The 114613-nt window shown below is 74.0% G+C and carries 100 protein-coding genes and 2 tRNA genes (1 of these 102 cut by a window edge); 46 read left to right on the forward strand and 56 right to left on the reverse strand.

Annotated elements, in window-relative coordinates; all coding sequences use genetic code 11:
• The 3 genes from BUE45_RS06685 to mtrA all read right to left on the reverse strand — a co-directional run.
• Window positions 1-1555, reverse strand: a 1555-nt coding sequence (locus BUE45_RS06685) for an LpqB family beta-propeller domain-containing protein (RefSeq protein ID WP_245832865.1), incomplete at its 3' end; no start/stop codon positions are given.
• Complete coding sequence (gene mtrB, locus BUE45_RS06690) at window positions 1552-3288, reverse strand: MtrAB system histidine kinase MtrB (protein WP_073376515.1); 1737 nt, start codon at window positions 3286-3288, stop codon at window positions 1552-1554. The genes BUE45_RS06685 and mtrB, both read right to left, overlap by 4 nt.
• A gap of 16 nt (window positions 3289-3304) precedes the next feature.
• On the reverse strand, window positions 3305-3982 hold the full coding sequence (gene mtrA / locus BUE45_RS06695; protein WP_073376517.1) for an MtrAB system response regulator MtrA: 678 nt from the start codon (window positions 3980-3982) through the stop codon (window positions 3305-3307).
• 444 nt (window positions 3983-4426) lie between these two features.
• Between mtrA and BUE45_RS06700 the strand changes: the two genes are divergently transcribed.
• From BUE45_RS06700 to BUE45_RS33760, 6 genes are all read left to right on the forward strand, one after another.
• Window positions 4427-5923 (forward strand): glycerophosphoryl diester phosphodiesterase membrane domain-containing protein, encoded by a 1497-nt coding sequence (locus tag BUE45_RS06700; RefSeq protein ID WP_073376519.1) that lies wholly within the window; start codon window positions 4427-4429, stop codon window positions 5921-5923.
• Window positions 5920-6543 carry a DUF4129 domain-containing protein gene (locus tag BUE45_RS06705; RefSeq protein ID WP_073376521.1) on the forward strand — a complete coding sequence of 208 codons (624 nt, stop codon included), beginning with the start codon at window positions 5920-5922 and terminating at the stop codon, window positions 6541-6543. The genes BUE45_RS06700 and BUE45_RS06705 overlap by 4 nt, the downstream gene beginning before the upstream one ends.
• Window positions 6540-7736 (forward strand): DUF4350 domain-containing protein, encoded by a 1197-nt coding sequence (locus tag BUE45_RS06710; protein ID WP_073376523.1) that lies wholly within the window; start codon window positions 6540-6542, stop codon window positions 7734-7736. Before BUE45_RS06705 ends, BUE45_RS06710 begins: the two co-directional genes overlap by 4 nt.
• A 62-nt stretch (window positions 7737-7798) precedes the next feature.
• Window positions 7799-8782 (forward strand): AAA family ATPase, encoded by a 984-nt coding sequence (locus BUE45_RS06715; protein ID WP_073376524.1) that lies wholly within the window; start codon window positions 7799-7801, stop codon window positions 8780-8782.
• A complete protein-coding gene (locus BUE45_RS06720) occupies window positions 8782-10083 on the forward strand; it encodes a DUF58 domain-containing protein (RefSeq protein ID WP_073376526.1) in 1302 nt (433 codons plus the stop codon). The genes BUE45_RS06715 and BUE45_RS06720 overlap by 1 nt, the downstream gene beginning before the upstream one ends.
• Window positions 10084-10204: 121 nt before the next feature.
• Window positions 10205-12199, forward strand: coding sequence for a tetratricopeptide repeat protein (locus BUE45_RS33760; RefSeq protein WP_281256325.1), 1995 nt, complete (start codon window positions 10205-10207; stop codon window positions 12197-12199).
• Between the two features lie 3 nt (window positions 12200-12202).
• Here BUE45_RS33760 and BUE45_RS06730 read toward each other — a convergent pair whose 3' ends face one another.
• Both BUE45_RS06730 and BUE45_RS06735 read right to left on the reverse strand, forming a co-directional pair.
• The gene (locus BUE45_RS06730; RefSeq protein ID WP_073376530.1) at window positions 12203-12454 is read right to left on the reverse strand and encodes a DUF397 domain-containing protein; all 252 of its coding nucleotides are present in this window, start codon (window positions 12452-12454) and stop codon (window positions 12203-12205) included.
• A gap of 42 nt (window positions 12455-12496) precedes the next feature.
• Window positions 12497-13501 carry a stage II sporulation protein M gene (locus tag BUE45_RS06735; RefSeq protein ID WP_073376532.1) on the reverse strand — a complete coding sequence of 335 codons (1005 nt, stop codon included), beginning with the start codon at window positions 13499-13501 and terminating at the stop codon, window positions 12497-12499.
• A gap of 114 nt (window positions 13502-13615) precedes the next feature.
• On the opposite strand from BUE45_RS06735, the gene BUE45_RS06740 reads away from it, so the two are divergent.
• Entirely contained in the window at window positions 13616-14425 is an 810-nt protein-coding gene (locus BUE45_RS06740; protein ID WP_073376534.1) for an RDD family protein, read from the forward strand.
• A gap of 45 nt (window positions 14426-14470) precedes the next feature.
• On the opposite strand, the gene BUE45_RS06745 is transcribed toward BUE45_RS06740, so the two are convergent.
• Both BUE45_RS06745 and ahcY read right to left on the reverse strand, forming a co-directional pair.
• The gene (locus BUE45_RS06745; RefSeq protein ID WP_073376536.1) at window positions 14471-15733 is read right to left on the reverse strand and encodes an adenosylhomocysteinase; all 1263 of its coding nucleotides are present in this window, start codon (window positions 15731-15733) and stop codon (window positions 14471-14473) included.
• Between the two features lie 245 nt (window positions 15734-15978).
• Entirely contained in the window at window positions 15979-17415 is a 1437-nt protein-coding gene (gene ahcY, locus BUE45_RS06750; protein ID WP_073376538.1) for an adenosylhomocysteinase, read from the reverse strand.
• Window positions 17416-17543: 128 nt separating this feature from the next.
• On the opposite strand from ahcY, the gene BUE45_RS06755 reads away from it, so the two are divergent.
• On the forward strand, window positions 17544-17936 hold the full coding sequence (locus tag BUE45_RS06755; RefSeq protein WP_073376540.1) for a MerR family transcriptional regulator: 393 nt from the start codon (window positions 17544-17546) through the stop codon (window positions 17934-17936).
• A gap of 105 nt (window positions 17937-18041) precedes the next feature.
• Entirely contained in the window at window positions 18042-19172 is a 1131-nt protein-coding gene (locus tag BUE45_RS06760; protein ID WP_073376543.1) for a serine/threonine-protein kinase, read from the forward strand.
• A gap of 49 nt (window positions 19173-19221) precedes the next feature.
• Here the strand turns inward: BUE45_RS06760 and BUE45_RS06765 are convergent, their stop codons facing one another.
• The 4 genes from BUE45_RS06765 to BUE45_RS06780 all read right to left on the reverse strand — a co-directional run bounded on the left by BUE45_RS06765 (window position 19222) and on the right by BUE45_RS06780 (window position 22993).
• On the reverse strand, window positions 19222-20571 hold the full coding sequence (locus BUE45_RS06765; RefSeq protein WP_073376545.1) for a serine/threonine-protein kinase: 1350 nt from the start codon (window positions 20569-20571) through the stop codon (window positions 19222-19224).
• 193 nt (window positions 20572-20764) lie between these two features.
• Complete coding sequence (locus BUE45_RS06770; protein WP_013154764.1) at window positions 20765-20941, reverse strand: Trm112 family protein; 177 nt, start codon at window positions 20939-20941, stop codon at window positions 20765-20767.
• A gap of 65 nt (window positions 20942-21006) precedes the next feature.
• Window positions 21007-22359 carry a phosphomannomutase/phosphoglucomutase gene (locus BUE45_RS06775; RefSeq protein WP_073376547.1) on the reverse strand — a complete coding sequence of 451 codons (1353 nt, stop codon included), beginning with the start codon at window positions 22357-22359 and terminating at the stop codon, window positions 21007-21009.
• 259 nt (window positions 22360-22618) lie between these two features.
• Window positions 22619-22993 carry a DUF3499 domain-containing protein gene (locus BUE45_RS06780; RefSeq protein WP_073376549.1) on the reverse strand — a complete coding sequence of 125 codons (375 nt, stop codon included), beginning with the start codon at window positions 22991-22993 and terminating at the stop codon, window positions 22619-22621.
• 272 nt (window positions 22994-23265) lie between these two features.
• On the opposite strand from BUE45_RS06780, the gene BUE45_RS06785 reads away from it, so the two are divergent.
• Window positions 23266-23616 carry a metallopeptidase family protein gene (locus BUE45_RS06785; RefSeq protein WP_245832867.1) on the forward strand — a complete coding sequence of 117 codons (351 nt, stop codon included), beginning with the start codon at window positions 23266-23268 and terminating at the stop codon, window positions 23614-23616.
• Between the two features lie 111 nt (window positions 23617-23727).
• Here the strand turns inward: BUE45_RS06785 and BUE45_RS06790 are convergent, their stop codons facing one another.
• The 4 genes from BUE45_RS06790 to BUE45_RS06805 all read right to left on the reverse strand — a co-directional run bounded on the left by BUE45_RS06790 (window position 23728) and on the right by BUE45_RS06805 (window position 30851).
• A complete protein-coding gene (locus BUE45_RS06790; RefSeq protein WP_073376553.1) occupies window positions 23728-25380 on the reverse strand; it encodes a DUF5719 family protein in 1653 nt (550 codons plus the stop codon).
• A gap of 3 nt (window positions 25381-25383) precedes the next feature.
• Window positions 25384-28770, reverse strand: coding sequence for a glycosyltransferase (locus tag BUE45_RS06795; protein ID WP_073376555.1), 3387 nt, complete (start codon window positions 28768-28770; stop codon window positions 25384-25386).
• 319 nt (window positions 28771-29089) lie between these two features.
• On the reverse strand, window positions 29090-29377 hold the full coding sequence (locus tag BUE45_RS06800) for a WhiB family transcriptional regulator (RefSeq protein WP_073376557.1): 288 nt from the start codon (window positions 29375-29377) through the stop codon (window positions 29090-29092).
• Between the two features lie 238 nt (window positions 29378-29615).
• Window positions 29616-30851, reverse strand: coding sequence for an ABC transporter permease family protein (locus BUE45_RS06805; RefSeq protein ID WP_073376559.1), 1236 nt, complete (start codon window positions 30849-30851; stop codon window positions 29616-29618).
• A gap of 263 nt (window positions 30852-31114) precedes the next feature.
• On the opposite strand from BUE45_RS06805, the gene cofD reads away from it, so the two are divergent.
• From cofD to BUE45_RS06830, 5 genes are all read left to right on the forward strand, one after another.
• On the forward strand, window positions 31115-32101 hold the full coding sequence (gene cofD / locus BUE45_RS06810) for a 2-phospho-L-lactate transferase (protein ID WP_073376561.1): 987 nt from the start codon (window positions 31115-31117) through the stop codon (window positions 32099-32101).
• Window positions 32098-33402 (forward strand): coenzyme F420-0:L-glutamate ligase, encoded by a 1305-nt coding sequence (locus BUE45_RS06815; protein ID WP_084737001.1) that lies wholly within the window; start codon window positions 32098-32100, stop codon window positions 33400-33402. Before cofD ends, BUE45_RS06815 begins: the two co-directional genes overlap by 4 nt.
• Window positions 33403-33501: 99 nt before the next feature.
• Window positions 33502-35085 (forward strand): Na+/H+ antiporter, encoded by a 1584-nt coding sequence (locus BUE45_RS06820; protein WP_073376563.1) that lies wholly within the window; start codon window positions 33502-33504, stop codon window positions 35083-35085.
• 164 nt (window positions 35086-35249) lie between these two features.
• Window positions 35250-36512 (forward strand): glycosyl hydrolase family 18 protein, encoded by a 1263-nt coding sequence (locus tag BUE45_RS06825; RefSeq protein ID WP_073376565.1) that lies wholly within the window; start codon window positions 35250-35252, stop codon window positions 36510-36512.
• Window positions 36513-36667: 155 nt separating this feature from the next.
• The gene (locus tag BUE45_RS06830) at window positions 36668-39031 is read left to right on the forward strand and encodes a chitinase C-terminal domain-containing protein (RefSeq protein ID WP_073376567.1); all 2364 of its coding nucleotides are present in this window, start codon (window positions 36668-36670) and stop codon (window positions 39029-39031) included.
• 112 nt (window positions 39032-39143) lie between these two features.
• Here the strand turns inward: BUE45_RS06830 and BUE45_RS06835 are convergent, their stop codons facing one another.
• On the reverse strand, window positions 39144-41759 hold the full coding sequence (locus tag BUE45_RS06835; protein ID WP_073376569.1) for a bifunctional FO biosynthesis protein CofGH: 2616 nt from the start codon (window positions 41757-41759) through the stop codon (window positions 39144-39146).
• A 236-nt stretch (window positions 41760-41995) separates the two neighbouring features.
• Between BUE45_RS06835 and BUE45_RS06840 the strand changes: the two genes are divergently transcribed.
• The 4 genes from BUE45_RS06840 (at window position 41996) to BUE45_RS06855 (ending at window position 45864) form a co-directional block, all read left to right on the forward strand.
• A complete protein-coding gene (locus BUE45_RS06840) occupies window positions 41996-42955 on the forward strand; it encodes a lysylphosphatidylglycerol synthase domain-containing protein (protein WP_073376572.1) in 960 nt (319 codons plus the stop codon).
• A gap of 70 nt (window positions 42956-43025) precedes the next feature.
• On the forward strand, window positions 43026-43631 hold the full coding sequence (locus BUE45_RS06845) for an RNA polymerase sigma factor (RefSeq protein ID WP_073376575.1): 606 nt from the start codon (window positions 43026-43028) through the stop codon (window positions 43629-43631).
• Window positions 43628-44704, forward strand: coding sequence for a CU044_5270 family protein (locus BUE45_RS06850; protein WP_073376577.1), 1077 nt, complete (start codon window positions 43628-43630; stop codon window positions 44702-44704). The genes BUE45_RS06845 and BUE45_RS06850 overlap by 4 nt, the downstream gene beginning before the upstream one ends.
• Before the next feature lie 113 nt (window positions 44705-44817).
• Window positions 44818-45864, forward strand: a complete 1047-nt coding sequence (locus BUE45_RS06855) for a hypothetical protein (protein ID WP_084737005.1) — start codon at window positions 44818-44820, stop codon at window positions 45862-45864.
• Between the two features lie 280 nt (window positions 45865-46144).
• Here the strand turns inward: BUE45_RS06855 and BUE45_RS06860 are convergent, their stop codons facing one another.
• From BUE45_RS06860 to BUE45_RS06870, 3 genes are read right to left on the reverse strand one after another with little or no spacing between them, the layout of a single operon-like run.
• Complete coding sequence (locus tag BUE45_RS06860) at window positions 46145-47257, reverse strand: glycosyltransferase family 4 protein (RefSeq protein ID WP_073376582.1); 1113 nt, start codon at window positions 47255-47257, stop codon at window positions 46145-46147.
• The gene (locus BUE45_RS06865) at window positions 47254-48186 is read right to left on the reverse strand and encodes a glycosyltransferase family 2 protein (RefSeq protein ID WP_073376584.1); all 933 of its coding nucleotides are present in this window, start codon (window positions 48184-48186) and stop codon (window positions 47254-47256) included. The genes BUE45_RS06860 and BUE45_RS06865 overlap by 4 nt, the downstream gene beginning before the upstream one ends.
• Before the next feature lie 51 nt (window positions 48187-48237).
• Window positions 48238-50277, reverse strand: coding sequence for a hypothetical protein (locus BUE45_RS06870; RefSeq protein ID WP_073376586.1), 2040 nt, complete (start codon window positions 50275-50277; stop codon window positions 48238-48240).
• A gap of 131 nt (window positions 50278-50408) precedes the next feature.
• Here BUE45_RS06870 and BUE45_RS06875 point away from each other — a divergent pair, with 131 nt between their 5' ends.
• Entirely contained in the window at window positions 50409-51221 is an 813-nt protein-coding gene (locus BUE45_RS06875; protein WP_073376588.1) for a TIGR03089 family protein, read from the forward strand.
• A gap of 141 nt (window positions 51222-51362) precedes the next feature.
• A complete protein-coding gene (locus tag BUE45_RS06880; RefSeq protein ID WP_073376591.1) occupies window positions 51363-52304 on the forward strand; it encodes a DUF3592 domain-containing protein in 942 nt (313 codons plus the stop codon).
• 87 nt (window positions 52305-52391) lie between these two features.
• Here the strand turns inward: BUE45_RS06880 and BUE45_RS06885 are convergent, their stop codons facing one another.
• The 3 genes from BUE45_RS06885 to BUE45_RS06895 form a co-directional block, all read right to left on the reverse strand.
• Window positions 52392-52577 carry a hypothetical protein gene (locus BUE45_RS06885; RefSeq protein ID WP_073376593.1) on the reverse strand — a complete coding sequence of 62 codons (186 nt, stop codon included), beginning with the start codon at window positions 52575-52577 and terminating at the stop codon, window positions 52392-52394.
• 192 nt (window positions 52578-52769) lie between these two features.
• Window positions 52770-53984: an amidohydrolase gene (locus tag BUE45_RS06890; RefSeq protein WP_073376595.1), complete on the reverse strand. Its 1215-nt coding sequence runs from the start codon at window positions 53982-53984 to the stop codon at window positions 52770-52772.
• An 81-nt stretch (window positions 53985-54065) separates the two neighbouring features.
• Window positions 54066-54884, reverse strand: a complete 819-nt coding sequence (locus tag BUE45_RS06895; protein WP_073376598.1) for a helix-turn-helix domain-containing protein — start codon at window positions 54882-54884, stop codon at window positions 54066-54068.
• Window positions 54885-55072: 188 nt separating this feature from the next.
• Here BUE45_RS06895 and BUE45_RS06900 point away from each other — a divergent pair, with 188 nt between their 5' ends.
• Both BUE45_RS06900 and BUE45_RS06905 read left to right on the forward strand, forming a co-directional pair.
• Window positions 55073-55453: a PLDc N-terminal domain-containing protein gene (locus BUE45_RS06900; protein WP_073376600.1), complete on the forward strand. Its 381-nt coding sequence runs from the start codon at window positions 55073-55075 to the stop codon at window positions 55451-55453.
• Window positions 55454-55542: 89 nt separating this feature from the next.
• Complete coding sequence (locus BUE45_RS06905) at window positions 55543-56190, forward strand: peptidylprolyl isomerase (RefSeq protein WP_073376603.1); 648 nt, start codon at window positions 55543-55545, stop codon at window positions 56188-56190.
• A 105-nt stretch (window positions 56191-56295) separates the two neighbouring features.
• Here BUE45_RS06905 and BUE45_RS06910 read toward each other — a convergent pair whose 3' ends face one another.
• Window positions 56296-57474: a cysteine desulfurase family protein gene (locus tag BUE45_RS06910; RefSeq protein WP_073376605.1), complete on the reverse strand. Its 1179-nt coding sequence runs from the start codon at window positions 57472-57474 to the stop codon at window positions 56296-56298.
• A 50-nt stretch (window positions 57475-57524) separates the two neighbouring features.
• Between BUE45_RS06910 and aroA the strand changes: the two genes are divergently transcribed.
• Together aroA and rsgA are read left to right on the forward strand one after the other, a co-directional pair.
• On the forward strand, window positions 57525-58796 hold the full coding sequence (aroA, locus tag BUE45_RS06915; RefSeq protein WP_073376608.1) for a 3-phosphoshikimate 1-carboxyvinyltransferase: 1272 nt from the start codon (window positions 57525-57527) through the stop codon (window positions 58794-58796).
• Entirely contained in the window at window positions 58793-59803 is a 1011-nt protein-coding gene (rsgA, locus tag BUE45_RS06920) for a ribosome small subunit-dependent GTPase A (RefSeq protein WP_073376611.1), read from the forward strand. Before aroA ends, rsgA begins: the two co-directional genes overlap by 4 nt.
• Window positions 59804-59827: 24 nt before the next feature.
• Here the strand turns inward: rsgA and BUE45_RS06925 are convergent, their stop codons facing one another.
• A complete protein-coding gene (locus BUE45_RS06925; RefSeq protein ID WP_073376614.1) occupies window positions 59828-60232 on the reverse strand; it encodes a winged helix-turn-helix transcriptional regulator in 405 nt (134 codons plus the stop codon).
• A gap of 94 nt (window positions 60233-60326) precedes the next feature.
• On the opposite strand from BUE45_RS06925, the gene BUE45_RS06930 reads away from it, so the two are divergent.
• Window positions 60327-61217 carry an NAD(P)-dependent oxidoreductase gene (locus BUE45_RS06930; RefSeq protein WP_073376616.1) on the forward strand — a complete coding sequence of 297 codons (891 nt, stop codon included), beginning with the start codon at window positions 60327-60329 and terminating at the stop codon, window positions 61215-61217.
• A 35-nt stretch (window positions 61218-61252) separates the two neighbouring features.
• Here the strand turns inward: BUE45_RS06930 and BUE45_RS32420 are convergent, their stop codons facing one another.
• Together BUE45_RS32420 and BUE45_RS06940 are read right to left on the reverse strand one after the other, a co-directional pair.
• Window positions 61253-61501: a hypothetical protein gene (locus tag BUE45_RS32420; protein ID WP_394328509.1), complete on the reverse strand. Its 249-nt coding sequence runs from the start codon at window positions 61499-61501 to the stop codon at window positions 61253-61255.
• Window positions 61495-62073: a TetR/AcrR family transcriptional regulator gene (locus BUE45_RS06940; protein WP_073376621.1), complete on the reverse strand. Its 579-nt coding sequence runs from the start codon at window positions 62071-62073 to the stop codon at window positions 61495-61497. The genes BUE45_RS32420 and BUE45_RS06940 overlap by 7 nt, the downstream gene beginning before the upstream one ends.
• A 541-nt stretch (window positions 62074-62614) precedes the next feature.
• On the opposite strand from BUE45_RS06940, the gene hisN reads away from it, so the two are divergent.
• The 5 genes from hisN (at window position 62615) to BUE45_RS06965 (ending at window position 67222) form a co-directional block, all read left to right on the forward strand.
• The gene (hisN, locus tag BUE45_RS06945; protein WP_073376623.1) at window positions 62615-63421 is read left to right on the forward strand and encodes a histidinol-phosphatase; all 807 of its coding nucleotides are present in this window, start codon (window positions 62615-62617) and stop codon (window positions 63419-63421) included.
• 72 nt (window positions 63422-63493) lie between these two features.
• Window positions 63494-64021, forward strand: coding sequence for a hypothetical protein (locus BUE45_RS06950; protein WP_178378470.1), 528 nt, complete (start codon window positions 63494-63496; stop codon window positions 64019-64021).
• A 189-nt stretch (window positions 64022-64210) separates the two neighbouring features.
• On the forward strand, window positions 64211-65461 hold the full coding sequence (locus BUE45_RS06955; RefSeq protein WP_073376625.1) for an ABC transporter permease: 1251 nt from the start codon (window positions 64211-64213) through the stop codon (window positions 65459-65461).
• Window positions 65462-65470: 9 nt separating this feature from the next.
• Entirely contained in the window at window positions 65471-66505 is a 1035-nt protein-coding gene (locus BUE45_RS06960; RefSeq protein WP_073376627.1) for a permuted SH3 domain-containing protein, read from the forward strand.
• Window positions 66506-67222, forward strand: coding sequence for an ABC transporter ATP-binding protein (locus BUE45_RS06965; RefSeq protein WP_073376630.1), 717 nt, complete (start codon window positions 66506-66508; stop codon window positions 67220-67222).
• Between the two features lie 214 nt (window positions 67223-67436).
• On the opposite strand, the gene BUE45_RS06970 is transcribed toward BUE45_RS06965, so the two are convergent.
• The 3 genes from BUE45_RS06970 to BUE45_RS06980 form a co-directional block, all read right to left on the reverse strand.
• Window positions 67437-67510: transfer RNA gene (locus BUE45_RS06970), tRNA-Met, on the reverse strand.
• A 201-nt stretch (window positions 67511-67711) separates the two neighbouring features.
• Window positions 67712-67788, reverse strand: a tRNA-Met gene (locus BUE45_RS06975).
• Between the two features lie 764 nt (window positions 67789-68552).
• The gene (locus tag BUE45_RS06980) at window positions 68553-71483 is read right to left on the reverse strand and encodes a UPF0182 family membrane protein (protein WP_073376632.1); all 2931 of its coding nucleotides are present in this window, start codon (window positions 71481-71483) and stop codon (window positions 68553-68555) included.
• Window positions 71484-71816: 333 nt separating this feature from the next.
• On the opposite strand from BUE45_RS06980, the gene BUE45_RS06985 reads away from it, so the two are divergent.
• Window positions 71817-72299, forward strand: a complete 483-nt coding sequence (locus BUE45_RS06985) for a PPA1309 family protein (RefSeq protein ID WP_073376634.1) — start codon at window positions 71817-71819, stop codon at window positions 72297-72299.
• A gap of 119 nt (window positions 72300-72418) precedes the next feature.
• On the opposite strand, the gene BUE45_RS06990 is transcribed toward BUE45_RS06985, so the two are convergent.
• The 3 genes from BUE45_RS06990 to BUE45_RS07000 form a co-directional block, all read right to left on the reverse strand.
• A complete protein-coding gene (locus tag BUE45_RS06990) occupies window positions 72419-73480 on the reverse strand; it encodes a YlbL family protein (protein WP_073376636.1) in 1062 nt (353 codons plus the stop codon).
• Between the two features lie 51 nt (window positions 73481-73531).
• On the reverse strand, window positions 73532-73969 hold the full coding sequence (locus tag BUE45_RS06995; protein WP_073376638.1) for a molybdenum cofactor biosynthesis protein MoaE: 438 nt from the start codon (window positions 73967-73969) through the stop codon (window positions 73532-73534).
• 298 nt (window positions 73970-74267) lie between these two features.
• Window positions 74268-75392, reverse strand: coding sequence for an NAD-dependent epimerase/dehydratase family protein (locus BUE45_RS07000; protein WP_073376640.1), 1125 nt, complete (start codon window positions 75390-75392; stop codon window positions 74268-74270).
• Window positions 75393-75455: 63 nt separating this feature from the next.
• Here BUE45_RS07000 and BUE45_RS07005 point away from each other — a divergent pair, with 63 nt between their 5' ends.
• Complete coding sequence (locus BUE45_RS07005; protein ID WP_073376643.1) at window positions 75456-76895, forward strand: zinc-dependent metalloprotease; 1440 nt, start codon at window positions 75456-75458, stop codon at window positions 76893-76895.
• A complete protein-coding gene (locus BUE45_RS07010; protein WP_073376645.1) occupies window positions 76896-77456 on the forward strand; it encodes an NUDIX hydrolase in 561 nt (186 codons plus the stop codon).
• A gap of 123 nt (window positions 77457-77579) precedes the next feature.
• Here the strand turns inward: BUE45_RS07010 and BUE45_RS07015 are convergent, their stop codons facing one another.
• From BUE45_RS07015 to BUE45_RS07035, 6 genes are all read right to left on the reverse strand, one after another.
• A complete protein-coding gene (locus BUE45_RS07015; RefSeq protein ID WP_073376647.1) occupies window positions 77580-78155 on the reverse strand; it encodes a M48 metallopeptidase family protein in 576 nt (191 codons plus the stop codon).
• A gap of 339 nt (window positions 78156-78494) precedes the next feature.
• Window positions 78495-78656 carry a hypothetical protein gene (locus tag BUE45_RS32425; RefSeq protein WP_178378471.1) on the reverse strand — a complete coding sequence of 54 codons (162 nt, stop codon included), beginning with the start codon at window positions 78654-78656 and terminating at the stop codon, window positions 78495-78497.
• A gap of 61 nt (window positions 78657-78717) precedes the next feature.
• Window positions 78718-78996, reverse strand: coding sequence for a WhiB family transcriptional regulator (locus BUE45_RS07020; RefSeq protein ID WP_073376650.1), 279 nt, complete (start codon window positions 78994-78996; stop codon window positions 78718-78720).
• Between the two features lie 201 nt (window positions 78997-79197).
• Window positions 79198-79593: a hypothetical protein gene (locus BUE45_RS07025; RefSeq protein WP_073376652.1), complete on the reverse strand. Its 396-nt coding sequence runs from the start codon at window positions 79591-79593 to the stop codon at window positions 79198-79200.
• A 202-nt stretch (window positions 79594-79795) separates the two neighbouring features.
• Complete coding sequence (gene tesB / locus BUE45_RS07030) at window positions 79796-80710, reverse strand: acyl-CoA thioesterase II (protein ID WP_073376654.1); 915 nt, start codon at window positions 80708-80710, stop codon at window positions 79796-79798.
• A complete protein-coding gene (locus BUE45_RS07035) occupies window positions 80707-82836 on the reverse strand; it encodes an ATP-dependent DNA helicase UvrD2 (RefSeq protein ID WP_073376656.1) in 2130 nt (709 codons plus the stop codon). Before BUE45_RS07035 ends, tesB begins: the two co-directional genes overlap by 4 nt.
• A 284-nt stretch (window positions 82837-83120) precedes the next feature.
• Between BUE45_RS07035 and BUE45_RS07040 the strand changes: the two genes are divergently transcribed.
• Together BUE45_RS07040 and BUE45_RS07045 are read left to right on the forward strand one after the other, a co-directional pair.
• Window positions 83121-83381: a mycoredoxin gene (locus BUE45_RS07040; RefSeq protein WP_073377400.1), complete on the forward strand. Its 261-nt coding sequence runs from the start codon at window positions 83121-83123 to the stop codon at window positions 83379-83381.
• Between the two features lie 104 nt (window positions 83382-83485).
• The gene (locus BUE45_RS07045; protein WP_073376658.1) at window positions 83486-83974 is read left to right on the forward strand and encodes an ANTAR domain-containing protein; all 489 of its coding nucleotides are present in this window, start codon (window positions 83486-83488) and stop codon (window positions 83972-83974) included.
• Between the two features lie 191 nt (window positions 83975-84165).
• On the opposite strand, the gene nudC is transcribed toward BUE45_RS07045, so the two are convergent.
• Both nudC and BUE45_RS07055 read right to left on the reverse strand, forming a co-directional pair.
• On the reverse strand, window positions 84166-85116 hold the full coding sequence (gene nudC / locus BUE45_RS07050) for an NAD(+) diphosphatase (RefSeq protein ID WP_073376660.1): 951 nt from the start codon (window positions 85114-85116) through the stop codon (window positions 84166-84168).
• Between the two features lie 108 nt (window positions 85117-85224).
• Complete coding sequence (locus BUE45_RS07055; protein ID WP_073376663.1) at window positions 85225-86601, reverse strand: dipeptidase; 1377 nt, start codon at window positions 86599-86601, stop codon at window positions 85225-85227.
• A gap of 249 nt (window positions 86602-86850) precedes the next feature.
• Between BUE45_RS07055 and BUE45_RS07060 the strand changes: the two genes are divergently transcribed.
• The 3 genes from BUE45_RS07060 to BUE45_RS07070 all read left to right on the forward strand — a co-directional run bounded on the left by BUE45_RS07060 (window position 86851) and on the right by BUE45_RS07070 (window position 88390).
• Window positions 86851-87396, forward strand: coding sequence for an EF-hand domain-containing protein (locus BUE45_RS07060; RefSeq protein WP_073376666.1), 546 nt, complete (start codon window positions 86851-86853; stop codon window positions 87394-87396).
• A 140-nt stretch (window positions 87397-87536) separates the two neighbouring features.
• Window positions 87537-87908, forward strand: a complete 372-nt coding sequence (locus tag BUE45_RS07065; RefSeq protein ID WP_073376668.1) for an ArsR/SmtB family transcription factor — start codon at window positions 87537-87539, stop codon at window positions 87906-87908.
• Entirely contained in the window at window positions 87905-88390 is a 486-nt protein-coding gene (locus tag BUE45_RS07070) for an SRPBCC family protein (protein WP_073376670.1), read from the forward strand. The genes BUE45_RS07065 and BUE45_RS07070 overlap by 4 nt, the downstream gene beginning before the upstream one ends.
• A 179-nt stretch (window positions 88391-88569) precedes the next feature.
• Here the strand turns inward: BUE45_RS07070 and BUE45_RS07075 are convergent, their stop codons facing one another.
• The 6 genes from BUE45_RS07075 to moeZ form a co-directional block, all read right to left on the reverse strand.
• Window positions 88570-89442 carry a phosphotransferase family protein gene (locus BUE45_RS07075; RefSeq protein ID WP_245832873.1) on the reverse strand — a complete coding sequence of 291 codons (873 nt, stop codon included), beginning with the start codon at window positions 89440-89442 and terminating at the stop codon, window positions 88570-88572.
• A gap of 59 nt (window positions 89443-89501) precedes the next feature.
• Complete coding sequence (locus BUE45_RS07080; RefSeq protein WP_073376674.1) at window positions 89502-92885, reverse strand: ATP-dependent helicase; 3384 nt, start codon at window positions 92883-92885, stop codon at window positions 89502-89504.
• Window positions 92878-96018 (reverse strand): ATP-dependent helicase, encoded by a 3141-nt coding sequence (locus tag BUE45_RS07085; protein WP_178378487.1) that lies wholly within the window; start codon window positions 96016-96018, stop codon window positions 92878-92880. Before BUE45_RS07085 ends, BUE45_RS07080 begins: the two co-directional genes overlap by 8 nt.
• Window positions 96019-96104: 86 nt before the next feature.
• Window positions 96105-96431, reverse strand: a complete 327-nt coding sequence (locus BUE45_RS07090; protein ID WP_073377403.1) for an MGMT family protein — start codon at window positions 96429-96431, stop codon at window positions 96105-96107.
• Window positions 96432-96532: 101 nt separating this feature from the next.
• A complete protein-coding gene (locus tag BUE45_RS07095; protein ID WP_073376678.1) occupies window positions 96533-96919 on the reverse strand; it encodes an SPW repeat protein in 387 nt (128 codons plus the stop codon).
• Between the two features lie 135 nt (window positions 96920-97054).
• Window positions 97055-98218: an adenylyltransferase/sulfurtransferase MoeZ gene (moeZ, locus tag BUE45_RS07100; protein WP_073376680.1), complete on the reverse strand. Its 1164-nt coding sequence runs from the start codon at window positions 98216-98218 to the stop codon at window positions 97055-97057.
• A 297-nt stretch (window positions 98219-98515) separates the two neighbouring features.
• Between moeZ and BUE45_RS07105 the strand changes: the two genes are divergently transcribed.
• The 3 genes from BUE45_RS07105 (at window position 98516) to BUE45_RS07115 (ending at window position 100684) form a co-directional block, all read left to right on the forward strand.
• Window positions 98516-98740 (forward strand): hypothetical protein, encoded by a 225-nt coding sequence (locus BUE45_RS07105; protein WP_073376683.1) that lies wholly within the window; start codon window positions 98516-98518, stop codon window positions 98738-98740.
• Between the two features lie 187 nt (window positions 98741-98927).
• Window positions 98928-99581 (forward strand): TetR/AcrR family transcriptional regulator, encoded by a 654-nt coding sequence (locus tag BUE45_RS07110; RefSeq protein WP_073376686.1) that lies wholly within the window; start codon window positions 98928-98930, stop codon window positions 99579-99581.
• A 302-nt stretch (window positions 99582-99883) separates the two neighbouring features.
• Window positions 99884-100684: a mechanosensitive ion channel family protein gene (locus tag BUE45_RS07115; protein WP_073376688.1), complete on the forward strand. Its 801-nt coding sequence runs from the start codon at window positions 99884-99886 to the stop codon at window positions 100682-100684.
• Between the two features lie 130 nt (window positions 100685-100814).
• Here the strand turns inward: BUE45_RS07115 and BUE45_RS07120 are convergent, their stop codons facing one another.
• The 3 genes from BUE45_RS07120 to BUE45_RS07130 all read right to left on the reverse strand — a co-directional run bounded on the left by BUE45_RS07120 (window position 100815) and on the right by BUE45_RS07130 (window position 102552).
• Window positions 100815-101057, reverse strand: coding sequence for a hypothetical protein (locus tag BUE45_RS07120; protein ID WP_073376690.1), 243 nt, complete (start codon window positions 101055-101057; stop codon window positions 100815-100817).
• Between the two features lie 263 nt (window positions 101058-101320).
• Window positions 101321-101632 (reverse strand): DUF6401 family natural product biosynthesis protein, encoded by a 312-nt coding sequence (locus tag BUE45_RS07125; protein WP_073376693.1) that lies wholly within the window; start codon window positions 101630-101632, stop codon window positions 101321-101323.
• A gap of 224 nt (window positions 101633-101856) precedes the next feature.
• Entirely contained in the window at window positions 101857-102552 is a 696-nt protein-coding gene (locus BUE45_RS07130) for a ferritin-like fold-containing protein (RefSeq protein ID WP_073376695.1), read from the reverse strand.
• Window positions 102553-103133: 581 nt separating this feature from the next.
• On the opposite strand from BUE45_RS07130, the gene BUE45_RS07135 reads away from it, so the two are divergent.
• Window positions 103134-104720: a DEAD/DEAH box helicase gene (locus BUE45_RS07135; RefSeq protein ID WP_073376697.1), complete on the forward strand. Its 1587-nt coding sequence runs from the start codon at window positions 103134-103136 to the stop codon at window positions 104718-104720.
• A 188-nt stretch (window positions 104721-104908) separates the two neighbouring features.
• Window positions 104909-105817: an alpha/beta fold hydrolase gene (locus BUE45_RS07140; protein WP_178378472.1), complete on the forward strand. Its 909-nt coding sequence runs from the start codon at window positions 104909-104911 to the stop codon at window positions 105815-105817.
• Between the two features lie 57 nt (window positions 105818-105874).
• Here BUE45_RS07140 and BUE45_RS07145 read toward each other — a convergent pair whose 3' ends face one another.
• The 7 genes from BUE45_RS07145 to BUE45_RS07175 form a co-directional block, all read right to left on the reverse strand.
• Window positions 105875-106987, reverse strand: coding sequence for an MBL fold metallo-hydrolase (locus BUE45_RS07145; RefSeq protein ID WP_073376699.1), 1113 nt, complete (start codon window positions 106985-106987; stop codon window positions 105875-105877).
• Between the two features lie 109 nt (window positions 106988-107096).
• Complete coding sequence (locus tag BUE45_RS07150; protein WP_073376700.1) at window positions 107097-107972, reverse strand: PHP domain-containing protein; 876 nt, start codon at window positions 107970-107972, stop codon at window positions 107097-107099.
• A 37-nt stretch (window positions 107973-108009) separates the two neighbouring features.
• Window positions 108010-108669 carry a DUF6758 family protein gene (locus tag BUE45_RS07155; protein WP_073376701.1) on the reverse strand — a complete coding sequence of 220 codons (660 nt, stop codon included), beginning with the start codon at window positions 108667-108669 and terminating at the stop codon, window positions 108010-108012.
• Between the two features lie 94 nt (window positions 108670-108763).
• The gene (gene typA, locus BUE45_RS07160; protein ID WP_073376702.1) at window positions 108764-110653 is read right to left on the reverse strand and encodes a translational GTPase TypA; all 1890 of its coding nucleotides are present in this window, start codon (window positions 110651-110653) and stop codon (window positions 108764-108766) included.
• A gap of 169 nt (window positions 110654-110822) precedes the next feature.
• Window positions 110823-111275 carry a (deoxy)nucleoside triphosphate pyrophosphohydrolase gene (locus BUE45_RS07165; RefSeq protein ID WP_073376704.1) on the reverse strand — a complete coding sequence of 151 codons (453 nt, stop codon included), beginning with the start codon at window positions 111273-111275 and terminating at the stop codon, window positions 110823-110825.
• Window positions 111257-113497 (reverse strand): SF1B family DNA helicase RecD2, encoded by a 2241-nt coding sequence (recD2, locus tag BUE45_RS07170; RefSeq protein WP_073376706.1) that lies wholly within the window; start codon window positions 113495-113497, stop codon window positions 111257-111259. The genes BUE45_RS07165 and recD2 overlap by 19 nt, the downstream gene beginning before the upstream one ends.
• Before the next feature lie 15 nt (window positions 113498-113512).
• Complete coding sequence (locus tag BUE45_RS07175; protein ID WP_073376708.1) at window positions 113513-113893, reverse strand: MmcQ/YjbR family DNA-binding protein; 381 nt, start codon at window positions 113891-113893, stop codon at window positions 113513-113515.
• A 133-nt stretch (window positions 113894-114026) separates the two neighbouring features.
• On the opposite strand from BUE45_RS07175, the gene BUE45_RS07180 reads away from it, so the two are divergent.
• Both BUE45_RS07180 and BUE45_RS07185 read left to right on the forward strand, forming a co-directional pair.
• A complete protein-coding gene (locus BUE45_RS07180; RefSeq protein ID WP_073376710.1) occupies window positions 114027-114275 on the forward strand; it encodes a toxin HicA in 249 nt (82 codons plus the stop codon).
• Window positions 114272-114613: the 5' portion of a type II toxin-antitoxin system HicB family antitoxin gene (locus tag BUE45_RS07185; RefSeq protein WP_073376712.1), read on the forward strand. It continues 15 nt past the right edge of the window; 342 of the gene's 357 nt are visible here — the first part of the coding sequence; its start codon is at window positions 114272-114274; the stop codon falls past the right edge of the window. The genes BUE45_RS07180 and BUE45_RS07185 overlap by 4 nt, the downstream gene beginning before the upstream one ends.

The raw sequence follows: 114613 nt of genomic DNA on the forward strand, positions 1-114613 counted from the left end.
CCACCGAGACCCGGCCGTCCTCGTCCGTGACGACGCGGCCCACCTGGAGCGAGCGGCGCCCGTCCGTCTCGGTGACCGCCGCGGCGCGGGAGCCGTCGCGCGACACCCGGAAGTGCACCAGGGACTCGTCGCGCAGGTCCCCGACGTCCACCCGCACCACCTCCTCGGCGCCGCGCAGCACCCAGACGGCGGAGGACCCCGGCTCCGGCGGGGCCGGGTCGGGCAGGGCCTCGGGGTCGGCGGAGTCCTGTTCGGCCTCCTCCCGCGCCTCCTCGTCGGGCTCGCCGATCTCCTCCACGACCCACAGGTTCCCGTCGATGTCCCAGGACAGCTCGGTGAAGACCCCGTCGTCGAGGACCTCGGAGACCTCGGCCCCCGGCGAGGCGAAGGAGGTCACGACGGTCTCGCCGCCCAGGGTGATGCCCGCGACGGTGCTCTCGTCGATGGAGACGGCGAACCGCTCCAGGAGCACGTCGCCCGCGCCCAGCGGGCCCGGGACGCGCTCGGCGTCGCCGAAGGTGTCGGTGTCCCACTCCGAGGCCGACCAGAGCTGCCCCTCGTGGGCGTAGTAGGCGTGCACGCCCGCGCGCAGCGCACCCGGCCCGACCCCGTGCCAGAACGTGCTGGCGGGCCGGGGCCGGTCGGCGCTGTCGCCGTCGGCGGCGGCGAACGCCACCTCCTCGCCGTCCAGGACCAGGGTGAACTCCTGCACGTCCGGGATCTGGCGCAGTGTCCAGGCGATCTGGGCGCCGAGGCGGAACTCGTCGACGTCCCCGACACCGTCGATCTCGACGACGACGCTGTCGGCGTCCGCCGTCACCCGCGGCCGGGTGTCCTCGGGGAACTCCGAGCGCACGGCGGGGGCCAGCCAGGAGGTGGCGCCCGCCCCCAGGCGCGCGAGCAGCCGCTCGGCGAGCCGGTCGGTGCTCACCGGGAGGTAGATCGGGTCGGGCACCAGGGAGGTGCCCTCGGGGTTGAAGTAGTACAGGTTGAACGGCCGGTGGGTGCGCTCCACGTCCAGCTGGCTGAGGATCAGGTCGTCGGGCAGGCTCCGGATCCGCCACTCCCCCTCGGGGTCCCCCTCCTCGCGGGCGAGCGTGAACGTCTCGTCCATCAGCGTCCCCGGGGCGCCGGGGCGGTACTTGCCGTCCTCGTCGATGGTGGCGACCAGGGCGCTGCGCATCCGCACGCTGGCGGTGAGCCCGTCCTCGGACACCTCGGTCTCCAGGTCGACGGTGTCGAGGTCGGTGAAGACCTTGACGGAGCCGTCCGGGGACCAGTCCCGGCCGGTGTCGGGCAGCATGTAGATGCGCGCCGCCCCGTGGTCCTCCTCGAAGCTGCCCATGTCCTTGAGGAAGCTGCCGACCAGCCCGTCCGGGTTCATGCCCGGCTGCGGGCCGGCGGGCAGCAGGCGCACGTAGCCGCCGTAGGGGTCGGCGGAGCCGTCGCCGCCCTCGCCGGGCACCACCGGCCCGGTCATCGGCACGCCGGCGCACGAGGTCAGGAACAGGCAGGACAGCGCGGAGGCGCCGAACACCAGGAGTCGTCTGCTCACGGGTTGTCCTCTCCCCCCTCGCGGGGGTAGGCACGGCCCAGCGAGAACTCCGGGGGCACCAGGGGCAGCGGGGATCCCCGCAGCTCGGTGCCCGCGTGCCGGGGCAGGGACAGGCGGAACTGGGACCCCTGGCCGGGCATTCCCCACGCCTGGAGCCAGCCGCCGTGCAGGGCGGCGTCCTCCTTGGCGATGGACAGCCCCAGGCCGGTGCCCCCCGTGGTGCGCACCCGGGCCGGGTCGGCCCGCCAGAAGCGGTCGAAGCACAGGTGCTCCTCCCCCTCCTTGAGGCCGACCCCGTAGTCGCGCACGGCCACGGCGACGGCGTCGCGGTCGCCCGCGGCGGTGACCACCACGTCGCGGCCCTCGCTGTGCTCGATGGCGTTGACCACCAGGTTGCGCAGGATGCGGTTGATCCGCCGGGGGTCGTACTCGGCGACGCACGGGTCGGCGGGCAGCCGCATGACGACCTTGATGCCGCGCTTCTCGGCGATCTGCTCGGCGTCCCCGACCGCCTTCATGACGGCGTCTCGGACGTCGGAGGGCTCGGTGCCCAGGGTCGCGGCCCCCGCGTCGTGGCGGCTGATCTCCAGCAGGTCCGCGAGGAGTTCCTCGAACCTCTCCACCTGGCTCTGGAGCAGCTCGACGGAGCGGCGCATGGCGGGTTCCAGCTCGTCGCGGTCGTCGAAGAGCAGGTCGCCGGCCATCTTGATCGTCGTGAGCGGGGTGCGCAGCTCGTGGGACACGTCGGAGACGAACTGCCGCTGGAGCTTGGACAGCTCCTCCAGCTCCTGGATCTTCTCCTGGAGGGTCCCGGCCATGTCGTTGAAGGACACGGCGAGGCGCGCGAGGTCGTCCTCGCCCTGGACGGTCATCCGCTCGGAGAGGTCTCCCGCGGCCAGCCGCTCGGCGGACTGGGCGGCGGAGCGGACCGGCGAGACGACCTGGCGGGTGACGACGTAGGCGATGAGGCCCAGGAGGATGACCAGCAGCGCGGCGACCAGGACGACGGTGCGCTGGACCAGGTCGAGGATCTCCTGCTCGTGCTGGAGCGGGAAGACGTAGTACAGCTCGTAGGCGTGGGTCAGCTCGGACCCCACCACCAGGGCCGGCTCCTCGGTGCCCTCGGCCTCGTTCCGGATGCGCGTGTAGGTGTGGTACTGCTGGTCGCCCAACGAGTCGCGGACCTGGTCGATCAGCCGTTCCGGGACGCTGGTGTCGAGCTGCTTGTCCGGGGACTCCTCGCCCACCCAGCCGAGTTCGTCGTCGACGGACGGCAGGATGACGACCCCGTACAGGCCGGTGTCGCCGCTGCGTCCGGCGAGTTCGCTGGCGACGTTGTACATCAGCCGGTCGCGGTCGCCGGTCTCGTTCTCCTGGATCTCGGCGAGCGCGTAGTTGAGCCCGGCCCGGTGGTCGTTGACCGCGGTGGCGATCTTGGCGTCGAGCAGGCCGCTGCGCACCTGGGAGATGAGCACGTAGCCCAGGCCGATCATCACGACGAGGGACAGCACCAGGGTCGTGGAGATGACCCGCAGGTGCAGGGAGCGGCGCCAGTTGGTGTGGACGCCGCGGACCAGCGCGCGGGCGGAGCGCTGGGCGAACAGGTAGGCGCGGGTGAGGCCGGAGTCGGGGTCGCGTCGCCGCCCCCCGGACCCGGTGGGCCCGGGGGGCTGGGCGGGCCGCTCCTCCTCGGAGCCGGCCCCCCGCTGCTCCTCGGATGCGGCTGCGGTCATGTGCGCTTCGCGTGGATCAGGCGGTACCGGCCTTGTAGCCGACGCCGCGGACGGTCACGACGACCTCGGGGTGCTCCGGGTCCTTCTCGATCTTGGCGCGCAGGCGCTGCACGTGGACGTTGACCAGGCGGGTGTCGGCCGCGTGGCGGTAGCCCCAGACCTGCTCCAGCAGGACCTCCCGGGTGAAGACCTGGCGCGGCTTGCGGGCCAGGGCGACCAGGAGGTCGAACTCCAGCGGGGTGAGGCTGATCTGCTCGCCGTCGCGGCGCACGGCGTGCCCGGCGACGTCGATGGTGATGTCGCCGATCTGGAGCACTTCGGGCGCGGGCTCCTCGGTGCGCCGCAGGCGCACCCGGATGCGGGCGACCAGCTCCTTGGGCTTGAACGGCTTGACGATGTAGTCGTCCGCGCCCGACTCCAGGCCCAGGACGACGTCGATGGTGTCGCTCTTGGCGGTGAGCATGACGATCGGCACGCCGGACTCGGCGCGGATCTGGCGGCACACGTCGATGCCGTCGGCACCGGGGAGCATCAGGTCGAGGAGGACCAGGTCGGGCTTGGTCTCGCGGAAGGCCTCCAGCGCCTTGTCGCCGTCGTGGACGAACGAGGGCTCGAACCCCTCGCCGCGCAGCACGATGCCGAGCATCTCGGCGAGGGCGAGGTCATCGTCGACAACCAGTACACGTCCCTTCATCGGTGTGTCCGGCGCCGGGCGTCGGGCCCGCCCTGTGGGGCGGCTTCGCGGCGCCTACTCCTCTCTCCTCGGAAGAACTCGAACGTCGTCGGTGCGGTGCGGGTGCGCCGCCGCCGTTCCGACGCGGGAACCGACATTCTCCCCACAGCTTGCCATCTCATGGAGCGGAGGGAAGTGCGGTCGATGCCTTTGGGGCCTTCAGGGACCGTTTTCGGCCACTTCGAGCGTCCGCCCTGGCCGGGGAGGGTGATGGCGCCCTTGATAACGCCCGGCCGGTTGGTAACAGAAAGCATACAAAAAGAATGAAGTGCGTCGGTTGCGCGGGAAGGCGTCCGGACCGCGCCCGACTTCGGGGGAACCGGCCGGTAGGTTGTTCTCGGACGCGGGAATGTGAAACCCGGTCCGCTTGCGCAGCGTAACCGAACCTCACGGAGGGCGGGGCAGATGACCCAGGAGGACGACCACCGGAACCCGTCGGGGGGAGCCCCGGAGGAGCCCGCCGACGGTACGTCTCCCGCGGCGGGCGCCGGGGAGGGCGCCGGTTCCGCGGAGTCCTGGGCCGCTCCGGGCGGTGCCGGGCCGGGCGGTCCGGCACCGCAGGCGCCGCGGCCCCCCTCCTTGGCGCCGCACGAGGGCGCGCCCGCCGCCGGCGGTGCGCCCGCCGGCCACGCCGCCCCCGGCTCGGGGCAGGCGCCCGGGTACCCGCAGCAGCCCGGGTACGGGCCGACCGGCCCGCAGGCCCCCGGCCAGGGATTCGCCGCCCCCGGCTCGGGGCAGGCGCCCGGGTACGGGCCGCCGGGATACGGGCCCCGGCCCGACCAGGGGCAGTGGGCCGGGCCGCCCACGGGGCCGCAGGCCGGGCACTGGCGGTCCGCCCCCGGGCAGTACCCGCCCCCCGGCTACGGGCACGCCCCGCCGCAGGCGCCCAAGCCCGGCGTGGTGGCCCTGCGCCCGATGACGCTCGGGGACATCCTCAACGGCGCCTTCACGCTCATCCGCCGCAATCCCAAGACCATGGTCGGCCTGTCGCTGATCATCATGGCCGTCTCCAGCATCGTCTCGTCCATCGGCTTCAGCGGCTACATGGCCGACTACGGGACGTTCATGGACCAGGTCATGAACGACCCCATGTCGATCGACTCCGACGACCCGCTGCCCTTCAGCCTCTGGTCGATCCTCACGCTGTACGGCGGCGCGTTCGTCAACTACGCCGGGGTCGTCTTCCTGACCGGCCTGCTCACCACGACGGTCGGCATGGCCGTGCTGGGCCGCACCCTGGCCCCCGGCGAGGCCTGGGCCGCCTTCCGCGGGCGGATCGGCCCTGCCGTCGGCGTGGCCGTGCTCCAGCTGCTCATCGGGCTGGCGCTGTCCGCGGTCATCGTGCTCCTCCTCGTCGGCGGCGTGTTCGCCGGGGCGATGCTGGCGGTCGCCGGCAGCGAGGGGGCGGGCATCGCGGTCATGCTGCTCTCCGTGGTCGCGGGGCTGGTCGGCGGCGTCGCGCTGGGCGCCTGGATCCTCATCCGGCTCTACTTCGCCATGCCCGTCGTGGTCCTGGAGCGCGTCTCCGCCGGACAGGCCCTGGCCCGCTCCTGGCGCCTCACCCGGGGGAGCTGGTGGCGGGTCTTCGGCATCGTGCTGCTGTCGTCCCTCCTCATCGGCATCGTCACCAACCTGCTGAGCATGCCGTTCAGCATCGCGGGGATCGTGCCGATCTTCCTGGCCCCCGAGGCCCTGTGGTCCACCGTCGCCTCCGGCGCCATCATCTACCTCGGCAACGTCCTGATCTACTCGGTGTCCACCCCGTTCACCGTCGGCGTGACCACCCTCCTCTACGTCGACCTGCGGATGCGGCGCGAGGGCCTGGACCTGAGGCTGCACACCGCCGCCCTGTCCGGCCGGGACGTCGGCCCGGAGATCTACCTGCCGGAGAGGCAGGCGTGAGGGCGCCGTCGGCGGCCCTGCTGGAGGTGACCGGGGACGAGGGGCGGCGCCGCGCCGTCCAGGAGCTGAGCGACCCGGTGTACGGGGAGCAGGAGCCCTCCCTGCTCGAACGCATCCGGGAGTGGTTCCTGAACCTGGAGTTCTCCGTGCCGGGGGGCGGCGGCGGATGGGCCACGGTGCTCGTGCTCGTCGTGGTCGCGCTGCTGGTCCTGTGGCTGGTGCTGTGGCTGCGCCCCTCCCGGTCCCGCCGTGCCGAGGGAGCCGTGCACGGGTCCGCGCCGCGGTCGGCCGCCGACCACCGGGCGGCCTCCCGGGAGCGGGAGGAGGCCGGAGAGTACGCCGCCGCGGTCACCGAGCGCATGCGCGCGATCAGCGTCGACCTGGAGGACCGCACCATCATCTCCCCCCGTGCCGGGCGCACCGCCACCGAGCTCGCCGCCGAGGCCGGGAGGGCGCTGCCCGGCGAGGCCGCCGCGCTGGACGAGGGCGCCCGCCTGTTCAACGACGTCGTCTACGGCGACCGCGCCGCGACCGCCGGGACCGCCCGCTCCCTGCGCGAGCTGGACGACCGGCTGCGCGCCGCCCGCCCGGCCCTGGACCCCGAGGAGGCACGCGGATGACCGCCCCCTCCCCCGAGGCCCCCGCCGCCGGCTCCCCCGCGGCGCGGCCGGACTCGGCCGCCCGCCGCTTCTGGCGCGCCGCCCGCTTCCCCGCGGTCCTGGCCGCCGCGCTCGTCACGGTGTCGGTACTGATGTCCCTGGGCGGCGAGCAGTTCCCCACCGGCCACCTGGAGCCGCGCAGCGTCTCGCCGGACGGCACCCGCGCCCTGGTGAACGTGCTGCGCGAGGACCGGGACGTGGAGGTGGCCCGCTCCTCCGCCGACGCCGCCGCCGCGGTCGGGGCCGCCGACGACGCGGTCCTGGTCGTGTTCCTGGACCACCGGCTGCTGCCCGCGGAGCTGGACCGGCTGGCCGCCCTGGACGTGGACACGGTGCTGGTGCGCCCCTCCGTGCGGTCGCTGTCGGCGTTCGCGCCCGGTGTGGAGATGACCGGCCGCGAACTGCCCCGGGACTACCTGGAGCGGCCCCTGGACCCGAACTGCGACCTGCCCGCGGCCCGGACCGCGGGCCCGGCGTACGTACACGGCGAGCTGTACACCGCCGGGCCGGGGACCGGCGCCGTAGGGTGCTACCCGGCCGGTGCGGGCGACGCCCTGGTCCAGGTGTCCGGCGGGGACACGACCACCACCGTGCTCGGCAACGGGGACCCCTGGACCAACCGGCTGCTGGACCGCGGCGGCGACGCCGCCCTGGCGCTCAACCTCCTGGACGCCGAGACCGTGGTCTGGCTGCGCCCGGACCCGCCCCGGGAGGAGGGCACGGCCACCCTGGCCGAGCTGCTGCCCGCCGGGGTGCTCTGGTCCCTGCTGCCGCTGGCGGCGGGCCTGGCGCTCCTCGTGGTGTGGCAGGGCCGCCGCATGGGCGCCCTGGTGCACGAGTCGCTGCCGGTCGTGGTGCGGGCCTCCGAGACCACCGAGGGCCGGGCCGGCCTGTACCGTTCGCGCAAGGCGCGCGACCGGGTGGCCGACGCGCTGCGCTCGGGCTTCCTGGACCGGCACTCCGCCCGGCTGGGGATGGGCCCCGACGCCCCCCGCGAGGCCGTGGTGGCGGCGGTCGCCGAACGCACCGGGGGCGACCCCGGTGCCGTGGAGGCCCTGCTGTACCCGAAGGGCGCGGACCCCTACGCGGCCGACGACGACGGCCTGCTGCGGCTGGCCGCCGAGCTGGACGAGCGCTCCAGGAGGCTGCGGTGACCGGACCCGCCGGAGCATCCGGACCATCAGAGAACGCACGGAACGAGAGAGGTGGACGGCACGTGAGCGCCTTCACACACGAGGCACCGCCCTCGGCCGAAGAGGCGCGGGAGGCCCTGGTCGCCCTGCGCCGCGAGGTGGCCAAGGCGGTCGTGGGCCAGGACGAGACGGTGACCGCCCTGGTCGTGGCGCTGCTGTGCCGCGGCCACGTGCTGCTGGAGGGTGTGCCCGGTGTCGCCAAGACACTGCTGGTGCGCACCGTGTCGGCGGCCCTGTCCCTGGACCACAAGCGGGTGCAGTTCACCCCCGACCTGATGCCCGGTGACGTGACGGGGTCGCTGGTCTACGACCAGAACACCGCCAGGTTCGAGTTCCTCAGGGGCCCGGTCTTCACCAACCTGCTGCTGGCCGACGAGATCAACCGGACCCCGCCCAAGACCCAGGCGTCCCTGCTGGAGGCCATGGAGGAGCGGCAGGTGACGGTCGAGGGCAGTCCCGTGGCGCTGCCCGACCCGTTCCTGGTGGCCGCCACCCAGAACCCGGTGGAGTACGAGGGCACCTACCCGCTGCCGGAGGCACAGCTGGACCGGTTCCTGCTCAAGGTGACGGTCCCGCTGCCGCCGCGCGAGGCCGAGGTGGAGGTGCTGGGCCGGCACGCCGCCGGGTTCGACCCCGGGGACCTGGCGGCGGCCGGGGTGACCCCGGTGGCGGGCACCGCCGAGCTGCACGCGGCGCGCCGGGCCGTGGAGACCGTGCGGGTCGCCCCCGAGGTCCTGGGCTACATCGTGGACCTGTGCCGGGCCACCCGGCAGTCGCCGTCGCTCCAGCTGGGCGCCTCACCGCGCGGCGCGACCGCGCTGATGCGCACCGCCCGCGCGTGGGCGTGGCTGTCGGGCCGCGACTACGTGACCCCCGACGACGTGAAGGCGCTGGCCAAGGGGACGCTGCGGCACCGGATCTCGCTGCGCCCGGAGGCGGAGCTGGAGGGCGCCACCACCGACGGGATCCTGGACGGCGTGCTGGCCTCCGTCCCGGTGCCGCGCTGATGGTGGTCACCGGCCGGGCGGTCCTGCTCGCGGGGATCGCGGTGGTCGCCGTGGCGTTCTCGGGCTCCCTGGGCCCGTGGGCGGCCGCGGTCGCCGTCGCCGTCCTGGTGCTGCTCGTCGCCCTGGACGTGCTGCTGGCGGCGAGCCCCGGGGGAATGCGGCTGACCCGGGCGGGCGACACCTCGCTGCGGCTGGGCGACACGGCGACCGTGGAGGTCTCCGTCGCCAACCCGACGCGGCGCCGCCTGCGCGGGGCGGTACGCGACGCCTGGCCGCCGAGCGCGCACGCCGAGCCGCGGGTGCGGCCGCTGTCCGTCGACGCGGGCGAGCGGCGCCGGGTCGCGACGGAGCTCACCCCCACCCGGCGGGGCGACGCCCGCGCCGCCGGGGTGACCGTGCGCACCCTGGGCCCGCTGGGGCTGGCGGGACGCCAGCGCACCCTGACCGCGCCGTGGTCGGTGCGGGTCCTGCCGCCGTTCCACAGCCGCCGCCACCTGCCCGGCAAGCTGTCGCGGCTGCGGCAGCTGGACGGGCGGCACACGGCGATGGTGCGGGGCCAGGGCAGCGAGTTCGACTCGCTGCGCGACTACGTCCCCGGCGACGACGTGCGGTCCATCGACTGGCGGGCCAGCGCCCGCAACGACGGCGTGGTGGTGCGCACCTGGCGGCCCGAGCGCGACCGGCGCATCCTCATCGTGCTGGACACCGGCCGCACCTCCGCGGGCAGGGTGGGCGACACCCCCCGGCTGGACCACGCCATGGACGCGGCGCTGCTGCTGGCGGCCCTGGCCGGCAAGGCGGGCGACCGGGTGGACTTCCTCGCCTACGACCGCCGGGTGCGGGCGCAGGTCAAGGCCTCCGGGCGGGGCAGCCAGGTGCACCGGATCGTGGAGGCGATGGCGCCGCTGGAGGCGGAGCTGCTGGAGTCCGACCCGGCGGGGATGGCGAGCGCCGTCCTGACCGCGCAGGGGCGGACCCGCTCCCTGGTCGTACTGCTGACCGACCTGAACGCGGCGGCGCTGGAGGACGGCCTGCTGCCCCGGGTGCCGGCGCTCACCTCGCGGCACCTGCTGCTGGTGGCGGCGGTGCGGGACACGGCGGTGGCGGAGATGGCGGCCGGGCGCGGGGACGCGGGAGCGGTGTACCGGGCGGGCGCGGCCGAGCGCACCCTGGGCGAGCGCCGCCGGGTGACGGCGGAGCTGCGCCGGGCGGGGGTGGAGGTCGTGGACGCCGAGCCCGAGCACATCGCCCCGGCCCTGGCCGACGCCTACATCAACCTCAAGGCACAGGGCCGCCTGTAGCGGCGGACGCCGCGGGGGTGGGGTGACCGGTTCCGGTCACCCCACCCCTTTCCCGTGCTCACCGGGGCCGGGCGGGCACGGGCCCCGGCGGGCACCGGGGCGCTCGGGCAGTATGGGCGGCATGGACTCTCCCTCCGGCCCCCGCGCCAACACGGTGCACGGCGACGTGTACGGGCGGCTGCTCCAGGCCCGCGACATCCACAGCGTCACCATCGGCGCCGGGGAGCGGCCCGCGCCGCCGCCCGGGGCCGACGTGGTGCTGGACCCGCCGCGCCCGGCGGTCGCGGTGCGCGGCCGGGAGGGGCTGGTCGGGGATCTGCTGGCGGAGATGCGCGCCGGGACGGACGTGCCGCACGTGCTGACCGGGCCCGGCGGGTTCGGCAAGACGACGGTGGCGGCGGAGCTGGCGCAGCGGGCGCGGGCCGAGGGGCGCACGGTCTTCTGGGTGCGGCCGGGCGGCGTCGCGGCGAGCATGATCGAGGTCGCCGTGGAACTGGGCGGGTCGCGGCGGGAGGCGGAGGAGGTGCGGGCCACCCGGCACCTGGCGATGCGGTGGGTGTGGCGGCACCTGGACGGGGCCCCGCGGCCGTGGCTGCTGGTCATCGACAACGCCGACCGGCCCGAGGAGCTGGACCCCGAGCACCGGCCCGGCGACCAGCTGGGGTGGATGCGGGCCAGCCCCGGCGGGTTCGTGGTGGTCACGACCCGGGTGGACGACCCGGCGCAGTGGGCTCCCGCGCGCCTGCACCGGGTGGGGCCGCTGGAGGCGGGGGCCGCGGCGTCGGCGCTGGCCGACCACGCGGCACCGGAGGGAGCGGCCGGGGCAGGGGAGCTGGCGGAGCGGCTGGGACGGGTGCCGCTGGCGCTGGCGCTGGCCGGGCGCATCCTGGCGACGCACCGCGTGCTGTTCCCCGACGCCCGCGCGCTGCTGGCGCGGCTGGAGGAGGGTGTGGAGCGGCTGGACGAGCTGGCGGCGCCGTTCGTGACCGGTCCCGACGCGGACCGGCGGCTGCTGTCGGGGGTGTGGGACCTGTCGCTGCGGCTGGTCGCGGAGCGGGAGCCGTACGCGCGCCCCCTGCTCCAGGTCCTCTCGGTGCTGGGCCCGGACGCGGTACCGGTACCGCTGCGGCGCCTCCCCCCGGCGGAACTGGCGTCCGGCCCGCTGGAAGGCCTCGACGACGTGCGGCTGGCACGAACGATCAACACGCTGCTCGTGCACGGGCTGGTCACCCTGGGCGGGCACGGCGGGGAGACCTCGCTGCGATCGCACCCCCTCGTGTCGGAAACGATCCGGGCGGGTATCGGCGACAGCGCGGTGACGGACGTCGTCAGCCGCCTGCTCCGCCGGCGGCCCGACAACGACTTCACCCTGGAGGCCTCCGCCTACGCGGCACTGGCCGGGGTCCTGACGCGTCTGCACCACGCCCGGCATCCGGCGGTCGTCCAGGCCTCTGTCGGGCGTTTCAGGGTCGCGATGCTGCTCGGGGGACGGGAGGAGGCGGAGAGGTCCCTGGCCCTACTCGCCGAGACGGCCCGGGCCGCCCTGGGCGGCACCCATCCGGAGGCACTGCGCGCCCGGCACGCCTGGGCCGACGCCCTGCGCGCGCTGGACAGGTGGGAGGAGGCCGGGAGGGTGTACGACTCGGTTCACCGCGACCGCCGGGACCGGCTCGGGCCCGACCACCCGGACACGCTGAGCAGCCTGCACCAGGTGGCCCTCATCGCGGGGCTGCGCGGTGACCTGGAGGCCTCCGAGCAGGGGTTCCACGCCGTCCTGGCCGCCCACGGGGGCAGGGAGGAGGAGCCCACCGCGGTCAGCGCACTACAGAACCTCTCCTCCATCCGGATGCTCCGCGGCGACACCGGCGCGGCGTGGGAGGGCTTCCTGAGGGTCCGCGAGATCCGGGGCCGGCTGCTGGGGGAGGACCACCCGGACACGCTGGAGGCGGACTACTACCTGGCCGGGGCCGCCGCCGAGCGCGGTGAGCACGCGCTGGCCGCGGAGATGTTCGACCGGTTCGCACGGTCGCGGGCCGAGGCCGTGGGCGAGGACGGCCCGATGGTCGCCGAGGCCCGTGCGCGGGCGGAGCGGGCCAGGGAGGCCGCGGGGGCCTGACCTTCAGGACCGGGCGGTGGCGATGACCAGCGCCGACCATTCGCGCGGGCCGACCGCCAGGACGGCGGCGGAGCGGTGCCGCGTGTCGCGCAGCAGGATCGCCCGCGGGAGGCCGAGGGCGACCTCGACGCAGTTCTGCGCGAAGCCGCTGTGGGAGCTGGTGAACCAGGGCGCGGAGTCCACGACGGCCACCTCGACGCAGGCGCTCTCGAAACCGCTGTGGGAGCTCGTGAACCACCCGGGGGAATCGCTCATACCGCCGACCCTGCCACACCGAGGCCTTGCGCGGTGGGGTTTTCAGGCCACCGGGGCCGCCGCCGGGGCGTTCCGGATGTCGCCCGTCTCCCCCTCCAGGTAGGCCCGGCGGCCGACCACGAACACGTACAGGAAGAACAGCACCTCCGCCAGCACGCCGATCCCCAGCGCCACCGGTACGGGGATGTGGCCGGCGACCGTGTTGCCGGTGACCAGGCCCTCGATCAGGCCGGAGAGGAACAGCACCACCGCCAGGCCCAGCGCCGCCGCGACCGCCGCCCGGCCCTCCTCGCCGAAGGCGCGCAGCCGGGTGCGGTCGCCGGGTGCGATGAGCGACCAGCCCAGCCGCAGGCCGATGCCGCCCGCCACGAACACGGCGGTCAGCTCCAGCAGGCCGTGCGGCAGGATCAGGCCGAAGAACACGTCGGCCCGGCCCTGTCCGATCATCAGCCCGGCGGTGAGCCCCACGTTCAGGGCGTTCACCAGCATCACGTACAGGGTCGGCACCCCGAAGGCGACGCCGAACACGATCGCCTGCGCGGCCACCCAGGCGTTGTTGGTCCACACCTGGGCGGCGAAGGAACCGCGCGGATTCTCGACGTAGTAGTTCGCGAACTCGTACTCGACGGTCTGCGCGATGGACTCGGGCGTGCCGATCGCGTGCATCACCGCGGGGTCGGCGACGACCCACCACGCCACGGCGGCCGCGACGGCGACGGTGCCCGCGGTCATCCCCAGCCACCACCAGCGCAGCCGGTACAGGATCGCGGGGAAGACCCGGGTGAAGAACCCCACGACGTCGCGCCAGGCCGGGTCGTGGGCGCCGGTCACCGCGGAGCGGGCGCGCGCCACCAGCGCCGAGAGGCGGCCCACCAGCGCGGGGTCCTGGCCGGAGGAGCGCACCACCGAAAGGTGGGTGGAGACCCGCTGGTAGAGGTCGACGAGTTCGTCGACCTCGGCGCCGTCGAGGGAGCGGCGCCGGCGGACCAGGCGCTCCAGGCGCTCCCAGTCCTCGGTGTGCGCCGCGGCGAAAACGTCGATATCCACGCAAGGGACCCTACCGTCTCGCCGTCCCGGAGAGCGGCCGGTGGGAACGCGGTGTCCGGCCTGCGGGTAGTGTCGGAGGCGATCGTTACGTTCGGCCCCGAGGGAGCAGCACCGGTGTCCTATCCCGGCGGTGGAGAGGTACGCGGCGACGCGTACGGTACGACGCCCCTGGTCACGGGCGACGCGGTGGTCCTGGACCTGCGCGCCGCCGGGTTCGCGACGCGGGCCGTCGCCCTGATCCTCGACGTGATCGTGCAGGGCGCCCTGCTGGTCCTGCTGGTCCTGCTGACGGCCTGGATGGGCACCACCATGGACCCCGCGGCGACCGCGGCCGTGGTGCTGGGCGGCACGATCCTCGTCCTCGTGGGCTACCCGGCGGCGTTCGAGACCGTCTCGCGCGGCCGGACCCTGGGCAAGATGGCGCTGGGCCTGCGCGTGGTGGGCACCGACGGGTCGCCGGAGCGGTTCCGGCAGGCGCTGGCCCGCGCGCTGGTGGGTTTCGTCGAGATCTGGATGACGACGGGCGTGATCGCGCTCATCACCTCGATGCTGAGCAGGGACGGGCGCCGGGTGGGCGACTTCCTGGCGGGCACCATGGTCGTGGAGGAGCGCACGGGGCGCCCCCGCCAGGAGCACGTGCCCATGCCGCCGCACTTGGCGGGCTGGGTGTCGGGGGCCGACCTGTCCCGGCTCTCCCCGGAGACGGCCGCGGCCGCCCGCCAGTTCGTGCTGCGCTTCTACGAGCTGGCCGAGCACACGCGCCACGAGATGGGCGTCCGGTTGGCCGACGCCGTGATGGCGCAGATCAGCCCGCCCCCGCCCCCGGGGACCACCCCGCCCGACTTCCTCGCCGCGGTGCTCGCCGAGCGGCGCCGCCGCCAGGAGGCCGCGCTCCAGCACCGCCCCCACCGCCCCGGCGCCTGAGCGGGCGCCGCCCCGGGCCGGGCCGGCCCGGGTGCGCCGTGAGCGTCAGGGGTGCCAGGAGCGCAGGTAGGACTCCTGGTCGGGCGTGAGGGTGTCGATGTCCACGCCCAGGGCGGCGAGTTCGAGCCCGGCCACCTCCGTGTCGATCTCGCCGGGGACGTCCACGACGCCCGGCGCGAGGCCGCCGTGGGCGCGCGCCAGCCAGGCCGTCGTGAGGGCGTGGGCGGCGAACGACAGGTCCATGACGGCGGCCGGGTGCCCCTCGGCGGCGCCCAGGTTGACCAGTCGCCCCTCGGACAGCAGCAGGACGCGGCGGCCGTCGGCGAACACGTACTCGTCGGCGTGCTCGCGCACGCCGCGGTCGACGGCGACGGCGAGCCGGTCCAGGGCGGCCAGGTCGATCTCCAGGTCGAAGTGGCCGGAGTTGGCGAGGATCGCCCCGTCGCGCATCAGGGCGAGGTGCTCCCCGCGGATCACGTCGCGGTTGCCGGTGACGGTGATGAACACGTCCCCGACCGGGGCGGCCTGCGCCATGGAGGTGACCGTGTACCCCTGCATGACGGCGTCCAGGGCCTTGACCGGGTCGACCTCGGTGACGATGACCCGGGCGCCCATGCCGCGGGCCCGCTCGGCCAGGCCGCGGCCGCAGTAGCCGAACCCGGCGACGACGACGGTGCGGCCGGCGAGCATGGTGTTGGTGGCCCGCAGGATGCCGTCGATGGTGGACTGCCCGGTGCCGTACCGGTTGTCGAACATGCGCTTGGTGGCGGTGTCGTTGACCGCGACCATGGGCAGCCGCAGCCCGCCCTCGGCGCTCATGCGGCGCAGCCGGATGACGCCGGTGGTGGTCTGCTCGCAGCCGCCCAGGACACCGTCGAGCAGGTCGGGGCGGGCGGCGTGCAGGGTGTGGACGAGGTCGCAGCCGTCGTCGAGCAGTAGGTGGGGACGGGTCTCCAGCACCGTGACCAGGTTGCGGTCGTAGGCGGCCGGGTCCATTCCCGCCCAGGCGTGCACGGCCACCCCGTACTCGGCGGCCAGCGCGGCCGCCGTGTCGTCCTGGGTGGAGAGCGGGTTGGAGGCGGCCAGCGCCACCTCGGCGCCGCCCGCGCGCAGGGCGCGCAGCAGGTTGGCGGTCTCGGCGGTCACGTGCAGGCAGGCGGCGACGCGCATGCCCGCCAGGGGCCGCTCGGCGGCGAAGCGCGCGTGGATGCTGCGCAGCACCGGCATGGACCGCTCGGCCCAGGCGACCCGGCGGACCCCGGCCGGGGCCAGGCCCAGGTCGGCGACCTCGTGTGGAATCCCGGTCATGGGGACCTGTTCTGTGGATACGGCTCCGGGGCCGGCGAACGCGCCGGCCCCGGAGAACGGACGAGCGGCCTCACGGGCCGCGCTCCCCCGCCCCGGGTGCGGCGGGGGTCCGGCGCGGCGCCGGCGGAGCGCCGGTGCGGGCAGGCCCCGGACCGCGGCTTCTCCGCGCCGGCCCGCCCCGTGTCCGCGGGCCGTCCGTCGTGGACGCCGGGCGGGGGCGGGGCCGGGCGCGGGCCCGCGGCCGGTCAGTAGCGGTAGTGGTCCGCCTTGTAGGGGCCCTGGACGTCCACGCCGATGTAGGCGGCCTGCTCCTTGGTGAGCTCGGTCAGCCTGACGCCGAGCGCGGCCAGGTGGAGGCGGGCGACCTTCTCGTCGAGGATCTTGGGCAGCGTGTACACGCCGATCGGGTACTCGTCGGGCTTGGTGAACAGCTCGATCTGCGCGATGACCTGGTTGGTGAAGCTGTTGGACATCACGAAGCTGGGGTGGCCGGTGGCGTTGCCCAGGTTGAGCAGGCGGCCCTCGGACAGCACCAGGATGGTGTGGCCGTCGGGGAAGGTCCACTCGTGGACCTGCGGCTTGATCTCCTTCTTGACGATGCCGGGGACCCTGGCCAGTCCGGCCATGTCGATCTCGTTGTCGAAGTGGCCGACGTTGCCGACGATCGCCTGGTGCTTCATGGCCGTCATGTGCCCGGTCATGATGACGTTGAAGTTGCCGGTGGTGGTGATGAAGATGTCACCGGTCCCCACCACGTCCTCCAGGGTGGCGACCTGGTAGCCGTCCATGGCCGCCTGGAGGGCGTTGATCGGGTCGATCTCGGTGACGATCACCCGGGCGCCCTGGCCGCGCAGCGCCTCCGCGGCGCCCTTGCCCACGTCGCCGTAGCCGCACACCACGGCCACCTTGCCGCCGATGAGGACGTCGGTGGCGCGCATGATGCCGTCGGGCAGCGAGTGGCGGATGCCGTACTTGTTGTCGAACTTGCTCTTGGTGACCGAGTCGTTGACGTTGATCGCCGGGAAGGCGAGGCTGCCGTCGCGCTGCATCTCGTACAGGCGCAGGACACCGGTGGTGGTCTCCTCGGTGACGCCCTGGATGAGCCCGGCGATGGTCGTCCACTTGGACGGGTCCTGCTTCAGGCTCGCCTGGAGCAGCTTGAGAACGACCTCGAACTCCTCGCTGTCGGCGGTGGAGGGGTCGGGGACGGCGCCGGCCTTCTCGTACTGGGCGCCCTTGTGGACGAGCATGGTGGCGTCGCCGCCGTCGTCCAGGATCATGTTGGGGCCCTCACCGCCGGGCCAGGTGAGCGCCTGCTCGGTGCACCACCAGTACTCCTCCAGGGTCTCGCCCTTCCAGGCGAAGACCGGGACGCCCCTGGGGTCGTCCGCGGTACCGTCGGGCCCCACGACCACCGCGGCGGCGGCGTGGTCCTGGGTCGAGAAGATGTTGCAGCTGACCCAGCGGACCTCGGCGCCCAGGGCCACCAGGGTCTCGATGAGGACCGCGGTCTGGACGGTCATGTGCAGCGAGCCCATGATGCGCGCGCCGCGGAGGGGCTGGGAGTCCCCGTACTCGGCGCGGGTCGCCATCAGGCCGGGCATCTCGTGCTCGGCGAGCCGGATCTCGTCGCGGCCGAAGTCGGCCAGGGACAGGTCGGCGACCTTGAAGTCGAAAGCCATGCGTTCCTCACTCGTGATGGTCGTGGCGCACCTGATTGTAGGGCCGTACGCCCGCCATCAGCACGAATCTGACAACACGGCGTCAGAAGCCGTCCGGGCGGGCGCCGGGCTCGGTTAGGGTCGTCCGCATGGCCCTGGACGACACCTCCGCCGCGCTCGGCGGTCCCGTGCCCATCTCGGCCGCGGCCGACCGGGTGGGCACGACCCCGCGCATGCTCCGGTACCGGGAAGGCCTGGGGCTGCTGCCCCGCACCCAGGAGCAGCCCACGGGGCGCGGGCACCGGCACCGCCGGTTCACCGAGGAGGACCTGCGGACCATCGCGACCGGCCTGGAGCTGGAGCGCGACTTCGACATCCCGCCGGCGGCGCTGGCCTTCGCGCTGCGCGTGCTGTCCGAGCCCGAGGTGCTGGCCCGGGTGCGCACCCACGGGGAGCGGCTGGGCCGGCTGGCGCCGGCGCCGGCGCGCGCCCTGGATTTCGAGAAGCAGAAGGCGATGCGCCTGCTGGGCCGCCGGCCCTGAGGTGCCAGGTCGGAGCGGTCGGCCCGGGCGGGAGGGGTTCCGCGGGGGCGGAGGAGGGGTCCTAGGGCAGGTTTCGCCGCGGGGCCCACGGGCTACGGAGACAGCGTGGATACCCTACGCCTCAGCGCTGACCCGGCCCGGCTCCCCGACAGCGTGCGCGACGAGCTGACCGACGTCGACCGCCTGCGCAGGATCTGGTCCGGGCACCGGCAGGCCCAGCCCCGGCAGGCCCGCGAGGACGCGCGGCGGTCCCTGCTGCGGGCGCGGATCGGGGAGGCCGGGGTGGGCGGCCCCCTCGCCGACCTCCTGGCGGCGACGCTGGAGGACGGCATGGCCGGGCGCGCGCTCACCCCCGGGTACGCCGCCGAACTGGCCGGCCTCGTCCACTCCCTGCCCGACCCGGGCCCCTTCCGCTCCCCGCGGGCACCGCTGGGGCCGGAGCACGCCCGCGCGGTGGCCGACCCGGCGGCGGTCCCGGGGCACCCCCTGGTGCGGGCGGCGCACACCTACACCGGGACACTGGCCGCGCTGACCGCGCTGGACGGCGGTCGCGAGCGCCCGCGGCTGCTGCCGTGGCTGGCCGCCGCGGTGGTGCTGCGCCGGGCGGACCTGCCGCCGCTGCCCCCGGTGCACCCGGCCGCGTCCGCGGACCCCGGCGACCCGCCGGCCGCGACCGTCTCGGCGCTGGCCCGTGCCGTCACGGCGGCGCTGCGCGACGAGCTGAGCTGGACTCCGCCGGGGACCCCTCCCCCGCCCCGGGAGCCGGTGTCGCCGCTGGCGTCGGTCACCCGGCGGCGGGTGATGGAGCACCTGCGCTCGCACCGGGAGTCGGTGGGCCTGATCCTGCGCGGCCTGGACCCGGGGGCTCGCGCCGTGGTGCGCTCGGGGGGCTCCGACACCGGGACCGGCGCGGACGGCCCCTCCGAGGCGGGCCGGGCCGTGCTCACCCCGGGCGCCGCGCACTGGTGGACGGCGCTGGAGCTGCTGGTGGACGACGCGACGCTGTCGCTGGTCGTGGTGGTCCAGGAGATCGGCCGCCCCCGGACGGGGGTGCTGGCGGTGACCGTGGACGGTCGTCTGACGACCCCGGACGGGGTGCGCGACCTGCCGGGGATCGCCGCGGCCGAGGGCGTGACCGTGATGCCCACGGACTGTGTGGACGACCGGTGGCCGCGGATCGGCGACCTGATCGACGAGGGCGTCTCCCTGGCGCTGGGGGAGCTCACCCGGGTCTGACGGGGGTGCGCCGCGGGCCCCGGCGCGGGGCCGGGGCCGGTCCCGCCGGTCAGGAGACGACGATGAGGACCAGCAGCAGGACGAGGATGAGGATCGTCATCAGGACGGCGGGGATGACCCAGCTCTGCTGGAGGATCGAGTCGTCGCCGGACGGCTGCTGGGCCGGACCCCCGTAGGTCTGGTTGGGGTTGCCGGTGACCAGGGGGTTGCCGAACTGCGGCTGGTGCTGCGGGTAGGGGCCGCCGGGCCGCGGGTTGGACGTGCCGGGGTGGCCCATCGCGCCCATGCCGTGCTGCGGGTTGGACGTGCCCGGGTGTCCGGGGACGCCCATGCCGGGGCGGGGGTCGGAGGTGCCGGGGGGCGGGAACCCGGGGTGGCCCATCATGCCCATGCCGTGCTGCGGGTTGGACGTGCCGGGGTGGCCCATCATGCCGGGGCGCGGGTTGGACATCCCGGGGTGGCCGTGGCCGAACCCGCCCTGGGGGCCCGTCGGCGGCCGCACGGGCATCCGCCCCTGCGGGATGAGGCCGGTCTGGGCGATCTGCTCGCCCTGCTTGACCGCGTCCTCGGCGGAGGTGGCCTCCTCGGCGTCCTCGTGGCCGAGCAGGCGCATGAGGAGCTTCTGGGCGGTCGGCCGCCGGGCCGGGTCCTTGTTCAGGCAGGTCTCGACGATGGGGCGCAGCGCCTCGTCGACGCCCTCGACGTCCGGCGGGGCGCTGATGACGCGGTGCACGACCGCGGGCACGGTGTCGGAGCCGAACGGGGCACGGCCGCTGGAGGCGAACGCGATGACGCAGCCCCAGGCGAAGATGTCGCACTTGTCGGTGATGCCGCGCCCCTCGATCTGCTCGGGCGCCATGTAGGAGGGCGTGCCGACGATCGAGTTGGTCATGGTGGCGGTGCCGTCGTCGACCCGGGCGATGCCGAAGTCGATGACGCGGGGCCCGTCCGGTCCCAGCAGCACGTTGCCGGGCTTGAAGTCGCGGTGGACGATCCCGGCCTTGTGGATGGCCACGAGGGCCGTGGCGGTGGAGACCGCCAGCCGCTGGAGCGCCGAGCCGCGCAGCGGGGCGCCCTTGGCGACCGTCTCCTGGAGGTCCCTGCCCGGCACGAACTCGCTGACCACGTAGGGCGGGTCGCCGTCGAGCCGCGCCTCGATGATCGCGGCGGTGCAGAAGGACGCCACCTTCTGCGCGGCGCGGACCTCCTTCTCGAACCGCTTGCGCAGGTCGCTGTCCCGTGACCACTGGTCGTTGAGGACCTTGACCGCGTACTCCTCGCCCTCGGGGTTCTCGGCCAGGTACACGATGCCCTGGCCCCCCTTGCCGAGCCGTCCGGTCACGCTGTAGTCGCCGAACGCCGAGGGGTCGCTCGGCTGTAGCGGTTCGGGACCGGGCATCGGAGTCCTCCAGGGAGGTCGTATGAAGCGGGGGTGGCACGAACAGGTTATGGCTTGAGGGGGTATGGGACGGTGCGTCCGTCGCCCCGGAGACGAAGTCTCTCACTTCGCCGCACCTGCTATGACTACCGGAACGCCCATAACGTTCCATAAGGGTCCGACAGGAAATGCCGGCCCCGCCCCGCCCGCGTCCTCAGCCGATCTTGCGGGCCTCGTCGACCAGCAGCACGGGGATGCCGTCCCGGATGGGATAGGCGAGGCCGCTCTCGTCGCAGACCAACTCGTCGGTCTCGGGGTCGTGGCGCAGCGGCGCCTGGCTCTGCGGGCAGGCCAGGATCTCCAGCAGCCAGCCGTCGATCTTCGTGCTCATGGTCCTCGTTCCTCGTCGTCGGGGGCGGGACGGCGCACCGTCCCGCCCCTTCATCATGCCCTCTCTCAGGAGCGGACGATGGCCAGCACCTCGTCGCGCAGGGCCCCGACGGCCGCCGCGTCCGGTGCCTCGACGTTGAGCCGCAGCAGCGGCTCGGTGTTGGAGGCCCGCAGGTTGAACCAGGAGCCGTCGGGCAGCGCGACGGTCAGCCCGTCCAGCTCGTCGACCTCGGCGCCCTCGCGCCCGGCGAACGCCTCGCGCGCCGCGGCCATCCGGCCGGCGGCGTCGGCGACCTCGGAGTTGATCTCCCCCGAGGCGGCGTAGCGGGAGTACTCGGCGGTGATCTCCGACAGGGGCCGGCCGTCGGAGCCGAGCACGCGCAGGACGTGCATGGCCGCGAGCATGCCGGTGTCGGCCTTCCAGAAGTCGCGGAAGTAGTAGTGGGCCGAGTGCTCGCCGCCGAACACGGCGCCCGTCTCGGCCATGGTGGCCTTGATGTAGGAGTGGCCGACCCGGGTGCGGACCGGGACGCCGCCGTGCTCGCGGACGATCTCGGGGACGGCGTGGGAGGTGATGAGGTTGTGGATGACCGTCGCGCCCGGGTCCTTGGCCAGCTCCTGGACGGCCACCAGCGCGGTGATCGCCGAGGGCGGCACGGCCTCGCCACGCTCGTCCACGACGAAGCAGCGGTCGGCGTCGCCGTCGAAGGCCAGGCCGATGTCGGCGCCGGTCTCGCGGACCTTCGCCTGGAGGTCGACGATGTTGGCCGGGTCCAGGGGGTTGGCCGGGTGGTTGGGGAAGGTGCCGTCGAGCTCGAAGTAGAGCGGGACGACCTCCAGCGGCAGGCCCTGCTCCAGGACGGCGGGGACGGTGTGGCCGCCCATGCCGTTGCCCGCGTCCACCACGACCTTGAGCGGGCGGATCCCGGACAGGTCGACCAGGGTGCGCAGGTGGTCGGCGTACCCGGCCAGCAGGTCCTTCTCGGTGACCGTCCCGTCCGGGCCGTCGTGGGCGGGCACGCCCTCCTCGGCCAGGCGGCGGATCTCGTCCAGGCCGGTCTCGGCGCTGATGGGGGCGGCGCCGGCCCGGCACATCTTGATGCCGTTGTAGCGGGCGGGGTTGTGGCTGGCGGTGAACATGGCGCCGGGCAGGTCGAGCGCGCCGGAGCCGTAGTACAGCAGGTCGGTGGAGCCGAGCCCGGCGAAGACGACGTCGACGCCCTGGGAGGTGACGCCGTCGGCGAAGGCGCGGGCCAGCTCCGGGGAGGAGGGGCGCATGTCGTGGGCGACCACGACCGCCGGTCCGCCGACGATGCGCGCGAAGGCCGCCCCGATCGCCCGCGAGACGTCCGCGTCCAGGGTGTCGGGGATCACGCCGCGCACGTCGTACGCCTTGAAGATGCCTGCGAGGTCTGCCACGTCTTCTCCGGCCGGATCAGTCCTGCTCCTGATGGTCGTACCGCGCGGGCACGGGCCGCCGGCCCGCCTTCGGGTGTGTCCCCCCGAAAGGCCGCGGACCGGTGCGGCGCCGCAGCGGGCCGCGCGCGGTACCAACCTAGCAAGGGGTTCCGCGGCCCCCCGGTACGAGGGCGCGCGCCGCGGGCGCCGGTCCGGTGCGTGCGCCCGGCGCCGGGGCCGCCGCCCGCGCGGGGCGTTCCGGGGCGGGCGCGCCCGGGGCTCAGCCGCGGGGGTCCGGGCGGGACGGGTCGGAGCGGACGACCCGCAGATGGCCCCGGCGCATGCCGTCGGGGCCGTCGGCGTCGTCGGCCGCCCGGGCGGGCGGGCGGGCGGCTTCACGTACGGCGTCCGCGAGGGCCTCCAGGTCGTCGCTGCCCGGTCCCCCGCCCACCGTCTCGACGGGGAGCCGGACGACCTCCCAGCCGCGCGGCGCCGTCAGGCGGTCGGCGTGCATGGCGCAGAGGTCGTAGCAGTGCGGTTCCACGTAGGCGGCGAGCGGGCCGAGGACGGCCGTCGAGTCGGCGTAGACGTACGTGAGCGTGAAGACGGCGGGCTGGCGGCAGGCGGTACGGGAGCAGCGTCGAACAGGGCTCACAGCGTTCGACTGTATGCCTTTACTGAGGGACACGCCAGCATCGTTCCACGACCTGGTCCGTTTCGTGGCGTCCGCCGCGATTTCCGGTACCGGACCGGGGCCCGCGCCGGGGCCGTCCGGGGGGAGGCGGTCGATCACCATGCCCCGCGGGGCTACGCCGGGCGCCCGTGATGGCTTAGTCTCGAAGGGTGCGACGAGTGCGCCCTTCCCATGGCCAACCTGACCGAGTGCGACGCCGGGACCGCCGCGGCCGAGGCATCCGCGGTCCTCTCGTGCCCTCCGACCTTCCGGTGTTCCGCAGCCGTGCACAGGCGTTCGACGACCTCGTGCTGGACGCGGTCGAACGCCTGGAGCGGTTGTGGGCGCGCGAACTGGCGAACGTCGACTTCCTCGTGGAGGACGTCCCCCCGGTTCCGCCCCAGGGCCCCGTGACCGAGGCGATCCCCTTCTCCCGCCTGGAGACCGATACCGCGGGCCGGGCCCGCATCGTGGTGTACCGGCGTCCGCTGGAGATCCGGACCAAGGACCCCGAGGAGATGGCGCTCCTGGTCCACGAGACCGTGGTCGAGGAGGTCGCCAACCTGCTCGGGGTGGAACCCGAGTCGGTCGACCCCGAGAGCTGACACCGGCGGTGCCGCGAGCGCCGCCGTCCCGGGCGGACGGCGGCGGACGGACCCGGAGGACGGCGGCCCGCACGGCCCGCCCCCCCGGGCCCCCTGTCCGGCCTGTCCGGGTCAGGGCACCACGCCCACCATCGTGTCGCGCACGACCGGGAGGGCGACCTCGACCGGTGCCGGGCGCACCGGCAGCACGCTGCGGGCGTCGCCGTCGGCGAGGATCCGGGCGACGTACAGCGGCCCGGAGCCCTCCAGCAGGTCCAGGCGGACCGCGTGGCCGTCCGCCGGGTCGGTGCCGTCCGGCGCCGTCCACCCCCCGTCCTCCCCGCCGAACACGGTCGTGGTGCCCGCGGCGACCTCGGCGCGGACCGCGTCTCCCTGGGTGCCGTCGGCCCCGATCGGGGTGGCCATCAGCCGCACGTCCGCCCCGGGCGCGGTCAGCACGAGCCGGGTCCCGGCGCCCTCCGGCGAGTCGGGCAGCACCGCGGTGGTGTCCAGGGGGAACGACAGGGGCGGCACGGCCGCGGTGTAGGCGGTCTCCAGGATCTCGTCGGGGTCGTCGCCGGTGAACTCGGCCGCGAGGCCGGCGACCACGGGGACGTCGGACTCCACGACCGCCGCGCCGGCCCTCCCGCCCAGGACGGAGTCGAGGCTGATCCTGGCCGAGGCCGCCGGGGGGACCCGCAGTTCCAGCGGGTCGGCGGCGGTGCCCCCGGGCGGCGACGCGTCGTCCCCGCCCCCCTCGGAGTCCCCGTCCTGCCCGGAGTCCCCGTCCTGCTCTGCGCCGTCGGGTTCGGGCCCGATGACGTGGACGCGCACGACGGCGGGTTCCTCGCCGGGAGCGGTGACGACCAGGTGGCGGCGCCCGCCCCCGGGCGGGACGCCGGGGATGACGTGCTCGCGGGCGGGGGCGGCGGTGGGCGGCACCCAGTCGGCGGGGCCCTCGGCGTGCTCGGCGAGCAGGGAGGCGGCGACCCGGCCGGTGCTGGTGCGCACCTGCACGCCGATCCCCCCGATGCTCTGCGCCAGCTCGGTGATGTCCAGGGCGGTGGACTCGCCGGGCAGCAGGGAGATGCCGCGGCTCTCGATGGAGAAGGACGGTCCGCTGCTGGTGTGGATGTCGAGGCTGACGGTGGCGCGGGAGGTCTCGGGGTTGGTGAGGCGGACGGTGAGGGCGTCCAGCCGGACGCCCTCGGAGTCCCCGCCGCCGGGCAGGGAGAACCAGGTGCTCACCGAGGGCTCGGCGCAGCGCACCTCGGTGAGGCCGTCGGAGGACGCGGTGATCTGGGCCGACTCCAGGCCGGAGGCGAGGGAGCCCCGGCCGTGGATGGCGGTGGGCTCCTCGGCGGTGGAGGTGTCGACGGCCCACACGCTGCCGGGCTCGGTGAGCTCCTCGCCCAGGAGCAGCCCGGGGTCGGGCTCCCCGCTGGTGCCGGTGGAGGTGCTCTGCGCGTCGGAGCCGCCGCGCCCGCCGGAGCCCTCCCCGTCCTCCTCGGGCTCCTCCCCGGCCTCCGGTACCGGGACGGCCCACAGCCCGCCCTCGTCGTCGCGGCTGACCCGCGGGGCGAACGCGGCTACGGAGCTGTCGGCGTCCCCGTCGTGCGGTGCCGGGCAGACCCGCAGCGTGTGGGAGGGGCGGGCGGTGCCGGGCTGGGTGATGCCCAGCTCGGCGGTGACCGGCCGGGTCGCCACGGCGATGCCGAACAGCGCGGCCAGGGCCAGCGCCACCAGCCCGAACAGCGCGAACCGGTTCTCCACGATCAGTCGCACGGCCTACTCCTGCCCCTCGTGGTCCCGGGTCCCGGGCTCCGCGCCGTCCCGCGCGGAGCCGGCCCGGCGGCGCCCCTTGCGGCGGGTGCCGCGGCGGCGGCCGCGCACGGTCGTGATCGTCCCGGTGTCGGTGACGGTGAACTCCCCGGTGAGGGGGTCGTCGGGTTCCGGGTCCGGGTCCCCGTCGGGGTCCGCGGGGGCGGTGCGCGCCCGGGCACCGCGGCCGGGGCGCGGGACGCGCAGCCGCGCCGGGCGGCGCGGCCGGGGGGCGGGGGTGGACTCGATGAGGCGGACGTCCTCCTCGGTGCGCACCCCCGGCGCGGCCAGCACCGCGACGACGAGCAGCAGCACGCCCTGGGTCGCGACCCAGGCGGTGTGCACGGGGTCGGTGTGCCACACCCGGACCTCGCCGCCCTGCACGGGCAGCGTCCAGGCCTGGCCGCCGCCCTCGGATTCCACGGGGGTCAGCCCGACGCCGTCGACGGTGGCCCGCCAGCCGCTCCCGGCGGTCTCGGCCAGGGCCAGGCGGCGGCCGGTGCCGCCGTCCTCCACCCGGGCGGTGAAGTCGCCGCCGGGCCCGGACACCCGCAGGGGCTCCGTCTCCAGCCCGTCCGCGGAGACGACCCGCAGCCGGCCGGTGGGCTCGGCCAGGCGCCACAGGCCGTAGCGGTCCGACAGCGACTCCCGCATCAGGCCGGGGGTGCCGTCGAGCATGTCCACGATGGTGACGTCGGCCACGGTTCCGACCCGGGGCCGGGGATAGAGCACGTACTGGATCCCGTGGTCGGCCAGGACCCGCAGCCGGTCGCCGCCCTGGCCGATGGCGAGTTCGGCGACGGCCCGGTCCACGGCGGCCCGGGTGGCGCCGTCGGGGCGGATGCGCTCCTCCCCCAGCCGGGGCTCGCGGCCCCGCACGACGGTGTAGTCGACACCGCCCTCCCCGTCCGGGGTGACGATGAGGGTGCGCGGCTCGGTGCCGTCCTCGCCGAGGCCGACGCCGCCGCCGGACAGGGTGCCGGGCAGGACCGGGGCGGCACGCGAGGTGAGCGGTCCGTCCACCCCGTGCCACATCCACAGGCCCGCCGCGGCCAGGGGCGAGGTGAGGGCGAGCAGGGCCACGCCGACGGCGAAGGCCCGGCGCAGGCCGCCCAGGGAGACCATGGTGCGAAAGGCGCGGGCGGCGGTGGCCGCCGAGAGCAGCACGGCCGCGGCGGCGAAGGTGAGGGCCGCCCCGGGCCAGACCGCCGCGGGCGGGCCGCCGAAGTGGGGCTCGATGACCAGCCGGGAGGTGAGGACCGCGACGAGCAGGCCGAACACGGCCAGGGACCAGCCGGCGGCGACCATGACGCGGTTGCGCAGGAGCAGCAGTGCGCACAGGGCGGCGGCCAGCAGTCCGGAGGTCACCCAGAACGGGGGCGCGCCGGGGCCGCCCGGGGAGAGCATGAGCAGCTGTTCGGGGGCGGCGCCCGGGTCCGAGAGCTCGGGGCGGTGCAGCCCGGCCTCCAGCAGCCACAGGGTGGGGTGCAGCAGCAGGTCGAGGGTCCACGGCATGAGCATCACCAGGGGGACGCCCAGGGCGATGCCGATGCTGGCGTAGAGGCGGCGGCCCAGGTGTCCGAAGGCCGCCGCGGCCAGCAGGCCGGTGACCAGGGCCAGCGCCCACACCAGCGGGACGAACGCGGTGGCGGCGGCCAGGACCAGGCCCAGGCCCCAGGCGGCCCGCCGGGAGTGCTTGGCGGGCAGCGCGACCACGCGGACGAGCAGCAGGCCCAGCACCGGCACGAGGACGTGGACCACGGCCGTGCCCAGCCGCCCCTGGGCGATCGCCCCGGTGGCGACGGGCAGCAGCGCGTAGGAGGCGGCCATCCACACCCGGGCGGGCCGGTAGCCGAGCACCTCGCGGGCGAGCAGGTAGGCGGTGGCCCCGGCCAGGGGTACGGCGCCGAGCAGGAGCAGGGAGACCGCGATCCAGGGCTTGCCGAGGGTGACCGTCGACAGCAGGGCCAGGATCCCGACGTAGGGCGCGACCGCCGAGTCCGAGCCCAGGCCGGTGTCGGGGGCGCCGGAGAGGTAGAGGTCCCACAGGTCGGCGGCGCTTCCGGCGGCGGGCGGCAGGGCGCCCCCGGCCGGCAGGGTGCCCAGGAGCAGGGAGCGCTCGGCGACGAGCGCGACGACCGTCAGCCCGATGACCAGCAGCGGGCCGGGGCGCAGCACCGCCCGGCGCAGGAAGCCGCCGGTGTCGGTGGGCGCCTCCTCGTCCTCGGCGGCGGGCGCGGTGGTGACGGCCTGGTGCCGGCCGGCGGTGTCGATGACGGGCTCGCCGGAGAGCACGCCGGTCAGGAAGTCGGCGAACTGGCGCGCGGCCACCCCGCGCGCCAGGTGCGGCCGGATGGCGCTGTAGGTGCGGCGGCGGTCGCGGCGGCGCCGGAAGCGGGCCCGCACGAGCTTGTCCGGCCGCAGGTAGACCAGGGTGATCGCGGCGGCCTCGTCGAGGGCGTTGGCGGGCTGCTTCATGAACAGGTACATGGCCACGCGCAGCAGCGAGCCGACGGAGTTGCGCAGCAGGGCCGCGAGCATGCCGCCGAACGGCAGGTTGGCCAGCAGCACGAACACGGCGTGCCTGCGGTCCACCCGGCGGGGGTGGTTGCGGGTGGCGCCGATGGGCCTGCGGCGGCGCGCGGAGGCCTCGGCGTGGTGGCCGACGGCGTCGGTGACGATGAGGACGTGCAGTCCGGCGCCGCCCACCCGCCAGCAGAAGTCGATGTCGTCGCGGAACAGCGGCAGGGCGCGGTCGAAGCCGCCCAGGCGGTCCCACACGTCGCGGCGGACGAGCATGCCGGCGCTGGACACGGCCAGCACCTGGCGGGTGCCGTCGTGCTGGCCGTGGTCGAACTCGCGGGCCTCCAGACCGGTCTCGCGGCGGCCGGCGCCGTCGATGGTCACGCCGATCTCGATCAGCAGGCGGCGGTCGAACCAGTCGCGGAGCTTGGGTCCCAGGACGGCGGCGCGCGGGTCGCGGTCGGCGGCGGCGAGCAGGTGGGCGAGGGCGTCCGCCTCGGGGGCGAAGTCGTCGTGGACGAGCCAGATCCACTCGGTGGCGTCCTCGTCGAACCCCCGCACCGGCGACGCTGCGCGCGGGAGTTCGAGGGCCGCGCGCACGGCGTCGCCGTAGCCGGTGTCGGCGGGCAGGCCGATGACGGCGTCCGGGGGCAGGTACTCGTGGAGGACGTCCGCACCGCCGTCGGTGCTTCCGGTGTCGGCGGCCACGGCGCGCTGCACCGGGCGGCTCTGGGCGCGCAGTGCGGCCATGGTCTCCGGCAGCCACCGCGCCCCGTCATGGGACACGATGACCGCGGTCACGACGTGTCGGGCTGAGTCGAGGTCGAGCACGGCTGTGGTGGGTTCTCTCCGGGGGAAGGGGCTGGCCTCCCGGGCGCCGGGCCAGGCGGGGCGCCGGGGCGGTGGGCGTTCGGTCACGCCGGGTCCCGACCGCGGGTCGGGCGGGGGCACGGGTGCGTGCGGGACATCACCCTACGCCACCTCGCACCATTGCGTACCTATTCATCCGCGTCCGTACGACCGGTGACTTATCCCCCTTTTCGCCATTGAAGGGCTGTGAGTACCAAACCTCACCTTGGACCCGAACGGCCGGGAACACGAAAAAAGCGCGCCCGGGCTCATGGCCCGGGCGCGCTCGGCGCGTCGCCTCCTACAGCATGTCCGCCAGGAAATCGAAATCCCCTCCGGCGGCTTTCTTCAGCCTTCGGCGCTCGCGCTCGGAGAGTCCCCCCCAGATACCGAAGCGCTCATCGTGTTCGAGCGCGTATTCCAGGCACTCCGCACGCACCTCGCACGACAGACAGACCTTCTTGGCCTCCCGGGTCGAACCGCCCTTCTCGGGGAAGAACGCCTCCGGGTCGGTCTGTGCGCACAGTGCGCGTTCCTGCCAGCCCAGATCCTCATCCGAGCCGTGCGCCAGCGGGATGACCTCGCTCATGCGCACCTCCTGTTGCCCCCCATAGATGACCCGACCCTTTTCGTCCCCCGGGCCGGGTGGAATCCCACCCTGAAATTACACGTGGACGCAGTGCTACTCGTCAAGCGCCCTGCGTGGTAATCCACTGAATATCATGTAACGAAGCGCCAACGCAGCTCGATTGATGTCCGTTCTGCGGATTACCACGCAATTCACGGTGTTCCAAGGCGGCGGGGGGCTCGGGGCCCTCGCGGAGGGTTCAGCGCCGGCCCTCTCCCCCGTACCAGCCCTGCTGACCTCCGGTTCCGCCCTGTCCTTGCTGGTCAGAGCCGTATCCCGGGGTCGAACCGTACTGGTCTCCGTACGTGGAACCTCCCTGGTCGGTCGTGTCGGTGCCGTCTTTCCCACCGGAGTTAAAGAATGGTTCAACTCCACTCTCGGACGGTGCCTGCTGGCCCTGCTGGCCCTGGTACCAGCCGTAGTTGATGGCGTCCTGGGCGGCCTGCTCACCCGACGCGGTCCCCGCCTGGTCGCCCTGCGGCGCGTACTGGGAGGGGTCGTAGGCCTGGCCGTAGGCCTGCGGCTGGGCACCGGTGCCGTACTGGGCCTGGCCGTACTGGTTGGGGTCGTAGGCCTGCTGCGGCTGGGACGCGTCGGTGCCGTACGCCTGCGGCTGCTGGGCCGCCGGGTCGTACCCCTGCTGCTGCGCCTGGCCGTACTGGTTCGGGTCGCCGTACTGGTTGGGGTCGTAGGCCTGCTGCGGCTGGGACGCCTCGGCCCCGTACGCCTGCGGCTGCTGGGCCGCCGGGTCGTACCCCTGCTGCGCGTACGACTGCTGCGCACCCGTCACGTACTGCTGGCCCTGGCCGTACTGGTTCGGGTCGCCGTACTGGTTCGGGTCGTAGGCCTGCTGCTGACCCGAGACGGCCTGCGCCGGGTCGGCCATGTGCTGTCCGCCGGTCGCGGACGGGTCCTGGTAGCCCTGCTGGGCGTAGGCCTGCGGGTAGCCGCCGTACACCTGCTGCTGTGCCTGCGGGGCGGCGCGCGGGACCAGGGTCGGGTCGTTGAAGACCTTGATCAGCGCGAAGGCGAGGACGCCCAGCACCGCGGCCATCGAGAGGACCTCGACGAAGTGCGCGAAGCCCAGGCTGACGCGGTTCAGCTCGCTGCCGAGCATGAAGCCCGCGATCAGGGAGACCAGGGCGAAGACCAGGCCGACGCCGGACAGGATCAGCGAGGTCAGCACCACGCCGGAGGCCGCGGGTCGGGCGCGCTCCGAGGTGACCACCAGGGCGACGGCCACCGCGAGCGGGACCACCACCTGGAGGCCGTAGAAGCCGGTGCCCGCCTGGACCATGCCGGTGGGGAAGCCCGCGCCCCGAAAGCCCGACTCGGAGATGATGGCGAGCAGGCCCGCGAGCAGCGAGGCGCCCGCCGCGCCGATCAGGACCCATGCCGCCAGCGGGCGCAGGCGTTCCAGTGTTTCGTTGTTCAAGGGAGGTTCCCCTCTGCTGCTTCGTCGCCGCCCTCGTCGGAAGGAAGAGTGGCTCTGTCGTCGGGCTGTTCGGTCGAAATCGGCCGATCCCGGCTGCGAAACATGGGGACGCCGGAGGACCGGACCGAAAAAATGGGACGGCGGCCACCGTACCGAGGTTCGGCCGGAGGGCGAACCGGCGGTACCGGTATGGTCACGCCCGGGTCGCGCCCGCGATGGGGCGGACGACCCGTACATGCTCCCAGCCTGCCAGACTTGGACGCATGCGGATAGTCGTACCGGCCGGTGGTATCGGCGGCGCGCGCTTCCTGCGGGGCCTCAAGGCCGCGCTGGGAATCGGCTCGCCGGCCCCGGAGGAACAGAGCACGAACGCCATCACCGTCATCGGTAACACGGGTGACGACATCACCCTGTTCGGACTGAGGATATGTCCGGATCTGGACACGGTGATGTACACCCTGGGCGGGGGCATCGACGAGGAGCGCGGCTGGGGCCGGACCGGCGAGACCTTCACGGTCAAGGAGGAGTTGGCCGCCTACGGCATGCGCCCCACCTGGTTCGGCCTGGGCGACCGGGACACCGCCACCCACATCGTGCGCTCCCAGATGCTCGCCGCGGGCTACCCCCTGTCTGCGGTCACCGAGGCGCTGTGCGACCGCTGGAGGCCCGGGGTGCGGCTGCTGCCGATGACCGACGACCGGGTCGAGACGCACGTCGTCGTCGAGGAGGACGGCGCCAGGCGCGCGATCCACTTCCAGGAGTGGTGGATCAAACACCGCGCGGCGCTGCCCGCGCGGAGCATCGTGAGCATGGGCGCCGAGGACTCCGCCCCCGCCCCCGGGGTGCTGGAGGCGATCGCCGAGGCCGACCTGGTGGTACTTCCGCCGTCCAACCCCGTGGTCAGCGTCGGGTCCGTGCTCGGCGTCCCCGGGATCCGCGAGGCCCTGGCGGCCAAGACCGTGGTGGGCGTCTCGCCCATCATCGGCGGCGCCCCCGTGCGGGGTATGGCCGACGCCTGCCTGGACGCGATCGGGGTGGAGACGGACGCCGGGGCGGTCGCCGCCCACCTGGGCGCCGACCTGCTGGACGGGTGGCTGGTGGACGAGGCCGACGCGGGCGCCGAGGCGGAGGGGATCGAGGTGCGTTCGCGCCCCCTGTACATGAGCGACCCCGCCGCCACCGAGGCCATCGCCCGCGCCGCACTCGACCTGGGCCTCGAACTGGCCGGGCGCCGGGGCGGTGGCGGGTGAGCGCGGACGGGGCCGCACGGGTGCGGGTGCGGGGCCTGGCGGGCCTGCCCGAGGTGGGCGAGGGCGCCGACCTGGCCGCGCTCATCGCCGACGCGGCGGCCGCCTCGGGCGAACCGCTGGCCGACGGCGACATCCTGGTGGTCACCTCCAAGATCGTCGCCAAGGCCGAGGGGCGGCTGCGCCGGATGGACCGGGAGGCCGCCGTCGACGCCGAAACGGTGCGGGTGGTGGCCCGGGCGGGCCCGACCCGGATCGTGCAGACCCGGCACGGGCTGGTGATGGCCGCCGCCGGGGTGGACGCCTCCAACGTCGAGCCCGGAACGGTGCTGCTGCTGCCCGAGGACTCCGACGCCTCCGCCCGGGCGCTGCGCGCCGGGCTGCGCGAGCGGCTGGGGGTGCGCGTGGGCGTGATCGTCTCCGACACCTTCGGGCGGCCCTGGCGCATCGGGCAGACCGACGTGGCCATCGGCGCGGCCGGGGTGGACCCGGTGCAGGACCTGCGGGGCACGGTCGACACGCACGGCAACCCCATGGAGGCGACGGTCAACGCGCTGGCCGACGAGATCGCCGCCGCCGGGGAACTGGTCAAGGGCAAGACGAGCGGGGTGCCGGTGGCCGTGGTGAGCGGCCTCCCGGTCGTCACCGAGGAGGACGGGCCCGGGGCCGCGGCGCTGGTGCGCCCCGCCGACGAGGACCTGTTCCGGTACGGCTCGCGCGACGTCGTGGCCGCCCGGCGCACGGTGCGCGCCTTCACCGACGCCGCGGTGGACCCCGCAGCGGTGCGCCGCGCGGTGGCGGCCGCGGTCACCGCCCCGGCCCCGCACCACACGACGCCGTGGCGCTACGTGCTGGTGGAGTCCGCGCAGGTGCGCAAGCGGCTGCTGGACGCGATGCTCCAGGCGTGGGTGGCCGACCTGCGCGGCGACGGGTTCGACGAGGAGGCGATCGCCCGGCGCACCCGGCGCGGCGACGTGCTGCGCGGGGCGCCCTACCTGGTGGTGCCCTTCCTGGTGCCCGACGGGGCGCACGACTACCCCGACGAGCGCCGGGCCGACGCCGAGCGGACCATGTTCCACGTGGCCATGGGCGCCGGGGTGCAGGGCCTGCTGGTGGGACTGGCCGTGGAGGGGCTGGGCTCGGCCTGGATCTCCTCCACCCTGTTCTGCGCCGACGTGGTGCGCGGGGTGCTGGAGGTACCCGGGAACTGGCACCCGATGGGAGCGGTGGCGGTGGGGCACGCGGCCGAACCGCCGCGCGAGAGGCCGCCGCGCGATCCGGAGGACTTCATCGAGGTCCGCTGAGGCGGGCGCCGGGTCCCGCGGCCCGGCGCGCCGCGGGTCCCGGCCGCGGCGCGGCGGGCATGCTGGGGGGTCGCGGGGGTTCGGCCGGAGGGCGGCGATATGGGCGTCGAGGACTATGTTGTCGGCACGCTGGTGGTCGTGGTGGCGGTGATCTGCGGCCGCCTGATCGCCGTGCGGCTGCGGATACCCGACGCGATCGTCCTGGTCGTGCTGGGCATGGCCCTGGGGCTGCTGCCCTGGCTGGGGTCGCTGTCGATCTCCCCCGAGATCGTACTGCTGGTGTTCCTGCCGCCGCTGATCTACAACGCGGCGTTCTTCACCTCGCCCAAGGACTTCCGGGAGCTGCTGCGGCCGATCGTGGTCATGGCGGTGGGGGTCACCCTGGTGACCGCGCTGGGGCTGGCCGCGGTCATCTACCTCCTGGTCCCGGCGGTGAGCTGGCCCGCGGCGATCGCCCTGGGGGCGGCGATCGCGCCCACGGACGCGGTGGCGGCGTCGGCGATCCTCAAACGGGTGGGCACGCCCCGGCGGGTGCTGACCATCCTGGAGGGCGAGTCGCTCATCAACGACGCGGTCGCACTCACGCTGTTCAGCCTGGCGCTGACGGCGATGTCGCACCCGCTGACCCCCGCGGCGGGCGCCCTGGAGCTGGTGAAGGTCGTGGTGGGCGGGCTGGCGTTCGGCGCGCTGGTGACGTGGGTGGTGGCGTGGTCGCGCAAGCGGATCGAGGACTCCTCGGTCCAGCTGGTGGTCGTGCTCGTCACACCGTTCGCCGCCTACGTCCCCTCGGAGATGCTGGGGTTCTCGGGGGTGCTGTCGGCGGCCCTGGCCGGGATCGTGCTGGGCACCCGGGGCGAGGGCCTGCTGCCGCCCGCGGTGCGGGTCACGGGGCGCACGGTGTGGCAGACCCTGGTGACGGTGCTGGAGTCCATGCTGTTCGTGCTGCTGGGGCTCCAGCTGGACGGTGTGATCACCGCGGTCCGCGAGCACTACTCGTTCCCGCGCCTGGTGCTGGTGGCGCTGCTGGTGACGGTGACGGCGGTGGTGCTGCGGATGGGGCTGATGATGGCGGTGATCCCGTTCCAGCGGGTGGTCCCGTTCCTCAACCTGCAGGTGTCCGGCTTCCGGGAGCGGGTCGTCATCGGGTGGAGCGGGATGCGCGGCGCGGTGTCGCTGGCGATCGCGCTGTCGATGCCCGCGACCGTCGGGGACGAGGCGTTCACCGAGCGGGGCGGGCTGATCTTCATCGCCGGGGTGGTGGTGATGGGCACGCTCATGGGCCAGGGCCTGACGCTGCCGCCGGTGCTGCGCCGGCTGGGGATGAGCGGCGGGGACTCGCACCGCAAGGAGTTCCTCGTCGCGGACCACGCGATGAGCTGCGCGGCGCTGAGCAAGGTGGACGAGCTGCAGACCGCGGGCGAGGTCGACGCCGGGACCGCGGAGTCGCTGCGGAGCGCGTACTCGCGGCGGGTGGGCGAGGTGCAGGCGCTGCTGGACGAGGACGACTCGGCGGTGGAGCGCGCGGAGGGCGTCCGGGCGGTGCACGCGCAGATCCTCGACGCGCGCCGGGGCACCCTGGTCTCGCTCTACCGGGAGGGGCGTATCGACCACGACGTCTACCAGTCGCTGAGCAGGGACATCGACCTCGGGGAGAGCAAGGGCGGGCCATTCCACGGAGGGTGAATTCCGGGGGTCGGCCGGCGTCCATTTCGGTACGCGGTACCAAACAAAATTGAAAGCTTTCCTTCCCATTCCATTGACTCGCGGGTAAGACGACTCTTAGGTTTCTTAACAATTCAACCCCCCGACCTTCGTCACCCCGCTCGACGGAAGGAACCCCCGAGACCATGAACCGTCACCGCAACCGCTCGCCCCGCGCGAAGGCGCTGGTGGCCGGCGCCTTCGCCGCGCTGGCCGCCGCGTTCGCCATCGGCGCGTCCCAGCTCCCGAGCGCGCCGAACGAGGTCCAGACCGTTGCCGACGGGGAGACCGTCGCGCAACAGAACGGCCAGTGGCTGACCGGGTACTGGCACAACTTCGACAACGGCTCCACGGTGATGCCGCTGTCGGACATCCCCTCCGAATACAACCTCGTCGCCGTCGCGTTCGCCGACAACCACGCGAGCCTGGACGGCGGAATCACCTTCAACCTCGCCAGCGGCGAATTGGACGGGTACACCGACGCGCAGTTCCGCGCCGACATCGAGGCCGTCCAGGCCGAGGGCCGCAAGGTGATCATCTCCGTCGGAGGCGAGCGCGGGAACGTCACCGTCGCCAACCCGACCCAGGCGCAGAACTTCGCCGACACCACGTACGAGCTGATGCAGGACTACGGGTTCGACGGCGTCGACATCGACCTCGAACACGGCATCAACGCCCAGTACATGACCGACGCCCTGCGCGACCTGCACGGCCAGGCCGGCGACGACCTCATCATCGCGATGGCGCCGCAGACGATCGACTTCCAGACCCCCGGCGCGGGGTACCACCAGCTGGCGTCGAACATCTCCGACATCCTCACCATCGTGAACATGCAGTACTACAACTCCGGCTCGATGCTCGGCTGCGACCAGCAGGTCTACACCCAGGGCACGCCCGACTTCGTCGCGGCGCTGGCCTGCATCCAGCTGGAGATGGGGCTGTCCCCGAGCCAGGTGGGCCTCGGCCTGCCGGCCGTGCCCTCCGCCGCGGGCGGCGGGTACATGGCCCCCGCGCAGATCGTCCGCGCGCTCGACTGCCTGGAGGCCGGGACCAACTGCGGGAACTTCTCCCCCGACAGCCCGTACGGCGCCATCGGCGGCGTGATGACCTGGTCCATCAACTGGGACGCCACCAACGGCTACGCGTTCGCGAACACCATCTCCGACCGCCTGGCGGGCGGCCCTGGCGGCGAGGGTCCCACCGACCCGCCCACCGAGGAGCCGACCGACCCGCCCACCGGTGAGCCCGGCGACTGCACCGCCTCCGCCTGGACCAGCGGTGCCACGTACACCGGCGGCGACGTGGTCTCCCACGGCGGCTCCGAGTGGCGCGCCCAGTGGTGGACGCAGGGCGAGGAGCCCGGCACCACCGGCGAGTGGGGCGTCTGGCGCCTCGTCGGCGCCTGCTGACCCACCCCTGACAGGGCCGTCCGGCGCACGCCGGGCGGCCCGCCCCGACCCCTTCTTCTCTTCGAGCTCCCCCGGCCCCCCCGTGCCGGCGGGGCCCTCTGCCGTGCCCGCGGACGGGCCCGGCGCATCCCCCGAGATCACGAGGAAGGCCCCCCATGCCCGACACCCGACCCCGCGGCGGCACCGCCCGCCGGCTCGGCTCCGCCCTGGCGGCGCTGGCCCTGGCGGCGGGGACGCTGTTCGCCCCCGCCACCGCGCAGGCCGCGCCCGCGGCCCCGCCCGCCCCCGCCGAGGCGTCCGCCTCCTCCGACGCCGGGTGCCGCCCCGACGGGCTGTACGCCACCCCCGGCGTGGACGTCCCCTACTGCGACATCTACGACGCCGACGGCCGCGAGAAGCTCCCCAACGACCTGGACCGCCGGGTCATCGGCTACTTCACCAGCTGGCGCAACGGCTCCAACGGGCAGCCCGAGTACCTGGCCGACGACATCCCCTGGGACCGGATCTCCCACATCAACTACGCCTTCGCGCACGTGGGCCCGGACGACCGGGTGTCCGTGGGGGCCGACACCCCCGACAACCCGGCCACCGGGATGACCTGGGAGGGCCTGGAGCCCGACCCCGAATTCGACTACCGGGGGCACTTCAACCTGCTCAACAGGTTCAAGAAGGAGCACCCCGGGGTGAAGACCCTGGTGGCGGTCGGCGGCTGGGCCGAGACCGGCGGGTACTTCGGCGCCGACGGCGAGCGGGTGGACAGCGGCGGGTTCTACTCGATGACGACGACGCCCACGGGGGTGAACCACGCGGGCATCGAGACCTTCGCCGACTCCGCGGTGGAGTTCGTGCGCGAGTACGGGTTCGACGGGCTCGACATCGACTACGAGTACGCCACCTCCAACAACGGCGCGGGCAGCCCGGACGACTTCTGGATCTCCGACGCGCGGCGCGGCCTGCTGTGGGAGGGCTACGAGGAGCTGATGCGCGTGCTGCGCGAGAAGCTCGACGAGGCCTCCGCCGAGGACGGCACGTACTACCAGCTGACCGCCGCGGTGCCCGCCTCCGGGTGGCTGCTGCGCGGCCAGGAGGTGCACCAGGTCGTGCGGTACCTCGACTTCGTGAACATGATGACCTACGACCTGCACGGCACCTGGAACCACTTCGTCGGCCACAACGGCGCGCTGTACGACAGCGGCCTGGACCCCGAGCTGAGCGCGGTGTACGGGGCCTACAACGGCATCGGCTACCTCAACGCGGACTGGGCCCACCACTACTTCCGGGGCGCGATGCAGGCGGGCCGGATCAACCTGGGCGTCCCGTTCTACACGCGCGGTTGGACCGGCGTGCAGGGCGGCACCGACGGGCTCTGGGGCACCGCGGCCCTGCCGGACCAGACGCAGTGCCCGCCGGGAACCGGGGTCAACACCCCCTGCGGCAACGGGGCGGACGGCATCGACAACCTGTGGCACGACAGCGACCCGGTCACCGGCGGCGAGGTCGCCGCGGGCGCCAACCCCATCTGGCACGTGCTCAACCTGGAGGACGGGGTGGTCGGCGACTACGCCGCCGACTACGGGGTCGACGAGCCGATCACGGGCACCTACGAGCGCCACTGGGACGACGTGACCGGGAACGAGTGGTGGTGGAACGCGCAGACCCGCACGTTCCTGACCGGCGACGCCGACCGGACGATCCGGGCCAAGGCCGACTACGTGGCCGACACGGGCCTGGGGGGCGTCATGATCTGGGAGATGGCGGGCGACTACTCCTACGACGCCGGCGCGGGCCAGTACGTCATGGGCGACACCCTCATCACGTCGCTGCACGAGACCCTGAGCGACGCGGGGCCGTACGGCGCCCGCAAGGCCGAGACCGACGCCCCGGCCGAGGTCCTGGACGTGGACGTGGACTTCGGCGGGTTCGCGCTGGGCGACAACAACTACCCCATCAGCCCGGAGGTCACCCTCACCAACAACTCGGGCACCGCCATCCCGGGCGGGGCGAAGATCACCTTCGACTACGGCACCTCCGCGCCGGGCGACATGGGCGACCAGTCGGGGCTGGGGCTCACCCACCTCCAGATCGGGCACGACCGGGCGAACAACATCGGCGGCCTGGACGGGGACTTCCACCGGGCGCAGATCACCGTGCCGGACTGGCAGTCCATCCCGGCGGGCGGGACGTTCTCGTTCGACCTCAGCTGGCGGCTGCCCATCGCCCAGCCCTCCAACTGGCGGATCGAGGCGGGCGGCACGGAGTACGCCCTCACCTACGACCACCCGCGCGAGGGCACCGTGGTGGACGGCCCCGGCGACGGCGGCGGGGACCCCGGCGGCGAGGACCCCGGCGGTGAGCCGGGCGACTGCACCGCGCAGGCCTGGACCCCCGGCGGCACCTACACCGGCGGCGACGTGGTCTCCCACGGCGGCTCCGAGTGGCGCGCCCAGTGGTGGACGCAGGGCGAGGAGCCCGGCACCACCGGCGAATGGGGCGTCTGGCGCCTCGTCGGCGCCTGCTGACCCCGGGGCCGCGCGCGGGGGCCCGTCCCCCTTCCCGCTCCGCGCGGCCCCGTACGGAAGAGGGCGGGAGCGCCCGTCCCCCGGCGCTCCCGCCCTCCCCCTTCCCCGGGCCTCAGGCGAGGGGGAGGGGGCGGCGGAGGATGCTCGGGGCGACGCCGTCGCGGGCCAGTGCGGTGCGGCGGCGCTCCTCGGGGACCTCGCCGTAGAGGGTGGTGCGCTGGCGCAGCGGGCGGCCGGTCGGCTCGACCAGGGCGCGGATGTCGGTGATGGTCTTGTACGAACCCTGGTCCGAGCCCGCCATGCGGCTGATGGTCTCCTCCATCAGGGTGCCGCCCACGTCGTTGACCCCGCCGCGGAGCAGCAGCCGGCAGGTGTCCTCGGCGAGCTTCACCCAGGAGCACTGGATGTTGTCGATCGCCCCGTGCAGCAGCAGGCGGGCCAGCGCGTGCACCGCCCGGTTCTCCCGGACCGTGGGCCCCGTGCGGGCCAGGCCCGCGAGGTAGATGGGGGCGCTGGTGTGCACGAACGGCAGCGGCACGAACTCGGTGAACCCCGGCCGCCCGTTGCGCTCCAGGGAGCGCTCCTGGAGCGAGCGCAGCAGCTTGATGTGCGCCACCCAGTGGCGGGGCGAGTCCACGTGCCCGTACATCATCGTCGACGTGGTGGGGATGCCCAGGTCGTGCGCGGTGGTGATGACGTCGATCCACGCGCTCGCCGGGAGCTTGCCCTTGGTGAGGACCCAGCGGATCTCGTCGTCGAGGATCTCGGCGGCGGTCCCCGGGAGCGACCCCAGGCCCGCGTCGCGGGCCCGGGTCAGCCACTCGCGGACCGGCAGGTCGGTGCGGGCCGCCCCGTTGACCACCTCCATCGGGCTGAACGCGTGGACGTGCATCCGCGGAACGCGCTCGCGGACGGCGGCGGCGATGTCGAAGTAGGCGGTGCCCGGCAGGTCCGGGTGGATGCCGCCCTGCATGCACACCTCGGTGGCGCCCGCGTCCCACGCCTCCTCGGCGCGGTCGGCGACCTGGTCCAGCGACAGGGTGTAGGCGTCGGCGTCGGTGCGGCGCTGGGCGAACGCGCAGAACCGGCAGCCGGTGTAGCAGACGTTGGTGAAGTTGATGTTCCGGGTGACCACGAACGTGACGTCGTCGCCGACCGCGTCGCGCCGCACCCCGTCGGCCAGCTCCGCCAGCGCCTCCAGCTCCGCCCCGTCGGCGTGCAGCAGCGCCAGGGCCTGCGCGTCGGACAGCCCGGCCGGGTCCCTCTCGGCGGCCCGCAGGGCCCCGGAGACCTCCGGGTCGAACCGCCGGGGCACCGCGCCCTCGCGGTCGACCTCGCCGCGCAGGGACTCCCAGTCGCCGTACACCGCGTCGAAGTCGCCGCGCCGGTCTGTGGTGCGGCCCTCGGTGTCGACGGCGGTGTGCAGGTCGGTGCGCCCGCGGGAGGTGAGCACCGCCTCGGGCTCTTGCCAGGGGCGGCCCACCAGCGGCGCGTCCTCGACCGCCAGGCCGGTGACCGGGTCGGCGAGCGCCTCCACGTGCGCCCGCAGCCGCGGGTCGAGCCAGGGCTCCCCCGCCCGGACGTACTCCGGGTAGACGGTGAGCCGCTCCCGGAGCTCGAACCCCTGGGCGGCGCTGCGGGCGGCCAGGTCGTCGATCTGCGGCCAGGGCCGCTCCGGGTTGACGTGGTCGGCGGTGAGCGGGGAGACCCCGCCCCAGTCGTCGATGCCCGCGCGGAGCATGAGCGCGTACTCGTCGCGGCCGCCGTCCTCGGCCCCGATGAGGTTGGGCGGCGCCTGGATGTGCGCCCTGGGCCCCATCACCAGGCGGGTGACGGCGATGGCGGCGGCCATCCCGTCGATCTCGGCGTCGGCCCGGTGCATCATCGCGGTGTCCGGCTTGGCGCGGAAGTTCTGGATGATCACCTCCTGGATCCCGCCGTGGCGGCGGGCGGCGGCGCGCATCGCGAAGATGGACTCGGCGCGGTCGGCGACGGTCTCCCCGATGCCCAGGAGGAGGCCGGTGGTGAAGGGGACGTTCGTGCGGCCGGCGTCCTCCAGGGCGCGCAGGCGCACGGCGGGGTCCTTGTCCGGACTGCCGTAGTGCGGTTGGCCCTTCTCCTCGAACAGCCGCCGGGAGGTCGTCTCCAGCATCATGCCCATGGAGGGGGCCACGGGCTTGAGGCGCTGGAAGTCGGACCAGGTCAGCACGCCCGGGTTGAGGTGGGGCAGGAGCCCGGTCTCCTCCAGGATCATGATGGCGGTGGCGCGCACGTAGGACAGGGTGTCGTCGTAGCCGTGGGCGTCGAGCCACTCCGCGGCCTGCCGCCACCGGTCCTCGGGCCGGTCCCCCAGGGTGATGAGGGCCTCCTTGCAGCCCATCGCGGCGCCCTTGCGGGCGATGTCGAGCACCTCGTCCGGGGACAGGAACGGGGCCGGGAGGCGGCCGGGCACGGTCGCGAAGGTGCAGTAGTGGCAGCGGTCGCGGCACAGGCGGGTGAGCGGGACGAACACCTTGCGGCTGTAGGTGACCACCCCGGGCCGGCCCGCGGCCTCCAGGCCCGCGTCGCGTACCCGGGACGCGTGTCCCAGGAGGGTTTCCAGGTCCTCGCCGCGGGCGTGCAGCAGGACCTCCGCCTCGGCGGCGTCCAGGGTCTTGCCGTCCCGGGCGCGCGCGAGGGCGCGGCGCAGGGCGGACGGGGCGGGGGCGGGTTCGTTCGCACCGGTCATAAGCGGCACCCTACGCCCCGCCGGTTCCGCTCCGGTGAACCGCGTCGGCCGGGCGCGGGAGGGCGTAGGGTCGGCCCTGGACCGTGTTCCCCCGGTCCGCGCCCCCGCTCCGGTCCGGCCGGAGGAGGGGCTGGGCGGGGGCCGGACCCTCCTTGGGGCCCGCCGGGGCCCGCGGCCCCCGGCGGCGCGGGAGGGTTGCCGGAGAACAGGCCGCGGACACGATGAGGAGGGACCGGGTGCTCGCTCGGCTGCGCCGCGACCCCTGGGTGCGGCTCGCGCTGCTGGTCCTGCTGTGCGCGTGCGCCGGGTGGGCCCTGCACGGGCACTGGGAGCAGGCCCGCGACACCGCGCTGTCCCTCCCGCTGTGGACGCTTCCGCTGGCGGTGCTGGCCGGGATGGCCGGGCTGACCGCGCAGATGATGGCCTGGCGGGCGCTGCTGGCCGGGCTGGGCTCCCCGCTGCCGGTGCCGGTGGCGGCGCGGGTGATGTTCGTGGGCCAGCTCGGCAAGTACCTGCCGGGGTCGGTGTGGGCGTTCGTGGCGCAGGTGGAGCTGGCCCGCGACCACGCGGTGCCCCGGGTGCGGGGCACCGCGGCGACGCTGCTGGCCGTGGGGGTGACGGTGGCCGCGGGCCTGGCGGTGGCGGCGGTGGCGCTGCCGCTGTCGTCGGCGGAGGCGGCGCGGACGTGGTGGTGGGCGCTCGCCCTGGCCCCGCTGCTGCTGGCCGGGCTGCACCCGCGCGTGGTGCGGTGGGGGGTGCGCCTGGCCGCGCGTCCCTTCGCCCGGTTCCGCGAGGTGGCCGAGGCCGGGCCGCTGGACATCGGCGGCCGGGCGATGGCCGCGGCGCTGGGGTGGACGCTGGCCGCCTGGGTACCGCTGGGGCTGCATCTGTGGGTGCTCGTGTGGGCGGTGGGCGGCGACCCGCGGGGGTCGCTGGCCCCGGCGGTGGGCGCGTACGCGCTGGCGTGGACGCTGGGCCTGCTGGTGGTGTTCGCCCCGGCCGGGCTGGGGGTGCGCGAGGCGGTGCTGGTGGTGGCCCTGGCCCCGGTGGTGGACGCCGGTGCGGCCCTGGTCGCGGCGGTGCTGTCGCGGCTGGTCATGACGGTCGCCGACGTGGCGTGGGCGGGGTTGTCGGTCCCGCTGGCGCGGTTCGGTGGCGCGGCGGCGGACGCCGACGGGCGGCCCGGACCGGCGTGAACCCCTTTCCGGGGATCGGGCTACTACAGGTAGAAGCACGCCTCTGACGTCCCCCACGGATCGGACCCCCATGTCCCCCACCGCCTCCCGGGCGCAGGCGCACGAAGGAGCGGAGAGCGACGCGTCGGTCATCCGCCGGTCGCTGCACGAACCCGCCGGCTTCGGTGAGATCTTCCACCGGCACGCACCCGCGCTGCATCGCTACACCGCCCGAAGGCTGGGCTCCGCCGAGGCCGAAGACGTGGTCGCCGAGACCTTCCACATCGCCTTCCGCGAACGGCGGCGCTACGACCCTGCGTACCCGGACGCACGCCCATGGCTGTGGAGGATCGCCGCCAACCTGATCCGCAGACACCACCGCACCGAGACGCGCCACTACCGCGCCCTGGCGCGGACCGGCGCCGACCCGGTGCTGGAGGGGCACGCCGACCGGGTGGACGCGCGGGTGGACGCGGACGCGGTGTCGGCCTCCCTGGCCAGCGTCCTGGCCCGGCTCTCCAAGGGCGACCGCGACGTCCTGCTGCTGATCGCCTGGGGAGATCTGACCTACGAGGAGGCCGCCTCGGTGCTCGGCATCCCGGTGGGTACCGTGCGCTCCCGGCTGCACCGCGCCCGCAGAATCCTGCGCGCCGCCCTGTCCGCGTCCGCCGTCATCAACGAGGAGGGGACCCGGTGAACGAGCTCGACCACCTGAGGACCCTGAGGTCCCAGATCCCCGAGCGCACCTCCGAGGAGTTGGCGCTGCTCACCGGTTGGCGGCCTGGCCGCGGGGAGTTCCGGCCGGTGCGCCGCCCCCGCCTGCTTCCGCTGGCGCTGAGCGGCCTCGCGCTGGTCGCGGCGGCCGCCGTGTTCCTGGCGCTGGTGGTGTTCCCCGGCTCGTTCACGGTCGGCGTGGGCCCCGCCGTCGACCCCTCCGAGGAGGCGATCGAGGAGGTGGAGGGCGACCCGATGGAGACCATGGGTCCGCTCATCGAGAAGATCGGCGCCCAGGAGCAGACCGGGACCGTGTGGTACACGCGTTCGGAGACGACCGAGGCCATCGGTGTGGGCCCGGCGGACGACCCCTACGCGATGCTGTACCGGATCACCGGTGAGCACTGGCGGAACACGGCGTTGTCGCAGTCGAGCCACCGGGGTCTGGACGACCGCTGGGAGCCGGCCTCCGAGGAGCAGCGGGCCGCCTGGGAACGGGACGGCTCCCCGCAGACGTGGACGGAGAGCACGAACGGGGATGTGTCGATCGCCCAGGAGCACGCGATGGATGTTCCGGGCCCGCCGTACAAGGACTGGTACTACGTCATCGGTGACACCGTCCAGTTGGAGGACGAGGACCTGGCCGCCCTGCCGACCGACCCCGACGGACTGCGGGGGGAGTTCGGTCTGGGCACGGCGGTCCGCCCCGGCGACAGGCCCCTGCAGCCCTATTTCGACGCCGCCGCCCTACCGACATCGCCCGAGGTGCGCGCGGGGATCTACGAGATGATCGCCCAGGCCCCGGAGGTGGCGCCCTTCGAGGGCGAGGACGTGCTGGGGCGCCCGGCGGTCGGTATCTCCCAGGTGGCGGACGACGGCGCCCAGGGGCGCTTCGAACAGCGGCTGCTGTTCGACCCGGAGACCGCGGAGCTGCTCTCCTACGAGACGATCGTCATCACCCCGCCGGAGCACGCCCAGGCCTGGCAGAGGCCGGGCGAGCACGCCCGGTACGTCGCCTACGAGGAGAGCCTCTGGACCTCCGAAGGCCCGCCGTAGTCCGCGGCGGCGTCCGGGATCCGCGCGGTGGACGACTCGGATCCCGGACGGGTCGGCCACCCGCCCGGAAACGGCGTTCCCCTCTCCCCGCACCACCTGAAACAGGAGCCCCCATGCACCCCGCCCGTTCCCTGCTCCCGGCCACCGCGGCCGTGGTCCTCACCCTGACCGCCTGCGCCCAGGGCGCCGCGGCGCCCGCCGCCGAGACGTCCGCGGAGCCCGTAGAGGAGGTCCCCACCGCCCTGGAGGTGATGGCCCCGGTCATCGAGGAGGCCCGGAACCTGCCCGTCAGGGGCGACGTCTGGAACCTGCGCACCCGATCGGCGGAGGCGTGGGGGGTGGGCCCAAAGGACGACAGGTACGGGGTTTACAACATCTACCACGCCGAAACCTGGAGCTGGGTGGACGAGTACGACATCGGGACCGGCCGGAGCGAGGGAGGCGAGGAGTGGGGGCTGAACGCCCAGCGGACCGATGCGACGACGTGGGAGCTGGTGAACGAGGACGCCTGGGACGCGTGGGAGCGTGACGGCTCCCCCGTTCGGTGGGAGCCCGACCCCGAGGTGGAGCGCGGCGACATCCCCACGCGGGAGGAGGGTTTCGGGGAGATGTCCGGTCCGCATCCCGGGGGCTGGGACTTCGGACTCGGCACCGTGGACCACCAGGGTCTCCAGGAGGCGTCCCCCGACCCCGACGACCTGGAGGAGATGCTGTTCCCCGCCTCGGAGCCCATGCCGGACGACCCGGTGGGGCAGGGTCCTGACGGCACCGGGCACCCGTCGACGACGGGAAGCGGGCACGAGAGCGAGGAGGCGCGGCGGTTCTCCTACGTCAGCCGGTCGCTGCACCTCCCCTTCCCCCCCGAGGTCAGAGCCGGCATGTACACCCTCCTGGCCGGGATGCCCGGCGTCCGGCCGCTCGGTTCGGCGCGGGACGTGTCCGGCCGGTCGGCCGTGGGCGTGGCCTACACCCTCGACCCGACCGATATCGGCGCCGTCGAGCACCGGATCCTCTTCGACCCCGCCACCGGTGGGCTGCTCTCCCAGGAACAGGTGGTGATCGAACCCGCCGCGTCGGAGTCCGACTGGTGCGAGCCCGGAGACGTGGTGAAGTACACGCTCTACGAGTCCTCCATGTGGATCGACGGGCCTCCGCGGTAGGCCCCTGCCGCCCGGGACCCGCGCGGCGGACTGCGCAGCTCCCGGGCGTGCGTCTCTACGGCAGCATGCCGTTCCCCCTGACACAGGCGCCCCCGTGCACCTCGCCCGCCGCCTCCACGTGCTGCCGCCTGCTTCAGGATGCTTCGCCCGGTGCCGGTCGGCAGGTCTCAGCTCCGCTCACCGGCGATGGTGGCGACTCCCGGTTCGTGGTCGTGAACAAGGCCGCGACATCGTCACTTTTCGTGTTTCCACAGAAGGTGCGGCGCAGATGCGGGGCGGCTCAGGCGGCCAGGAGGCGGGTGATGTAGTCGGCCCAGTAGGGGTCCGGGTCGACGGGGCGCACCCCGGCGCGCAGGCGCTCGGGGGCGCCCGGGGCGTAGAACCCCCGGAGCGCGCGGGCCAGGTCGTCGACGTCGCCGGGGGCGCACAGCAGCCCGTCGACGTCCTCGCGGACGTGGTCGGCCAGCGCCCCGGCCCGGGTGGCGACCACGGGCAGGCCGTGCTGGTGGGCCAGCCACACGTTCTGGCTGGCGGTGGCGGTCCGGTAGGGCAGCACCACCGCGTCGGCGGCGGCGTACAGGCCCGGCAGCTCCTCGGCGGGCACGTACCCGTCGCGCAGCCGCACGCGGTCGGCGAGCCCGAGTTCGGCGGCGAGCGCCGACAGCTCCCCGGTCCCGCCCCAGAACTCCCCGGCGACGGTCAGCGCCACGTCGTCGGGCGCCCCCGCGGCCAGGGCCCGCAGCAGCACGTCCACGCCCTTGTAGGGGCGGACGATGCCCAGGAACAGCAGGTGGCGCCGCTCCCCCGGCTCCGGGGCGGCGACCGGGCCGGTCGCGGGCAGGTGCGGGGGCAGCACGGCCGTGACCGGGGCCCGCGCCCCGGGGCCGCGCAGGCCCTCGGCCAGGCGGGCCTGGTCGGCGGAGTGGGCGAGCGCCCCGTCCACCCGGCGCAGCAGCGCCCGGACCAGCGAAACGTCCACGGCCCGCCGCTCGTGCGGCAGGACGTTGTGGCACAGGGCCACCACCCGGGCCGCCCCGGCGCGCACCGACCGCACCCCGGCCAGGAGGCCGAGGTAGGCGGGCACCTGGACGGGCGAGAACAGGGTGAGGACCACCAGGTCGGACTCCCGGGCCAGCCGCCGGCCGACCCGCCACCAGCCGTCGGGCCGGTACCAGGCCAGCTCGCGGCGGGTGCCGGGGTAGGGCTCCCCCTCGGGCTCGTCCACGGTCTGCGTCCCGGGGTAGAGCGCCGCCGGGTACTGGGCGCGCCACGACTCGACCGCGGTGGGGTGCCCGGCCGCCCGGAGCCGGTGCGCCAGCTCGGTGGTGTGCCGGGCACCGCCGCCCTTGTACGGGTGGACCGGGCCCACCAGGGCGACCCGGGCGGCGCTCACGCGCTCTCCCGGGAGCGCACGATGAGGTCGGCCAGCAGGGCGATCGCGGCGATGATCAGCCCCGTCATCAGGATCATGACGGTGTTGTTGGGCATGTACAGCGGGTTGCGCACCTGGTCGAACACGAACTTGGCGGCGCCCAGGCCCAGCAGGGTCAGCGCGGGCGGCATCAGCACCTTGAGCGGGTTGAAGTACATGACCATGCGCAGCACCTGGAGGATGTAGCGGTAGGCGTCGGTGACGAAGTGGAACTTCGACGTGCCGGCGCGCTTGGCGTACTCGATGGGCACGTACCGCACCGGGTGCTGGTTGGACAGGAACGCCAGGGTGATGGTGGTGACGCAGGAGAACCCGGGCGGCAGCAGCCGCAGGTAGGGGCGGGCGACGTCGCGGCGGAACACGCGCAGCCCGGAGTTGAGGTCCGGGATGCGGGTATTGGTGAGCTTCTCGGCGATCTTGCGGATGATCCACTTGGCGGGCACCCGCAGCGCCTTGTGGCTGCCCATCTCCTGGGTGCGGGCGCCGACCACCTGGTCGGTCTCGGGGTCGGCGTCGAGCATGGCGACCAGCTCGGGGATGCGCTCGTTGGGGTAGCTCATGTCCGCGTCGGTCCACACCACGTACTCGCCGCGGGCCCGCTGGCTGCCGATGCGGCGGACCGTGCCGGAGCCGCCGTTGTGCCCGAACGCGATGACGCGCATGCTCGGGAACAGCGGCGCGACCTCGCGCAGCCGCTCCAGGGTGGCGTCGGAGGAGGCGTCGTCGACGGCCAGCAGCTCGTACCCGTACCCGGACGCGTCCATGGCCGAGCAGATCCGCTTGACCTCGTCGACGACGTGGTCCTCCTCGTTGTAGCAGGGCAGGACGATCGTGACCCGCACCGGCGGGTCGTCGGATCGGGAGCGGGCGTCGTCGTGTGTCTGGCTCATGCGTTCTTCTCAACGGGTGAGGGGGCTGCGGCGGGGCGGCGGGGGCGGGGCTCAGGGGCGTGGGACGACCGTGATCCACACGTTCCCGACGAAGGTCCAGTGGCCGGTGGGCGGTTCCATGAGCGTACTCGGATCCATCTGGGCGACGACGTGGAAGGGGCGTTCCGGCGCCGTCCCGGGGACGAGGTCCTCCAGCTGCTCCCAGTCCTCGGAGGCGAGCACGGGCGTGCGGTCGCGCAGCAGGATCTCACCGAGCACGCGGTTGACGTTGTCGGGGGTGGCGTCGTCGAGCGCGGCGGTGGGCACACCGCAGACGTTGCGCAGCAGCGGCATGTAGTTGCCCGCCATCCCGGAGTCGACCACGACCACCGAGGCGTCGTCCGGTAAGGCGGCGCACAGCCGTTCCGCGGCCTCCACCGTCCCCACGTCCTGCCGGTATCCCATGATCCCGGTGACGGAGGTGACGGCGGTGGGGCCGACCATCGCCACGGCGGCCCCGGCGGCGACCACCACCGGGAGCACGCGGGCGGGCGAGCCGTGCCTCTCCGCCTGGACGGCGACCGTGCAGTACCGGGTCAGCCAGGCCAGGAACCAGACCGCGAGCAGCACGAACGCGGGGATCACCAGGACGATGAGGCGGCGGCTGGCCCAGGGGTGGTCGGGGGTGATGGCGGGGCGCACCAGGGTGGTCGCCACCGACCACACCAGGAACATGGCGGGCAGCAGCCACTGGGGGTCGCGCCACCGGGTGAGGCGGCGCAGGACCAGGGCCACGCCCAGAGAGGCGAACAGGACGGTGCCCAGGCCCACGTACCAGCCCACCCAGTACAGGCTCATGTCGTAGTAGGTGCGGCTGCCCTCCACCGGCAGCCCCTCCTGGGACTGGACGTAGGCGACCCAGCCGTCGGTGAAGTCGCTGCCGTGGCCGTAGTCGGGCCACAGGAGCGGGCGGACCGCGAAGCCCGCCATGGTGAGCAGGGCCAGGGCGCCGACGGCGTTGGGGAGCCACCGGACCCGGTCGGTGCGCGGCAGCCCGTACCGCCACAGCGCCGCGGTGCCCGCGACGGCCGCCAGCAGCACCCCGCCGCTGATCATCAGCAGCGGGTCGAGCGAGTCGGACAGGTATTCCAGGTAGGGCAGGGAGAGCCCGTAGCCGGCGTAGAGGCCCAGGCCGGTGCCGAGCGCCAGCCCGCCGAGCAGGGGCAGGGCCTGGCCGCGCCGGGCGACCAGGAGCAGGGCGATGAACCCGACGACGGGCAGCAGGTCGCGGATGGCGTCGATGCGCACCACCAGCGCCAGGCCGAACACGAGTCCGGCGACGGCCGCCAGGGTGTGGGCGCGCGACCACCGGTCGGTGATCCGGGTCCGCGCGACCAGGGCGTCGTAGGCCAGGACGAGTCCGCCGAGCAGGAGGATCTGTGTGACGGGCTCGCTGTAGGTGAACCGGCTGACCCACTGCTGGGGCAGGCACAGGGCCAGCACCAGGGCGCCGAGCGGGGCCCAGCGGGCTCCGACCAGGCGGGCGGTGAGCCCGGCGAAGACGAGGACTCCCAGGGCGCCCAGCAGGGGCGTGGTGACGAGCATGCCGTCGAGGCCGCCCAGCCAGTAACCGACGGCGGTGACCAGGGGGGCGCCCGCCATGAACTGCGGCCAGATGGAGTCGCCGCGTTCGTAGTGGGCCAGGCTCTGGTAGCTCAGCGCGGGGTCGTCGCCGGCGATCAGCTCCCGCTGCTGCGGGATCGGCAGGTGGCCGTTCTCCGCGATCCACACCGTGTACATGGCGTAGGAGGCGGGGTCGCGGCGGATCACCAGGGCCTCGGCGTGGTAGGCGACCTGCACGATCGCGAAGGCCGCGGCGACCACCAGGACCAGGACGACGGGCCACCAGGGCACGTCCTCCTCCGGGTCCGGGATGAGCCGCGGCACCAGGGCTCCGGCCGCGATGACGGCGGGGACCCCCAGGATCAGGGCGATCCAGGGGGTGAACAGGCCGAGTGCCAGCAGGGGGAAGGCAACCAGGAGCCAGGCCGAGACGGCGATCGCGGGGAGCGCGGTGACACGGGCGAGGAATCGTCCGGGAAGCAAGCGCATGGGGTTACTGTGTCACTTCCCGTCACTCCCCCGCACACCGCTCGGCCGTTCGTTACGGACCCGCCGCATCACGGCCCGGGGTCCCACGCGCCGGTGGGCGGCCGGTGCGGGCACGTCCTAGAGTGAGGGCCATGTCCGAAACTCCCGCGCAGCTGTGGCGCGACCTGGTGGCCGCCGATCCGACCCGCCCCTTCACGACCTCCTACGACGCCTCGGGCGGCCGGGTGGAGCTGTCCCGGGCCACCCTGGACAACTGGGTGTCCAAGACCGCGAACATGCTCGTCGACGGGTTGGGGACGCAGCCGGGCGACCGGGTCGCGGTGGCGCTCCCGGTGCACTGGCAGTCCCTGGTGTGGCTGACGGCGTGCTGGTCGGTGGGGGCGGTCGCCGAGGTCGCCGACGGCGCCGCGCCGACCCCGGACGCCCAGGTGGCGGTGGCCGACCCCGACCGCCTGGAGGCGGCCCTGGACAGCGGGGCCGAGGAGGTCGTGGGCACCTCGCTGCACCCGCTGGGGCTGCCGCTGCGGGAGGTCCCGCCGATGGTGCTGGACTACTCGGTGGAGGTGCGCGGGTACGGCGACCGGTTCTCCCCGTACCCGGTCGACCCTCAGGCCCCGGCACTGCGGCTGGGGCGGACCCTGACCGGCGCGGAGCTGGTCGCCCAGGGGCGCGACCGCGCGGAGCGCTGGGGGCTGACCGGTGCCGACCGGGTGGCGCTGTTCCTGGACCCGGATGCCGGGCCGTCCGCCCTGGGCCCGGGTGCGGAGCTGCTGCCGGCGCTGATGGCGTCGGGGGCGCCGGTCATCCTGACGCCCCTCCCCACCGCCGACCCCGGGGAGACCTGGAAGCGGCTGGAGGCGGAGCGGGCCACCGTGTTCGCGACGGTCGGCGGCGCGGAGCCCGCCGGGGACGCCCCCCTGCGGAGGATCTCCCTCTCCTCCTGAGGCCGGCGGCGGAGCGGGCCGAGGGGGAGCGCTCCCCCGCCGGAGGCCGCGCGCGGTCTCCGGGTCCGTGCGGCACCGTGCGGTCCGGCCCGACCCGGCCCGGACCTGCGCCGCAAGAAGCGCACCGGGTACAAAGGGGACATGGACCTCCCCCTCCTCGCCCTCCTTTTCCCCGGGCTCTTCGCGGTCGTCGCACTGGGCTGGATCGTGCGGTGGGTCCGGTCGGCCCCGTCGGCCCTGCGGGGCGACCCCCTCCGGAACGGGGGCGAGCCCGTGTACGGGACCGTCCTCTCCTCGACTCCCCCGGGCCGGGGCGCGGCGGGTCCCACCGTCGCGGTACGGGCGGAGTCGGCGGACGGCCGCCGCACCTGGGAGGCCGTGGACGACTCGGGCCTGGGCGGGTACGACCCCGCACCGGGCACCCGTGTCGAGGGCGTGTACGCGCCCGGCGACCCCTCGCGGCTGCGGGTGCTGCGCATCGCCCGGGCCGACGGGGAGGAGGGCTTCGGGGTCCGGGCCGGCTCCGGGGGCCGCGCGCTGCGGATCGCCGGGGGCGTGCTGGGCGCGCTGGTGGTGTCGGCCGCCGCGGCGATCGCCTGGTCGGCCCCGAGCGGCGCCGTCTCCCCGTTCGGGCTGGTGTTCCTGGTGGTCCCGGCGGCGATCGCGCTCGTGGGGCTGAACACGGTGTTCGCGGGGCTGCCCGGTCTGGTGCGCCTGCTGTCGGGGCTGTACCGCGGGCGGGTGCTGGAGGCGCAGGGCACCGTCACCGACGCCTGGACCGAGACCCGCACCCGGTCGTCGGGGGCCGGCGGCGGGTCGGACCGCTACCTGGTCCACGCGCTCACCGTCCGGTTCACCACCGCCGACGGGCGTCGGGTGCACGCCCGCGACCCCGTGGACCGCCTCTTCGGGGGCCCCGTGGTCGGGGACCCGGTACGCGTCCGCCACGTGGAGTCCGATCCGACGCTCTTCGCCACCGGGACCCTGGCCCCGCTGAACATCGTGTTCGGCAAGGGGCTGCGACTCGTCCTGGGCCCGCTGCTGGTCGTGGTCGGCCTGTCCCTGCTGGCCGGCTTCCTCTGAATCCCCCGGGCTCCCGGGAGCGCACGAGGGGGCGGGGCGCCGCACCCCGCGCGGCGCCCCGCCCCCGCCCCGGCCCGACCCGGGGGCTCACACGGCCAGGCGGTAGTCCCCCGCGGGTCCGCCCCGGCCGCGGGGCCTGCCGGGCCGCCTCGGCTCCCGGTCCCGGCGGCGCTCCTCGCGGATCCGCCGCAGCTCGCGCTCGCGGGCGGCCTCCTGCTCGCGGTCGAGGCGGTGGCGCGCGGCGGCCTCGGCGGCGGGGTCGTGGTACGTCATGGCGTCCTCCCGGAAGTCGTCCCGGGCTCCGTCGTCCCGGATGACCTCAGACTCCCGCTAAGGACCCTGCCCGCGCATCGGCATGTATCCGTATATCGCGGTCCACGGCCGCCTCATATCCCGTGCTCCGCGCCTAAGGACGCCACCGGGCGCGGCCCGGGCCGCCCGGGAGGGCGGCCCGGACAGGCCGGCTCACGCCTCCCGGTAGTAGGCGTCCGCGGCCGTGCCGCGCCGGGCCCCGTAGTCGTAGGTGTAGACCTCGCGGCCCTCGATGAACACGCGCTCGGCGCGGCTGCGCAGGTCCAGCGGGTCGCCCGACCACACCACCACGTCGCCGTCCAGTCCCGGCCGCAGGGAGCCGACGCGGTCGTCCAGGCCCATGATCTCGGCCGGGTTCACGGTGAGCGCGCGGATCGCCGCGTCCGGGTCCATGCCCTCCTTGACGCACAGGGCGGCCTGGAGGACCAGGAACTCGATGGGCACGACCGGGTGGTCGGTGGTCAGCGCCACCTTCACCCCGGCCCGGTCGAGGATGCCCGGGTTGGCCAGGGTCTTGTTGTTGACCTCGACCTTGGAGCGGCTGGTCATCAGCGGTCCGGTGATGACGGGGATGTTCCGCGCGGCCAGCTCGTCCGCCAGCAGGTGGCCCTCGGTGCAGTGGTTGACGATGAGCCGGTAGCCGAACTCGTCCGACAGCCGGATGGCGGTGTGGATGTCGTCGGCCCGGTGGGTGTGCTGGCACCAGGGCAGCTCGCCGTCCAGGACCCGGACCAGCACCTCCAGGGTGTTGTCCCGGTCGAAGGGCTTGCCCTCGCCGGCGGCGTCCTCCCTCTTGGCCCTGTAGTCCTGAGCCTTGGTGAAGGCGTCGCGGATGACCGCGGCCACGCCCTGGCGGGTGGAGGGGAGCTTGTCCTTGGTGCCGTAGACCCGCTTGGGGTTCTCGCCGAGCGCGCTCTTGACGCTGGCGGGGTGCTTGATGAGCCGGTCCTCCATGCTGCGGCCCCAGCACTTGACGGCGACCGTCTGCCCGCCGATGGGGTTGCCCGAGCCGGGCTTGACCACCGAGCTGGTGACGCCGCCGGACAGGGCGTCGACGAAGCCTCGGTCGGCGGGGTTGATGGCGTCCAGGGCGCGCATCCGCGCGCCGTTGGGGTCGGTCATCTCGTTGGTGTCGTCACCGGCCCAGCCGATGCCCTCCTCGTCGATGCCGATGTGGCCGTGGGCCTCGACGAAGCCGGGGAGCACCCACTTGCCCGAGGCGTCGACGACGGTGGCGCCCTCGGGGACGGCCACCTCGGAGGCGGGGCCGACCGCGGCGATCCTGCCGTCGGTGATGAGCACGGTGCCGCCGTCGACGGGGTCCCCGTCGACGGGCACGACGTATCCGGATGTGATCGCGATATCCATGGCGGGCAACCTAGCCCATCATGGGACACCGGCCCAAGACCTTTCGCGGGGGCGCCCCCGCCGAACGCCCCGGCCCCTCCCTCAGCCCTCGGGCCAGCGCGCGCTCAGGACCTCCGAGTCGGCGGTCAGCTCCACCGTGACCTCCTCGATGGCGTCGCGGACCATGGAACACCGCATGACCTGCTCGGATTCGGTGATGAGCTCACCGTCCTGGGCGGCGAACGCGTACACGATGGGTGCGCGGTCGCCGTACTCCAGGAGCCGGAAGGGCCCGCCGAGCTCGGGGTGGCGGGGCGAGTCCTCCGGGATCATGCCCAGCCGGACGATCCCGGCCGACACCAGGTCGGCCAGGAAGTCCCGCTGGGCGTTGAGCACCGCCGCCCCGCCCTGCGGTCTGCGCAGCACCGTCTCGTTGAGGACCACGCGCAGCGTGGGCCCGTCGGGGCCGGTCATCGCGGCCCGCAGGGTCATCTCCTCCTCGACCATGGCCTCCACCTCGGCGTCGGACAGGTCGAAGTAGCTGGGCCGCAGCACCGCCCAGGAGTACTCCCGGGTGCGCAGGAACGGCGGGATGACCACCGGCTGTGTCTCCCACACCTGGGGTGCGTGCACGGTGAGTTCGCGCAGGTCCCCGAACTCGTTGGGAAACGCCTCCGCCTGGAGCGCGACCGCCCAGGCGTCCACCAGCTGGTGCTCGGTCCCCAGCGCGTTGTCGACCCGCTCCACCAGGGAGCGGGCCGGACGGCAGCGGGCGCCCTCCACCTCGCCGAGCTTGTCGTCGCTCACCCCGACGGTAGCGGCGAGTTCGGCGCGTGAGAGCCCCTTGTCCGAGCGGGCGCGCAGGATCCGCGCGCCGAAGGGGAGCCATACCGCCGAGGGCAACACCGTGTTCACGCCCATCATCCTCCTCCGTCGCCCGTGGGGCCGGACCTGGGTCGACGCCGGGCGGCCCCGTGCTCCGACCTTCTCCCGGGGCGGGGGGCCCGGTCAAGCGACCGATCGAGTGCGGCGATCCGTGATAAGTCAGTACAAGGTCTGACAATGCCACCCGGTGTTCCGGGTGTTCCCCCGATCAACAGGAAGATCCCTTGGCCTACCTCTACCTGCTGTTCTTCGCCGTGGCACTGGCCGTGTGGGTGTACGCGCTGTTCGACGTGATCGGCTCGGACGCCGATTCCGTGCGCCTGCTGCCCAAGCCCGCCTGGACGGTGATCGTCCTGCTGCTGCCCAAACTGGGCGCGCTGCTGTGGTTCGCCCTGGGCAGACCGCGCCGGGCCGCCGCCACCGGTCCCGTCCGTCCACCGTCCCCCTTCCCCGAATACGACCACCCCAACCGGGCCCGCGGAGCGACCCCGCAGGACGACGAGGAGTTCCTGCGCCGCTGCCGCGAACGCGCGGAGGAGCAGCGCCGGCGCGCCCGTGAGCAGGCCGAACGCCGGGACGAGGAGCCCGGGGAGGCGCGTGACTGACGGGGTACCGGTAGCGGCCGAGACCCGCGGGGTCGATACCCTGAGTGGCGCCCGCCTTCCCGTCCGTGCCTTCCCCGAAGAGTGATCACATGCGCCTGACCACCCTGCCCGCCGCCCTGCTCGCCGGAGCGCTCCTGACCGCGACCGCCGCCTGCGGCGGCGGGGACCCGGAGCCCGCCTCCCCGTCCTCCCCGACCTCGTCCGAGGTCCCGGACGTGGACGTCAGCGACGTGACGGGCGCCACACTGCACACCAGCCACGGCGACATCGAGGTCGACCTGCTGCCCGACATCGCGCCGGTCACGGTCGCCAACTTCGTCGGCCTGGCCGAGGGCGAGGGGGTGGCCAACCCGGTGACCGGCGAGGAGCGCTTCTACGACGGCACGGTCTTCCACCGGGTCATCCCCGACTTCATGATCCAGGGCGGCGACCCCGAGGGCGCGGGCAGCGGCGGCCCGGGTTACCAGTTCCAGGACGAGGTGGGCACCGGGGAGACCTTCGACGAGCCGGGCGTGCTGGCCATGGCCAACTCCGGCCCGGCCACCAACGGCTCGCAGTTCTTCGTCACCGTGGCGCCGACCCCGCACCTGCAGGACAAGCACACGATCTTCGGGCACGTGGCCGACGACGCGTCGCTGGAGGTGGCCGTGGAGATCTCCCAGGTCGCCACCGAGGGCGCGGACCGCCCGGCCGAGGACGTCGTGATCGAGTCCGTCACCGTCCACCGCGGGGAGTAGGGGCCGCGGCCCCGGTCCGCACCGGGCCGGGGCCCGTCCGCCGGGGCGGCACCGTCCGCGGCACGGAGCCGCCCGCCGCCCCCGGCACAGGGGCCCCGCGGAGGCTCAGCGGCCCCCGCGCCGCTTGGCCAGGGCGGCCCGCGAGCGCTCCACGGCGGGGCCGATCGCCTCGACCAGGGCGTCCACGTCGGCCCCGGTGGAGGTGCGGCCCAGGGAGAGGCGCAGGCTGCTGGAGGCGGTGTCGGGGTCGGCCCCCATCGCCAGCAGCACGTGGCTGGGCTGGGCGACCCCGGCCGAGCAGGCCGAGCCGGTGGAGCAGGAGATGCCCTTGGCGTCCAGCAGCATCAGGAGGGCGTCGCCCTCGCAGCCCGGGAACGACAGGTGCGAGATGCCCGGCAGCCGCCGGTCCGTGTCGCCGTTGACGACCACGTCCGGGACCACCGCGCGCACCCGCTCCTCCAGGGTGTCGCGCAGCGAGGCCAGGTGGTCGGTGTGCTTCTCGCGCTCGGCGACCGCGAGGCCGACCGCGGTGGCGAGCCCGCGCACCAGCGGCGTGGCCAGGGTGCCGGAGCGGACGTCGCGCTCCTGGCCGCCCCCGTGCAGCACGGGGACCGGGGCCAGCCCGCGCGCCAGCAGCAGGGCGCCGGTGCCCACCGGGCCGCCCAGCTTGTGGCCGCTGACCGTCAGCGCGCTCACCCCGGAGCCGGCGAAGTCCACCTCCTCCGCCCCCACGGCCTGCACCGCGTCGGTGTGGAAGGGGATGCCGTACTCGGCGGCGACGGCCGCCAGCTCCGCCACCGGCTGCACGGTGCCGACCTCGTTGTTGGCCCACATCACCGAGACCACGGCGACGGAGTCCGGATCGCGCTCGACGGCCTCGCGCAGGGTCCGCGGGTCCACACGGCCCCGGTCGTCCACCGGCAGCGACTCGTGGACCGCGCCCTGGTGCTCGGCCGTCCAGTGCGCGGGGTCCAGGGCGGCGTGGTGCTCGACCGCGCTGGTGATGATCCGGCGGCGCCGGGGGTCCTGGCCGTGGCGCGACCAGTACAGGCCCTTGATCGCGATGTTGTCCGACTCGGTCCCGCCCGCGGTGAAGACCACCTCGTGCGGGGTGGACCCCAGCACCTCGGCGATGCGCTCGCGCGACTCCTCCACGGCGCGGCGGGCGGTGCGCCCGTGGCCGTGCAGGGAGGACGGGTTCCCGAGGGCGCCGAGCCCGGCCGCGACCTCGGCGATCACCTCGGGGCGGACCTCGGTCGTGGCTGCGTGATCCAGATACACCATGGCGTCACCAAGGATAAGCCTCCGGGGAGGGCGACCGATAACCTTGGGTCATGCCTGAGCCCACCGCACCGCACTGGACCGCCCCCGTCGCGGAGAGTCCCGTCCGCGCCCGCCTCTCCCTGCCCGGCTCCAAGTCGGTCACCAACCGCGCGCTGATCCTGGCGGCGCTGTCGCAGACGCCCTGCCTGGTGCGCCGCCCCCTCGTCAGCCGGGACAGCGAGCTGATGGTGGGCGCGCTGCGCGCCCTGGGCACGGTGGTCGAGGAGCGCGGCGGGGACCTGTTCGTCACCCCCGCGCCGCTGCGCGGCCCCGCCTCGGTGGACGTGGGCAACGCCGGGACGGTGATGCGGTTCGTGCCGCCGGTGGCCGCCCTGGCCGACGGCGACGTGCACTTCGACGGCGACCCCCGGGCGCGGGAGCGGCCGGTGGGAGAGCTGCTGGCGGCGCTGCGCACCCTGGGCGCCGGCATCGACGACTCCGGCGGCGCCCTGCCGATGACCGTGCGCGGGACCGGCCGGGTGCGCGGCGGCGACGTCGTCCTGGACGCCTCGGGCTCCTCCCAGTTCGTGTCCGCGCTGCTGCTCGCGGGCGCCCGGTTCGAGCAGGGGGTGCGGGTGCGCCACGAGGGAGCCCCGGTGCCCTCCCGGCCGCACCTGGACATGACCGTGGAGATGCTGCGAGCCGCGGGCGTGTCCGTGGAGGTCGGGGACGACGTCTGGACGGTGCGGCCGGGGCCGGTCGAGGCCGCCGAGATCACCGTGGAGCCCGACCTGTCCAACGCAGCCCCGTTCCTGGCGGCCGCGCTGGTGACCGGCGGCGAGGTCACCGTCGAGGGCTGGCCCGAGCGCACCACCCAGCCGGGCGACCGCCTGCGGGAGCTGTTCACGCGGATGGGCGGCGAGGTGTCCCGGGCCGACGGGGCGCTGACGTTGCGCGGCACCGGGCGGATCCTGGGCCTGGAGGCCGACCTGCGGGAGGTGGGCGAGCTGACCCCCACCATCGCCGCGGTGGCGGCCCTGGCCTCGACGCCGTCCCGCCTCACCGGCATCGCGCACCTGCGCCGCCACGAGACCGACCGCATCGCCGCGCTGGCCGCCGAGGTCAACCGCCTGGGCGGCGCCGTCCGGGAGCTGCCCGACGGCCTGGTCGTGGAGCCGCGGCCGCTGCACGGCGGTGTCTTCCACTCCTACGACGACCACCGGATGGCCACCTCCGGGGCCGTGATCGGGCTCGCGGTGCCCGGGGTGGAGGTGGAGAACATCGCCACCACCCGCAAGACGCTGCCGGACTTCCCCGGCCTGTGGGCGGAGACGCTCGCATGAGCCGCACGCGGGGCGGGGGGCGCCACCTCGACGAGGACGACATCCGGATCCGCGCCCGGGGCGGTTCGCGGCCCCGCACCCGCACCCGGCCCAAGCACGAGAACGCGGTGGAGGGGCTGGTCACCGCGGTGGACCGGGGCCGCTACCGGTGCCTGGTCGAGGGCGGCCGGGTGGTGGCGATGAAGGCCCGCGAGCTGGGCCGCGGGTCGATCGTGGTGGGCGACCGGGTGGACGTGGTCGGCGACCTCTCGGGAAGGCCGGACACCCTGGCGCGCATCGTGCGGGTCCGTGAGCGCACCTCGGTGCTGCGGCGCACCGCGGACGACACCGACCCGGTGGAGCGCGTCATCGTGGCCAACGCCGACCAGCTGGCGATCGTGTGCTCCCTGGCCGACCCCGCCCCGCAGCCGCGGTTCGTGGACCGCTGCCTGGTGGCCGCCTACGACGCGGGCCTGTCCCCGCTGCTGTGCCTGACCAAGGCCGACCTGGCCGATCCGGACGCGCTGCTCCGGATGTACGAGCCGCTGGGCGTGCCCTTCGAGGTGCTCAGCCCCGAGGGCGGGCTCACGGGTCTGCGGGAACGCCTCGCGGAGCGCACGACGGTCCTGGTGGGGTCCTCGGGCGTGGGGAAGTCCACCCTGTTCAACCGGCTGATCCCGGGCACGGACCGCGCGGTGGGGCACGTCAACGCCGTCACCGGCCGGGGGCGGCACACGTCGACCTCCGCCGTGGCGCTGCCGTTCGAGGGCGGCTGGCTCATCGACACCCCGGGGGTGCGCAGCTTCGGGCTCGCGCACATCGCGCCGGAGGACGTCGTCGGGGGCTTCCCCGACCTGGCCGGATTCGCCCTGGACTGCCCGGCGGGCTGCACCCACCGGGAGGACGCCGAGGACTGCGCGATCGGCGCCGCCCTGGAGCGCGGCGAGGCCGACCCGGCCCGGGTGGCGTCCCTGCGCCGCCTGCTGGCCGGCCGGGAGGGCGACGCCGACGAGGACGTCGAGCCCTGAGGGCGGGCCGGGCCGCCCCGCCGGTCACGGGTGGGCGGGGGCCCTCGCCGCCCGGGGGCGCCCGGCGGCGGGGGCGTCCCCCTCCCCCGCCGCGGCGGCATCCGGGGCGGTGTCCAGGGCGTGCTCCTGTCCCCAGGCCCCCAGCGGCTCCAGCGCCTCGTTGAGGGAGCGCCCCAGCGGGGTCAGCGAGTACTCCACCCGCGGCGGGACCTCGCCGAAGTCCTCGCGGTGGACGAGGCCGTCCTCCTGCATCTCGCGCAGGTGGTCGGCGAGGACCTTCTCGGACACGCCCTCCAGCGCCCGGCGCAGTTCGCCGAACCGGTGCGGGCGCGCGTCCAGCGCCCACAGCACGAGCACCTTCCACCTGCCGCCGATCACACCCATCGCGGCGTCGATCCCGCAGTGGCGGGCCCCCGGTCGCCGGGCCATCGCGTCCCTCCTGCCTGCACGCTCACCCCGGGGTGAGCACCCACGTGAAAGTGCGTACTTGTGGGCTCGGACGCCCGCCGCGAGCCTAGTCGACATGACAGAGACAACCCCTGGAACGTCCCGCGTCGTCCTGCTCGGGCTGGGCGACATGGGCACCGCGTTCGCCCGCTCCTGGCTCTCGGCCGGGTACCCGCTCACCGTCTGGAACCGCACCGCCTCCCGTTCGCGTCCCCTGGCCGCCGAGGGCGCGGAGGTCGCCGCCGACCCCGCCGCGGCGGTGGCCGCCGGGCGGCTGGTCGTCACCTGCCTGCTCGACGACGCCTCCGTCGGCTCGGTCCTGGACGGGGTGGACCTGACCGGCAGGGACCTCGTCGACATCACCACCTCGACCCCCGGCGAGGCGCGGGCCCGGGCCGTGTGGGCCGCCGGGCGCGGAGCACGGTTCGTCAGCGGCGGCGTCATGGCCGTCCCGCCCATGGTGGGCGTCCCGGAGTCGGGCGGGTACACGTTCTACAGCGGATCGCGGGAGGCGTTCGCCGAGCACGGGGCGGCGCTGTCCGTGCCCACCGGCGCCCGGTTCCAGGGCGACGACCCGGGACTGGCCGCCCTGCTGGACGTGGCCCTGCTCAGCGCGATGGACGGCATGTTCGCGGGGCTCACCCACGCCTTCGCGCTGACCCGGCGGTCGGGGGTACCGCCCGCGCGGGTCGCCGAACTGCTGGAGGGCTGGCTGGCGGCGATGCTGCCCGCCGCGGGCGAGTTCGCCCGGCGCCTGGAGAGCGGCGACCTCACCACCGGAGTGGCCTCGAACCTGGCCATGCAGGCCCACGGGGAGAAGACACTGCTGCGCACCGCCGAGGAGGCGGGGGTGAGCACGGAGCTGCTGCTGCCCTACGGCGAGCTGATGGAGCGGCACGTCGCCGCCGGGGGCGGGGACGAGGACGGCGCGGCCCTGGTCGACCGGCTCCTCAAGGCCCCGGCCTGAGCCGGGCCCACAGGACACCGGTCACGGGTCGCCGGTCACGGGTCGACGGTGCCGCCGCAGCGCCGGTGGCGGACCCGGTCGTGCTCCGGGAAGCCCTCGTCGACCGGGCCGCGGCGCAGCGCGGTGACGTCGGCGCCGAACCCGCCGATGACGGCGTCGGCCTCGGTGTACCGGACCCCGGGTTCGAACGCGCGGGCCGCCCGGTCGGGCACGGCCGGCCGCTCGGCCCCGCGCACCGGGACTGCCCGGGTGCGCTCCCGGCCGGGGCCGGGCCCGCTCAACACTCCTCCCGGTGCCCCACCAGCAGCATCCCGTGGGTCACCGTCTCGACCCGGCGGGCCGCCTCGGCCGGGTCGATGGGCTGGAGCGCGTAGGACACGGTGAGGCGCACGCCGACGTCGGCGACCGCCTCGGCCAGGTCCCGGCCGAGGTCGGGCCGGTGCTCGCGCAGGGAGGCGGCGATGCGCTCGCCGAGCACGTCGAGCAGCGGCTCGGATCGGGTCGTCAGCACCGGCAGCAGTTCGCGGTCGCCGGTGACCACGGCGTGCAGCAGCGGGTTGACGCCCGCGGTGTCCAGGATGAGGCGCGCGGTCCGGCTCACGGTGTGGGCGGGGTCCCCGTGTTCGGCGGCCAGGACCCGCATCACCTCGTCGAGCAGGGCGTTGACCTCGCGCACGACGACGGCCTGGAGCAGGCCCTCCTTGCTGCCGAACACGTTGTACAGGGTCTGCCGGGACACCCGGGCCGCGGCCGCGATGTCGGCCATCCGCCGGTCGCCCCACCCGCCGGAGACGACCTCGGCGTAGGCGGCGTCCATGAGGCGCTCGCGGACCGACCCGCCCTCTCTGGTATCCATCCCCCCATGGTGGCATCAGGACACGCGGACTCCCACCCCCCGGCCTCCGGTCCGGAACGCCCGGCCGCGCCGTGTCCTCCCCGCTCCCCGCCCCGCGGCCGGGCCCCTCCCCCGCAGGCACTGCCCGGGTCCCAGGCGGTGGCCCCAACGCCCCGGCCCCACACGACCGCGAACCGGCGATCCGCGACCAGGCTCCCGCAGAGACCCGTCCCGGGTACCGGCCGTGGTCCCGGCGCCCCGGCCCCTCACACGGGCGCGCCCGCCGCCCCGCCCGCACAGGACCGCGCGGCACGCGCGGCCCGGTCCCTCCGGCCGCCGGAGAACGTCGGCGGTGCCGCCGGGGCCGCGCGCCGCCAGGGGTGCGCCGGGACACCGCGCCCTCCCGGGCCGGGAGCGGGCACCCGCACGCGCCGTCCGGCGCAGGGCCGCCCGGAAACCGCTCCCGTCCTGCGGTGCGGGCTCCGGACAGGCCCTAACACTCCGGTCACACGGGTGGGGCCCTTTGGCCATGTTCGTGCCCGGGAGGGTAGCGTTACCGCCCATGGTCTCCTTTGACGATGATCTGCGCCTGGCCCACGTCCTCGCGGACGCCGCCGACGACATAGCGCTGAAGCGTTTCCGGGCGCTGGACCTGGTGGTCGACACCAAACCGGACCTCACCCCGGTGACCGAGGCCGACCGGCTGGTCGAGGAGACGCTCCGCAGCGTCCTGTCGCGCGCCCGCCCGCGGGACGCCGTGGTGGGCGAGGAGTACGGCAAGAGCGGCAACAGCAACCGCGTCTGGGTGATCGACCCGATCGACGGCACCAAGAACTACGTGCGCGGCGTCCCGGTGTGGGCGACGCTCATCGCCCTGCTGGAGGGCGACCGGCCGGTGGTCGGCGTGGTGTCGGCCCCGGCGCTCTTCCGGCGCTGGTGGGCCTCCCTGGGCGGGGGCGCCTGGCAGGGCCGGAGCCTGTCCAAGGCCTCGCGCTGCCAGGTGTCGAAGGTGTCGGAGCTGTCCGACGCCTCGCTGAGCTTCTCCTCCCTGGGCGGCTGGGAGGAGCAGGGGCGGCTGGAGTCGCTCCTGGGCCTGACCCGGTCCGTATGGCGCACCCGCGCCTACGGCGACTTCTGGTCGCACGTGATGGTCGCCGAGGGCGTGGTGGACATCGCGGCCGAACCGGAGCTGTCGCTGTGGGACGCCGCGCCGCTGCCGATCATCCTGGAGGAGGCGGGCGGCCGGGCCACGAGCCTGAACGGCGGCGGGTTCACCGACGGCGGTCCACTGGTGTGCACCAACGGCATCCTGCACGACCGGGCCCTGACCTGGCTGAACGGGGGCCCCACCCCGCTGCGCCCGGTCTGAGCCGGCGCGACGGGCGCGGGCCCCGCGCCCGCACGCCGCGACCAGGGCGCCGGGAGTAGTAGCGTGGCGTCCGTGCCGACCCTCACTTCCCCGCCCTCACGGGCCTGCGCCCTGCTGGGCGCCGCCGCACTCGTGCTCACCGTCGCCGCCTGCGGGGACGGCCACGGCTACACGCCCGACGAACTCGACGGGATGGTCGCCGACTCCGCGGGCGCCGACGGACCCGGTTCCGGGGCCACCGCCCCGCCGGAGACCGTCTTCGACCCCGAACTGCTGCTGTGCACGCCCGCGGTGGACACCGCCGGGGTCCCCGGCGAGGGCTCCTGGAGCACCGAGGCGCCGCGCAGCGCGGTCGGCGAGGGGCCCGTCGAGCTGGGCCTGCTGCCGCCCGAGGACGTCGAGCCGACCGGGGTGACCATCACCGTCCGCACGCCGGCCGACGAGATCCACGTCCTGGAAACGGACACGGTTCCCGGCGAATGGGCCCATGTCCGATACCCCGAGGAGGACGGCGCCGAGCTCGCTCCGGGCGTGTACACCGCTGTCTGGTCCGACACCGCCACCGGAACGCCGCTGACCTGCGACGGCTTCGAGGTGTGACCCCCTCGGCCGGACCGGCTCCCCGCGCTGTCCGCATACGGTCGCGGAAAAAATGAAAATTCCCCGGTGATCATGAACCGAAACCCGCCCGCTCCGCGATGATCTGGGGTGAGGCCCGCCCCCGCGGGCCCGTACGGCGCCGCCCGCGACGCGGCGCCGCCCCACACACATTCACTGGGAAGGGACCGTATGCTGCGTTCCCTCGTGGCCGGGATACTGCTCGCCTTCGCCGGTTCCCGCGCCAACATCGCCCGGACCATCCTCTCCTGCGCGGGCATCGTCGTCGGCGTCGGCTCGCTGATCGCCGTGGTCACCGCGGGCGACTTCGGGCAGCGTTTCGCGACCGCCTACAGCGAGGCCAACGCCGGGCGCGCCGCCACCCTCAGCGTCGCCACCTGGGACACCGAGATCACCGACGTGGCGGCCTTCGAAGAGGACCTCGTCCGGGCCGGCGGTCTGGACGTGTCGCTCTACACGATGGTCCAGGACGCCTCCGTGCGCTCGGGCGACCACGTGATCCCCGACGTCGAGATCCGGGCCGTGGACGCCACCCTCGGCGACATCCGGCGGATGACCATGGCCCAGGGCCGCTGGTTCACCGAGGCGGACGCCGAGTCACTGGCGCCGGTCCTGGTCGTCAACCAGACCCTGGCCGCGGACATGGAGGACGTCACCCGGGTCCAGATCGGCACCGACCGCTGGATGGACGTCCGCGTCGTCGGCGTCTCCCAGAGCTCCGCCCTGGACGGCGGCTGGTACACGGCCTTCCTGCTGCGCGCGCCCGCCAGCGAGGAGATGATCTACGGCGAGTCCGTGGAGACGTCGGCGGACGGCGCCGCCGCCCCGGTCTCCCTGCGCGACCCCGAGTACAGCGTCCGGATCGACCCCGGCGACCCCGCCGCGGACGACCCCTGGGGCGAGGTCTTCAGCGGACGGCTGCTGTCGGCCTCCGACCGCTGGGGCGGGGTGGGCCAGGACTCGCTCATGGCCTACCGGGCGGACTACGCCGAAGAGGTCAACCAGATGATCGGCTACCTGTCGGTCGGGCTGATCGGCATCGCCGCCATCACCCTCACCACCGGCCTGCTCGGCGTCCTCAACGTCGGCCTGGTCACGGTGCGCGAGCGCAGGCGCGAACTGGCCACCTACCGGGCGCTGGGCGCGACCCGGTTCACCCTGTTCGTGGCCGTCGTGATGGAGTCCGTCGTCGTCTCGCTCGTGGCCGGGGTCCTCGCCCTGCTGGGCTGCTGGATCCTCGTCGCGGCCGGCGGCGCGGTCGCCGCCGCGTTCATCGACCTGCCGCCCGACGTCCCCCTCGCCATCCCGCCGACCGCCGTGCTGGTCGGCCTGGGCAGCGCCGCCGGAGTCGGCCTGCTCGCCGGAGTCATCCCCGCCCTTCGGGCACTGCGCTCGTCCGTCGTCGCCGGACTGCGGGAATAGGAGACACACGTGAAGAAGTGGATCATCATCGGCGCGGCGGCACTGCTGCTCGTGGTCGCGGTCGGCGGCGGCGGGTACCTCCTGCTGAACCGCCTGGGCGGCTCCGGGGACGAGTTCGTCACCGAGGGCGCCGTCGACGTGGGCGGCGCGCCCCACCCCGTGGAGCTGGGCACCGTCGACTCCGTGATGGTGCTGGACACCACCGTGCGGGCCGAGCCCGGCAAGGGCGTCAAGGCCCAGCAGGGCGGCCAGGTCGTCCACCTGTGGGTGACCGAGGGCGCCGAGGTGGAGGAGGGCGCCCCCATCGTCAACGTGAAGATCACCGAGGAGCCCGCCCCGGACGCCGGCGGCGAGGACGCGGCCCCGGCCGCCCCGGTGACCCGCGAGGTCAGTCTCTACGCGCCGGTGGACGGCAAGGTGTCCGGCCTGGACGACGTGCAGGTGGGCGACGTCCTGGAGCCGGGGGCCGTGGTGGCCACCGTGGCCCCGGACGTGTACCGGGCGGTCTCCACGATCCCCGCCAACGACCTGTACCGGTTCTACGAGGAGCCCGACGACATCCTCCTGGAGATCAAGAACGGTCCGCCGCCCGCCCCGTGCGAGTTCCTGTCCCTGGGCGCGGCCGAGGGCGGCGAGGAGCCGTCCGGCACCGACGGCGGCTTCCCGATGGACGGCGGCGGTGACACCGGCGGCGGCGCGGGCGGCGAGCTGGCCTGCCGGGTCCCCTCCGACATGCAGGTGTTCGAGGGCGTGCAGGGCAAGCTGTCGATCAGCACCGGCCGGGCCGAGGACGTCGTGGTCGTGCCCGTGACGGCGGTGCGCGGCACCACCGGCGAGGGCGAGGTCATCGTGGTGGCCGAGGACGGCACCGAGGAGGTGCGCCCGGTCGAGCTGGGCGTCTCCGACGGCTCGTTCATCGAGGTCGTCTCGGGTGTGGAGGTCGGGGAGCAGGTCATGGACCCGATCCCGCTGGACTCGCGGTTCGACGTCCCGGGGGCCGAGGACGAGACCGACGACATGTACCTGGAAGAGGAGGGGATGTAGGTGACCACGGCTCCGTCCCCGCTGGTCCCGCAGCCCTTCCCGCACCAGGCCCCGCTGCTGCGGGTGGACGGGCTCACCCGGCACTTCACGGTGTCGGGGACCCGGATCGACGTGCTGCACGACTGCACGTTCGACGTGTTCCGGGGCGAGGTCGTGGCGATCATCGGCCAGTCCGGCTCGGGCAAGTCCACCCTGCTGAGCCTGCTCGGCCTGCTGGACAAGCCCAGCGGCGGCGAGTACACGTTCGACGGCGTGGCGACCAGCAGGCTGGGCGAGGGGCCGCGCTCGCGGCTGCGCGGCGAGGGCATCGGGTTCGTCTTCCAGCAGTTCCACCTGCTGGAGCGGCGGTCCGCACTGGCCAACGTCGGGGTTCCCCTGGTGCTGGCGGGGATGCCGGCGCTGCGTCGCCGCAGCCGCTCCCGCGACCTGCTGGAGGCGGTGGGGCTGGGGCACCGGCTCCACTCCAAGCCGCACCAGCTGTCCGGCGGTGAGCAGCAGCGTGTGGCCCTGGCGCGGGCGCTGAGCCGGGACCCCGCCCTGATCCTCGCCGACGAGCCCACGGGCGCCCTGGACGCCGAGAGCAGCCGCATGATCATGGACCAGCTGCTGGAGCAGGCGCGGATCCGCGACTCGGCGGTGGTCGTGGTGACCCACGACCCCAAGGTCGCCGAGCGTGCCGACCGGGTGGTCGAGCTGGTGGAGGGCCGCACCCGCTGAGGGCCGCGGGTGTGCGGGGCGCGTCCCGACGGGAGCCGGAAGCGGCTCGCGGCCCGGGGCGCGCCCGCCGGAACCCCGGGCGCCGTCGAAGCGTCCCCTCGCCCGACGGCGTCCGGCCCCCGGAAGGGCGGAACGGAGAACGGGAAGGCCCCGCAACGCGTCGGGGAAAAGACTCGGGCCCGGAAATCCCTTGGATTTCCGGGCCCGATTTCAGTAGCGGGGACAGGATTTGAACCTGCGACCTCTGGGTTATGAGCCCAGCGAGCTACCGAACTGCTCCACCCCGCGCCGTTGATCTCTACTTTAGAGGGTTTCCCCCCGGGCCGCAAATCGTTTCCCGTGAGGGAGAACGGTGAGATCGGCCCTGTTCAACCGGGTACGGGACCCGGGCCGGTGATGATCGTGAAGATCGTCACCCTCCCGGGCATTCCGTGAGGAATGAACCGGGAAAAGCGCCGAACCCGGGAAATTCATCCCGGGTCCGGGCCTTGGTAGCGGGGACAGGATTTGAACCTGCGACCTCTGGGTTATGAGCCCAGCGAGCTACCGAACTGCTCCACCCCGCGTCGTTGTGTCTTCAGAGTAGCGCGCCGGGGACGGGAACGCGAATCGGCGACCCGCGCCCGGTGGACGGCGCCGCCGGGAGCCCGCCCGGCACCGCCCGAGGGACCGGGCGGGGGACGGCTCCCCGCGGCCCGCCCGCCGGATGCCGCCCGGGAAAGCCGCGCCCCTCCCGCATGCTCCCCCGGGCGGCCTCCCGCTCACCTACGGCGGACCGGACGGGGCCCGGCCGACACCGCCGGCGAGGAAAGCGCACCCCTCCCGCACGGCCGGGCGAGTCCTCCCCCGGCACGTACGTACGGCCGGCCGGGCGACGCCACCGCCGGAGAGGGAGCCGCACCGCGTCCGGGCGGCCGGGGCGGGACCCTCCACGGACGCCTGCGGCGGGCCGAGGGGACCGGGCGGTGGACGGCCCTACGGATGCCGCACAGGAAAGCCGCGCCCGTCCCCGCACGGCCGCGTGGCGGCACCTCCCACGGACGCCTGCGGCGGGCCGGGCGGCGGGTGCCGGCCCTCCCGGCCGTGCGCGGGCCGCGGACCGGGCCTCCCCCGGCGGTGGGGACGCCGCGGCGGGGCGCGGGGCCGCGGACCGGCCCCGGGCCCCTCGCGCCCGTTCGGGGGCGTGAGGGGCCCGTAGGGCGTCCCGGCGCCCGTGGCGGGCGGCCGTGGACCGCCCCCGGGGAACGGGAACGGGGCGGGACCCGTGCGGGTCCCGCCCCGTGGCGGAGCCGGGTGGCGGGCGGTGCCGTGGCACCGCCCGCCGGTACGGCTAGTTGCCGCCCTGGTCCTCGCCGAGGGCCTCCTCCAGGGCCTCCAGGGCCTCGCGGAGGCGCTCGTCGGACTCCTGCTGGTTCTCCTGCGCCTCCTCCCAGGCCTCGACGGCCTCGTTGAGGGCGTCGGTGACGTCCTGGTCGCCTCCGCCGGAGCCGGCCCCGGACTCGGGTGCCTCCTCCTCGGGGGCCTCCTCCTCGCCCTCCTCGGCCGGCGGGGCCGCCGCCCCGTCGAACAGGTTGCTCAGCGCGTCGGGGAGGTTGCTGCCGATGGCGACCTCCTCGCCGAAGCCGACCATGACCTGCTGCAGCAGCGGGAAGGAGGCGGCTCCGCCGCCGCCCGCCTGCACGTACAGCGGCTCGACGTAGAGCAGGCCGCCCGCGAACGGCAGGGTGAGCAGGTTGCCCCGCGTCACCTCGGCGTTGGACTGCTCCAGCGGGAGCAGCACCTCGCGGACGTTGGCGTCGGCGTCGAACGCGTTCTGGACCTGGCCCGGGCCGAAGATGACGGTGCTGCGCGGCAGCTCCAGCAGCTTCAGCTGGCCGTAGTCCTCCGAGCGCGGGTCGCTGTCGACCGCCATGAACGCCGCGAGGTTCTCACGGCCCCGGGGCACGTAGGTGGTGGTCAGCGAGAAGCTGGCCTCCTCGTCGCCCGGGAACTGGATGGTCTGGCGGTAGGGCGACTCGGGCCGGTCGGTGGCACCGGTCGGGTCGTTGGGAACGGCCCAGAAGTCCTGGCCGCCGTAGTAGGCCGCCGGGTCGGTCACGTGGTACTCGCGCATGATCTCGCGCTGCACCTTGAACAGGTCGTCCGGGTAGCGCAGGTGGTCGATGAGCTCCTCGCTCATCTCGTCCTTGTCCTCGACGATGCCGGGGAAGGCGCCCATCCACGTCTGGAGGACGGGGTCCTCCTCGTCCCAGGCGTACAGCGTGACCGTGCCGTCGTAGGCGTCCACGGTGGCCTTGACCGAGTTGCGGATGTAGTTGACCTCGTTGCCGGGCAGCGTGCTGACCTGCTGGAGCGTCCCGTCCGTGAAGGTGTCGGTGACCGCCTGGGTGAAGTCGATCCGGTTGGCGTACGGGTAGCCGTCGGACGTGGTGTAGGCGTCCACGATCCACACGATCTTGCCGTCGACGACCGCCGGGTAGGGGCGGCTGTCCACCGTGAGGAACGGCGCGACCTTCTCGACCCGGTCCAGCGGGTCCCGCTCGTAGAGGATGCGCGAGTCGGTGGTGATCGCGCTGTTGAGCAGGATGTTGGGTTCCTGGTACTTGATCGCGTACAGGATCCGCTCGAAGAACGAGTCCAGCTGCACGCCGCCGCTGCCGTCGTAGCGGTTGTAGGCCTGCGAGCCGCCGGCGCCCTCCTCGGCGGACTCGCCCTCGGCGGGCGCCTCCTCCTCGGTGGTCTCGGCGTCGGCCGGGGCCTGGGCGTCGTCCGGGCTCGGGCTCACCTCGGGGTCGACCGCGTCCTCCGGGGTGGGGACGTCGCCGGTCTCGCCCTCGGCGTCGAGGGGGTAGTCGTACTCCTCCTCGGCCTGGACGATGACGTAGTCGGCGCCCTCGCGGCCGTAGTACACGCGCTCCTGGTACTCGCCGACGACGTCGCTCAGCTCGCCCCGGGGCGGGATGTTGTACTCGGTGAAGACCGGCCGGCCCTCGGCGTCGATCTGGGTGCCCGCGGCGGCGACGAAGCCGTAGCCGTGGGTGTAGATCAGGTGCCGGTTGAGCCAGTTGTTCTGGTCCGAGGGGGGGCCGTCCAGCTCGCGGACGGCGACGATCGTGTCGATCAGGTTGCCGTCGGCGTCCGGGTAGCGGTCGACCTCCAGGACGTCGGGGAACTGGTAGAAGCCGCGGACCTGCTGCATCTGCTGGAAGGTCTGCGAGACCACGGAGGGGTCGGCCAGGCGGACCGTGGTGCCCTGGGCCTCCTGGACCAGGTCCTCGGCGCTCAGCTCGGTGGTGGCGTCGTAGGGCTCCGCCTGGGCGTCCTCGATGTCGTACGCCGCCCGCGTGCTGTCGATGTTGCGCTGGATGTAGTCGCTCTCCAGGCGCTGCTCGTTAGGGTTGACCTGGAAGCGCTGGACGATCTCGGGGTAGGCGACGCCGACGATCACCGCGGACAGCACCAGGAGGCCGAGGCTGGCCACCGGGACCATCGTGTTCTTGAAGTAGATGTTCGCGAAGAACAGCAGGGCGCAGATCACCGAGATGACGGTGAGGATCGTCAGCGCGGTCTTGACCGCGTTCACGTCGGTGTAGGAGGCGCCGAAGGTGTAGCCGCGCTCGGAGAACACCAGCCCGTAGCGGTCCAGCCAGTAGGACCCGGCGCGCAGCAGCACGAACAGTCCGAGCAGCACCGACAGGTGCACCCGGGCCGCGGGGGTGGCGCGCTGGCCGGTGTCGTTCTGGAGGCGGACGCCGCCGTACAGGTAGTGCACGATGACCGCGGCGATGAAGGCCAGGATCACGGCGGCGTAGAGGTAGCCGAGCAGGATCCGCAGGAACGGGTAGACGAACGTGAAGAACGCGATGTCCATCCGGAACTCGGGGTCGGCGACCCCGAAGTCCACGCCGTTGACGAACTGCAGGTAGGCCCGCCAGTCACCACTGGCGGCGGCGCCGGACAGCAGCGCCAGCGCACCCACGGCGATCCAGAAGAAGAGCCTGCGGTGCGGGTCGATGGACTGCCGGTAGCGGTCCAGGCCCTGCTGTTCGAGGCTCATCGGCCGGATGCCGGGCCGTGCCCGGTAGGCGAAGAAGATGCTGATGCCGACGATGACGGCCATCACCAGCGCGGCCACGGCGAACAGCAGCACCCGTGTCCAGAGTTCGGTCAGGAAGACCGAGGTGAAGCCGACGGACTGGAACCACATGTAGTCGGTCCAGAAGTTCGCGGCGAACATCAACCCCGCGATGATGACGACCACGGTCGCCGCGACTGGCGCGAGCAACCTTGATCGACGAGGCATGCGCGCAGGTGGTGCGCCGGGCGATCGGAAGCTCACGCCTCCCCCTCGTTATGGCTTGTTAGGTGCGTTCGGTGCGCGTGCAGCGCCTTGTTTACGGAGAACTTCACTTCGACCCTTCGGAGTTCCCGAAACCTGTCCCATGGGGGTGACAAGGTCGCATCGTTGGTGTATCGGCACGGCAACCCTGTGGATTCGTCGTGGTCCCTTTGTGACCCTACTGTCCGCGAACGGGAGCGGCGAGGTTCCCACATCGGCCACTATGGGAGCGTGTCGAACATTCGCGAAGCCGTCATGGACCTCGAACGCCACGCCGCCGATCAGGGGTGGGACCGGCCGCTGGGGCTGTACGCCCTGGTGCCGACGGTCGAACTGCTGGCCGCCGAGCCCGCCCTCGCCGAGATGCTGGGCGTCACCGGCGAGCCCGACCCCCTGGAGCTGACGCCGGTCGAGCAGGACCCGCTCCCCGACGACCTCCCGCTGGAGGAGGCGCTGGGCCGCATCATGTGGCCCGAGGGGGTCGCCGGCTGCGCCCTGGTCATGGAGCGGCTGGTGGTGAAGGGCTCCGACGAGACGCTCTCGCCCGGTGAGGACGTCACCGCCGAGGGCCGTGAGACGGAGGAGATCCGCATGGTCGCGGGCGTGCTGCGGGACGGCTCGCGTCACTGCGCGCTGCGCATGCGCAGCCACGACACCGAGGAGGCGGTCCTCAACGGGGTCGACCTCGTCCCGGCGCTGACCTCCGCGCTGGCCCTCACCCTGGACCTGGAGAAGTAGGCGGGGGCCGTCCGCGGGGTCCTCGGCGGACGGCCCGCGGCGGGCCCCTCCGCTCCGGCTCCCGGGTCCCGCGGACGCCGGGTGCCCCGGTCGTCGCCGGGGCCCCGGGTGCGTGCGGGCTACTCGCAGCGGGGCAGGTCGCCCTCGCCGGTGCGGATGGTCTCCAGGGCCTCCACCGCGTCGGTGAGGGTCTCCACGCGGACGACCTCCAGCTCGCCGTAGGCGGCGGACTGGGAGATCTGGGGGCAGCTGTCGGCGGCGACGAGGAAGTACTCGGCGCCGTCCCGCTGGGCGCTCACCATCTTCTGCGGGATGCCGCTGACCCCGCCGACGGCGCCCGCGGAGTCGATCGTGCCCGACCCGGCGACGGAGGCGCCGCCGGTGAGCCCGTCCTCGCTGAGCCGGTCGATGATGCCCAGGGCGAACATCATCCCGGCGCTGGGGCCGCCGATGTCGCCGACGGTGATGTCGACCCCGATGGGGAAGTCCATCTCGTCGGCGATGAGGATGCCGACCGCCGCCCGGCCCTCCTCGCCCTCCTCCGTCACCAGCTCGACCTCGACCTCCTCGCCGCCGCGGTCCAGGGTGAGGGAGACGGTGTCGCCGGGCTCGCGGTCGCCCACGCGCTCCACGACGGCGGCGCTGCCGACGGCGGTGCCGGGCTCGCCCTCGGAGCGGATGTCGACCTCCTCGCCGTCCACGGAGGTGATGACGTCGCCGGGCTCGACCCGCCCCTGGGCGGGCATGTCCTCGACCACGTCGGCGACCACGGGGACCGCGTCGTAGCCGAGGCCGACCTGGTTGAGGGCGGCGGCGGTGGCGTCGGTCTGGGAGTCGTTCATCTGGACGGTCTGCCGCTCGCTGACCTCCTCGGGGCTGCGCCCGGCGGGGAAGAGCAGCTCCTCGGGCATGACCGCCTCGGTGGGCGACAGCCAGGCGCGCACGACGGTGAAGAAGTCGAGGCGGTGCTGGGGCCCGCCGGCGTACTGCACGGTGACCATCGACAGCGAGCCCTCGTGCTCGTAGCTGTCGGTGCCCTCGATCTCGATGACCGGGCCGTCCTCGGTGCGGCCCACCGTGTCCAGGGTGACGCCCGGCCCCGCCACCAGGTACGGCATCGGCAGGAAGCGGCTGCCGATCCCGAGCCCGGCGAGGAGGATGAGGGCGACAACAAGGGTCATGACACGACGAACCATGCTGCACACCTTATTGCCGTCGGGATACGCGGCGTGTCAGGGCGCCCCCACCCACTCGTCGTCGCCGTCGGCGAACGCCTGGTGCTTCCAGATGGGCACCTGGGCCTTGAGGTCGTCGATGAGCCTGCGGCAGGCGGCGAACGCCTCCTCGCGGTGCTCGGCGGAGGCCGCCACGACCACCGCGAGGTCGCCGATCTCCAGGTCCCCGACCCGGTGGACGGCGGCCAGCCGGACGACGGAGCGGCCCGGGACCGAGGTGTCGGCGAGCACCTTCTCCATGACCGACCTCAGCGAGGCCTCGACGGTGGGGTGCGCCGAGTAGCCGAGCCGGGCGACGTCGCGCCCGTGGTCGTGGTCGCGGACGGTGCCGATGAAGACGGCCGTTCCGCCCGCGCGGGGGTCCTGGACGGCCGTGAGGACCTCGTCCACCGAGAGAGGGCTGTCGCGTACCGAGGCGAGCGTGATCTGTTCCACTCCTAGAAGGTACCAATCGTCCCTTCCGACACGTCACGGTTGGTCCGGGGCCGTGCGGCGGCCCCCGGCCCCCGGCGGCCGACCGCCCCCTGCGGGGCTGCGGCGGGCGCGGGGCCGGGCTCGGGCCCGAACGACCGGCGATGCCCTCGCGGCCCAACGGGCGGGGGCGCCCCGCCCGCGCGGGGCACGGACGGCGGAGCGTACACGGCGACCGGGCGGTGGCCTGCCGAGCCGCGCCCGCGGGGCACGGCGGGCGCGCCCTCTCAGGATCGGACGGCGGACGGGGCCGGGCGCGGGGTCAGCCGCCCTTGCGCTTGCGCAGGTGGCGGATGGTCACGGCGGTCCCGATCGCGGCCGCGGCGGCGCCCGCCGCCCCGGCGGCCGTGACGGCCACCTCCTTGCGGCCGATGCTGCGCCCCACCAGCGCGGGCCCGCCCCGGGACTCCAGCAGGCTCGCCAGCGCGGCCTCGTTGTCGTGCAAGGGCTTCCACCCGGCCGCGCGCAGCGCCGCCCCGTCCACCACGCACGGGTACACGAGGAACTTCAGCTCCCCCTCCGCGGCGGGGGTGATCCGGGCCTGGTGCAGGCGGCGGACCGTGCCGAAGGCGAGGTTGGCGGGCACCTCGAAGTGCTTCATCCCGGCGATCTCCTCCACCTGCTCCTGGGTGAGGGATCCCTCACTGGCGACCGCGACCACCCCGTCGGGGCCGTCCACCCCGTGCAGGGCGCAGAACGCCAGCGCCCGGGCCAGGTCCTCCACGTGGCAGAACTGCCAGTGCTGCCGGTGCCCCTTGACGGTGAGCAGGCGCGGCGCCGAGAAGTGGCGGCTGAGCAGGGTGTCCAGCCCGGGGCCCACCAGGGGCGCGGGGCGGACCACGGTGACGGCCAGCCCGGGGTGGGCGCGGCGGGCGCGCTCGGCCAGCGCCTCGATCTCGGCGAAGTCGCCCATGAGGCCGTCGCCGTTGTCCGAGACGCGGGGCGCGTTCTCCGGGAGCGGGACCGGGTTGTCCGGGGCCGCCCCGTAGACCATCGTGCCGGTGACCAGGAGCACACGCGGCACCCCCGAGGCCGCCGCGGCGGTCAGGACCGTCTGCGCGGCGCGGAGGTTGTGGGCGCGCCGGTCCGCGGGCCGGGTCTCCAGGGAGCGGTCGTCGGCGGTGTGCACCAGCACGTCCACGCCGCCCAGGCGGGAGACCAGCCCGGGGTCGCGGACGTCGGCGATGCGCCAGGTGACGCCGCGCAGGTCGGCGAACTCGGAGTCGATGGCGACGACCTCGCGCGGAACCGCGGAACCTTCCGGCGCCGCCAGGCGTTGCACGAGGAGTCGGCCCACCCCGGAGGCCGCACCGGTGACGGCGACGACCGCCCCGGCCCCTCCGGACCGGCTGTGCTCTGGGCGAACCTGGCTGCTTTCGGTATTCACTCCGGGCGACTCCCAGCTAACGTGACAGTGGAGACCAAACCTAATCCTGCCTGAGGTCTGATTGTGAGCGACCTGCCTTTCGGTTTCAGCATGCCGAACGATCCCGATGACGAGTCCGGACGCCGCTCTGGCGACTCCGGCTCGGGTGGTGCCGGCAGCGGCCGCCCGGGCGGAGGAGATCCCGGTACGCCGGACGGGTTCCCGTTCGGCGACCCGCAGCAGATGGCCGACATGCTGCGCCAGTTCGCGGACATGATGTCGTCCCAGCCCGCCCCCGGCGGCCCCGCCTCCGGGCAGGGCACGGGCTCGGGCATCAACTGGAGTATGGCCAAGGACATAGCGCGACAGGTCGTCGCGCAGAAGGGCGACCCCAGTGTGCCGCCCGGAGACTACGCCAAGGTCCAGGAGGCGCTGCGCCTGGGCGACCTGTGGCTGGACCAGTCCACCTCCCTTCCCTCGGGCGTGCAGACCACGCAGGCGTGGAGCCGCTCGGAGTGGGTGGAGCGGACCATGGACTCCTGGTCGCAGCTGTGCGACCCGCTGACCAGCAAGACCGTCACCTCCATGGGGCAGAGCCTGCCCGAGGAGATGCGCTCGGTGGCCGGCCCCCTGCTGGGCATGATCCAGCAGATGGGCGGCATGATGGTCGGCCAGCAGGCCGGCCAGGCCGTGGGCGAGCTCTCCCAGGAGGTCGTGGGCACCGCGGACATCGGGCTGCCGCTGGCCGGCGAGGGCAGCGCGGCGCTGCTGCCGCTGGGCGTCGCCAAGTTCAGCGAGGGGCTCCAGATCCCCGACGACGAGGTGCGGCTGTACCTGGCCGCCCGCGAGGCGGCGGTGCACCGGCTGTACGCGCACGTGCCGTGGCTGCGCTCGCACGTGTTCCGGCTGGTCTCCGAGTACGCCGACGGGATGTCCTTCGACGTCAGCGGCCTGGAGGACCGGCTCGGCGAGATCGACCTCAGCAACCCGGAGGCGCTCCAGGAGGCGCTGGGCGGCCAGGGCCTCTTCCAGCCCGAGGACACCCCGCGGCAGAAGGCGGCGCTCAACCGGCTGGAGACCACCCTGGCCCTCATCGAGGGCTGGGTGGCGACCGTGGTGTCGGGAGCGGTGAGCGGGCGGCTGCCGCAGGCGGACGCCCTGGCCGAGGCGACCCGGCGGCGCCGGGCCACCGGCGGGCCGGCAGAGCACACCTTCGCGGCCCTGGTCGGGCTGGAGCTGCGTCCGCGGCGGCTGCGCGAGGCGCAGGCGCTGTGGAAGGCGCTGGAGGAGGCGCGCGGGATCGAGGGGCGCGATGCCGTGTGGCAGCACCCGGACCTGATGCCGGGCGGCGAGGATTTGGACGACCCGGCGGCGTTCGTCAGCGGCGGCGCGTTCGCCGACGCCGACTTCGACATCTCGACGCTCACCGGGGACGCCCCGGGCGCGCCGGCCGACGGGGACGCCGACGCGGACGGGTCCGCCGGGCCCGGAAAGAAGAAGGACGAGCCGGGAGAGGACTCCTAGGTGTCGCTGCACGCCGACGCCCGGGCGGTGCTGGCCGCCTGGGCCGCCCCCGACGCGCGCCAGGAGGAGCTGCGCCGCGCGTACGTGGAGCACCTGGACGCCCACGGGGACGGGATGTGGCGCTCCTGCCTGCCCGGGCACATCACGGCCAGTTCGGCGGTCGTCTCCGCCGAGGGCGACCGGGTGGTGCTGACGCTGCACCGCATCCACCGGATGTGGTTGCAGACCGGCGGTCACTGCGAGCCGCAGGACGCCACCCTGGCGGGGGCCGTGCTGCGCGAGGCGACCGAGGAGTCGGGCATCGCGGGCCTGGAACTGCTCCCCGAGCCGATCCGGCTGGACCGGCACGCGGTGCCGTGCGGCGGCGGCAGCTTCCACCTGGACGTGCAGTACGCGGTGCTGGCCCCGAGCGGGGCGGAGCCGGTGATGGACCCGGACGAGTCCGCCGACCTGGGCTGGTTCCCGGTGGACGCGCTGCCCGAGCCCACCGACGACGTGACCCGCTCCCTGGTGCGGGCCGCCGCCGAGGCCGTGGCGGCCCACCGCGCCGCCGCCCGCTGACCCCGGCGGGCACCGGACGCGCCGCCGTCGGTACGCGGCCCCCTCGCACGGATACCGCTTGCCGTCCGGGCGTCCGGGCGTCCGGGCGTCCGGGCGGCATGATCCGTTGCGGCAGGGCGGGGGTCACTCCTCTTCGAGGGCGACCTCGTCCTCGGTGAGCGCCTCCTCGTCGGGGGCGATGCCGTCCGGGCAGGGCTCGGAGCGCGATCCGGCGCCGAACCCCTCCAGGTAGCCGCGGGCGCGCTCGGCCTTGGGGTAGCGGTGCACCAGTTCCCAGAACTCCCGGCCGTGGTGCGGGATGAACAGGTGCGCGAGCTCGTGGATGAGGACGTAGTCCACCACCCAGGCGGGCATCCCGGCGACGCGGCGGGAGATGCGGATCGTGCGGGTGTCGGGGGTGCACGAACCCCAGCGGGAGTTCTGGTTGTCGACCCAGCGGACGCTGTCGGGCAGCCGGGTGCCGTCCAGGTAGCGGCGGGCGAGTTCGACCGCGCGGTCGTGGAGTTCCCCGTCGCCGGGCCGGCGCCGCTCCTCGCGGGCCTCCAGCCGTTGCAGCATGCGTCCCACCCAGCGCTTTTCCTCTGCGCGGGAGAACGTCGCGGGCACGAGGACGACGGTCGTGTCCCCGTCCCTGTAGGCCGACACGGTGCGCCGGCGGCGAGGACTGCGTCGCACCTCGATTTTGGTGTTCGAGGGCACGGACTTTACGGTAGCCGAGGAGAGCGCTCTCGAACAGGAGTGTGTCGTCCCGTTATGCCGTGGGCTCCACTCCCCCTCACCGGGTGGTCCCGCAGGCCGCAAATCCCGCCCCCGTCGCACATCCGGGCTTGACCTGGGGCGTTCGAACCCCTTCCCGGGGGCCTTCCGGGCCCCGAACCGGGCAATTCCTTTATGTTCCGTATACGAAAAAGAGACCGGACGGTGACCCCTTTTTCCGGGGTCGCCGTCCGGCCGCTGGTCGGCTCCGCATGTCCGCGCCTCTGAGACGGGGCCCGGTGCCGTGGTCACCGCAGGTCACCACCGCACCCGGTCACCGGATCAACAGAGGCGTGACCACGCGATTTCCATGAGCGCGTCTTCCGCACGGCGCTGCTCCCGCTGGCGGGCGCGCATCTGCCGTGCGGTGAGGCGTACGCCCTGGCGCTCGCGGTTCTCGGTGTCGTTCTCGTTCGTCCTGTCCAGGAGTTCGAGGATCATCATCTTCGTGTTTTCCGTTTCTGCGGGTCGTTCTCGGGTGCTGCGGTGGAATTCGGGTGACCGTTCAGGCCGCGACCGGGGTCGGGTTCTTGCGGGGGCGGCCGCGGGGGCGCTTGCGCGCCACGACCTGGCCGGCGACGAGGAGCTGGCCTCCCCAGACACCCCAGGGCTCCTTGCGGTCCAGGGCGTCGGACAGGCACTGCTCCCGGACGGGGCAGGCGCCGCAGACGGACTTGGCCGTCTCGACATCGGCCGGGGCCTCGGCGAAGAACAGGTCGGGCTGAAGGCGGCAGGGGACTTCGGTCTCGCCCAACCAGGGCGTTTCCAGGACCGACGCGAGCATCGGTGCCCTCCAAGGTCTTTGTTCGTCTCGTACAACGCGGTCGGTGTTCTCGGTTCACCGGATGCGGTTCCGGTGCGGGACCTGACTTGCGATGCAGACGCCTGCCCTGCCTCCCCGGGGGAGGACGAACGGACGAGGATACAAAGAAAGCCGCGGCCCCTGATCGGGGACCGCGGCCACGGATGGAGATCCTGGGCCTGGCTAGGCCGGAATCCTCCGTGGACACTTCCCCGGTGCGCCGTAACGGCGCGGGGTTCCTTCGGTGCGAGCCGTCATGAGATCGCCGCGGTCACGGGCGCTCTCGTTGCCGGTGGACACACCACTGCCTTCGTGCTCGGCCTTGGCGGCGAGGATCACGGTCGTCACGGGACGGACGCCGAAGCCTCCGAAGCCGAGACCGGTCCCCTCGACACCGGTGCCGCGCAGGGCACCGACGACCGAGACCGTGCCGGTGCCACCGTGGGCACCGCCGGCGATGGCGCGCTCACCGCGCAGGGCGGAGCCGCCGGGCAGACCGCACTCGGACAGGGCGGTGCCCGGGACAGCGTTCAGCCACTGCTGACGGGACGACACGGCGAAAACGTTGCTCGTGGTCATTTGATCGGGCACCTCCTTCTCGGTCGGGCGGCGGGATCCCTCCCGCGCCTGGAACGGCCTTGGCGACGAAGTACAGACTAAGGGTCGCTCACGAAAACAAGCAACCTATTTTTGACCTGGGAAAACGTCCTCATCCGGCCACGGAGTCCCAGGAATCCGCAGGGGGCGCGCGTTGTTACCGCGGCCCCCTGGCCGGTTGCGGTCACACGGGTCCCGCGCGCAGCGCGTCGGACCACCCCTCGGCGTCCACGACCCGGATCAGCCCCTCCTGCACCACCGAGCAGACCAGCTGGCCGTCGCGGGTGTAGACCAGGCCGCGGGCCAGTCCGCGGGCGCCCTGCGCCGTGGGGGTCTCCTGCGCGTAGAGCAGCCACTCGTCGGCGCGGAACGGCCGGTGGAACCACATGGCGTGGTCGAGGCTGGCCATGGAGATCCCCGCGAAGGAGCGGCCGTGGCGGAGCAGCACGGTGTCCAGCAGCGTGAGGTCGGAGGCGTACGTCATCAGGCACACCTGGGTGAGCCGGTCGTCGGGGAGCCTGCCGTCGACCTTGAGCCACACCGGGTTGACCGGGGTGCGCAGCCGGGGGTCGCGCTCGGCCTCGTAGGACAGCGGACCCACCGGTCGCAGCTCGATGGGGTGCCAGCGGACGAACCCCGGGACCCGGCCGAACTCGGCGCGCAGCCGCTCGCGCGTGCTGGGCAGCTCCTCGGGCGGGGGCACGTCGGGCATCGGGATCCGGTGGTCCAGCCCCGGCTCCTCCTTGTGGAAGGAGGCCGACAGGGTGAAGATCGGCTTGCCGTGCTGGACGGCCACCACCCGGCGGGTGGTGAACGACCGGCCGTCGCGGACCCGGTCCACCTCGTAGACGATCGGCACCGACGGGTCGCCCGGACGGATGAAGTACGCGTGCAGGGAGTGGACGTAGCGGTCCTCGGGGGCCGTCCGGCCCGCCGCCACCAGTGCCTGGCCCGCGACCAGCCCGCCGAAGACCCGCTGGGGACCCTCCTGGGGGCTGCTGCCCCGGAAGATGTTGACCTCGATCCGCTCCAGGTCCAGCACCGCCAGCAGGTCGGCCAGCGACTGCTCCCGCCGGGACTCGTCGGCTCCGTCGCTCATCCGGTCACGCTCTCCTCTGCGTCGTCGGGGGCGTCCCGACCTTCGATGACATCGGCGGGGTCGGCACCGGCGACCAGCGCGAGGACGGCCTCCCCGTAGCGGTCGAGTTTGGCCGGACCGACACCGGACACCGCCGCCAGCTGCGGGACCGCGGAGGGCTCCTGCTCGGCGATGGCCTGGAGGGTCGCGTCGGTGAAGATCACGTAGGCGGGCACCTTCTGCTCCTGGGAGACCGTGCGCCGCCAGTCGCGCAGGCGCTCCAGCAGCGCCTCATCGTAACTGGAGGGGCAGTCCAGGCAGCGGCCCAGCTTGCGGGCGGCCGCGTCGGTGAGCGCGGCGCCGCACACCCGGCAGCGGGCCGCGCCGCCGCGGCGGCGCTCGGCGCGCCGGGCGGAGGTGCTGGGGGACGCGGGGCGCAGGCCGTCCAGGAACCGGGAGGGCTTGCGGGTCTTGCGCCCGCCCGGGGAGCGCGACAGCGACCACGACATCGACAGGTGCTCGCGGGCGCGGGTGACCCCGACGTAGAAGAGGCGGCGCTCCTCCTCGACCTCCTCGTCGGTCTCGGCGTAGATGATCGGCATCATGCCCTCGGTGATGCCGACCAGGAAGACCGCGTCCCACTCCAGGCCCTTGGCGGCGTGCAGGGAGGCGATGGTGACGCCCTCGAACCCGGGTGCGTGCTCGGTGGAGATGCGCACCTCCAGCTCCTCGACCAGGTCGTTCATGGTGACCCGGCCCCCCTCGGGGTGCGGCCGGGCGGCCATGTCCTCGGCCAGCTGCGCCAGCGCGGTCAGCGACTCCCAGCGCTCGCGGGCCTGGCGGCCCTCGGGCGCGGTGTCGGTGAGGCCGATCTGCCCGAGCAGCTGGCGGACGGTGGAGATGAGCGGGGCCGGGTCCTCCCCGGCCGCCTCGTGGCGGGCGCCGCGCAGCAGGTGCACGGCCTGCTTGATCTCGGGCCGCTCGAAGAACCGCGTGGTGCCGCGCACCGTGAACGGGACGCCCTGGTCGGTGAGGGCCTGCTCGTAGGCGGCCGACTGGGCGTTGGTGCGCACCAGGACCGCGATCTCCCCGGCGCTCACACCCTCCTCCATCAGGACGCCGATCTTGCGCGCGACCCCGGTGGCCTCGGCGGGCTCGTCGTCGTACTCCTGGTACACGGGGTCGGGGCCGTCGGGGCGCTGGGCCCGCAGGGTGAGGTGCCCGGCGGAGGTGGTCCCCCCGGCCTGGGAGATGACGTGGTTGGCGACCCGCACCACCTGGGGGGTGGAGCGGTAGTCGCGGACCAGCTCGACGACGGTGGCGTGGGGGTAGCGGGCGGCGAACCCGGTGAGGTAGGCGGGGGTGGCCCCGGCGAAGGAGTAGATGGTCTGGCTGGGGTCGCCGACCACGCAGAGGTCGTCGCGGTCGCCCAGCCAGGCGTCGAGCAGGAGCTTCTGGAGCGGGTTGACGTCCTGGAACTCGTCGACGACGAAGTAGCGGTACTGCTCGCGGACCCGCTGGGCGATGGCCGGGTACTCGGTGATCATGCCCGCGGTGAGTTCGAGCATGGACTCGAAGTCGAGGAGGTTGCGCTCGCGGCGCAGCTCCTCGTAGGCCTCGAAGACCCGGGCGATCTCGCCCGCGGGCAGCGGCACCTGCCGGGAGGCCTTGGCCACGACGCCCTCGTAGTCGGTGGGGCGGACCTGGGTGACCTTGGCCCACTCGATCTCGGAGGCGAGGTCGCGCAGGCCGGTGCGGTCCGGCTGCACGCCCACCGAGTGGGCGGCGCGGGCCACCGCCTGGATCTTGCTGTCGATGAGGGTGGGCTTCTCGCCGCCGATCACCTGCGGCCAGAAGAAGGAGAGCTGGCGCAGCGCGGCGGCGTGGAAGGTGCGGGCCTGTACCCGGGGGGCGCCCAGGGCGCGCAGCCGTCCGCGCATCTCGCCGGCGGCCCGGGCGGTGAAGGTGACCGCGAGGATCTGCTGCTCCGAGACCACCCCGGAGGCCACCGCGTGGGCGATGCGGTGGGTGATGGCGCGGGTCTTGCCCGTACCGGCGCCGGCGAGGATGCACACGGGTCCGCGCAGCGCGCGCGCCGCCTGTGTCTGCTCGGGGTCCAGTCCCTCCAGGACGCGGTCGGGGTCCATGGTGCTCCTGAACATGGTCGAGACGGTTGTGCGGTTCTGTGGGTCAGTCTCTCAAGTATCGGTCGCCCCCGGGACGGAAGGGCACCCGTCCACAGGCGGATCCCGGGCGGGGCCGCCGGGGCGCCGCGGCCGGCGAGCCGAACGACACATTTCAGAACCAGCCGGGCCTGTGAGGCGTCCCACGTTGTGTCACGCGGTCGGGGGAAGCGCGCCGGGGTCCACGGTGTTGGGATGTGGGACCGGGCGAAAACGCCGACCGCAGGACGGAAAGAAGCGTGAGCGACATGACGAGCACGGCCACCGACCAGTTCACGATGTACACCACCCCCTGGTGCGGGTACTGCAAGCGGCTCAAGAGCCAGCTCGCACGGGAGGGGATCACCGGGCGTGAGGTGAACATCGAGGAGCACCCGGAGGCCGCGGATCTCGTGATGAAGGTCAACAACGGGAACCAAACCGTCCCGACGGTGGTCTTCAGTGACGGAGCGGCGATGACCAACCCGTCGCTCGCTCAGGTGAAGCAGAAGCTGGCCGAGCTGTCGTAGCCCGGAGAACGCGGTCCGCGGGTCACTCCCGCGGACCGCGGCCCCGTGACCCCGAGGGGCCACTCCCCGGTACGGCGGCTCTCGGCCTTGAACGGCTCGGACGGATGACGACGGGGAGTGTTGAGTTGGGGGACGACGTGAGTTCTCATGACATAGCGGTCGCCGACGCGGTCGACGCCGGCGTGGTGCGCCGCACCCCGACGGGGTGGCGCGTGGGCGACGGGCACGAGTTGCCCGACCTGGTGAGCGCGATGGTCCTCGCAGACCTGCTCACCGCGGAGGCGGGCGGCGACCGCCGTCGGCCGCAGGCGCCCGGTCGGGCGCCGGAGGACGCCTCGGAGGTAGAGCGCCTGCGCCACACCGTGGCGCAGCTGGAGCACGCGCTGCATTCGCGCGTGGTGGTGGAGCAGGCCATCGGCGTCCTGGCGGAGCGGCACACCATGCCGCCGCGCGAGGCCTTCGAGCGGCTGCGCTCCTCGGCCCGCTCGCGCGGCCGCAAGGTCGCCGACCTGGCCCGCGACGTGGTGGAGAGCAGTACCAGCCCGCTCACGGTCCTGCCGGACGAGCTGAGCGTCTCCCCCGGCTCGAACTAGGAAGCGCCACGCCCCGCTTCGGCCCGCCCGCCCCCACCACACTCAGAGGACGGCCTGAGAAGGCGGGAACGGGCCGAAGGAGCGCGGCCGCCCCCGCGCCGCGGACGCGGCGGAAACCGGGGACGGGAAGGACCACCGGCCCCGTCGGGAGGGCCGGCGGGAGGACCCGGCGCCGCGCGGCTCCCCCTCGGCTACCACCGGCCGGGGAGGGCCTCCCCCTGCCAGTGCTCGATGAGGGTGCGGGCGATCGAGACGGGCCCGGGGAGCACGATCTCCCCGGTGGCCGCCGCCGCGGCCAGTTCCGGCCGGGTGAACCAGCGCAGGACGCCGATCTCGTCGTCGGTGCGCTCGGTCTCGCCGACGGCCCGCGCGGTGTAGCCCATCATGAGGCTGCGCGGGAAGGGCCACGGCTGCGAGGAGAGGTAGCGGGGGTCCTCGACCACGATCCCCGCCTCTTCGGCGACCTCGCGGACGACCGCCTGCTCCAGTGACTCCCCCGCGTCGACGAACCCGGCGAGCACGGAGAAGCGGTGCGCGTCCCAGTGCGGGTTGTTGCCGAGCAGGACCTGCTCCCCGTCGCCGTGGCCGCGGTGGACCAGCATGATGACGGCCGGGTCGGTGCGCGGGAACTGCTCGCGCCCCTCGCGCTCGCACAGGCGCAGGTGGCCGGCGCCGGAGAGGGTGGTGGGCGAGCCGCAGGCGGGGCAGAACCCGTGGGTGGCGTGCCAGTTGGCCAGGGCGACGGCGCGGGTGAGCAGCCCGGTGTCGCGGTCGCCCAGGAGCGGGCCGACCTCGCGCAGGGACGCGGGCCGCGCGCCGTCACGGGCGACGAGTTCGTCCGGGGAGCGCACCGCGAAGTAGGCCCGCCCCCCGTCCACCCCCAGCAGGTAGCGCTCGCCCCCGGGCGCCTGCGCCGGCGCGGTGAAGACCAGTGCCGGCTCCCCCTCGGTGGTGACCAGGGCCCGGGACTGCTTGGCCATCAGGGCCTTCCACCCGTAGGAGGTGGGGTCGCCGCCCTCCAGGGCGAGGACCCGGGTGCCGGGGTCCCCCCACGCCTTCTCCAGCCAGGCCGTGTCGGTGCGCCGGTGCGCGGCGGCGTCCACGGAGGCGCGGGACAGGGAGGGGGTGATGTCGACGTGCATGGGTCCTTCCGGGATGTGCGGGGGCGGGGCCGCGAACGGGCGCGGCCCGCCGGCTGACGTGGACGGCACCGCCGGGGCCGTGGTGCTGCCCGGCCCCGGGACCCGCGGTCAGGCGGTGCCGCCCAGCTCCTCCCACAGGTAGGCGACGCTCTCGGCGCCCTTGAGCAGGAGGGGCGTCTCGACCTTCTCGTTGGGCGCGTGGATGTTGTCCCCGTCCAGACCGACGGCGACGAACACCAGCGGCGCGCCGAGGACGTCGGCGATGTCGGCCTCGGGGCCGCTGCCGCCCTCGCGGGTGAAGAGCACCGGCGTGCCGAAGGCGCGCTCCATGGCGCGGCGGGCGGCCTTGAGCGCCGGGGAGGAGAGGTCGGAGGCGCAGGCGCGCACGCCGGGCCCGCCGAACTCCAGCTCGGCGCGCAGGCCGTCGGGGACGCGGGCCTCGACGAACGCGCGGACGCGGTCCTGGATCTTCAGCGGCTCCTGGCCGGGGACCAGGCGGAAGCTGACCTTGGCGTGGGCGGAGCGGGGGACGATGGTCTTGCCGCCCGCGCCGGTGTGGCCGCCCCACATGCCGTTGATCTCCGCGGTGGGCCGCAGCCAGATGCGCTCCAGGGTGCTGTAGCCGCGCTCGCCGCGGGCCGCGGTGGAGGCGGCGGTGGCCAGCCACTCCGCCTCGTCGAAGGGCAGGCGGGCGATCAGCTCGCGCTCCTCGGCGGAGGCCTCGACGACGTCGTCGTAGAACCCGGGGACGGCGATCCGGTCGTCCCGGTCGTGCAGTGCGGAGAGCAGGTCGGCCATGGCCTTGAGCGGGTTGGGGACGGCGCCGCCGAAGGAGCCGCTGTGCAGGTCGCGGGCGGGCCCGTACAGGGAGATCTCGACGTCGGTGAGGCCGCGCATGCCCACGCACATGGAGGGGGTGTCGGCCGCCCACATGGTGGTGTCGGAGATGACGGCGACGTCGCAGTCCAGGCGGTCGCGCCGGGCCTTCATCAGCTCGGCGAAGTGGACGGAGCCGGACTCCTCCTCGCCCTCGACGAGGAGCTTGACCGTGACCGGCGGGGCGTCGGCGCCGGAGGCCGCCAGGGCGGCGCGCAGGCCCAGGGTGTGGAAGAGGACCTGGCCCTTGTCGTCGGAGGCGCCTCGGCCGTGCAGGGAGGTGCCGCGCTCGGTCGGGGTGAAGGGCGGGGTGTCCCACTCCTCGACGGGGTCGACGGGCTGCACGTCGTGGTGGCCGTAGACGAGGACGGTCGGGGCGCCGGGGTCGGCGGCGGGCCACTCGGCGAAGACGGCGGGCAGGCCCGGGGTCTCCCAGACCTCGACCGTGGGGAACCCCGTGGCGGTGAGGTGGTCGGCCAGCCAGCGGGCGGAACGGCGCACGTCGTCGTGGTGCCCGGGGTCCGCGGAGATCGAGGGGATCGCCAGCCACTCCTTGAGCGAGGAGAGGAACTCCTCCCGGTGGGCCTCGATGTAGGTGCGTACGTCCATCTTCGTGTCCTCGTTTCGACGTCCTTGTCGGTTCCGACCTTAGACCTGCCGGTGCGGGACCGTGGCCCGGACGCCGGGAAACCCGGGCGGCCGGGGCGCGGCCCGGCGCCCCGGGGCTCCCCGCGGGGGGACATCGGTCGCGATCAGGGCGAACGGCCCTTCCGGGTGCGCACGGGGGGAACCTTTTCGGCACCATGGGACTCACAGGACGGGGAGGGAACCACCCTCCCCTTCGATGGGAGGCACCACGTGGGCATCACCCCCTCCGAGGCGATCACCGCCCGGTTCAACCAGCTGTTCGACGTGCTCGACACCGACGGGGACAAGCACGCGACCTGGGTGGACTACCAGCGGCTGGTGGACCGCTACATCACCGGGTACGCACTGGACCCGACCGAGCCCAAGGCGCACGCGATCGAGACGGCCTACCGGTCGCTGTGGGAGCAGCTGGTACGGCACTCCGGCGCGCCGGGGCGGCTGGAGCGCCAGGAGTTCATCGCGGCCATGCACGCGGCGTCGGAGGACCGCAGCCGGTTCAACGCCGCCGAGGCGGTGGCCGAGGCCGTGTTCGACCTGCTGGACGAGGACGGCGACGGGCGGATCAGCCTGGACGAGTTCCTGGTGTACGCGGCCGCGCTGGGCGCCGCCGAGCAGGACGCCCGGGCCCGGTTCGCGAACGTGGACACGGACGGGGACGTGCACATCAGCCGGGAGGAGTTCGTGCTGTCGGCCCGGGAGTACCTGTTCGGCGAGGCCACCGACTCCCCGGGCGGGTTCGTCTTCGGCGTGGTGTGAGCAGGCGCCGCCGGGTGCGGCCGTCCGGGACGGGACGGCCGCGCCCGGCGCGGCCGTGGGGGCCGCGTGGGCGGAAGATGACCCGCCGATCACGGTGAACCCCTTCCCCCGGGGCCTCCCGCGGACTAACATACAACCAAATGGTTGTAGAAGATGAGCCCGCCGACCGCCTGTTCCACGCCCTGGCCGACGCCACCCGGCGCGACATCCTCCGGCGCTCCGTCGACGGGGAGCTGTCCGTGTCCCGGCTGGCCGAGCTGTACCCGATGAGCTTCGCCGCTGTTCAGAAGCATGTTGCGGTACTGGAGCGGGCAGGTCTGGTGAGCAAGACGCGGCAGGGCCGGGAGCAGCTGGTGCGCACCCGCCCCGACGCCGTCCGGCGGGCCAGGCAGGCCCTGGACCACCTCGAATCCCTCTGGCACGGCCGGGTCGACCGGATGGCCGACCTCCTCGCGGAGCCCGAGGGGCCCCGAACACGGGAAGCACCCGAGCGAAAAGGAACGGACCGATGACCGTCACCGGTGTCGACAAGGACTTCGAGAACCTCACCCTCACCCTGACCGCGGACTTCGCCGCGCCGGTGGAGCGGGTCTGGCGGCTGTGGGCCGACCCCCGGCAGCTGGAGCGGTGGTGGGGGCCGCCCACGTACCCGGCCACCGTCGAGGAGCACGACCTCGCCCCCGGGGGCAAGGTCACCTACTACATGACCGGCCCGGAGGGGGACCGGCACCACGGCTGGTGGGAGATCGTCTCGGTGGACGCGCCGACGTCCCTGGAGTTCCTGGACGGCTTCTCCGACTCCGACGGGGCGCCGACCGACGCGATGCCGGTGATCACCGGCCGCGTGCGGATCTCCGAGAACGACGGGGGCAGCCGGATGGTGGTGACCTCCACCTTCCGCAGCCGGGAGAACATGGAGCAGCTGCTCCAGATGGGCATGGACGAGGGCATGGAGGGCGCGATGGGCCAGATCGACGCCCTGCTTGCGGCCTGAGCACCCCGTGGAGCGGCCCCCGGCGACCCGCCGGGGGCCGTTCCACGCGCCCGGCGCCCTCGCGGCGAGGCGGTCGTACTCCGCGGCCTGGACCCGGTCTGCGGGTATGCACCGGTGCGGCTCCGGCGCACGTGGAGGACGGCGGCCGGCGGGGCGGGCGGCGTCGGGTCCGCACGTGTTCAGGACGGGGACCGGGCCGCCGGGCCGAGGCGGGCCCAGGGCTCGGGCGGGTCCGAGGCCAGGAAGAGCAGCAGGGCGAGGACCCGGCTCAGCGGCGGCGCCGTCCAGTGGCGCCGCCCCGGAACGGGCGCGGGGTCGAGAAGGCGGCCGAGCGCCCAGGCCAGGTGGTACCACAGCACCCGCGGCGCCAGGTCCGGGGCGCCGTAGCCCGCCAGGACGGCGGGCAGCCAGGCGGGCGGCAGCTTCGCGAAGTCGACGGCCGGGTCGGCCAGGGCGGCGTCGCCCCAGTCCACGATCCCGGCGAGGACGCCGTCCGGGGCCACGACCAGGTTCTGCGGGGCGAAGTCACCGTGGACCGGGACGGGCCCCGCCGGCGCCGGGACCCGCGGGGCGAGGTCGGCGCACCAGGCGAGCAGCAGGTCCGCCGTGTCGGCGTCGACGTACCCCGCGTCGCGGGCCCGGCCGACCAGCGCGGCCGGGTCCGGCTCCCCGGTGTCCCGGGGCAGCCCGGGCACGGCGCCGACGGGCACCGCGTGCAGTGCGGCGAGCTGGCGCCCCAGGTCGAGCAGCACCCCCCGGCCCGGGGCGCGGCCCACCAGGTCGGCGCCGGGAAGGCGCTCCAGCAGCATCGTGGGCGGGTCGCCCTCCCGGAACTCGACCAGCTCCGGGACGCGGACCCCGGCGGCGCGCGCCACCGGCAGGAGCGACGCCTCCTTGCGCAGGTCGGCCGCGAACTCCGGGCCCCGGGGGACGCGGAGCACGAGGGCGCCGCCCAGGGCCAGGACGTGGTTGGCGACGCCCGCGGGCAGCGGGCGCACGTCGGCGGGCGCGATCGCGCGGCGGGCGGCGACGGCGGCCGCGATCCTGTCCATCACCGCCGATCCTCGCACGGCGGCCCGGCCGGCGCCGCCCCTTTTCCGGACGGCCCCGGTCAGGGCTCGGGAACGGAGGAGATCAGGGCCGCCAGGCCCTCGGCGTCCAGGAGGTCGGTGGGGCGGACGGTCTCGTCGGCGCGGACGTAGTGGAAGGCCGCGCGGACCTCCTCCAGGGACACGCCCTGCAGATCCGCCCAGGCCAGGCGGTAGGCCGCCAGCTGGACGCCGACGGCCCGGCGCTCCGCCGCGTTCTGCGGGGGCCGCCCGGTCTTCCAGTCCACGACGTCGTAGCCCTTCTCCGGGTCGTGGAACACCGCGTCCATCCGCCCGCGGATGAGCCGGTCTCCGATCACCGTCTCGAACGGCACCTCGACCTCCACGGGGATCCGCGGGCCCCACTCGCTCTTCTCGAACAGCTCTTGGAGCTCGGCCAGGTCGTCGTCCTCGGCGGCGGTCTCGTCCGCCGCCCCCGGCAGCTCGTCCAGCAGGGTCGCCGTGCCCAGGCCGAAGCGGCGCTCCAGCCAGGTGTGGAACGCGGTCCCCCGGCGGGTGTGCGGGGCCGGGGGCCGGGGCAGCGGCCGACGGATCTGGCGGGCCAGCCCCGAGGGGTCGCGGGCCAGCCACACCATGGACGACACCGACAGGTGGTCGGGCAGCTCGACCAGGACGGTGCCGTCCTCGGCGCGGTCCGCCTCGCGGGCGCGGTGCGCCAGCAGGAGTCCGGTGTCGCGCTCCCACCCCTGGAGGCGGCGGCGCAGCTTGTCGTGGCGCGCCGGGTCCGGCGGCACCGCGCGCCCCTCGCGCAGCGCCTCGCGGGCCCGCTCCACCAGGGCGGCGCCCGCCTCGATCTCCACCCGGCGGGTGACCGCCCCGTCGACCCGGGCGAGCGTGTCCGGGGTGGCCTCGCCGTCGCTCTGCGGGTCCCCCTGGAGGGGCGGCCACACCGCCTCGCCCTCCTCGTCGTCGTGCGGGTTGGTCTCGTCGAGCTCGGGCGGGTCGGCCCAGTCGATCACGCGCCCGGCGCCCTGCTCGCAGGCCTCCCGGATCTCTTCGAGGAACACCGAGGGGCCGCGCGGCGCGGTGCCGGTGCGCCCCCACCAGTGCCCCGTGCAGACCAGGCGGAACGAGGCCCGGGTGACCGCCACGTAGGCCAGGCGGCGCTCCTCCATGAGGTGGCGGGCCGCCTCGGCCTCCTTGAAGGCGGCGATGCCCTGCTTGTCGACGCCGGGGAGCTCGGGCAGGCTGGCGCGGTCGCCGCGCAGCGGGTAGGGCAGGAGGTGGTCGGCCTTGACCCAGGCCAGGGAGTTGCGGGGCGAGGCCGGGAACACCGGGTTGCGCCCGCCGCTGATGCCCGGCACGAACACCACCGGCCACTGGAGCCCCTTGGCCCCGTGCATGGTCATGAGCTTGACGCTGTTGGAGCCGCCGACGCGCTCCCCCGGGGCGAGGCCGCTCTCGTTCTCCTCGGCCGCGCGCAGGTAGCTGAGGAAACCGCTCAGCGTGGGGTCCTCGCTGTTGCCCGCGAACCTGACGGCGTGGTCGACGAACGCGTCCAGGTCGGCGCGGGCCGAGAGCGGGTCGCGTCCGCTGCGCGCCGCCACCTCGATGTCCAGGCCCAGGACCCGCTCGACCTCGGTGATGAGGTCGGCCAGCGGCTGCCCGACGAGCTTGCGCAGGTCGCGGAGCTCCTCGGACAGCCGCAGCAGGCGGGCGTGCCCGGTCTCGGAGTAGTTCTCCGGCGGGCCCGGGTCGTCGACGGCGTCCACCAGGCTGCCGTTCTCGGCGGTCAGGTCCAGGACGGTGCGGCGCAGCAGGTCGTCCCCCGGGTCGTCGGGGCCCCCGCGGGTGAGGTCGCGCCGGGAGTGGCGGGCCAGCTCGGTGGCGCGCGCGCCCAGGGCGGCCAGGTCGCGGGGCCCGAACCGCCAGCGCGGCCCGGTGAGCAGGCGGGCGAGTTCGTTGCCCGCGGCGGCGTCGTGCACCACGCGCAGGGTGGCGATGATGTCGCGGACCTCCGGGACCAGCATGAGCCCGCCCAGGCCCACGACCTCGACCGGGACGCCGCGGGCCTCCAGCTCCTCGCGCAGCGCCGGGAACTGGGCGCGGCGGCGGCACAGGACGGCGATGTCGCCCGGGGCCACGCCCCCGTCCTCGGCGCTCCCGGACTCGCCGGGCGGCCAGGGCTGCCCGTCCGGCGCGGTCTCGGGGTCGCGGCGCACCCCCTTGACCAGCTCCGCGATGCGGGAGGCGATCCAGGCCGCCTCCTCGGACTCGGTGCGGAACAGGGCGGTGTCGGCCCGCCCGCGCCCGCGCCGGGCCGGCCCCGGGTACAGGACCGGCACCTCGGCGGCCTCGGCGCGCAGCTCCTCGGAGATCCACCCCGCCACGCCCAGGATGCGCTCGCCGTTGCGGAAGCTGGTGGAGAGTTCGCGGACGGCGGCGGGCCGCCCCGGGGCCGCCGGGAAGTCGGTGGGGAACCGGGTGAGGTTGGCGGCGATCGCGCCCCGCCATCCGTAGATGGACTGGCAGGGGTCGCCGACGGCCGTCACCGCGTGGCCGTCACCGAAGAGCGAGCGCAGCAGGACGAGCTGGGCGTGGCTGGTGTCCTGGTACTCGTCGAGCAGGACCACCCGGTAGCGGCCGCGCTCGACCAGGCCCACCTCGGGGTGGTTCTCGGCGATGCGGGCGGCCAGCGCCATCTGGTCGCCGAAGTCCATGGCCTCCCGGGCGTGCTTGGCGTGGGTGTAGCGCTCCACCAGGGGCAGCAGCTGCTCCCGGCGGCGCTGGGTGCCGACGAGGTCGCGCGTCTCGGCGGTGGGTCTCTTGGGCAGCGCGTCCACCTGGGCCTGGATCCACCGGCCGATCCCGCGCACCCGCTCGGGGGTGGTCAGGTGGTCGGCGATCTCGCCGGACAGGTGCAGGACGCGCTCGATGACGGTGTCCGCGCCCACGGTCACCAGGTCCATCGGGCCGTCGTACCCCCCCACCACGCGCGCGGCCAGCTGCCAGGACTGGCCCTCGCTGAGCAGCCGGGCGGTGGGCTCGACGGCCTCACGCAGGGCGTGGTCGGCGACGATGCGCCCCGCGTAGGCGTTGTAGGTGGACACGGTGGGCTCGCCGTCCAGGACGCCCTCGCCGACGACGTCCTCGCCGAGCCTGTCGCGCAGCTGCTCCAGGCGCCTGCGCACGCGCTCGGCCAGCTCGGCGGTGGCCTTGCGGGTGAAGGTGAGGCCCAGGACCTGCTCGGGGCGCACGTACCCGTTGGCGACCAGCCACACGACGCGGGAGGCCATGGTCTCGCTCTTGCCCGACCCCGCCCCGGCGATGACGACGCCGGGTTCGAGGGGGGCCGAGACCACCTCGGACTGCTCCGCGGTGGGCTCGGGCTGCCCGAGGACGCGGGCGAGTTCGGCGGGGGTGAACCGGGGGTGGGCTTCAGACATGTCTGCCCTCGTCTTGGACCGGGCAGCAGGCGCGCACGGCGCACGACCTGCATCCCTTGTTGCGGGTGGCGGTGAACCGGGAGCCGCCCATGCCGATCGCGACCTCGGTGACGAGGTCCTGCGCCCAGCCGGGGTCGGAGTCCTCGCCCAGGGGGCGCTGGACCTGCTCGCGGGCGTTCTTGAGCTTCTCGCCGAGCTGGACGAGCATCGCCCCGCCCGGCTGCGCCAGGCCGAGTTCGGCGAACGCCCCCTTGAGCACGGCCATCTGGTAAACGCCCAGCTGGGGGTGGCGGTCGAGGTCCTCGGCCCTGGCGGCCCCGGTCTTGATGTCGACGACGACGGCGCGCCCCTCGCCGTCGCGTTCGAGCCGGTCGACCCGGCCGGTGATCTCGATGCCGCCGACGTCGACCTTGAACCCCTCCTCGGTGACCACGAGCTCGCGGTCGTTGGCTGCGTCCCAGGTGAGGAGTTTGCGGACCATGGTGTCGGCGCGCTCGCGCTGCTTGTCGGCCTGCCAGGGCCCGCCGAAGTCGAGGTCGGCCCAGATCTCGTCCATGCGCCGGGCGATGTCCTGCTGCGGGGTGCCCTGGGCGACCAGGACGGCGACGGCGTGCACGACGGTGCCCAGCGCGGACGCCGAGTCCCCGGAGGAGGCCCCGGCGGCGCGCTCCAGCAGCCAGCGCAGCTGGCAGTTGGTGAAGCTCTCCACCTGCGAGGGCGAGACCCGGATGGTGTCGCCCTCGTCGGCCAGGGGGCGGTCGTCGGAGAACGGGGTGAGGGCGTACCACTCGGCGGGGTCGGCCCCGCGCACCCCCTCCTCCGCCAGGCGGGCCAGGTGGACGGCGGCGGCGTCGCGCAGCGCCCCGGGCGCCGTCCGGTCGGTGACCACCGAGCGCAGGTCCGCGACCAGGGACGGCAGGGACAGCCAGCGCACGCCGGTGCCGACGGGCTCGGGGTCGCCCAGGCCCATCTCGGCGAGGAACCGGGAGGGCCGCTGCTCGGCGTCGTCGCCGCCCACGGCGGTGACCACGAGGGTGTGCCGGGCGCGGGTCAGGGCGACGTAGAACAGGCGGCGCTCCTCGGCGAGCAGCTTGGAGGCGAGGGCGGCGCCGGAGGTGTCGGCGGAGTGCACGTCGGCGTCCACCAGCTCCTCGACGCCCAGCAGGGAGCCGCGCAGGCGCAGGTCGGGCCAGTCGCCCTCCTGGACCCCGGCGACGACCACGAGCCCCCATTCCAGTCCCTTGGAGCGGTGGGCGGTGAGGATGCGCACGGACTCGCCCTCGGGGGCGCGCTCGGCGAGGCTGTCGCCGGGGATCTCCTGGGCGGCCAGGTCGGCGAGGAACCCCTCGGGGGTGCCGGGGGGCAGGCGGTCGCAGTAGCGGGCGGCGCTCTCGAACAGGGCGACCACCGCGTCGAGGTCGCGGTCGGCGGAGGCGCCGCGCCGGCCCCCGGCGAGGCTGGCGCGCAGCAGCCGGTCGGCCAGCCCGCTGTCGCTCCACAGCCGCCACAGGACCTGTTCGGCGTCGGCGCCGCGGGCGTCGAGTTCGCGGACGGTGGCCAGGGCGGTGGCGATGCGCAGGGCGGGGGCGGCCACCCCGGGGTCGACCAGGGTGAGGTCGGCGGGCTCGCGCAGGGCCTCGACCAGCAGCAGGGACGCGGGCCGGTAGGCCCCCTCGCCGTCCCCGCTCCCGCGTTCGGCGGCGGCCCGGTCCAGGTCCAGGCGGCGCAGGGCGCGGGTCAGGCGCCGCAGGCCGATGGCGTCGGCGTCGCCGAAGGGGCCGGTGAGCAGGTCGCGGGCGGCCTCGTCGTCGAGTTCGGCGGGCCGGAGCCCGAACCGGATGAGGGACAGCAGCGGCCGCACGATGGGCTCGGCGGCCACCGGCAGCTCGTCGGAGCCGACGGCGACCGGGACCGACGCGGCGACCAGGGCGCGGCGCAGCACCGGGAGCTGGCGGGTGGCCGAGCGGACCAGGACCGCCATGTCCGACCAGGGGACGCCGTCCACCAGGTGGGCGCGGCGCAGGGTGTCGGCGATGACCGCCGCCTCCTGGGTGGGGCTCTCGGCCATGAGCAGCCGCACCGATCCGGGGGGCACCCCGTCGGCGGGGACCAGGGCCCGGTGCTCGTTGACGTGGCCGGGCGCGGAGGCGACGGCGGGCAGGCGGCGGGTGAGCGCGCGCGAGGCGGCGAGCAGGGCGGAGCCGCTGCGGCGGCCGGTGCGCAGCGCCACCACGGGGGCGGGCGTGCGGCGGACCGTGGGGAACCGGTCCGGGAACTCCAGGATCCCGCGCACCTCGGCGCCGCGGAACCCGTAGATGGACTGGTCGGGGTCGCCGACTGCGACGAGGTCGCGGCCGTCCCCCGCCAGTGCGCGCAGGAGTTCCTCCTGGGCGGGGTCGGTGTCCTGGTACTCGTCGACGAACACGGTCTCGTGGGCGGCGCGCTCGCGCTCCTGCACCCGCGGGTCGGAGAGCAGGCCCGCGGCGATGCGGACCAGCTCCGCGTAGTTGAGCGTGGGGACGGGCGCGATGTCGAACCGGCCGTTCATCCGGGCCAGGAAGCCGGCGGCGGCCTCCCAGTCGTCGCGGCCGCGCTCGCGTCCCAGCCGGGCCAGGGCGTCGGGTCCCAGGCCGCGCTCCTCGGCGCGCATGAGGAAGTCGCGCAGCTCCTCGGCGAAGCCGCGGGTCTCCAGGGCCGGGCGCAGGCGCTCGGGCCAGGCGAGGCCGCCGTCCCCGGCCTCCCAGTGCAGGAGTTCGCGCACCTCCATGAGCTGCTCGGGTCCGGACAGCAGCCGGGGCGGCCGGTCGCCCATGCGCTGGAACTCGCGGCGGATCAGGGAGTAGGCGTAGCCGTGGAAGGTCAGCGCGAGGGGTTCGCGGGTGGTGCGGCGCAGGCGGCCGGTGATGCGCTCGCGCAGTTCCTGGGCGGCCTTGCGTCCGAAGGTGAGGACCAGGATGCGGGAGGGGTCCACGCCCCGGTTGTCGATGCGGTCGACGACGGCCTCGACGATGGTGGTGGTCTTGCCGGTGCCGGGACCGGCGAGCACCAGGAGCGGGCCGCCCCCGTGGTCGACGACCCTGCGTTGGTTCTCGTCCAGCACCGGCGGCGGCTGCACCCGGTGGGGGCGCCGCACGAGACGGTACGGGGATCTGTTCACCCCACCAGTTCACCAGAGGGTGCCGACTGTCCCGGACGGCGCGGGGAGCCCCCGGAGCAGCCTCAGCCTCCGCTTTCCCCGTCCCATCGGGCGTTGCGCATGTCCACGCGGTCGGTTCCGCGGCGCATCGGGGTGGCCTCGGAGGCGTAGTGCGACAAGGCTCTCACCTCGTGGCCGGAGGCGGGGCTGCCGTCGGCGCGGACCACCCTCCACCAGGGCACGCCGCCGCCCCACGAGGACATCACGGCGCCGACCTGGCGGGGGCCGCCCCGGCCCACGTACTCGGCGATGTCGCCGTAGGACATCACCAGTCCCGGCGGGATCCGCTCGACCACGGCCAGGACCTCGTCGGCGTACTCGTCGGGGCCGCCGTCCTCATCGGTGAACACGGCCACACCCTAGCGAGGGGCGACGACGGAGGCGATCCCGCCCGGCGGGCGCGCGCGGGGCCGGCGCCGTGCGGCGCCGGCCCCGCGCGGTCGCGGACGGGTCAGGTCGGGACGTCGTTGACGTGGGAGCTCCAGACGGAGTCGGGGTCGCGCCGCCGCGTCCGCCGGGCCTGCACCAGCCCGTAGGCGCCCAGGACGGCGATGCCGGCGCCCATGATCCAGGCGGTCCAGGCGGCCAGGGGCAGGTGGGCGTAGCCCAGCAGCCAGGGCGTGGTGAACACGAGGAGGCCGATCGCCAGCACCGCGAGCTCCCCCGTGACGGCGCCGGGGCGGGTGAGCGAGACGACCGACGCCATGATCACGCCCAGGCCGAGCACGAAGAGCGCGCCCCCGCCGATTCCGTACATGCCGTGCCAGATGAAGCTCAGTCCCAGTGCCAGGCCGGCGGCGATCGCCACCCAGTCGGCCGGGCGTCCCTTCTCACGCATGGTGCCACCTCCCAGCGGCGGGGCCCGCGCCGTGCGGCCCGCGGCCCCTGGGAGGTCCTGTACCCATTCGGGCGCCCGGATACGGCGGACGGCGCCGGGATTCCCCCGGCGCCGCCCTGGAAGGGTCCGCGGACGCTAGTACGACGGCAGGCTGGGGTCGACCTGGTTGACCCAGGCCAGGACCCCGCCGCCGACGTGCACGGCGTCGGCGAAGCCCGCGGCCTTGACCGCGGCCAGCGCCTCGGCCGAGCGCACGCCCGACTTGCAGTGCAGGACCACGCGCCTGTCCTGGGGGAGCTTCTCGAAGGCCTTGCCGTTGAGGAACTCGCCCTTGGGGATGAGCGTGGCGCCCGGGATGCTGACGATCTCGTACTCGTTCTTCTCGCGGACGTCCACGAGGAAGACGTCGTCGGGCTTGCTGTCGAGCAGGTCCTTGAGCTCGCCCGCGGTGATCGTCGACCCGGCGGCGGCCTCGGTGGCCTCGTCGGAGACGGTGCCGCAGAAGGCCTCGTAGTCGATGAGCTCGGTGACCGGCTCGGTCTCGGGGTCCTTGCGGACCTTCACCTCGCGCCAGGACATCTCCAGGGCGTCGAAGATGAGCAGGCGGCCCACCAGCGGCTCACCGATGCCGGTGATCAGCTTGATGGCCTCGTTCACCATGACGGACCCGATGGAGGCGCACAGCACGCCCAGGACGCCGCCCTCGGCGCAGGAGGGGACCATGCCGGGCGGCGGGGGCTCGGGGTACAGGTCGCGGTACTGGGGCCCGTACTCGTTCCAGAAGACGCTGACCTGGCCGTCGAAGCGGTAGATGGAGCCCCACACGTACGGCTTGTTCAGGATGACGGCGGCGTCGTTGACCAGGTAGCGGGTCGCGAAGTTGTCGGTCCCGTCCAGGATCAGGTCGTAGTCCGCGAAGATCTCCAGGGCGTTGTCGGAGTCCAGGCGGTCCTGGTGGAGGATCACCCGCACGTTGGGGTTCACGTCCTGGATGCTGTCGCGGGCCGACTCGGCCTTGGGGCGGCCCACGTCGCTCTGGCCGTGGATCACCTGGCGCTGGAGGTTGGACTCGTCCACGACGTCGAAGTCGATGATCCCCAGCGTGCCCACGCCCGCGGCGGCGAGGTAGAGCAGCGCGGGGGAGCCCAGCCCGCCCGCGCCGACGACGAGGACCTTGGCGTTCTTCAGGCGCTTCTGCCCGTCCATGCCCACGTCGGGGATGATCAGGTGTCGCGAGTAGCGGCGCACCTCGTCCACGGTCAGCTCGTCAGCTGGTTCCACCAGCGGCGGCAGCGACACGGTGACTCCTCATGTCTGTTCGTGATGCTTCGCACGGCCCGGAGAAGGAGGACCGCGGTCGCGGGGGCCGCGGGGCGCGAAGCGTGCTTGCTCTTATACCCAACCTAACGGGTGGGGTTTTCCATTCCCACCCCCGGGGCGGTGTCGGCGGGCACACCCGGCCGGTGTTCCCGCGGGGTACGCGCCCCTCTCGTCGGCAACCGTCCTGACCCGCCGGTTCATTCCCCGCCTCCCGGGCCCCCGCCGCGGCGGCGGGTAGGGTCGGCGACGATACGTCCGCCTACTGGGGAGGTACCCGTGACCGAAGACCCGAGGACAGGACCCGGCCCCGGGGAGGACCCCGCCGCCGCGGTGCCCGAGGCCGACGCCGCCGAGCAGCGCCGGCCCGCCGCCGGGGCGGAGGAGGACGACTGGCTGGAGCGCGCCGGGGACGGGGGGCTGCCGGACACCGGCGAGGCCGACGAGGCCGACGCCGTGGAGCAGTTGCGCGGGGCCGGGGGCGACGACGACGAGCGGCGCTGAGCCGCGTCCGGGCCGCCCCGGTCGGCCCCGGGGGGCGAATCCCTATGTCACAGGTAACTTACGCAGGAGTAAGATGGCGGAAAAGCCGTGGAGCGAGCCCTGAGCCGAGGGCCCGCGCGACGGCGCAAGCCACGCAGATGTCCGATGATGGCGTGCATCTGCCATGCCGAGTTCGGAGGGTGTGGGTGTGACAGCTCCTTCAGACGCCCGCTCCCGGGGCACCCGTCTGCCCCGGGTCAGGCGCCGCCGACAGCTACTCACCGCCGCGCAGGAGGTCTTCGTCGCCCGCGGCTACCACGCGGCCGCGATGGACGAGATCGCCGAGCGCGCGGGGGTCAGCAAGCCGGTGCTCTACCAGCACTTCCCCGGGAAGCTGGAGCTGTACCTGGCCCTTCTGGAGGAGCACTCCGAGGCGCTGGTCGAGAAGCAGCGCGAGGCGCTGGAGAGCACCGACGACAACCGCCAGCGGGTCGTCGCGAGTTTCCGCGCCTATTTCGACTTCGTGGCCGGAGACGGCGAGGCCTTCCGGCTGGTCTTCGAATCGGACCTGCGCAATCTCCCGGCGGTGCGGGAAAAGAGCGAGCAGACGTTCCAGCGCTGCGCCGAGCTCATCGGCGAGGTGATCCGCCAGGACACCAGCATCTCCGACGAGGAGGCGCACCTGCTGAGCATAGGGCTGGTCGGCATGGCCGAGACCAGCGCCCGCTACTGGGTCAACAGCCGGGGCTCGGTGCCCAAGGACGCCGCGGAACTGCTGGTCGCCCGCCTGGCCTGGCGCGGCATCAGCGGCTGGGACCTGCACCGGGGCGGCGAGGGGCGGCCGGACCCGCAGGACTCCTGACACACCGCTTCCGACACACCGGCGCGACGACGCGCGAAGGGCCCCGGGACCACCCGGGGCCCTTCTTCGCGTTACCGGGCAGACGGCACATTGTCCTCGCCCGAAAATGGCCCGTCGCCCTTTTTTCCGCCAGGGAATCCAAAAGGGAAGGCAATACCCGCCGACCTGCGCCCATAAAGGATTCGAAACGGATACGCCGGGTATCGCCGGTGTGAGGGGCACCGTGCCTCTCTTCGCCGGTTCCGAACGGCGACCTTTTCGGTATGACCGGACGGGGCGAGCGACTTGGGGGTGGAGACGTCATGAATGTGGGTCAGGGTCTGACGACGGCCTGGCAGGCGGTGGCGAGCTTCGTACCGCTGCTGGTCGGCTTCCTGGTCGTCCTCGTGCTGGGCTGGATCATCGCCTGGTTCGTGGGCAAGGGAGTCGGCAAGGCTCTGCACGGGGTCGGCCTGGACCGCGCCCTCCACCGGGGCGGGGTGGGCGAGTACCTGGAGCGCAGCCGCTGGAGCGCCAGCGAGCTGTGCGGCAAGATCGTCTACTACGTCGCGCTGCTGTTCGTGTTCACTCTCGCGTTCAACGTCTTCGGACCGAACCCGGTGAGCACGCTGCTGAGCGACGTCATCTCCTGGATCCCGCGGGCCATCGTCGCACTCGTCATCGTGGTGGTGGCGGCGATGATCGCCAAGGCGGTCCGGGACATCATCAGCGGGGCCCTGGGCGGCCTCTCCTACGGCCGGGTGCTGGCCAACATCGCCGCCGTGGCCATCCTGGCCCTCGGCGTCATCGCGGCGCTCAACCAGATGGGCATCGCCACCACCGTGACCACGCCGGTGCTCGTCGCCGTGCTGGCCACCGTGGGCGGCATTCTCGTGGTGGGTGTCGGCGGCGGCCTCATCCGGCCGATGCAGTCGCGCTGGGAGCACTGGCTGGACCGGGCCGAGCAGGAGACCGGCCGCATGTCCGAGCAGGGCAGCTACGAGGCGGGCCGACAGGCCGCCATGGACCGCCCCTCGACCACCGCGCGGACCGAGGCGGGCGAGCGCACCGCGGGTGCGAGCACCGGCCGGGCCAGGGGCGAGCGGCCCGAGGGCGGCGCCTGACGGGTGCGGGCGGCCGTCCCCGGACACGGGGCCGGCCGCCCGGGAGGCGCACGACGAAGGAGACGAGGGAGGGCGGGGCCGTCGCGGCCCCGCCCTCCCGTCGTGGTGCGCCGTCGCCGACGGCCCGTCCCTACATGAACTCGGAGTCCCGCAGCTCCAGGCGGGACAGGTGCTCGATCCGCCGGACCGTCAGGACCACGGCCGAGACCAGCGGCAGCAGCGCCAGCCAGAAGACGACGCTGCCCGGCCCGCTGAAGACCATGGAGACGACCGCGACGACGAAGATCAGTGCGAAAAGCGCGAAGTCGACGCGATCCTGTTGGATCAGGACGCCGACCGGTGGGCGCGCCGCCCCGTGCCGACCGCTCCTCATTCGCATTCCTTTCTCGCGGCTCTGCGGGCCGCTCCGCCAGTCACGGCGGCCGGTCCGTTCCGGACCGGCATAACGCCGTGCATCCCACGTTGCATTCCGCAGGACCGCTCCCGTCACCCCGGGGCGCGCGTCCGGCCGCCGTAGGGTCGCCGGTGCTCCCAGCCTAGGCCCGTGAAGGGATTTTCGCCGGTGAACGGGCAGGGCGCGCGGCCGAGGGGGCCGACGCGTCGTCGGTCACATCGGTGCCTGCGGATGGCAACAACCTAGCGGACGAAACCGCGCTCCTTGGCCAAGCGGCAGATGGCGAGGATGCGGAGAGTCTCCCAGTCGTACTCGACGGCCTCGGAGTCCCAGCCCCGCTCCAGGCACCCGTCGAGGAACCCGTGGAGGTAGGTGCCCAGGGTCCGGGCGGTCGTCTCGCCGCCGGAGGCGGCGATGCCGTCGCACACCTGCGCGGCGTGCTGGTCCAGCTCAGCGCACATCCAGGGGGCGAGGGGGCCGTCCAGGGGGCCGATCCGGTGGAAGTCACGGGTGAGGCCGGCCAGCGGGTGGCGCACGGAGGTCCCACGGGGCATGGAAGTACCTACTCAGGGGTGGTCGAGACACGGGAATCGTCATCGAGTTTACGTCCGTGTCCCAACCGATCGTCACGAAAGTGTTGGAAATTACCTGCTCTTGACCAGAGTGTCCTCAAGTGAGAGTCAAGAACAGGACATGACGGGAATCGGATCGGCGTCCGGTGGGTACCCCGCCGGGCCGCGCCCCCGCCGCCCCGGGCGGGGGCCCGGGACCGGAGCGGTCAGGCCGTGAGGCCCATGGCCTCCAGGCGGGCGGCGTGCCGGTCGGTCAGGGACGCGAACATCCGGCTCACCGCGGCCAGGTCGCCCAGGCCGGTGGCGTCGGCGCCCTCCGTGCCGGGGCGGTCGGACCCCTCACCGAGCAGCGCGGCCAGGCGCGGCCGCTGCACGGCCACCGCCTGGGCCTGGCCCAGCGCCTCGCCGACCAGGCGGCGCGCCCACAGCGACAGGCGGCCGGCCAGCACCGGGTCCTCGGCCAGGGCCTCGCGCACGGTCTCGGCCACGAACTCGGCGCGGCCGGTCTCGGCGAGGACGCCCTCGACCAGGATGCGGGTCTCGTCGTCGGCCAGCTCCGCCACCCGGCGGTAGAAGTCGCCCGCGATCCCGTCGGCGACGTAGGTCTTGACCAGGCTCTCCAGCCAGGTCTTGGGCTCGGTGCGCGCCTGCCAGGCGTCCAGCGGCTCCACGAACGGGGCCATGGCCTCCTCCGGGTCGACCCCCAGCTCCTCCAGGCGGTCGTGGAGCACCTGGTGGTGGGCCTGCTCCGTGGCCGCCAGCGCCGCCAGGCGGCCCTTGCCCCGCAGGGTGGGCGCCAGGACCGCGTCGCCGGCGAGCCGGAAGAAGGAACCCAGCTCGGCGTAGGCAAGCAGGCCGAGGAGGTCGATCACACCGGGGTTCACAGAGGGGCCTTTGGTCATGGGCGCCAGGGTATCGCCCGGCGGTTCTCACACCGAACCGGGGACTAAACGTCCGAACGGCACGGTTGCACCAGCTGGGAACGGGTAGGTCCATGCCGTCCCGCTCCGGAGAAACGGCCACGTCCGCCGGACGGGTCACAGGTTAGACTCTCCGTGACGACCTGCGCGTGCGGACCGACACGGACCCCTTCTCACCACCCGCGGGGACGCCCCCGCACGCAGCGGTGTCCCACGGACGCCGCGCCCCGCCGCGCGATCCGGCCGCCCACGGGCGACCGACGACCGCGCGGACGAAACCCGACGAACCACGGCGGGCCCCCGAAGGAGAAAACGGGAGCGCGCCGAGCGGATGAATCCGATTTCCGGCCGGGAGCCCCCGGGCCGCGGATTCGACGGCAGCGCCGCCGCGCCGTTCCACACGGAACGGACGGCGAGCCGCGCCTTCCGCGGCGGCCCCCGAAGCCGCACGCGACCGCATCCCGACGCGGACACGCCCTTCGTGTTCCGCCAAGATGGAGGCCTGAGCCCTGAGCAGCACAGAAGACACACAAAAGCCCCGCATCACCTTCCGCGACCTCGGTGTGAGCACCGAGATCGCCGACGCCCTGGAGGCCGAGGGGATCATCGAGCCCTTCCCCATCCAGGAGCTGGCCCTGCCGATCGCCCTCGGCGGCAGCGACATCATCGGGCAGGCCCGGACCGGTACCGGCAAGACGCTGGCCTTCGGCGTCCCCCTGCTCCAGCGGTCCCAGGCGGCCCCCGGCGAGTCCAAGAGTCCGCGGGCCCTGATCGTGGTCCCCACCCGTGAGCTGGCCATCCAGGTCGCGGCGGACCTCACCACGGCGGGCAAGCGCAGCGGCGCCCGCATCCTGACCGTCTACGGCGGCCGCTCCTACGAGCCCCAGATCAACGGCCTCAAGGAGGGCGTCGACGTCGTCGTGGGCACCCCGGGCCGCCTGCTCGACCTGGAGAACCAGAAGCACCTGCGCCTGGACAAGGTCGCCGCGGTGGTCTTGGACGAGGCCGACAAGATGCTCGACCTGGGCTTCCTCCCGGACATCGAGCGCATCCTCACCAAGATCCCGGCCGAGCGCCAGGTCATGCTCTTCTCGGCGACCATGCCGAGCGAGATCGTCGCCCTGTCCCGCAAGTACCTGCGGCGCCCCACGCACGTGCGGGCCGGCGACGACAACGAGATCGACGGCTCGGCCATCACCAGCCGGATCGCCCAGCACGCGTTCCGCACGCACCAGATGGACAAGATCGAGATGCTGGCGCGCCTCCTCCAGGCGCAGGACCACGGGCAGAGCATGGTCTTCTGCCAGACGAAGCGGGCCTGCGACCGGGTGGCGGGCGAGCTGAAGGACCGCGGCTTCGCGGTCGCGGCCGTCCACGGCGACCTGGGCCAGAGCCAGCGCGAGCGGGCGCTGCGCGCCTTCCGCAACGGCAAGATCAACATCCTGGTCGCCACCGACGTGGCCGCCCGCGGACTCGACGTGGACGACGTCACGCACGTCGTCAACTACGAGACGCCCGAGGACGAGAAGACCTACACGCACCGGATCGGCCGCACCGGCCGGGCCGGGCGCACCGGCACCGCCGTCACCTTCGTGGACTGGCAGGAGATGCCGCGGTGGAAGCTCATCAACGCCGCGCTGGACCTGGCGTTCAACGAGCCGGAGGAGACCTACTCCACCTCGCCGCACTTCTTCGAGGCGCTCGGCATCCCCGCGGGCACCAAGGGACGGCTGGCCGCCGACAAGCGCGCCGAGCACGCCGGCCTGGAGGCCGAGGAGATCGAGGACATCGGTGACACCGGCGGGACCCGCGCCCAGCGCGGCCGCGGCGGCCGCGACCGGGACCGCGACAAGGACCGGGACCGCCCGGGCGACCGCGAGCGCGGCGAGGGCCGCCGCCGCAGCAGCCGCGGCGGGCGCTCGCGCCGCCGCACCCGCAGCGGGGAGGGCGTGACCACCGGCGCCGAGGCTCCGGTGGCGGACAAGCGCGCCGAGGAGCCGCGCGCCCAGGCGGCCGCGACCGCGGCCCCGGCCGTCCAGACCGCCGCGAAGGCGGAAGGGGGCGAGGGGGGCGAGGGCACCCGCCAGGTCCGTCGCCGCCGCCGCACCCGCGGGGGCTCGGCCGTGCGCCGCGACCCCGAGAACACCTGACCGACCCGGCAGGGGCCGCCCACCGCCCGTCGGCGAACGGCGGGCGGAGCGGGGGCCGAACGGGTGGGCCGCGGCGCCCGGAAGGCACCGCGGCTCGCACGGCAGGCGCGGTACCGGCCGGTACCGCGCCCGTGTGGGAGATCCCGGTCCGCCCCGGACCGGGCCGCCATCGTCTAGGGTGACCGGACGTGAGTACACCTAAGTTCCTCGATCTTCCGCCGGGAGTGCGGCGGGTCGACCTCGACCTCTCCTACGGCCCGGTGGCGGCGCTGCGGGCGCTGCCCGTCTCCGGGGGCGCCGAGCTGTCGCCCGCCGTGCTGGTGCACGGGTTCACCGGCAGCAAGGAGGACTTCATCGCGATCCTCCAGACCCTGGCCCAGGGCGGTCGGGAGGTGGTCGCGATCGACCTCCCCGGAACCTACGGATCGCCGGGGCCGGAGACCCTCACCCCGCCGCCGGGGGTCGAGCGCCCCGACTACCGGCTGTCCTCGCTGGGCGAGGTCGTCGCCGAGGTCGTCGAGCAGGTCGGCGGGCGCAGGCCCGTCCACCTGGTGGGGCACTCCTTCGGCGGCCTGGTGGTGCGCGAGACCGCGCTGGGCGGGATGGTCGACCTGGCCTCGCTGACGCTGCTGTGCAGCGGTCCAGCCGCGCTCCAGGGCCAGGGGGCGATGCGCGCCCGCGCCCTGATCGCCGCGCTGTCCATGAACCCCTCCCGGGAGCGCCTGGAGGAGTTGTGGGAGGAGCGGTTCGACGCCGACGCCCGCCGGCGCACCCCCGACGAGGACGTGCGGTCCTTCCTGCGCGCACGGCTGCTGGAGAGCAGCGCCACCGCCCTGGTGCGCTGCGCCGAGGACCTGCTCGGGGCCGGCGACCGGGTCGAGGAGCTGGCCGCGCTGCGGCTGCCCTCCCTGGTGATGTACGGCGAGAACGACGACGCGTGGGACCCGGCCCTCCAGGAGGACATGGCCAAGCGGCTGGACGCCAGGCGGATCGTGGTGCCCGGCGCGGGCCACTCCCCCAACGTGGAGGCCCCCGAGACCACGGCCAGCGCGTTCACCGCGTTCTGGAACGAGGTGGAGTCGGTCGGCCGCCGCTGACCGCGCGCGGACGCGCCCCGGGCCCCCGGCAGGGGTCCCGGGGCGCGTCCCGTCGGGTCAGACCCAGGAGTCGAAGTTCCTGCCCTCGGCGGCCACCGTGGTGGCGGGCCCCCGGTCGGGCAGGATGCGGGTGTCCGGCGGCAGCGACAGGAGCGACTCGCCGATGGAGGCGAGCTGCGTCGTGTAGTCGATGTAGGTGTTGCCGACCATGCCGGGCTCGCCCTTGCGCAGGGTGTCGCCGGAGAAGACCACGCCGAGCTGGCTGATGGAGTAGCCGACGGTGCCCGGGGAGGTGCCGGGCAGGGCCACCACGTCGATCTGGAGGTCGCCGATGGTCATGGACCCGCCGCCCTCGATCTCGTAGTCCGGGCGGTGCTCGGCGCCGTGCTGACGGCGCCACAGGCGCATCTCGCGGGGGTGCAGTGCGACCGGGGCCTCGGTCTCCTCCGCGATCTTGACCGCGGACTCGATGTGCGGGGCGTAGGCGTTGGTGCAGGCCACCAGGTAGACCTCGCGCTCACCGACGGCCTCCAGGACCGCCTCGGCGTCGGGGCCGGGGTCGATGACGACGACGCCGTCGTCGTCGGCGCGGACGATCCAGGTGTTGCCGATGTACTCGAACTTCTCGTCGTCGAACTCGAAGGAGACGGCGGCGCGGACCCGGGTGACGCCCTCGGAGTCGGGACCGGTCACACCGGCCTCCTCCGTGTCGTCTGCGAAGACGTCGGAGGAGGCCGGGGCCTCGTCCCCGGTGTCCTCGTCCTCGGCCTTCTCGGAGTCGGTGTCTTCGGCGTCGGCCTTCGCGGAGTCCGTCTTCTCGGAGTCCGCGCCGTCGGTGGTCTCGGTGGCGTCGGTGTCCCCGGCATCGGGGGCGCCCTCGGAGCCCGCGTCGTCGGACACGGCCTCGGCCGCGGACTCGTCGTCGTCCGCGGCGGCGGGCGCGGCCTTCTCCCCGGCGGCGTCGTCGGAGTCCGCGGAAGCACCGGCCCCCTCCGGCTCCCCGGCCTTCTCCGCGTCGGCCTTCTTGTCCGCCGTCGCCGCCTTCTCCCCGGAGGTGGCCTCGGCCCGCGCCGTCTCCTCGGTCGCCCCGGTATCGTCCACCACGGCCTCCGCAGCGGAATCGGTGGCCTCCTGGCCGTCCTGCGTCTTCGGCTTCCGCTTCCAGAACACGGCGTCAGACCTCTCACTTAGTCCGATATTGGGTGATTGCGCTGCGACCATTGTCGCGCCCGCGCACGGTGGTCCGTACCGTACCGAACCCAGCGGGTGACCGACAGCCTCAACCGGTGATCGGCGGGACCCCGGTGGCCGGCGCGACCAGCTCCTCGAACGCCTCGGGCGCCGTGGTCCGGGCGCCCAGGCGGTGCCCGGTGAGCGCGCCGTGGTCGTCGCTGGAACCGGTGACCACCACGCCCAGGTCGGCGGCGACCCCGCGCCACTGCCGGACCTGCGCCTTGTTGTGCGAGGGGTGGTCGGCCTCGATGCCGCCCAGGCCGGCGGCGGCCATGCGCTCGACCAGCTCCAGGGGGACGGACCCGTTGAGGGCGCCCTCGGCGCGGGCCGGATGGGCCAGGGAGCACACCCCGCCCGCCGCCCGGACCAGGCCGACGGCGCGCACCGGGTCGATGGCGTACCGGGAGGCGTAGGCGGGCCCGCCGGAGCCGATCCACCGGTCGAAGGCGTCCTGCACGTCGCGGGCGGCCCCCGCCTCCACGATGGCGCGGGCCAGGTGGGGGCGGCCGATGGTGTTGGCGTCGGCGAACTCGGCCTCTCCGGCGCCCGCGATCTCCAGCACCCGCTCCCAGGTGACGTCCACTCCGTTGGCCTGGAGCTTGCGGACCATCTCCTCGGCGCGCGAGGCGCGGTCGGAGCGGACCCGGCGCAGTTCCCCGGTGAGTTCGGGGTCGTCCGGGTCGAACAGGTAGGAGACCAGGTGGACGCTGGAGCCGCGGTAGGCGCAGGACAGCTCCATGCCGGGGACCAGCGTGAAGCCGGGGGGCAGGACGGCGGCCGCGGCCCGGACACCGCCGACCGTGTCGTGGTCGGTGAGGGCGAGGACGTCGAGGCCGGCGGCGACGGCGTACCCGATGACCTCCTCCGGAGCATCGCCGCCGTCGGAGACGGAACTGTGGGAGTGCAGGTCGATACGTGTCACCGGGTGATCGTACTAACTGTGGGGGCCGGGCACCGCGTCAGGCGGGTCGCGGGGCCAGCTCGGCGGCCAGGAAGGGGCTGGGCGCGCCGAAGGGCGGGTCGAGGGCGACCCCGCCGTCGTTGATGTCGCGCAGGTCCCGCAGGGCGTTGATCTCGCACATCAGCACGGCGGTACCGGCGGTGGCGAACACCACCCACAGCCACTGGGAGAGCGCCTCCCCGGCGTAGCCCGCGCGCTCGCGGCCCAGGTCGAGGTTCCAGAGCGGGATCTCGTGGCCGTCGAACCGGACCTTGGCGTCGGGCGCCCGGGTCTCGACGCCCTCGCCCGCGTCGGTGCCCTCCAGCCCGGCCAGGCGGGCGCCGAGGCCGACGCCCGGGGCCTCGGCGACGACGACGGCCTCGCCGACGCCGCCCAGCGGGTCGGGTCCGGACAGGGCCACGGCGGTCGCCAGCGCTCCGCTGCGGTCGTCGCCCGCCTCCGCGAACCCGGTGACCACCCACCCCGTGGGCAGCGGCCAGGGGATCCAGACCGGGACCCGCGCCTGGGGCAGCAGCGCCTCCAGGGCGGCGGCGCCGGGGCGGCGCACCGGTTGCAGCGGCGTGACCGGACCGTGTGCGTCGCACTGCCACGCGCTGGTCCACAGGCCCGGGGGCCGGACCGCGCGCCCGCACCTGGGACACGAGGGATCGGTCTTCATGTCCTAGCCACGTACCCGGTCCGCCAGGTGCGAAAACGCCGGTGGGCGGGCCGCGCCGCGACCCGCCCACCCCGTCGGGGAGGAGTATCCCCTGTTACTGCTGGCGCTTCTTGTTGGCGGTGATCCGGCCGCGCTCCTTCTGGTCCAGGATGACCTTGCGGATGCGCACGTGCTCGGGGGTGACCTCCACGCACTCGTCCTCGCGGCAGAACTCCAGGGCCTGCTCCAGGGACAGCTTGCGCGGCGGCACCAGGCGCACCAGCTCGTCGCCGGTGGCCGAGCGCATGTTGGTGAGCTTCTTCTCCTTGGTGATGTTGACGTCCATGTCGTCGGCGCGGGCGTTCTCGCCGACGATCATGCCCTCGTACACCTCGGTGCCCGGCTCGACGAACAGCGTGCCGCGCTCCTGGAGGTTGAACATCGCGAACGCCACCGCGGCGCCGGCGCGGTCGGCCACCAGGGAGCCGTTGGGGCGGGTGCGCAGCTCGCCGAACCACGGCTCGAACTTCTCGAACACGTGGTGGGCGATGCCGGTGCCGCGGGTCTCGGTGAGGAACTCGGTGCGGAAGCCGATGAGGCCGCGGGAGGGCACCAGCCAGTCCATGCGCACCCAGCCGGTGCCGTGGTTGACCATGTTCTCCATGCGGCCCTTGCGGACGCTGAGGAGCTGGGTGATGGCGCCCATGTACTCCTCGGGGGCGTCCACGGTGAGGCGCTCGACCGGCTCGTGGACCTTGCCGTCGACGACCCGGGTGACCACCTGCGGCTTGCCGACGGTCAGCTCGTAGCCCTCGCGGCGCATCTGCTCGACGAGGATGGCCAGCGCCAGCTCGCCGCGGCCCTGCACCTCCCAGGCGTCGGGGCGCTCGGTGGGCAGCACGCGCAGCGAGACGTTGCCGACCAGCTCCTTGTCGAGGCGGTCCTTGACCAGGCGGGCGGTGACCTTGGCGCCCTTGACCCGGCCGACCAGCGGCGAGGTGTTGGTGCCGATGGTCATGGAGATGGCGGGCTCGTCCACCGTGATGAGCGGCAGCGGGACCGGGTTCTCCAGGTCGGCGAGGGTCTCGCCGATCATGATGTCCTCGATGCCGGCGATGGCGACGATGTCGCCGGGCCCGGCCTTCTCGGCGGGCTTGCGCTCCAGGCCGTCGGTCATGAGCAGCTCGGTGATCTTGACCTGCTGGGTGGAGCCGTCGGTGCGGATCCACGCGACCTGCTGGCCCTTGCGCAGCTCGCCCTGCTGGACGCGGCAGAGCGCCAGGCGGCCCAGGAACGGGGAGGCGTCGAGGTTGGTGACGTGGGCCTGGAGCGGCGCGTCCGGGACGTACTCGGGCGCCGGGATGGTGTCCAGGATGGTGCTGAACAGCGGCACGAGGTTGTCGTTGTCCGGGACGGTGCCGTTGGCCGGGCGCTCCAGGGAGGCCTTGCCGTCGCGGGCGCAGGCGTAGACGATCGGGAACTCGATCTGCGACTCGTCGGCGTCGAGGTCCATGAACAGCTCGTAGGTGTCGTCCACGACCTCGGCGATGCGGCTGTCGGGCCGGTCGACCTTGTTGATGACGAGGATGACGGGGAGCTTGGCCTGGAGGGCCTTGCGGAGCACGAAGCGGGTCTGCGGGAGCGGGCCCTCGCTGGCGTCCACGAGGAGGACGACGCCGTCGACCATGGACAGGCCGCGCTCGACCTCGCCGCCGAAGTCGGCGTGGCCGGGGGTGTCGATGATGTTGATCACCACGTCCTCGCCCTCGGGCGTGGTGTAGTGGACGGCCGTGTTCTTGGCGAGAATGGTGATGCCCTTCTCGCGCTCCAGGTCGTTGGAGTCCATCACGCGGTCGTCCACGTCCTGGTTCTCCCGGAAGACGCCGGACTGCCAGAGCATGGCGTCCACGAGGGTCGTCTTACCGTGGTCGACGTGGGCCACGATGGCGACGTTGCGAAGGTCGCTACGGCGTGCGGAGCCCTGGACGGGCGTGGCGGTGGACATGGAAGAGTCTCGATCTCCTGGTAATGGGTAGAGACCGCAGGATGCCACGGCCCGTCGCCAGTTTATGCGGTCATGGGGGGCTGGTCGGGAAACGCACAGGTCACCCCGATCACGCCCGCGGATCGGCGGCCCCGGAGGGCCTTCGGGTCCCCCGGCGGGGGACGGCGGTTCACCGCGCGGGTGCCGGGTGTTCGTCCCGGGGTTCGTCCCGCCCGGTGAGCAGGGCCCCGATCGGGGCCAGGAACGGCACGTCGGCCGGAAGCCACGCGAGCGCGCCCAGGTCGGCCGCCAAGAGCCAGCGCAGGGACAGGTGCTCCAGGGCGCGGGGCTCCCCGTCGACGAGGTCGGCGCGCAGCAGCCGCAGCACGGCGGGCCGGGTGCGCCCCGGGGTGGGGGGGAAGGGGACGTCGCCGCCCACCGCCTCCCCGGCGCGGACCGTGACCCCCAGTTCCTCGCGGCACTCGCGCACGAGCGCGTCCGCGGGGTCCTCGCCGGGGTCGACCTTGCCGCCGGGGAACTCCCAGCGGCCGCGCAGGGCCGCGGGCTCCGCGCGCTGGGCGGCCAGGACGCGGCCGTCACGGATGATGGCGGCGCCCACGACGATCAGGGTGTCTCGGTCCACGATCCTTGAGCGTATCCGCGCAGCCGGTGCGCCAGGGCGGTGTGCCTGCGCCCGGCGGAGGCGTTGCGCACCGCCTGGGCCAGCGCGCGGCGCGAACCGACCAGCACGACCAGGCGTTTGGCGCGGGTGATGCCGGTGTAGAGCAGATTGCGCTGGAGCATCATCCACGCGCTGGTGGTGACCGGGATCACCACGGCCGGGTACTCGCTGCCCTGGGAGCGGTGCACCGTGATGGCGTAGGCGTGGGCCAGCTCGTCCAGCTCGGCGAAGTCGTAGGTGATGTCCTCCTCCTCGTCGGTGCGCACGGACAGCTCCTGCGCGACGGGGTCCAGGCCGGTGACGACGCCGAGGGTGCCGTTGAAGACGCCGTTGGCGCCCTTGTCGTAGTTGTTGCGGATCTGGGTGACCTTGTCGCCGACCCGGAAGATGCGGCCGCCGAAGCGCCGCTCGGGCACCCCCTCCCCCGCCGGGGTGAGGGCCTCCTGGAGGGCGGTGTTGAGGTTGCCCGCCCCGGCCGCGCCGCCCTTCATGGGGGTGAGGACCTGCACGTCGCGCCGCGGGTCCAGGCCGAACGTGCGCGGGATCCGGCGGGCCACCACGTCCACGGCCGTCAGCGCCGCGTCCTCGGACTCCTCGCACGGGAAGAGGAAGAAGTCGCGCATGCCCTCGAAGAGCAGCGGCTCGCCCCGGTTGATCCGGTGGGCGTTGGTGACGACCCCGGACTGCTGTGCCTGGCGGAACACCCGGGTGAGCCGGACGCTGGGGATCGGGGAGCCCTCGGCCAGCAGGTCGCGCAGCACCTGCCCGGCGCCGACCGACGGCAGCTGGTCGACGTCGCCCACCAGCACCAGGTGGGCCCCGGGCGGCACCGCCTTGATGAGCTTGTTGGCGAGGACGAGGTCGAGCATGGACGCCTCGTCCACCACCAGCAGGTCGCAGTCCAGGGGGTTGTCGCGGTCGTAGGAGGCGTCGCCGCCGGGGCGCAGCTCCAGCAGGCGGTGGACGGTGGCGGCCTCGTGGCCGGTCAGCTCGGTGAGGCGCTTGGCGGCCCGGCCGGTGGGGGCGGCGAGCACCACCTTGGCGCCCTTGACGGCGGCCAGGGTGACGATGGAGGAGACCGTGAAGGACTTGCCGCAGCCGGGGCCGCCGGTGAGGACTCCGACCTTGCGGGTGAGCGCCTGGACCACGGCGGCGCGCTGCTCCTCGGCCAGCTCGGTGCCGGTGCGCCGGTGCAGCCAGTCCAGGGCCGCGTCCCAGTCGACGCCGGCGAAGGCGGGCAGCCGGTCGTGCGGGTGGTTCAGCAGCGTGAGCAGGCCGGCGGCGGCGCCGACCTCGGCGCGGTGGAAGGGCACCAGGTGGACGGCTCGGACCGGCTCCCCGTCGGGCCCGGGGACCTCCTCGCGGACCACGCCCTCCTCCTCCACCAGCCGGGACAGGCACTCGATGACCAGCCCGGAGTCCACCGCCAGGATCTTGACGGCGGCGGAGATGAGCTTCTCCTCCGGCAGGTGGCAGTGCCCGTCGCCGGTGGACTCCGACAGGGTGAACTGGATGCCGGCCATGACCCGCTGGGGGCTGTCGTGGGGGATGCCGACGGCCTGGGCGATGGTGTCGGCGGTCTTGAAGCCGATGCCCCACACGTCGGTGGCCAGCCGGTAGGGCTCCTTCTGGACGATCTCGATGGAGCCCTCGCCGTACTTCTTGAAGATGCGCACGGCCAGCGAGGTGCTCACCTGGACGCCCTGGAGGAAGACCATGACCTCCTTGATGGCCTTCTGCTCCTCCCAGGCGTCGGCGATGAGCCGGGTGCGCTTGGGTCCCAGCCCGGGCACCTCGATGAGGCGCGCCGGGTCCTGTTCGATGACGTCGAGGGCGTCGGTGCCGAAGTGGCCGACGATGCGCTCGGCCATCTTGGGGCCGATGCCCTTGATCAGGCCCGACCCCAGGTAGCGGCGGATGCCCTGGACGGTGGCGGGCAGCACCGTGGTGTAGTCGTCCACGTGGAACTGGCGGCCGTACTGGGGGTGGGAGCCCCAGCGGCCGTGCATGCGCAGTGCCTCCCCGGGCTGCACCCCCATGAGGGCGCCGACCACGGTGAGCAGGTCGGCGGAGCCGCGGCCGGTGTCGACCCGGGCGACGGTGTAGCCGGTCTCCTCGTTGGCGTAGGTGATGCGCTCCAGGACGCCCTGGACGACGGCGGGGGAGCGCTTCTCGTCTGACACCCGGGCCCCTCTCCGTCAGCCGCTCTCGGGCAGGTCGTCGCCGAGCACGGCCAGCACGCGCTCCCGGTCGGCGCGGCGCAGGCCGCGGGCGACCAGGACGTAGGAGTCGCGCAGCATCTCCAGGACCTCGTCCCCGGGGACGGTGCCGTCCAGGGCGACGGTGTTCCAGTGGTCCTTGTTCATGTGGTAGCCGGGGGTGACGCCGGTGAAGCGGTCGCGCAGCTCCAGGGCGTGCAGCGGGTCGCACTTGAGGTTGGCGGCGGGGTCGTCGCCCGCCCACAGCAGTGCGAACATCCGGTCGCACACCTTGTACACGAGTGTGCCGGGCCCGAAGGGCTCGGTCTCGACGGCCTCGGGGAACCACAGGGCGGCGTCGATGAAACGGGTGGGCTTCACGGCGTTCGCCTCCTCTCCTCCCCGAGCCTGCCAGACACCGCGGACTTTCGGAGCCGCCGGCCGGTATCCCCCCGCCGAGGTCCTGGCCCGGGAACGCCCCTTCGAGTAGTATCAATAATGATACTTTGACCGCGTGCCGAACATCGACGACCTCCTTTCCCTGATGCGGAACCGACCGGCATCGATGAGGTTCTCCGACCTCGAACGGGTGTGCAGGCATTACTTCGGAGAGCCCCGGCAGGCCGGGGGCTCGCATCAGGTCTACAAGATGCCCTGGCCCGGGGACCCCCGGGTGAACATCCAGAACGACCGGGGCAAGGCGAAGCCCTACCAGGTCAAGCAGGTTCTGGCCGCGATCACGAGGCTGGAGGAAGAGTCATGAGCAGAGCAGACCACTACGCCTACCGTGTGCGCTGGTCGGCGGAGGACGAGTCCTACCTCGGCACCGTCGCCGAGCTCCCCTCCCTGTCCTGGCTCGCCGACGACCGCACCGCGGCGTTCACGGGCATACAGGAACTCGCCGCGGATGTCGTGGAGGACATGCTCGCCTCCGGGGAACAGCCCCCCGAGGCCCTCGCCGACCGCTCCTATTCGGGCAAGTTCATGGTCCGGGTACCGCCGGAGGTACACAGGCGGCTGAACATCGAGGCCGCCGAACAACAGGTCTCGTTGAACCGGCTGGTATCCGCGCGACTGTCGGCGGCCACGGGGACCTGTACC

Source organism: Nocardiopsis flavescens, assembly GCF_900141985.1.
In the GTDB taxonomy this organism is placed as follows: Bacteria; Actinomycetota; Actinomycetes; order Streptosporangiales; family Streptosporangiaceae; genus Nocardiopsis; species Nocardiopsis flavescens.

Coding starts and splice junctions, on each gene's coding strand:
- BUE45_RS06830 (WP_073376567.1), top strand. CDS start 36,668: ATGCCCGACACCCGACCCCGCGGCGGCACCGCCCGCCGGCTCGGCTCC.
- BUE45_RS07095 (WP_073376678.1), bottom strand. CDS start 96,919: ATGCGTGAGAAGGGACGCCCGGCCGACTGGGTGGCGATCGCCGCCGGC.
- BUE45_RS07065 (WP_073376668.1), top strand. CDS start 87,537: ATGGTTGTAGAAGATGAGCCCGCCGACCGCCTGTTCCACGCCCTGGCC.
- BUE45_RS07055 (WP_073376663.1), bottom strand. CDS start 86,601: ATGGACGTACGCACCTACATCGAGGCCCACCGGGAGGAGTTCCTCTCC.
- BUE45_RS06710 (WP_073376523.1), top strand. CDS start 6,540: ATGACCGCCCCCTCCCCCGAGGCCCCCGCCGCCGGCTCCCCCGCGGCG.
- BUE45_RS06755 (WP_073376540.1), top strand. CDS start 17,544: ATGGCCCTGGACGACACCTCCGCCGCGCTCGGCGGTCCCGTGCCCATC.
- BUE45_RS06875 (WP_073376588.1), top strand. CDS start 50,409: ATGTCCGAAACTCCCGCGCAGCTGTGGCGCGACCTGGTGGCCGCCGAT.
- cofD (WP_073376561.1), top strand. CDS start 31,115: ATGCGGATAGTCGTACCGGCCGGTGGTATCGGCGGCGCGCGCTTCCTG.
- BUE45_RS07115 (WP_073376688.1), top strand. CDS start 99,884: ATGAATGTGGGTCAGGGTCTGACGACGGCCTGGCAGGCGGTGGCGAGC.
- BUE45_RS06955 (WP_073376625.1), top strand. CDS start 64,211: ATGCTGCGTTCCCTCGTGGCCGGGATACTGCTCGCCTTCGCCGGTTCC.
- BUE45_RS06820 (WP_073376563.1), top strand. CDS start 33,502: ATGGGCGTCGAGGACTATGTTGTCGGCACGCTGGTGGTCGTGGTGGCG.
- BUE45_RS06890 (WP_073376595.1), bottom strand. CDS start 53,984: ATGGATATCGCGATCACATCCGGATACGTCGTGCCCGTCGACGGGGAC.
- BUE45_RS06700 (WP_073376519.1), top strand. CDS start 4,427: ATGACCCAGGAGGACGACCACCGGAACCCGTCGGGGGGAGCCCCGGAG.
- BUE45_RS07020 (WP_073376650.1), bottom strand. CDS start 78,996: ATGCTCGCGTCGGTCCTGGAAACGCCCTGGTTGGGCGAGACCGAAGTC.
- BUE45_RS06905 (WP_073376603.1), top strand. CDS start 55,543: ATGCGCCTGACCACCCTGCCCGCCGCCCTGCTCGCCGGAGCGCTCCTG.
- BUE45_RS07040 (WP_073377400.1), top strand. CDS start 83,121: ATGACGAGCACGGCCACCGACCAGTTCACGATGTACACCACCCCCTGG.
- BUE45_RS06835 (WP_073376569.1), bottom strand. CDS start 41,759: ATGACCGGTGCGAACGAACCCGCCCCCGCCCCGTCCGCCCTGCGCCGC.
- BUE45_RS06885 (WP_073376593.1), bottom strand. CDS start 52,577: ATGACGTACCACGACCCCGCCGCCGAGGCCGCCGCGCGCCACCGCCTC.
- tesB (WP_073376654.1), bottom strand. CDS start 80,710: ATGAGCGACGGAGCCGACGAGTCCCGGCGGGAGCAGTCGCTGGCCGAC.
- BUE45_RS06865 (WP_073376584.1), bottom strand. CDS start 48,186: ATGAGCCAGACACACGACGACGCCCGCTCCCGATCCGACGACCCGCCG.
- BUE45_RS33760 (WP_281256325.1), top strand. CDS start 10,205: ATGGACTCTCCCTCCGGCCCCCGCGCCAACACGGTGCACGGCGACGTG.
- BUE45_RS06910 (WP_073376605.1), bottom strand. CDS start 57,474: ATGGTGTATCTGGATCACGCAGCCACGACCGAGGTCCGCCCCGAGGTG.
- BUE45_RS06895 (WP_073376598.1), bottom strand. CDS start 54,884: ATGGGCGTGAACACGGTGTTGCCCTCGGCGGTATGGCTCCCCTTCGGC.
- BUE45_RS07075 (WP_245832873.1), bottom strand. CDS start 89,442: ATGGACAGGATCGCGGCCGCCGTCGCCGCCCGCCGCGCGATCGCGCCC.
- BUE45_RS06855 (WP_084737005.1), top strand. CDS start 44,818: ATGCACCCCGCCCGTTCCCTGCTCCCGGCCACCGCGGCCGTGGTCCTC.
- BUE45_RS06985 (WP_073376634.1), top strand. CDS start 71,817: ATGGACCTCGAACGCCACGCCGCCGATCAGGGGTGGGACCGGCCGCTG.
- ahcY (WP_073376538.1), bottom strand. CDS start 17,415: ATGGCTTTCGACTTCAAGGTCGCCGACCTGTCCCTGGCCGACTTCGGC.
- nudC (WP_073376660.1), bottom strand. CDS start 85,116: ATGCACGTCGACATCACCCCCTCCCTGTCCCGCGCCTCCGTGGACGCC.
- BUE45_RS06800 (WP_073376557.1), bottom strand. CDS start 29,377: ATGAGCGAGGTCATCCCGCTGGCGCACGGCTCGGATGAGGATCTGGGC.
- mtrA (WP_073376517.1), bottom strand. CDS start 3,982: ATGAAGGGACGTGTACTGGTTGTCGACGATGACCTCGCCCTCGCCGAG.
- BUE45_RS06925 (WP_073376614.1), bottom strand. CDS start 60,232: ATGGCCCGGCGACCGGGGGCCCGCCACTGCGGGATCGACGCCGCGATG.
- BUE45_RS07120 (WP_073376690.1), bottom strand. CDS start 101,057: ATGAGGAGCGGTCGGCACGGGGCGGCGCGCCCACCGGTCGGCGTCCTG.
- BUE45_RS06940 (WP_073376621.1), bottom strand. CDS start 62,073: ATGGATACCAGAGAGGGCGGGTCGGTCCGCGAGCGCCTCATGGACGCC.
- BUE45_RS06930 (WP_073376616.1), top strand. CDS start 60,327: ATGACAGAGACAACCCCTGGAACGTCCCGCGTCGTCCTGCTCGGGCTG.
- BUE45_RS07080 (WP_073376674.1), bottom strand. CDS start 92,885: ATGTCTGAAGCCCACCCCCGGTTCACCCCCGCCGAACTCGCCCGCGTC.
- BUE45_RS06870 (WP_073376586.1), bottom strand. CDS start 50,277: ATGCGCTTGCTTCCCGGACGATTCCTCGCCCGTGTCACCGCGCTCCCC.
- typA (WP_073376702.1), bottom strand. CDS start 110,653: ATGTCCACCGCCACGCCCGTCCAGGGCTCCGCACGCCGTAGCGACCTT.
- BUE45_RS06745 (WP_073376536.1), bottom strand. CDS start 15,733: ATGACCGGGATTCCACACGAGGTCGCCGACCTGGGCCTGGCCCCGGCC.
- BUE45_RS06730 (WP_073376530.1), bottom strand. CDS start 12,454: ATGAGCGATTCCCCCGGGTGGTTCACGAGCTCCCACAGCGGTTTCGAG.
- BUE45_RS06880 (WP_073376591.1), top strand. CDS start 51,363: ATGGACCTCCCCCTCCTCGCCCTCCTTTTCCCCGGGCTCTTCGCGGTC.
- BUE45_RS06825 (WP_073376565.1), top strand. CDS start 35,250: ATGAACCGTCACCGCAACCGCTCGCCCCGCGCGAAGGCGCTGGTGGCC.
- mtrB (WP_073376515.1), bottom strand. CDS start 3,288: ATGACCGCAGCCGCATCCGAGGAGCAGCGGGGGGCCGGCTCCGAGGAG.
- BUE45_RS06770 (WP_013154764.1), bottom strand. CDS start 20,941: ATGAGCACGAAGATCGACGGCTGGCTGCTGGAGATCCTGGCCTGCCCG.
- BUE45_RS06845 (WP_073376575.1), top strand. CDS start 43,026: ATGTCCCCCACCGCCTCCCGGGCGCAGGCGCACGAAGGAGCGGAGAGC.
- rsgA (WP_073376611.1), top strand. CDS start 58,793: ATGAGCCGCACGCGGGGCGGGGGGCGCCACCTCGACGAGGACGACATC.
- BUE45_RS07025 (WP_073376652.1), bottom strand. CDS start 79,593: ATGACCACGAGCAACGTTTTCGCCGTGTCGTCCCGTCAGCAGTGGCTG.
- BUE45_RS07155 (WP_073376701.1), bottom strand. CDS start 108,669: ATGAAGACCGATCCCTCGTGTCCCAGGTGCGGGCGCGCGGTCCGGCCC.
- BUE45_RS07130 (WP_073376695.1), bottom strand. CDS start 102,552: ATGACCAAAGGCCCCTCTGTGAACCCCGGTGTGATCGACCTCCTCGGC.
- aroA (WP_073376608.1), top strand. CDS start 57,525: ATGCCTGAGCCCACCGCACCGCACTGGACCGCCCCCGTCGCGGAGAGT.
- hisN (WP_073376623.1), top strand. CDS start 62,615: ATGGTCTCCTTTGACGATGATCTGCGCCTGGCCCACGTCCTCGCGGAC.
- BUE45_RS07045 (WP_073376658.1), top strand. CDS start 83,486: ATGACGACGGGGAGTGTTGAGTTGGGGGACGACGTGAGTTCTCATGAC.
- BUE45_RS07125 (WP_073376693.1), bottom strand. CDS start 101,632: ATGCCCCGTGGGACCTCCGTGCGCCACCCGCTGGCCGGCCTCACCCGT.
- BUE45_RS07035 (WP_073376656.1), bottom strand. CDS start 82,836: ATGGACCCCGACCGCGTCCTGGAGGGACTGGACCCCGAGCAGACACAG.
- BUE45_RS06990 (WP_073376636.1), bottom strand. CDS start 73,480: ATGACCCTTGTTGTCGCCCTCATCCTCCTCGCCGGGCTCGGGATCGGC.
- BUE45_RS32425 (WP_178378471.1), bottom strand. CDS start 78,656: ATGATGATCCTCGAACTCCTGGACAGGACGAACGAGAACGACACCGAG.
- BUE45_RS06765 (WP_073376545.1), bottom strand. CDS start 20,571: ATGCCCGGTCCCGAACCGCTACAGCCGAGCGACCCCTCGGCGTTCGGC.
- BUE45_RS06720 (WP_073376526.1), top strand. CDS start 8,782: ATGGTGGTCACCGGCCGGGCGGTCCTGCTCGCGGGGATCGCGGTGGTC.
- BUE45_RS07070 (WP_073376670.1), top strand. CDS start 87,905: ATGACCGTCACCGGTGTCGACAAGGACTTCGAGAACCTCACCCTCACC.